The 81,810-nt window shown below is 39.3% G+C and carries 72 protein-coding genes and 1 tRNA gene; 27 read left to right on the forward strand and 46 right to left on the reverse strand.

Annotated elements, in window-relative coordinates:
* Window positions 1-184 precede the first annotated feature (184 nt).
* Window positions 185-2,209, forward strand: coding sequence for an NAD(+) synthase (gene nadE / locus DKM50_11735; GenBank protein PZM78226.1), 2,025 nt, complete (start codon window positions 185-187; stop codon window positions 2,207-2,209).
* On the opposite strand, the gene DKM50_11740 is transcribed toward nadE, so the two are convergent.
* The 6 genes from DKM50_11740 to DKM50_11765 all read right to left on the reverse strand — a co-directional run bounded on the left by DKM50_11740 (window position 2,196) and on the right by DKM50_11765 (window position 9,688).
* Window positions 2,196-3,737, reverse strand: a complete 1,542-nt coding sequence (locus DKM50_11740) for a hypothetical protein (protein PZM78227.1) — start codon at window positions 3,735-3,737, stop codon at window positions 2,196-2,198. The genes nadE and DKM50_11740 overlap by 14 nt on opposite strands.
* Window positions 3,730-4,422 (reverse strand): bacillithiol biosynthesis deacetylase BshB1, encoded by a 693-nt coding sequence (gene bshB1 / locus DKM50_11745; GenBank protein PZM78228.1) that lies wholly within the window; start codon window positions 4,420-4,422, stop codon window positions 3,730-3,732. The genes DKM50_11740 and bshB1 overlap by 8 nt, the downstream gene beginning before the upstream one ends.
* Window positions 4,413-5,138 (reverse strand): glycosyltransferase family 2 protein, encoded by a 726-nt coding sequence (locus DKM50_11750; GenBank protein PZM78229.1) that lies wholly within the window; start codon window positions 5,136-5,138, stop codon window positions 4,413-4,415. Before DKM50_11750 ends, bshB1 begins: the two co-directional genes overlap by 10 nt.
* Window positions 5,139-5,163: 25 nt before the next feature.
* Window positions 5,164-6,021 carry a hypothetical protein gene (locus DKM50_11755; GenBank protein PZM78230.1) on the reverse strand — a complete coding sequence of 286 codons (858 nt, stop codon included), beginning with the start codon at window positions 6,019-6,021 and terminating at the stop codon, window positions 5,164-5,166.
* Window positions 6,022-6,109: 88 nt separating this feature from the next.
* On the reverse strand, window positions 6,110-8,428 hold the full coding sequence (locus DKM50_11760; GenBank protein ID PZM78231.1) for a hypothetical protein: 2,319 nt from the start codon (window positions 8,426-8,428) through the stop codon (window positions 6,110-6,112).
* 390 nt (window positions 8,429-8,818) lie between these two features.
* The gene (locus DKM50_11765; protein ID PZM78232.1) at window positions 8,819-9,688 is read right to left on the reverse strand and encodes a radical SAM protein; all 870 of its coding nucleotides are present in this window, start codon (window positions 9,686-9,688) and stop codon (window positions 8,819-8,821) included.
* A gap of 495 nt (window positions 9,689-10,183) precedes the next feature.
* On the opposite strand from DKM50_11765, the gene DKM50_11770 reads away from it, so the two are divergent.
* Entirely contained in the window at window positions 10,184-11,140 is a 957-nt protein-coding gene (locus tag DKM50_11770) for a phosphodiester glycosidase family protein (protein PZM78233.1), read from the forward strand.
* A 155-nt stretch (window positions 11,141-11,295) separates the two neighbouring features.
* Here DKM50_11770 and DKM50_11775 read toward each other — a convergent pair whose 3' ends face one another.
* The 8 genes from DKM50_11775 to DKM50_11810 all read right to left on the reverse strand — a co-directional run bounded on the left by DKM50_11775 (window position 11,296) and on the right by DKM50_11810 (window position 18,081).
* Complete coding sequence (locus tag DKM50_11775; GenBank protein PZM78234.1) at window positions 11,296-12,438, reverse strand: hypothetical protein; 1,143 nt, start codon at window positions 12,436-12,438, stop codon at window positions 11,296-11,298.
* Complete coding sequence (locus DKM50_11780) at window positions 12,435-13,121, reverse strand: ABC transporter ATP-binding protein (GenBank protein ID PZM78235.1); 687 nt, start codon at window positions 13,119-13,121, stop codon at window positions 12,435-12,437. The genes DKM50_11775 and DKM50_11780 overlap by 4 nt, the downstream gene beginning before the upstream one ends.
* A 60-nt stretch (window positions 13,122-13,181) precedes the next feature.
* Window positions 13,182-14,417, reverse strand: coding sequence for a hypothetical protein (locus tag DKM50_11785; protein PZM78236.1), 1,236 nt, complete (start codon window positions 14,415-14,417; stop codon window positions 13,182-13,184).
* Between the two features lie 85 nt (window positions 14,418-14,502).
* Complete coding sequence (locus tag DKM50_11790) at window positions 14,503-15,720, reverse strand: hypothetical protein (protein ID PZM78237.1); 1,218 nt, start codon at window positions 15,718-15,720, stop codon at window positions 14,503-14,505.
* 66 nt (window positions 15,721-15,786) lie between these two features.
* Window positions 15,787-16,443, reverse strand: a complete 657-nt coding sequence (locus tag DKM50_11795; GenBank protein PZM78295.1) for an outer membrane lipoprotein-sorting protein — start codon at window positions 16,441-16,443, stop codon at window positions 15,787-15,789.
* 202 nt (window positions 16,444-16,645) lie between these two features.
* Entirely contained in the window at window positions 16,646-17,155 is a 510-nt protein-coding gene (locus DKM50_11800; GenBank protein PZM78238.1) for a hypothetical protein, read from the reverse strand.
* Between the two features lie 73 nt (window positions 17,156-17,228).
* Window positions 17,229-17,567, reverse strand: coding sequence for a hypothetical protein (locus DKM50_11805; GenBank protein PZM78239.1), 339 nt, complete (start codon window positions 17,565-17,567; stop codon window positions 17,229-17,231).
* Window positions 17,554-18,081: a hypothetical protein gene (locus DKM50_11810; protein PZM78240.1), complete on the reverse strand. Its 528-nt coding sequence runs from the start codon at window positions 18,079-18,081 to the stop codon at window positions 17,554-17,556. The genes DKM50_11805 and DKM50_11810 overlap by 14 nt, the downstream gene beginning before the upstream one ends.
* 380 nt (window positions 18,082-18,461) lie before the next feature.
* Here DKM50_11810 and DKM50_11815 point away from each other — a divergent pair, with 380 nt between their 5' ends.
* The 22 genes from DKM50_11815 (at window position 18,462) to DKM50_11920 (ending at window position 39,459) form a co-directional block, all read left to right on the forward strand.
* Complete coding sequence (locus tag DKM50_11815) at window positions 18,462-19,013, forward strand: hypothetical protein (protein ID PZM78241.1); 552 nt, start codon at window positions 18,462-18,464, stop codon at window positions 19,011-19,013.
* Window positions 19,014-19,505: 492 nt separating this feature from the next.
* Entirely contained in the window at window positions 19,506-21,638 is a 2,133-nt protein-coding gene (locus DKM50_11820; protein ID PZM78242.1) for a hypothetical protein, read from the forward strand.
* A 411-nt stretch (window positions 21,639-22,049) separates the two neighbouring features.
* Window positions 22,050-23,003: an ABC transporter gene (locus DKM50_11825; GenBank protein PZM78243.1), complete on the forward strand. Its 954-nt coding sequence runs from the start codon at window positions 22,050-22,052 to the stop codon at window positions 23,001-23,003.
* On the forward strand, window positions 23,000-23,716 hold the full coding sequence (locus DKM50_11830) for an ABC transporter (protein PZM78244.1): 717 nt from the start codon (window positions 23,000-23,002) through the stop codon (window positions 23,714-23,716). Before DKM50_11825 ends, DKM50_11830 begins: the two co-directional genes overlap by 4 nt.
* Window positions 23,707-25,272, forward strand: coding sequence for a hypothetical protein (locus DKM50_11835; protein ID PZM78245.1), 1,566 nt, complete (start codon window positions 23,707-23,709; stop codon window positions 25,270-25,272). Before DKM50_11830 ends, DKM50_11835 begins: the two co-directional genes overlap by 10 nt.
* 134 nt (window positions 25,273-25,406) lie before the next feature.
* Window positions 25,407-26,315, forward strand: coding sequence for a hypothetical protein (locus DKM50_11840; protein PZM78246.1), 909 nt, complete (start codon window positions 25,407-25,409; stop codon window positions 26,313-26,315).
* Between the two features lie 246 nt (window positions 26,316-26,561).
* The gene (locus DKM50_11845; GenBank protein PZM78247.1) at window positions 26,562-26,753 is read left to right on the forward strand and encodes a hypothetical protein; all 192 of its coding nucleotides are present in this window, start codon (window positions 26,562-26,564) and stop codon (window positions 26,751-26,753) included.
* A gap of 119 nt (window positions 26,754-26,872) precedes the next feature.
* Window positions 26,873-27,991: a hypothetical protein gene (locus tag DKM50_11850; protein PZM78248.1), complete on the forward strand. Its 1,119-nt coding sequence runs from the start codon at window positions 26,873-26,875 to the stop codon at window positions 27,989-27,991.
* A gap of 278 nt (window positions 27,992-28,269) precedes the next feature.
* Window positions 28,270-28,821, forward strand: coding sequence for a hypothetical protein (locus DKM50_11855; protein PZM78249.1), 552 nt, complete (start codon window positions 28,270-28,272; stop codon window positions 28,819-28,821).
* A complete protein-coding gene (locus tag DKM50_11860) occupies window positions 28,822-29,013 on the forward strand; it encodes a 50S ribosomal protein L32 (protein ID PZM78250.1) in 192 nt (63 codons plus the stop codon).
* A gap of 7 nt (window positions 29,014-29,020) precedes the next feature.
* A complete protein-coding gene (locus tag DKM50_11865; GenBank protein ID PZM78251.1) occupies window positions 29,021-30,004 on the forward strand; it encodes a phosphate acyltransferase PlsX in 984 nt (327 codons plus the stop codon).
* Between the two features lie 19 nt (window positions 30,005-30,023).
* Window positions 30,024-31,025, forward strand: coding sequence for a 3-oxoacyl-ACP synthase (locus tag DKM50_11870; GenBank protein PZM78252.1), 1,002 nt, complete (start codon window positions 30,024-30,026; stop codon window positions 31,023-31,025).
* Between the two features lie 106 nt (window positions 31,026-31,131).
* Complete coding sequence (locus tag DKM50_11875; protein PZM78296.1) at window positions 31,132-32,289, forward strand: acyl-CoA dehydrogenase; 1,158 nt, start codon at window positions 31,132-31,134, stop codon at window positions 32,287-32,289.
* Between the two features lie 64 nt (window positions 32,290-32,353).
* The gene (locus DKM50_11880) at window positions 32,354-33,139 is read left to right on the forward strand and encodes an electron transfer flavoprotein subunit beta (GenBank protein ID PZM78253.1); all 786 of its coding nucleotides are present in this window, start codon (window positions 32,354-32,356) and stop codon (window positions 33,137-33,139) included.
* A gap of 11 nt (window positions 33,140-33,150) precedes the next feature.
* The gene (locus DKM50_11885) at window positions 33,151-34,323 is read left to right on the forward strand and encodes an electron transfer flavoprotein subunit alpha (protein ID PZM78254.1); all 1,173 of its coding nucleotides are present in this window, start codon (window positions 33,151-33,153) and stop codon (window positions 34,321-34,323) included.
* A 1-nt stretch (window position 34,324) separates the two neighbouring features.
* On the forward strand, window positions 34,325-35,173 hold the full coding sequence (gene fabD / locus DKM50_11890) for a [acyl-carrier-protein] S-malonyltransferase (protein PZM78255.1): 849 nt from the start codon (window positions 34,325-34,327) through the stop codon (window positions 35,171-35,173).
* Window positions 35,170-35,910: a beta-ketoacyl-ACP reductase gene (locus DKM50_11895; protein ID PZM78256.1), complete on the forward strand. Its 741-nt coding sequence runs from the start codon at window positions 35,170-35,172 to the stop codon at window positions 35,908-35,910. The genes fabD and DKM50_11895 overlap by 4 nt, the downstream gene beginning before the upstream one ends.
* Window positions 35,911-35,954: 44 nt before the next feature.
* Window positions 35,955-36,194, forward strand: a complete 240-nt coding sequence (locus tag DKM50_11900) for an acyl carrier protein (protein ID PZM78257.1) — start codon at window positions 35,955-35,957, stop codon at window positions 36,192-36,194.
* A gap of 79 nt (window positions 36,195-36,273) precedes the next feature.
* Window positions 36,274-37,224, forward strand: a complete 951-nt coding sequence (locus tag DKM50_11905; GenBank protein ID PZM78258.1) for a nitronate monooxygenase — start codon at window positions 36,274-36,276, stop codon at window positions 37,222-37,224.
* A gap of 15 nt (window positions 37,225-37,239) precedes the next feature.
* Window positions 37,240-38,478, forward strand: coding sequence for a beta-ketoacyl-[acyl-carrier-protein] synthase II (gene fabF / locus DKM50_11910; GenBank protein ID PZM78259.1), 1,239 nt, complete (start codon window positions 37,240-37,242; stop codon window positions 38,476-38,478).
* Window positions 38,478-39,104, forward strand: a complete 627-nt coding sequence (locus tag DKM50_11915) for a ribonuclease HII (GenBank protein ID PZM78260.1) — start codon at window positions 38,478-38,480, stop codon at window positions 39,102-39,104. The genes fabF and DKM50_11915 overlap by 1 nt, the downstream gene beginning before the upstream one ends.
* 10 nt (window positions 39,105-39,114) lie before the next feature.
* Entirely contained in the window at window positions 39,115-39,459 is a 345-nt protein-coding gene (locus DKM50_11920) for a YraN family protein (protein PZM78261.1), read from the forward strand.
* Between the two features lie 18 nt (window positions 39,460-39,477).
* Here the strand turns inward: DKM50_11920 and DKM50_11925 are convergent, their stop codons facing one another.
* On the reverse strand, window positions 39,478-41,880 hold the full coding sequence (locus DKM50_11925; GenBank protein PZM78262.1) for a hypothetical protein: 2,403 nt from the start codon (window positions 41,878-41,880) through the stop codon (window positions 39,478-39,480).
* A gap of 153 nt (window positions 41,881-42,033) precedes the next feature.
* Between DKM50_11925 and DKM50_11930 the strand changes: the two genes are divergently transcribed.
* The gene (locus DKM50_11930) at window positions 42,034-42,954 is read left to right on the forward strand and encodes an L-lactate dehydrogenase (protein ID PZM78263.1); all 921 of its coding nucleotides are present in this window, start codon (window positions 42,034-42,036) and stop codon (window positions 42,952-42,954) included.
* Here the strand turns inward: DKM50_11930 and DKM50_11935 are convergent.
* The 30 genes from DKM50_11935 to nusA form a co-directional block, all read right to left on the reverse strand.
* Window positions 42,944-47,800, reverse strand: coding sequence for a hypothetical protein (locus DKM50_11935; GenBank protein ID PZM78264.1), 4,857 nt, complete (start codon window positions 47,798-47,800; stop codon window positions 42,944-42,946). The genes DKM50_11930 and DKM50_11935 overlap by 11 nt on opposite strands.
* Before the next feature lie 281 nt (window positions 47,801-48,081).
* On the reverse strand, window positions 48,082-49,257 hold the full coding sequence (locus DKM50_11940; protein ID PZM78265.1) for a coproporphyrinogen III oxidase: 1,176 nt from the start codon (window positions 49,255-49,257) through the stop codon (window positions 48,082-48,084).
* Window positions 49,258-49,259: 2 nt separating this feature from the next.
* Window positions 49,260-51,065: an elongation factor 4 gene (locus DKM50_11945; protein PZM78266.1), complete on the reverse strand. Its 1,806-nt coding sequence runs from the start codon at window positions 51,063-51,065 to the stop codon at window positions 49,260-49,262.
* Window positions 51,066-51,146: 81 nt separating this feature from the next.
* A complete protein-coding gene (locus DKM50_11950; protein PZM78267.1) occupies window positions 51,147-51,527 on the reverse strand; it encodes a hypothetical protein in 381 nt (126 codons plus the stop codon).
* Window positions 51,528-51,548: 21 nt separating this feature from the next.
* Window positions 51,549-51,923, reverse strand: coding sequence for a hypothetical protein (locus DKM50_11955; GenBank protein ID PZM78268.1), 375 nt, complete (start codon window positions 51,921-51,923; stop codon window positions 51,549-51,551).
* Window positions 51,916-52,395 (reverse strand): hypothetical protein, encoded by a 480-nt coding sequence (locus DKM50_11960; GenBank protein ID PZM78269.1) that lies wholly within the window; start codon window positions 52,393-52,395, stop codon window positions 51,916-51,918. The genes DKM50_11955 and DKM50_11960 overlap by 8 nt, the downstream gene beginning before the upstream one ends.
* A gap of 165 nt (window positions 52,396-52,560) precedes the next feature.
* Complete coding sequence (locus DKM50_11965) at window positions 52,561-53,634, reverse strand: chemotaxis response regulator protein-glutamate methylesterase (protein ID PZM78270.1); 1,074 nt, start codon at window positions 53,632-53,634, stop codon at window positions 52,561-52,563.
* Window positions 53,635-53,689: 55 nt separating this feature from the next.
* A complete protein-coding gene (locus DKM50_11970; GenBank protein PZM78271.1) occupies window positions 53,690-54,541 on the reverse strand; it encodes a histidine kinase in 852 nt (283 codons plus the stop codon).
* Window positions 54,538-55,017: a chemotaxis protein CheD gene (locus DKM50_11975; protein ID PZM78272.1), complete on the reverse strand. Its 480-nt coding sequence runs from the start codon at window positions 55,015-55,017 to the stop codon at window positions 54,538-54,540. Before DKM50_11975 ends, DKM50_11970 begins: the two co-directional genes overlap by 4 nt.
* A 51-nt stretch (window positions 55,018-55,068) precedes the next feature.
* Window positions 55,069-55,872, reverse strand: coding sequence for a chemotaxis protein CheR (locus DKM50_11980; GenBank protein ID PZM78273.1), 804 nt, complete (start codon window positions 55,870-55,872; stop codon window positions 55,069-55,071).
* A gap of 58 nt (window positions 55,873-55,930) precedes the next feature.
* Window positions 55,931-56,446 carry a chemotaxis protein CheW gene (locus DKM50_11985; protein ID PZM78274.1) on the reverse strand — a complete coding sequence of 172 codons (516 nt, stop codon included), beginning with the start codon at window positions 56,444-56,446 and terminating at the stop codon, window positions 55,931-55,933.
* An 83-nt stretch (window positions 56,447-56,529) separates the two neighbouring features.
* Window positions 56,530-58,629: a chemotaxis protein CheA gene (locus DKM50_11990; GenBank protein ID PZM78275.1), complete on the reverse strand. Its 2,100-nt coding sequence runs from the start codon at window positions 58,627-58,629 to the stop codon at window positions 56,530-56,532.
* 476 nt (window positions 58,630-59,105) lie between these two features.
* Entirely contained in the window at window positions 59,106-61,250 is a 2,145-nt protein-coding gene (locus tag DKM50_11995) for a methyl-accepting chemotaxis protein (protein PZM78276.1), read from the reverse strand.
* Window positions 61,251-61,457: 207 nt separating this feature from the next.
* Complete coding sequence (locus tag DKM50_12000) at window positions 61,458-62,516, reverse strand: tRNA preQ1(34) S-adenosylmethionine ribosyltransferase-isomerase QueA (GenBank protein ID PZM78277.1); 1,059 nt, start codon at window positions 62,514-62,516, stop codon at window positions 61,458-61,460.
* Window positions 62,509-63,114: a hypothetical protein gene (locus tag DKM50_12005; GenBank protein PZM78278.1), complete on the reverse strand. Its 606-nt coding sequence runs from the start codon at window positions 63,112-63,114 to the stop codon at window positions 62,509-62,511. Before DKM50_12005 ends, DKM50_12000 begins: the two co-directional genes overlap by 8 nt.
* Complete coding sequence (locus DKM50_12010; GenBank protein ID PZM78279.1) at window positions 63,111-64,775, reverse strand: ribonuclease J; 1,665 nt, start codon at window positions 64,773-64,775, stop codon at window positions 63,111-63,113. Before DKM50_12010 ends, DKM50_12005 begins: the two co-directional genes overlap by 4 nt.
* A gap of 1 nt (window position 64,776) precedes the next feature.
* Window positions 64,777-65,661 carry a 4-hydroxy-tetrahydrodipicolinate synthase gene (locus tag DKM50_12015; protein PZM78280.1) on the reverse strand — a complete coding sequence of 295 codons (885 nt, stop codon included), beginning with the start codon at window positions 65,659-65,661 and terminating at the stop codon, window positions 64,777-64,779.
* Window positions 65,662-65,685: 24 nt separating this feature from the next.
* On the reverse strand, window positions 65,686-66,276 hold the full coding sequence (locus DKM50_12020; protein PZM78281.1) for a hypothetical protein: 591 nt from the start codon (window positions 66,274-66,276) through the stop codon (window positions 65,686-65,688).
* A 6-nt stretch (window positions 66,277-66,282) separates the two neighbouring features.
* On the reverse strand, window positions 66,283-67,299 hold the full coding sequence (locus DKM50_12025; GenBank protein PZM78282.1) for an aspartate-semialdehyde dehydrogenase: 1,017 nt from the start codon (window positions 67,297-67,299) through the stop codon (window positions 66,283-66,285).
* A gap of 72 nt (window positions 67,300-67,371) precedes the next feature.
* Window positions 67,372-68,103 (reverse strand): 4-hydroxy-tetrahydrodipicolinate reductase, encoded by a 732-nt coding sequence (locus DKM50_12030; protein ID PZM78283.1) that lies wholly within the window; start codon window positions 68,101-68,103, stop codon window positions 67,372-67,374.
* A gap of 95 nt (window positions 68,104-68,198) precedes the next feature.
* On the reverse strand, window positions 68,199-68,645 hold the full coding sequence (locus DKM50_12035; GenBank protein PZM78284.1) for a dUTP diphosphatase: 447 nt from the start codon (window positions 68,643-68,645) through the stop codon (window positions 68,199-68,201).
* The gene (locus DKM50_12040; GenBank protein PZM78285.1) at window positions 68,642-69,892 is read right to left on the reverse strand and encodes an insulinase family protein; all 1,251 of its coding nucleotides are present in this window, start codon (window positions 69,890-69,892) and stop codon (window positions 68,642-68,644) included. Before DKM50_12040 ends, DKM50_12035 begins: the two co-directional genes overlap by 4 nt.
* 101 nt (window positions 69,893-69,993) lie before the next feature.
* Window positions 69,994-72,078, reverse strand: coding sequence for a polyribonucleotide nucleotidyltransferase (pnp, locus tag DKM50_12045; GenBank protein PZM78286.1), 2,085 nt, complete (start codon window positions 72,076-72,078; stop codon window positions 69,994-69,996).
* Window positions 72,079-72,136: 58 nt separating this feature from the next.
* Entirely contained in the window at window positions 72,137-72,418 is a 282-nt protein-coding gene (rpsO, locus tag DKM50_12050) for a 30S ribosomal protein S15 (GenBank protein PZM78287.1), read from the reverse strand.
* A 133-nt stretch (window positions 72,419-72,551) separates the two neighbouring features.
* Window positions 72,552-73,448 (reverse strand): riboflavin biosynthesis protein RibF, encoded by an 897-nt coding sequence (locus DKM50_12055; GenBank protein ID PZM78288.1) that lies wholly within the window; start codon window positions 73,446-73,448, stop codon window positions 72,552-72,554.
* Window positions 73,432-74,100: a tRNA pseudouridine(55) synthase TruB gene (gene truB / locus DKM50_12060; protein PZM78289.1), complete on the reverse strand. Its 669-nt coding sequence runs from the start codon at window positions 74,098-74,100 to the stop codon at window positions 73,432-73,434. Before truB ends, DKM50_12055 begins: the two co-directional genes overlap by 17 nt.
* Before the next feature lie 208 nt (window positions 74,101-74,308).
* Window positions 74,309-75,256 (reverse strand): hypothetical protein, encoded by a 948-nt coding sequence (locus DKM50_12065; GenBank protein ID PZM78290.1) that lies wholly within the window; start codon window positions 75,254-75,256, stop codon window positions 74,309-74,311.
* Between the two features lie 10 nt (window positions 75,257-75,266).
* Window positions 75,267-75,635, reverse strand: coding sequence for a 30S ribosome-binding factor RbfA (locus tag DKM50_12070; GenBank protein ID PZM78291.1), 369 nt, complete (start codon window positions 75,633-75,635; stop codon window positions 75,267-75,269).
* 8 nt (window positions 75,636-75,643) lie between these two features.
* Window positions 75,644-78,130, reverse strand: a complete 2,487-nt coding sequence (locus DKM50_12075) for a translation initiation factor IF-2 (GenBank protein PZM78292.1) — start codon at window positions 78,128-78,130, stop codon at window positions 75,644-75,646.
* Window positions 78,131-78,221: 91 nt separating this feature from the next.
* Entirely contained in the window at window positions 78,222-79,337 is a 1,116-nt protein-coding gene (gene nusA, locus DKM50_12080; protein ID PZM78297.1) for a transcription termination/antitermination protein NusA, read from the reverse strand.
* Between the two features lie 450 nt (window positions 79,338-79,787).
* Between nusA and DKM50_12085 the strand changes: the two genes are divergently transcribed.
* Entirely contained in the window at window positions 79,788-81,044 is a 1,257-nt protein-coding gene (locus DKM50_12085; protein PZM78293.1) for a hypothetical protein, read from the forward strand.
* Window positions 81,045-81,096: 52 nt separating this feature from the next.
* Window positions 81,097-81,170: transfer RNA gene (locus DKM50_12090), tRNA-Gln, on the forward strand.
* 177 nt (window positions 81,171-81,347) lie between these two features.
* Here DKM50_12090 and DKM50_12095 read toward each other — a convergent pair.
* Window positions 81,348-81,752 (reverse strand): hypothetical protein, encoded by a 405-nt coding sequence (locus tag DKM50_12095; protein PZM78294.1) that lies wholly within the window; start codon window positions 81,750-81,752, stop codon window positions 81,348-81,350.
* Between the last annotated feature and the right edge of the window lie 58 nt (window positions 81,753-81,810).

Consider the following 81,810-nt stretch of genomic DNA (forward strand, 5'->3'; position numbering starts at 1 on the left):
ATTTTCTCACCAATTAGGTGATCCTTGTTTGACTCTATTTTTCAATATCACTACAATGTTTTTTTGAGTTGATATAGTTCTCTGTTTAGGAGTTGGGGTGTGCTGATTAAAATTGATGCCCTTGCGTCTAAAATATGATATTATTCCTAGTAAAATATCCAAATAAAACTAAAGAAAAACTATAATGAGCATTGTCACTGATTGTCAAAATATGAAGATCGCTCTCGGGCAAATAAAAATTATTCCTAATAATGCAGAAAAAAATATCACGAGAATACTCGAGATGGTCAGACAAGCAAAAGAACAAGAAGTCGACCTCATTGTTTTCCCCGAGATGGCAATAGGCGGATACATGCTTGGAGATGACTGGCTCAGGGACGATGTATGCGCGGACTTGATGAAATATAATGAGTTAATTCGCAAGGAAAGCGAGAGTGGGATCGCAATAGCTTTCGGCAATATTTTTCTTGATGATAAAATAAATGAAAGAATCGGCGATCCTGACGGATATCATCCGGATGAGGATGGAAGAGCAAGAAGATATAATGCAGTCTACGTTTATCAAAACGGCAACCCGGTTCCCCGGCAAAACGAACCGCTCACCCAAAACACCCGGAAACCTATACTGCCACCGGGAATCACGATCAAAACGCTCCTCCCTAATTACCGGTTTTTTGATGACAAACGTTACTTCCATAGCTTACTCGGAGTTGCCCAGGATTCTGGGACTGCTGTCGAGTCACTCATTCAACCATTTTTAATCAGTTTCAATGGCAACAAAATACCGATAGGGTTTATTCTCTGTGAAGATATGTGGTGTCGGGAATACAGAAAAAACAACCAAACTATTAATCCGACAAAAATACTCATCGAAAACGGCGCGCGGGCAATCTTCAACCTATCCTCCTCACCATGGACCTTCGGGAAAAATAATGCGCGGGACAAAAGAGTAAAGCACCTTCAGGATAGTCTTAATAATCATAAAGTTCCTTTTTTCTATGTTAACTGCACTGGGGCACAGAATAATGGGAAAAACATCATAACCTTCGATGGTGGAACAACAATCTATAACCAGCAAGGAGATCCTGTCATTTTAAGCAGAGCGCCTTACCAGGAAGAGCTTTTCGTGACAGCCATTCAAGACATTCAGAAAAAAACAGCGGTTACAAGGACCGAGAAACCGAAAATCGCTCAAAAGTTCGATGCCCTTATCGAAGGATTCAGGCACATAAAAGACAATATGGGGGCAAAAAGTGATCCGACTACTATTATCGGTTTAAGTGGTGGCATTGATAGTGCGGTTTCAGCTGCATTAGCTGTTATCGCCTTTGGCAAAGATAAAGTTATGGCTGTAAATATGCCAACAAAATATAATTCTTCAGAGACCAAAACTGCAGCAGCCCATACAGCCAAAAAGCTCGGCATTAATTATCAGGTCATCCCAATCGATGAGTTGGTTAACTTAAAAATAAAAATGCTCAACAAAACAGATCTGGACAGAACCGGCAAAATGTTATCAACGTTAAATGAAGAAAATATGCAATCCAAAATAAGAAATCAGATACTTTCTGATCTCTCAGCCAAATATGACGGGATATACACCTGTAACGGAAACAAAGTCGAAATCTCAACCGGCTACTATACTCTTGACGGCGACGGACGAGGCGCGATAGCTCCCTTGGGAGACCTGCTCAAGACAGAAGTATTTGAACTTGCATTACACATTAATCAACTGTTAGGAAAAGAAGTTATTCCTGAGAAGCTGATCCCCGACCAATACGGCCAATTTGGCAGTGATAAAATACAACCTTCAGCCGAGCTGAAACACACACAGATAGACCCCTTTAAATGGGTTTATCACGATGCAATCATTGAAAAGCTTACATTCTATTTCGCCAAAAATGCGGAAGATTTTTTAGAGTGGTATATAGCTGGATCTCTTGCCAAAAACCTTGGAATTGACCCGAAAGTTATTTCAGTTTACGAAGTGGACAAACCGGATAATTTTATCAAAGACCTGGACTGGCTAATGAAGCTTATTCATAATAATCGCTATAAACGAGTACAGTCCGTACCAATTATTGTTACAAGTACCACAGCCTGGGGCTACGACAGAAGAGAAAGCCTGACGCCATTTACCCCAACACAACGGTATGAAGCTTTACGAATAAAGATACTTAAGGAAAATATACATTTTATTGAAAAATAAAATAGGGAAACTTCCTAAAAAAATAGGTATCGATTGAGCTTTCCTCAATACTTTGTTCATAAGCCTGCTGTTTTTCGGTAAAGCTCTTATCAATAATTGATTTCATTTCGTTATCAACCGCATGAATCCCTTTCGCAAGCCCGGCACGCTCTTTTTTTGTTAATGTCCCCAATTGGAGCGTAGAAATATACCCTTTCTTTTTAGAAAGCAAAGCACGCAATTTCTCATCATTTTCCATACCAAAAACTCCTGAATCCAAATAACGCTCGGTATGATAATAGTACTCCCTCAACCTATGCAAAAATGCTTTCTTCTCTTCACACATATCGACTTCTTTGCGAAAAATGTAGCAATCAGCGCTGGCTTTCACAAACAGGGGCGGAGTAATATCAAAATACCTTCGTGAAAAACAATCTGTGAACTTATCATATTCTGCCCCGCCTAGTCCATGAATAAAAAGATCACTGCAAAACATTCGTAACAATAGCGTCGTAACAACAGCACGTGGAGCTATGAAATAATGTTCGGGGATAGCCTGGGCATAATACTGCGCGTTATCAACCTGCGCGATGAGCTCGTCACCGGAATAAAGATTAATCAATTGACCAAGCTTTCTTATATACAGCGGTTTTCGTTGTTTGCTTTTTTTATTAACGGCCCAGAACGGCAATTCAAACAGATCCTGAGAATAGCAAAGGTTTGGAAAGGGATTAATACAGTTTCCGATATGATGTTCTCTCCGGTATTTCTCCAAACATGAGTTAAATAAAGGAACAAATTTTTCTGCATCTTCTATTATATGTGAAAAAAATAATTGGCATTCGGGAAACTTGAGTATCGAAGATAAAGGGATGTCGTAGTAGTGAGGAGCTCCTTCACAATATCTCCGGACCAGCGTGTTCGCCTCTGGAACAGCTACGCCGGCTAACGAGGTAATAACAGCTTCGATTTCTTGAAGCCGGCTTCTTTCCCGAACAAGCCCCAATTCAGCAAGAGATCCGTTTATTGCAGAAAACACCTTGATAAGCGTGTCTCTATCAAAGAGATGCTGGAACATAAGCAGCCTTCCAGGATGAGTCGCAATTGAACTCTCTTCTACCGTCAGATGAGTATTCGATCGAAAAGGGTAACCGAATTTACCGCCATCACCTGCATCGGTATCAATAATAACATTAATGCCGTAAGCTTGCCGTGCTTTGCTATATTGTTCCAAAATCGTATTCTTATAGAGGATACCGCAATGATAAATCACTGGCTGGTGTCCGGTCATTATTATGGGAACCGTATCAATACCGCCGGTTATATCTTTTTCAGATAAAATATCCTTATCATCAACATCCCGGACTAAGGTACTAAGATGCCTGGTATAGTCATAAGCTGTTGTTATTAACTTTTGACGCAACGATTGTTTCTGGCTAGCGGTTAAGATGGACACAAACCCGGACATTGCTTCCCGGTTAGTTATTACCAACTGGTCCCAGGTACCTATATCAGGATCACAGACTGTACGAAAACAGTTATCATGCATCAAAAAGGCTCCTGGCGGAAGAAAGCGCAATATTCTCCTGACAAACAAACGGCTCTCCATATTTCCTGCCGATCTGACGTCCCCAATAACCGTTTTCCTGACGGACATGATCAGCGACTGCAAGGTTTCTCTGGTTACTGACAAACTGAGATTCATATGAGGCCAGCACTTCTATCTTTTTATCAATATAATCTGAAATATCAAAAACAAAAGAGGGTTGCATTTTAATTCGCAGATGAGAAGAAAAGAAATAAAAAAGTTTTCCCGGATAATGCGGGGTAAACGGCATCTCCGTTTTAACAAATTTGGCATAGAACCGGGAAGCTTGCGCGAGCCTGGAAGCCTGAATATGATCTGGATGACCATCTTCCCAATACGGTGCAAAAATGATTTTTGGTTTATATTCTCTCATGACCGTAGCCAACTTTTTCCGATTCTCTACAGTATCCATAATTTCACGATTAACCATATCTAAGGTAACCCGTTTCTCTACATGCATCATTTGTGCAGCTTTTGCAGCCTCTTTCATTCTGATATCATGGGTTCCAGCCGGCGTCGGTTCGCCGTCGGAGAGATCAACAAGGATTACGTTATACCCAGCGGCATTGAGTGCCAGGATTGTTCCTCCCATCCCAATCTCAATGTCATCAGGATGAGCTCCCATTACCATCACATCTATTTCCACTTTGCAACCTCCTCATGAATCACTTGTTTGTAATACTGTAATCTGCTGCCTGCGTCATCGAGTAGTTCACCAAAAGACCTGTTAAGGTGAATATATATTCTTGCTACCGGTATTTCTTTGACTGTCAGTCCGGAATTATACGCTTGGATCCAAAATTGTAAAGGGAATCCATATCCTGTTTCCGTAAGAATAAGCCGTCTTAATGAATCTACGTTATAAGCCTTGAACCCGCAAAAAGCATCGGTAAGAGCATATGAACCAATCCGGAAAAGCAGTTCGGTCACAGTTTTATTAATAATATACCTATCTTCGGGGGGGGCATCATTAGTATCATACTCTGCCAGATACCGGCTACCGGAAACAATATCATATCCATCAAGCTGCTCAAAAAAATCCGGAATAAGCTTAGGTTCATGTTGCCAGTCACAATCTATAGTCACAAGGCTATCATATCCCTTTTCGGTAGCAAATTGGAATCCGTCAATCAATGACTGGCCATATCCCCGGTTTGTTGTATGGGAAATGACAAATAAGTCAGCAATAGGACACATCCGGACTAATTCCCGTGACCGATCCGTCGAACCATCATCAATAACAAGGATATCTCCATGATAATATCTTCTAATCTCTTGCAAAACAGAAAGGATTGTTTCCTCTTCGTTAAAAACAGGCAATACAACCAATCTATTCTCTTCTTTATTAAAAAAAGCTGACATTTTACGATCACCTAATACTATCTTTCTATTTCTGGCAGAAACCACAATAAAAAGTCGAACGATTATTCTGCCTTACTATGATTATTTCGCGTCCGCATTTTAGGCACTTTTGCGCTTGCCGTCCATAAACATTCAGTTTCGACTGAAAACTGCCTTTATCGCCGGAAACATCCCGGTAATCAGAAAAGGTCGTCCCCCTCGCCTTCACAGCGCGAGCCAAAACATCAGGAATCATACAAAAAAGATCTTCTATGTTTTTTGAAGAAAGTGTATTTATTGTCCGAAGGGGCGAAACACCTGTTTCAAAAAGAATTTCGGAAGCATAAATATTACCTATCCCCGCAATAAAATGCTGATCCAGCAAAAAAGATTTTATATTACGTTTTTTGGCCTTTGCCAAAAGCTGTGTAAACTTAGAAAACGAGTAATCTTTACCTAGAGGATCTACCCCCAGCTCCGCGATATAGGGAATTGTATTCAATTGATCATCTTTCTTCACATAGACAACACTGAATTTTCTTACATCGGAGTAAGCAAGAATCCCAGAATTTTTCATGATAAAGACAATATGAGTGTGCCGAGTCAGTTGATCAAGCGCTGCTTCGTTTCCGGCTTTATTATCTTTATCAATAAAAAAATAGAATTTCCCGGTCATTTTCAAATGCACAAGAAGGTGGTAATTATCACTCAGGACAATATCAATCATTTTGCCTAGGCGTTTCACATTGACAATCGTTTTATTGGTAAGCAGCCGCACGAAGTCACTGTCAGAAATATCGCGCAACACAAAGGGATCCGCTACGGTTACTTTGAGAAAAGTGTCTCCCTTTATTAAAGATGCAAGGTCATTTGTAATAGTTTCGACTTCAGGCAATTCCGGCATAATATGGTATTATACCAGTTTCACGGATTGAAATGAAGCTATCTGAAAAAATCCCAGAATTTCCGGGGCTCATCCAACTCAGATTTCTTTATATAATTTTAAAATGAGGGATATCAACCTGATACTCCCCTGTTTCAGCTGCGCTGGTAATACCGATTTCAAATTGTAATTTATTTACTTTTCCAATATCCTCATAGGTTATTTTAGGTTGACCATTCATATCCCAGCCATTTTTCACTTTTTTAAAATCACTTATAGGAACAACTGCTTTAGGATTTACTCCCTTTGCCAGATTAATATCGTAACCATATTCAATTTCGTTAATTTTGATCCTTAGTTGCAACCGGCAAGCATCTTTATTATTCGTAATAGCATCAAAATATATTTTATTATTAATCGAAGGCAACTTCAGGTCGAATCCGTTACCACCCAGATAATACCCAGAGACAACTCTGCCTTCCATCTTAATAAAGCTATCATTGACGGTAAAGCTGAATTCGTTTTTAGGATTACCTTTCCAGCCGCGATCAATCCACTTTACTGTCCGAGAGTCCAAATTGGCACTCCCAGTTGAATTATTAGTGACGGATGACGTGGACGGCGTATCCTTTTTTTTTGACTCAGTTATCGACTTAGGTTTGGCTATCGGCGAATTATCAGTAGTTGCGAAAACTGCTTGTGACAAGTCAAGCTCGCTATGGGAACTCGTTGTTAACAAGCTTAACAGAATAAGCGTCTGCTCATAATAATTAGAAAACCCGATAGCATTATTTTTAAGAGCAGCAAAAAGCCGTTGTATTTCGCCTTTATTGTCTACAGCCGCAGCCAGCGGCAAATACATTGCCGCATCAAGGCCTACTTTTGTATATCGGACATTAGCCCCTTTCGCTAAAACTTTTTTAGCGAAATTAATTACGTCGGTATTATCAATTTTATTACTCATTATATAATCAGCTATACGCCAAGGACTGCGAATACCATCGTATTCCTGCTTTGAATTGTTAATAGGCTTTGCCTCAACAGTTGATTCATTTGTTACATTAAATTCGATATTAGCAGGGAATTCACCAGTATCAGCAAAAGCTTCTTGATAAAGTTTCAAACTGTCATTGGCAGCTTTTGTCCAGTAATTCGCATAGTCTTCTCCCATCTTACTCTTCTTTGCAAAACCGGCAATATCAAGACAGGTAGCCGGACTAAGATAATCCGTAAAATGAAAAGCATCCCAATCTTCTGAAGGCCGCTGGACGCGAACACCCTGTTCATCCCGGAACAATGCTGCATTGCCAAAAGTAGCGCTATCAATTAACTCTTTGGCATAAGCTCCGTATCCCTTATCAACCCAAACATTAGCATCAACTAGTTTTTGTGCATTAATAAGCGAGCGGATCAGATCCATATCAGCATCTGAAGCAGAATTAGCTGTTTTTCCATACTCATCCGTATCTAATACAATTTTTCCTGATTCAAGCTTAACTTTCCACGCCGGGAATACACCAGTATTCCCAGACTCAACAGCCAGTACTGCCATATATTTGGTACCTTCGAGAAGCTTATCAAAATTTTCCTGATATTTCCTTGCCTGATTAGGATCTACCTCGGCCATCTTTGCGTTAATAAGCTGCCAATAAGATTGTCCTTCAGAAACTATCTTCCCTGATTGGCTGGGATCTTGAATAAATCCTTTGCCGTCAACTATAATTAAATATTGATTTTTATCGATCAACTGATCATATCTATCTGCAAAAAACCTAGAATCAGAGTTATTCTTGACAGGCTCAGGATCATCAGGGAGGATAGCGGATAAATCGTACAAGTCCCCGAGAGTTATTTGGCTATTATTAAAAATTAACCAGCCATCGCCACGTCGCAAGTTTTTGAGGTATTCGTAGTTGTCGCCTTCAACCAACGAATCGATAAATTTGTCAGCGTCCTCACCTAGTTTTCCTTTAGCCGACCGCAATTCTTCTTTAGATATTTCATCGTATCCGGAAAAAATCATTCCTTTTTTATGGTTTTCTTTATTCTTAAAATATTCTATTATTATTTCTAATGCAGCTTTACTTGGTAAAGCTTCTTTCACCTGGCTGAAACTGTCGAGATCTTTCATCGAAACTTGATCATCCTGTAGAAATAAGCTCTCTTTATAAAAATTCTTTACTATTTTATAGTTATTATTATCAAGCATTTTTTTTAAAAACGCTTCGGCGCCTTTATTATTACCAGGATTGTTTTCATCAAGTTTTCCCGCTGCCGCTATCGCGTTAGCTGCCGCCAACTCACCTTTTTCTCCCCCGGAAACATGCTTCGTATCAAGATTGCCTTTCTCCTCAGCCAAGTGATTATCCGGTTTTTTAAAATAATCAATTATTATAGAAATCGGATTTTTTGAAATAATATTCGCCACTGGACTTCCTCCCTCGTTATAGCAAGCTACTTGCAGCCTGCTTTGTGCAATTTCTTAGCGTCTATGTACGTCAACGGTACGCCACAAGAATTTATCGTATAATACTTCCCCGAATTCCCAGCCCACATACCCATAGATACTGTTTCATAAACTTATAATATTATATATATTTACAAAAGCATAATTTATATAACCAATATAATCAGATATTAGGATAATGTCTAGCAATGATAACCATAAAACGACTAACTTCCTTCTCGTTTTTACCAAAAAAGCAATCTATCGTTATAGGAACTGGCCTGCGCTTGTATGATAGTGCAGCTATAATTTTTCAAAACAATAATTATCATGGATAATAGGGAATAGTTGCAAAAAGAAAAACTGCCGATACTATAAACCTCTAAAAAACTCAGGTTTTAACCTTGTCACGCCATCAATTGCGGCTTTGATAGCGGCGAGGAGCTTTTCTTTATCTTGTGGGAACCGGCCTTCCAGAGGCACATAATTCGAGGCGTGATTACAACGGAAAATAGTCTGTTCCAGTTCAAGCAGTTCAACCATCCCGTAGGTCTCTTCCAGCAACTCTTTTGAGTTTAACAGTTCAAAATAGCCTTTTTTCGCCTGATCAAACAATCTGGTCCCTGGAACCAGCATAAGTGACAAGAAGTTCAAATATCGTGGCTGCATTTTGTTGACTGCCTTTGCGGTGTCAATAACATGCTGTCGAGAATAGCGTTTCCCTCCCAAGCCAAGGAGGACAATCACTGATGATTTGATGTGAGCTTGTGCTGCCCGGTTCACGGCTGTAATCATTTCTGCTACCGTTGATCGTTTATTACACATACTCAAGATCTCTTGATTCCCGCTCTCAAGACCAATATAGATCAGGCGCAATTTATGGTCATAGAGGGTTTGGAGTTCTTCATCTGTTCGGGAGCTGATATTGTAGCCGTTTGCGTAGCTTGAAATACGAGTAAGTTTAGGGAATGCCGCCCGCACTGCACTAAGAATCGGGAGTAATTTACTGTTATTAACGACCAATGCGTCACCATCCAGGAGAAAAACTTTTCGTATATCAGGATCATACCCGGATTCTCGACAAATATCGTCCATTATTTCGTTCATCGGCTTGACTGTAAATGGTTTATTGCGATAGGCGCCGCAAAACGAGCATGAATTGGCGGAACAGGACGTAGTCACTTGCAGCAAAAAACTATTAGCTTCCGCCGGTGGTCTGATTACCGGCTCGATTATCGGCATGTTGTCTCATTCACCTATGGTTAATTTTTGTAATATAAGTCTATACGTTACGTACCAAATAAGCAAGCAAGAAGGTAGTCCCTTGCATTAAAAGCATTCAATCTTAGTATGTAATTTTCTATACTTATAAACATCCCATCAAAGCAGTTATCGATGAAGCGCTCAAAGCTAAAGAGGAGGGAAAAGAACAAGTGATTCTCTTCTGCGCTTCAGGCCACGGACATTTTGATTTACCGGCCTACGCCGACTATCTCGCAAGGAACCTTGTTGACCATGAACATCCGGAACAGGCAATACAGAACGCACTAAACAAACTCCCAAACGTATAAACCATTAGCTATGAGGTGGCTACACGCCACCTCATATTTCTATTTAAGAGAATAGCTCAAAAACTATTTACAATTCCAAAATTAATTTTTCGGGTAAAATGAAACATGTGTTATAATATATGCAATTTTTTAGCTTTCAAACCTATTTGTTTTTGGGATTTATTGTATGATTTCTAAGTTCATTAAAATTCTCGCGATTTTCATATCATCATTAACAGTCCTTCTTCTCTTTTTTGCTGCTTTTGCAATTAACAGCGATATGGATTTTTTTAGAGAGCTCAGGGAGCTCTATGTAGAGACCGCTATGACAACCTTGAACCATCAATACCTGGCAACCATGTTCATAGACAAAACCGAAATCGACAGGATCAGGCAAAAAAATATTATAGTACCAATTGAAAAGACAGATGCCTCGAACATTAGCTTTGATTCGGAAACGAAAATGGATATAGAGCTTATAGATATCACAGAAAAAACTTACAAAGGAAAGCTCTTGATAATCCATGACCCTTCAAGGATAAAGTTGGCAGTTTCAAAAAACATTTTAAAAACCGGCGAAAAACTAAGCAATCTGATAGCTAGCGAAAACGCAATTGGAGGAATAAATGCCAGTGGATTCAGAGACCCGCAAGGGCGGGGGAAAGGCGGTCTGCCTATCGGAATTGTCATCAAGGACGGACAGGTAGTATTCAAAAGCCGGGCCTCAAGTTTTGATATTATAGGGTTCAATTATGACAACATCCTGGTATTGGGAAGATACAAAAGAGATGAGATAGCCAATCTTAATTTAAGAGACGCGGTGTCCTTTTCACCCTTCCTGATCGTGAATGGGCAAGAACAGATCAAGCCTGGCAACGGAGCTTACGGGCTACAACCCCGGACAGCCATCGGGCAAACTAAAAACGGTAGCGTACTCTTCCTCGTAATTGACGGAAGGCAAGTATCTAGCCTTGGGGCAACGCTAAGGACCGTACAGGATATTCTCCTGAAACACGGAGCTTATAATGCAGCTAATCTGGATGGCGGCTCATCGACGGTCATGTATTATGAGGGACATATGATGAATACCCCCTGCAGTAAATATGGAGAAAGATTTTTACCAACAGCCTTCATTATTAAATAATACCCTTTTTTCTTAACAAGATTGATGACCCGTAAAAACAAACAAACTCCCCACAGGCAACTTATTAATATACAGCAAAAAGTCTGAATAGGCTGCACCGGGGATCGCTTATCAGCATCGAATATTGTTCGCGAACTTGCCTCAATATAAGATAATTAAAAAGAAAACTGCAAAGAAGAAAAGTAGAAACCGGAATATTGGCCGAACTCAGTAGTTCTGTCCCCGATAGACACGGTTCCTCCGGCTTGCAAATCCCAGTTAGCTGCCAGATTATTAAGAATGTTTGCATTAACAAACATACTATTATCAACCAGACTTGTCAGCAGACTAAAAGATATTCCCATTAAAGGAGTTATTTGTTTACTGATCGAGGTTCCAAGGTAATATCGTGCAAGCGGTTGCCAGAGGCCCACCGTGCTCGATCTCACCCTGGCAGGGAGCACTGGCTGGACAATACCACCAACTACCCTCTTTCGATCAGATTCTCCTCCGCTATGGTAAATATATTCAACCAGCCCATACCAGCCTTCACCGAAAGAGCGATCGTAATTGATAATTAAATCAACATTCGGGTCCGTCAAATATATCAGGGATTCAATCCTCATCACCCCATCATAAAGATTAATCGCACTATCCCCGCCAATAATTGCGCTGCTGGCATTCTTGCCCACCATAAAAGCGACATCAATAGCCTTTACATTCGCCTGGTATTTCAAGGCATATCTGTTTAATTTCCAATCCCGGTCCAAAGACCCGATGATCTGAAAAAAAGAAAATTCATTATTATAACCAAGAAAATTAATACCTTGAAATCCCGCACGCTCATTTTCGATAGACAAAGGGTTTGCCGGGTTAAAATAATCCGTAGGACTATAAAAGGTTCCCCGTCCCAAGGCTACCCGCTGATGCCCGAGAGTAACAACATAAGGATCGTTGGCTACCATAGCAGAAAACCGATGGAACACCAGCCGGTCAAAAACAAGGCTACTGTCCACTACCGTTATAGCATTATTAACAGGAGCAGCTAACCGGGTTTTCTTAAAGGCATCGAATTCCTTTTTCCTCAGAAATGGCCCGATCACAGCTTCATTATCGACAATAACTTCAGCTGAAAGATATGGATTAATACTTTCTTTAATATCAAATCGTTGCCGATTAAGAGCAATATAATAACTTTTTGCTCTAGGGTTAGGGAACAGGGAAAAAATCGTTTTATTGTACCCTCCCAGAGCCAGAGCTTCAGAGGACAGCGGGATGAACAGGAAAACAACCAACCAAACCAAGCAAAATACTTTCAAGACTTAACCTCATCTTTCACGATTATGCCATCTTTAAGCATGATTATTCTCCGGGCATAATCCATAACCATAGGATCATGCGTAGAAAAAATAAATGTAATATTTTTCTTCCGGTTCATATTCCTCATCAGTTCTAGTAATTGCCTTCCCGTCACTGAATCAAGATTAGCTGTAGGCTCATCTGCAAGAACAAGCTTCGGCTCTGAGACGATAGCTCTGGCAATAGCAACCCGTTGCTGCTGTCCGCCACTCATATCAGCAGGTCTGCGGTCACTGAAATCGCCGATACCGACTTCCTCTAATATTTGCTGTGCCCTTTGCCTTCTAACGCTTCCGCTTATTCCCTGAAGCAGCATCACATACTCCACATTCTCAAGTGCAGTAAGCACAGGGATCAAGTTATATGACTGGAAAACAAATCCGACATGCATCAATCGAAAACGAGCTAAAAATTTCTCTTTCAACCCTGACAAGTTTATATTATCGAGAAAGACGCTTCCGCCAGTCGGGGTATCGAGTCCTCCGATAAGGTTAAGAAGTGTCGTTTTCCCTGATCCTGACGGTCCTACGAGGGCTGCGAACTCCCCTTGATGAACAGTAACGGAAACATTCTTAAGCGCTGTTGTCGGAACATGGGTCTCAGTATATATTTTGGTAAGCTCGGCAACCTCTACTAGCGCCATATATCTTTCCCCTTTCATAAATCAATCAACCTCTTCATTTACCTGTATATCCGTTACAACTCATATAAACCGCATAGCTTCTGCCGGTTTTAAGCGAGAAGCTCTCCAAGCAGGATAAACCGCAGACAGAATACACGTCACCATTGTTACAACCACAGGAACAAAAAAGTCCAGAACACCCAATTTCGGGTAGATTTTTACCGGCAGCCCGAACTCCTTCAGCCCACCGGAGAATACAGACAGGTCAATCCCGCTATACATAAGCACCCGTATCGTCAAATAAGCAATGGCAATCCCGGATATAAGGCTAAAGATTCCAATAAAAGCTGCTTCCGTAATAATAAGAAAAAAAATAAACCCTTCACTTGTACCAATTGATTTCAATATTCCATATTCTCGTATCCGTTCGTAGACTACGGCAAAAAAGATATTTAAAATCGCCATAGCTACCGCCAGAAAAATAATAATATAATAAATCCACATAGAAGCTGCGAATATCTCCTGATAGCGAACAAGTATCGGGAACCTCTCCTTCCAATCATAGACCCTGACCAGCTCGGTTTTGGGGACTAGCTCAGCTATCTTGCGTTTCGTCGTTGAGAGTTGAGCTTCATCATGAAGAACAATAGCTACTTCGGTTATCGTACGTGTTTGCAATAATTCTTGTAACGGTTTAAGGAGAACAAAAGCGTTGCCCTGATCGAATTCAGGCATATCAGTAGAATAAATGCCGCCGATACGGTAAGCCGAACCAACAATATCGCCATTTGCTCCCTGAGCCATGAAAACAACTTTATCCCCTAGTGTAACACCTAGTTTTTCTGCTAATTTTTGACTTAACAATATTTTATTCTGATCTTTTTCCTGTAAATATTGCCCCGACTGAATATAATTCGAAACAATTGTAACCTGCTTTTCCCGGCCAGGATCAATCCCGGAAAGAACAATCCCGGCAGAGGAAACGGTGGAAGATACCAATCCCTGCACCTGGAGTCTCATGGACACAGCTTTTACATTCCCTAACTGCCTAATTTTATTAACTACCCCATAGATGCTATCAGGCAAATGAAATTCTAATAATTTCTGAGTAAGAAACTTGTTATGCTGAATGGATATCTGCCCCACATCGAGAAAAATCGCGTTCTCGACCATCTGCTCAATAATTCCTCTACTGAGAGAAAAAATAACAATGAGTCCCCATAATCCGATAGTTATTGTGGAAATTACAATAAGGGTTCGCACTTTCCTGCGCCAGAGATTACGCAAAGCAATTGTAAGGAGCACTATCATTTTCATTCACCTATCCGGGTTTACTTCCCAGTCCTGCTTTCGAAAAAAGGACAAAAGAACAAGAGTCCCCCCTGCAATGCAGCAATTACTTTTAAGCAAATCTTAACGCCTTAACAATCGATAATCTACTTACCCGATACGCCGGTATAATTCCTGCTATGAGCGACACTATCAGAATGAATCCGGAAGAAAGGACAATATTAATCATGGTCAATTTGGTGGTAATATATGGACTTAGTCCATATTCTTCAAAAGCTTCTTCCAATCCGGAAATATGTATGGGAAAGACCGAAAAATACCAGGACAGGGCTACACCCAGAACAACTCCGCCCACCATACCGAGAATGCCAAGCAATCCCGATTCGAGGATAATCATAAGCCGTATTTGAGCTGGAGAAGTACCAACAGCCCTAAGAATTCCGATCTCCCTCGTTCGCTCCAGAGTACTCATCAGGATTTCGTTCAGCAGACTTCCGGCAACAATAATTAAAAGGATAGCCAGAAAAAGATACCCTCCGGCGTTATCTATATTGATTGCCTGGATCAAACTCTTCAGGAGTTCCCGCCAGGTCATAACTTCCAGTTTATTGTTATGAATCCTGTTTATCACTTCGTTTTTTACAGTTTCAACGTTATCAGGAGAACCAAGCTTCACAACAATCTCGTGAACACCTTCAATCGCCAGAAGCTTCTGAGCTGCAACAAGGGGCATATAAACCTGAAAAGCATCCAGTTCCGGGATACCAGTCCGGTATATTCCCTTAACAATTGATTTTGCAGCGCTAACCGAGCCATAATAATCCTGAGTCAGTATTATTAATTCCCTTCCCAGAGTTAATCCCAGGTTCCTGGCCAACTGCTCGCCAATCACAACAGAATTAGTATCTCCGTCCGACAAATAGCTTCCGGAAATAATTCTGCGAGGAATTATAATAAATTCTTTATCCGGCTGAATTCCGATTATCTGCCCTCCCGTAGAGCTCCTGCCCGAAGAGAGCAATGCAAAAGCAACCGCTCGTTGAGTTATACTCCTAATTGCATCGATATACTTAATTTGATCTGTGAGCTGGCTTGGATTGTTAATGAGTTTATCCACCGCAGGATCTTCATAATGGCCAAAAGCACGTATCTGGATATGTCCGGTGCCAAGATTAATAGTAGAATCGATCATCTGCTGATGAGAAGAATCCTGGATAGCTACCATCAGTATTATCATTCCCAACCCAAAAACTATCGCGAGAATGTTGAGCAGTGACCGCCTGCGATGTCGCCATATATTTCGCCATACTAACTTCAAAAGCAGCCGCATATAAGAAACCTCTGTTTTCTCATCGCTAATTGTTGCTAACCAATAAGGACCGATAATGCTATCTCTTTATTTGAGGGATTTAAGCGAAAACAATTCCGGGGGAAGAGGTATATCAACCTCAATTTTTGAAATCTCCATAATAGTCATTTCATTTTTACCCGTAGCCTTCATCGTCCATTTTCTTGGAAAATACCGGGAATCAATCTTCTTAATATTTTCGAAAACAAGCGTATTAACCAATGAACCCCGTTCATCGTAGAATTCCTCTTGTAATGGGACAAAAGTATCTTTCGCTATCCACGCTATTATTTTGCTCCAGACGACAGGAGCATTTGGTTTTGGGATAAGTTGTATTCGATATGAGTCGTATCCGGCAATTTTTTCTTCCCCCAGGAGCTCCTGTGAATAGTCACGTTCCAAATTACTTTCCCTTACCAGATCATCGTTGGTAAAATTACTTCCCATCCACGATTGCATCATCATCGAGGGAGGTATCCTGATAGTTCTCTCTATACTCGGAAGATAGTTCCAGAGTTCTTTGTTAATCCGGAGATAGACTATTCCTTTATCTTTGGGAGGAGCCAGTATTTTTATCAGCGATCGGGTTGTCCCCTGATTCCAGTATTCCATACTGATGGTCCTGGTCCATTCAGGTTTTCTGATAGTCATCGTCATCACCGCATGGCTGCTCTTCCCGCGCCAGTTAGCTTCAACTTTGCCCATTATTTCTTTTGCGCTAAGTGCGAAAGCTTGATGACCAAATAATGTCAAAGAAGCCAGCAAAACAAACAATGTTTTTTGCACATAACACCTTCCTTATATTTACCCGCATTCTTCCCTATTTTCCGATAATAATCAAGGGACAAAAAAAGAGGATTGAAAATTCAATCCTCCTTCCTGGCATATAATCTAATATCTACTATTCCTATTTCCTATGTAGCATCTTTCGATCCTTCTTATTTCCTTCCCGGAACTGCTTATCATAAACATTTCCACCAAGAAAATTCGAAAAAATCCTCAAATCGCGAAGTTTCTCGCGTTGTTCCGTGTTAAGCACTGTTAGGACTTCGAATAATTTATCAACTCTCAATTCTTTCATCTGGATTTCGTTCTTTCCAGTTTCTCTTACAATCTCTTTAATTCTGGCTGCATTTGTATTTTTGTCCAGAAAAGCTTCTCGCATATTTATACGCTGTTCCTTTATCTTCATCTGTAGAGGGAGAGTCTCTTTCTCATACTTAATGCTAATCTTATCAATCTCAGCTAACTGATCTTTGGTAAGTTTTAATTCCGATGTCAAATGCTTGAACGGTCGATAATTCTGTTCGTCACCTGCTCTTTTTTTTCCTTGGCCTCCATCGTTCATTCCCCAAAAACTATATGACGCCGTCTGAAAAGCTACCAACACGAATATAACCACTAACATTTTTTTCATTTCTTATCCTCCTGATTATTTACATCCCAACCTTAGCGCGCTTTACCGGTCTCAATTAATTAAACAGCCAAAATTACTCAATAGTTCCATCCAGAAAACTGGAATAAAAGTCCTGCTGCTCAGTTTGATTTTCATCATTATCAATTACAGCCACAGAAGCCATAAAAGTATCAATCTTTGAGGAATTACCCGTATAGTCAGTTTTGTTAGTCGCTCCACTATAGAAAAACACTCCGAAAGCAAGAAACAGCATGGACATCGATGCCAGCAAAGGTTTTTGAAAAAAAAATGCTAATGGACGCTTCTGCTGTTCAACACGCTCCATAATCGACTCATATTGCTGCACATAGTCGACAGGATAGTGAGTTTCTTTCATTTTAAGAAGCGCCTTATCAATATTAATCTCGTCCATTGCAGATCCCTTCCTTCTTCAGATATTCCCTTATCTTTATTTTTGACCGGTTCAACATCGATTTAACTGTCCCGATATTCACATTCATAATTTCCGATATCTCTTCGTACGGCAAGCCTTCAATTTCTCGAAGGACTATCACAGCTCGTTGGTTCGCATTAAGCGGTTTTAATAGATAATCAACAGATTCTTCTTTCCCTCTCATCGTTGTTTCATTCGATGGCTGCTGATCCCGAAAAAACAATCTCTCATTAAACCCGATGACATCTTTTATCATCTGTACCCGTTTTTGCTTTTTAAAAAAATTAATGGACGTCGTTATAGCTATCTTATAAAGCCAGGTTTTTAAATAGTTCTGCCCATTTTCTTTATAAGCCGGGAGATACCGGTGAATTTTTACAAATATTTCTTGAAAAGCTTCTTCTCTATCCCACTTATTCTGAAAATATTTACTCGTAATATTCCAGATAAACTCTTTATGTTCACTATATATTTCGTTAAAATGTTTTTCCATTATACTCAATCATATGCACTTGCAAATTTTGTATCTCTATTCTAATCCGCCCTGTCCAAATAGCCAATACCGTAAACGTTCCACCAAGGTCCATGGCTTATTCATTTAAACAGTTAATAAAATTAAAAAGTTCCCATACTTTTCAGCTAAGAAACTAAAATAGGCGGGTTTACACCACGTATAACTCCGGGAAGTATCTGCACCCCTGAACGTGAATTTTGAAAAAATTGAAATAGTATTCTAGTATTGATATAATTGTAAAATACGTAAAAAACCACGTAGATATAAGTATTTTACTTTAGTTACTGGAGGTGATTTAGACTTAAAGGTTATACGGTTATTAGGTTAAACTAATAAATTCATTAAAAGGAGCATTTAAAATGAAAAAACCTAGCTTGATTATTTCAATGTTATTTACGATATCTATGATGTTTGTTGTATCTTTACCTATAATTGGTAATGCTGCTGAAGTAATAAGTCCTGAACTTGTTAAGAAGAAAGTTAATGAAGCTGTTAAATTACTGGAGAAAAAGGGCCCGGCTGCTTATGCTGAGCTAAGAGACCTAAAAGGGAAATTTATTTTTGCCCAGGGAGAGGGTTATATTTGGGTTCAGTCATTTGAGGGTAAAATGGTTATGCATCCGTTAAAACCTGCACTAGAAGGCAAAGAACTTTTTGATATGAGAGATCCTGCTGGCAATGTTATATTTAAGGATTTTTATGAAATGGTAAATAAAAATGGCGAAGGCTGGGTCCCATATACTTGGCCAAAAAATGGGGAAAAAGCTGGCTCACCTAAAATCTCCTATTGTAAAATGGTCACTATGGATGGAGAAAAATTTTTAGTAGCTTCAGGTTTATACGATGTATCTCCGGCTCAAATAAGAAAGAAATTTCCTAAAGATAAAGTAATGGTCAGAAATAAAAAATAAAATACGAGTACAGATATTTTTAATGGGCACTAAAAGCACTTGAGGAAATAGAAAAGCTCCCCCCAATTTTTATAAAAGTGATTACTAACAATAGTCCTCTAATAAAAAATTGGGGGAGCTCTAAATTCACTAAGTGATCTGGGGATTTCCAATAAAAAGAAAGCAAAAATTAATAATGAATAAACGAATTGTTAATAAAGTTAGCTTGAATGGTTTAAATCTTGATTCTATTGAAACTATTAGAACTTAAGCATTGAAATGGCGACGGAAGAAAGCTCAAAAAAATTATATTATAATCAATTTATTTTTTCATGTTAGATAACATATTTAATTATATTAGAGGTTATATTTTAGAATTGAGAAAAAAAAACGGCGGAACCCATTGAAGGTATTTGCAACTGGAAAATTTCTTATTTGATAATGATATTTTTTTGATATGCTTATACCTATCATGTTATTATAGCATTTCTATTAATAAAAAAGGGGAATTAAATGATTAACGATCTTAGCTTGAAGAATAAAGTAATGGGTGGTTTTGTTTCCATAGCATTAATATCTGTATTTATAAGCGTTGTGTTTTTGATAGGTACAAGTCAGTCTAATTTTCTTGTTAATACTTTTTTTAAACAGGACATGCCTATTGTTAATAGTCTTTGGAATATGAATTTAATACAAGCTAAAACGATGGAGGACATAAGCGCACTGCTTAATCCGATGAAGTCTATTGACTCACGAAAGCAAATAGACATAAACATATTAAATAATTTAACCCTTTTAAATAAAGAAATAAAATCAATAGAACAATTTAATGTAATGAAAGCACATAATGAGTGGAATGCTTTTATTTTAGCGCAGAAAAATTGGAGTGAAAGTATTAAATCCTTGCTTGAAATTGAGCAAGAATATGAAAATTTGAATATTGAAAATCCATACCAGCAGGAAATTGATGTCCTTGTAATTGGCGTTGATCAGGGAACTCAAGCTGTTGATGCTGAAAAAGCCATCAAATTGTTAAAGAAAATGGATCAACTGGTAAAAAGTCAAATTGACAAAAATAATGAAGATTTTTATAAGTCATTGCAGATTATTGTACAAAGTAATATTGAGAACGTAAAAAAATCTTCAAATAAAGTCATTCAAATGAATTCGATAGGAATGCTGGTAGCTTGTGTCGCAATATTTATTGCCATTTTATTTGCTGTTATTATAGCGCTTTACTTGTCTAAAGAAATGCGTAAACCTATAATATTAACAAATAATGTTTTAGTTGAAATTGCTAATGGTAATTTCGTTGTCGAGATAAATAATGGTGTTGGTGAGAATGCTGGCGCTTTAAGGAAAATGACTGAGAAATTAAGAGAAACAATTCGTCACGTACTTAATTCAACTACTGAAGTGCGTCAGGAATTTAAAAAACTGCAAATAGTGTCAAAAGACTCGATGAGTTCTGTTTCTCAAATTACTGTTGCAATAACGGATGTAGCGGCAGGATCATGTAAACAACTTAATGCTGTGAATAAAATCAAGAAGGAGCTAGATATCATAAAGCAAGAACTTCTGTTGGTATCTGGCGGAGCACAACGTCAGGTTGCAACAACTAAAACAACGGCAGAAACCATTAGTCAAAACGACATAGAAATAAGTAATATTGCGAAGGTAACAAGACAACAATCTGTTGACATTGAAAACACAAAAAAAATAATCAATCAAATGAATAACGCAATTAATCAGGTTGCGGAGGATACATCGCATGTTGCTGCAAATTCCAACCAAACGGCTTCTGTTGCAAAAGAAGGTGAAATAATTGTATCTAATACTATTATTGCGATTGATAAAATTAAAGAAACAGTATTGCTAGCTGCGGAAAAAATTACTGAATTAGGGAAAAGTTCAGCACAGATTGAAAGCATCATAGAAGTTATTGATGATATAGCAGGGCAGACTAATTTATTAGCTTTAAATGCTGCAATCGAAGCTGCGCGTGCCGGTGAACATGGTAGAGGATTCTCAGTTGTTGCTGATGAAGTTCGTAAGCTTGCGGAAAGGTCAGGGAAAGCGACGAAAGAAATAGCCACTTTGATCAAACAAATACAGCGGGATACAAATACCGCAGTTGAGTCAATGGCAAATGGGACCACAGAAGTGCAAACAGGTGCTAACCTGGGCCATCAGGCAAATATAGCACTTAAGAAAATCATAGATGCTGTAAAGAATACCGTTATTCAGATCCAGAATATTTCTGCTGCTACTGAAGAAATGACGGCATCAAGCGAACAAGTTGTAAGTACTATGAATAATCTTACCCACAACATCGAAATTAATAATAACTCGATGCAGGCTTTGACAAGTCGGTCAAAAGATGTTGTTAATGCGATATCTAATATACAATCAATTTCCGAAGATAATTTTCAAGCAACTGAAAGTATCAAGCAGCGATTTACTGATACGGCAGTTAATATTAATGAAATTGCAAAAATTTCTGAAGATAACTCAGCTTCAACTGAAGAGGTTTCTGGTTCAGCAGAAGAAGTCCTGGCAACAATTGAAACATTTTCAGGGAAAATTAGTGATCTAGAGCTTACAACCAGGACATTGGAAGATAAAGTCAGTGTTTTTACTATTTAGCAGCAATTGATAACTTCAGATGCCAGTTTCGCACCCCATCCAGCAAATGACTTACTTAGAGTTAGATTTAAGGAAGTCATTTGCTAACGGAACATTTCCTAACAACTCATGCGGTCTTTCGTTATTATATATATTGATCCAGTGTTATGTTCTTTCTCTCACCGCCGATAATCTTTTAAACACATACACAAGTAGCTCTTCGCCTATTATACTCTCTGATTTGTCCAAGTTGACGTTTCCGTTAACCAAATCATACAGCCTGGGTTAAGCCAACAACTACCAAGCCGGCACAATCACATTTACCTAATATAACAATACTATGAATTAAATTATTTTTTGATATAATCAATACTGGCATCATAGCTTATGCCAAAATAGTAAATGCATATAATATAGAAACAAGGAAAATGCATGATACGTGTAGAAAATTTAACGAAAAATTATGGCAAGTCCAGAGGCGTCTCAGACATATCCTTCACTGTAAACAAAGGTGAAGTTGTTGGATTCCTTGGCCCTAACGGAGCCGGTAAAACAACCACAATGAAAATACTCACCGGATATTTTGCCCAAACACATGGAAAAGCTTACATTGCAGGAATTGACGTACTCAAAGATCCGCTGGGAGTAAAAAGGCAAACCGGATATTTGCCGGAAAACACACCTCTTTACCAAGACATGGGAGTCATCGAATACCTCAAGTTCATTGCACAACTACGCCAAATCCACCCTTCAAAAATCAGAGAACATCTGGCAAAAGTTATTGAAGATTGCGGTCTGAAAGAAGTTTTGCACAAAGATATTTACGAGCTGTCAAAAGGATACAGGCAAAGGGTTGGAATAGCTCAGGCGCTCATCCACGAACCTGCAATCCTGATCCTCGACGAACCCACAAGCGGACTTGATCCGAGCCAGATAATAGATATCCGTAATCTAATAAAAAAACTAGGACAGGAAAAAACAATCATCTTGAGTACGCACATACTCCCGGAAGTCTCAGCCACTTGCAACAGGATCATCATTATCAATAATGGCAAAATCGTAGCCTCCGGCACACCCAAAGAGTTATCGAAAAGCCAATCAAGTGGTACAATAATAAAGTTAACCTTTAAAGGAGATTTTCATTATTTCTCAAAATTACTCAAGAAAAAGTATGGTTATGACATTGTCATTGAACAAAAAAAGTACAAATCCTCGGGCTGGCTTAGATTAACAATCCAATTATCGCAAGAGAGTGTTAATTCGGAGGAAATATTCTCTATAGTCGCCCAGAACAAGTGGCTGTTATCGGAATTAAAAGCGCAAGAGCTTACGCTCGAAGATATTTTTCTTAACATAACAACACAGGAGAACCAAGAGGTCCAATGAAAATAATCTGGATAATATTTAAAAAGGAATTCACCTCCTATTTCACATCTCCGATAGCCTACATTTACATCTCTATATTCACGCTGTTTACCGGATGGTTTTTCTTTCGCGGCTTCTTTTTATACGGACAAGCAACAATGCGGGAATTTTTCTCTCTGTTGCCCTGGATATTTTTATTTTTTATCCCGGCAGTAACAATGAGGACCTGGTCAGAAGAAAAAAAAATGGATACGATCGAGATACTATTAACCTTACCAGTTAAGGATTACCAGGTAATCATGGGAAAATACTTTGCAAGCCTCCTGTTGGTAACGATAGCGATATTCTTAACACTTCCTCTTTATCTTGTCGTTTCACTGCTCGGCAGTCCGGACCATGGGGTTATTGTCTGCGGCTATCTTGGCAGCGTCTTACTCGGTGCGGCGTATTTATCCATCGGGTCGTTTGTCTCCAGTCTCAGTGAAAACCAGATTGTTGCGTTTATTCTTGGCGTAACGTTATCCTTTATTCTTTTTATCTTAGGAGAGAACATCGTATTATATTCTTTACCATATTCGGTCTCAACAGTCCTTCACTATCTGGGTCTAGGGTCTCATTTCGAAAGCATCAGCCGGGGGGTCCTTGATAGCAGAGATATCGTTTATTATATCTCTATAATTTTCTTTTTTATTTATTTAAATATGCAGTCACTGGAAAAACGTAAATGGCAATAATACTTGATCGCCTAAAAAAATATAAACCATCTGTTACGACAATCATTTATTCAAAAATATTGTTAGTATCGACAATCCTTATCTTACTCAATGTTATCTCCTCAAAAATTTTCTTTCGCGCTGATCTGACAGAAAACAATATTTACACTATCTCAGCCTCAACAAAAAAAATTCTCACCAATCTTGATGACGTCATTTCGGTTAATGTTTATTTCTCTAAAGAATTGCCGGCTTCGTTTGTTAACTTAAAACGACAAGTCACGGATATAATGGAAGAATACAGGATATGTTCGAACAACAAAATCAAATATCAATTTATCGATCCGGCAGAAGATCCGGAAACAACGTCCAAAGCGCAAAAAATCGGCATACCTGAAATACAGATGAATGTCATCGAAAAAGACAAACGCGAAGTAAAGATGGGATATCTTGGTCTTGCGCTATTCTATGAAGACAAAACTGAAGTTATCCCGGTTATCCAGAATACAGTCAATCTCGAGTATGATTTGACAAGCCTTATACTGAAAATAACCAGAAAAAGCAATTTTACCATCGCATATCTCAGCGGAAGCGGCGAACGAAACCTGAGCAGCGAATATCGCCTTTTAAATGAAGGTCTATCTAAGCAATACAATATAAAGGAAGTAAGCATTGCAAAAGGACAACGTTTCCCCCAGAACGCCATGGCCTTAATTGTGGCTGGCCCTGAAAACACCTCTGAAGAAGAAAAATACGCAATCGACCAGTTCATTATGCAAGGGAAAAAAGCAATTTTCCTTATTGACACCCTTAGAATAGAAAACCTTAATGCAGCCACAAAAAATACAAATATTGCGGAACTGCTCGACAATTACGGAGTAAAAATAAAGACCAACCTTGTTCTCGACAAAAGCAATACAAGCGTAGCCTTCAACAGCGGATTCATAACCTTCTCCATCCCCTACCCGCTCTGGCCAAAGCTCATAAACAGCAATTTCGACAAAGAAAATCCAATTACATCCAGGCTTGATAGCATCGTTCTTCCCTGGGCAAGCTCCTTAATTGACAAAAAATCTCCGGGAATATCCTTCACTCCTTTACTATCCACAACGGAAAAAGCCTGGACCCAGGACAAAGATTTCGACCTGAACCCCCAACAGGAATTCCTCTACCAAAACACCGGCAAGCACACAATTGGAGCGATCCTCAAAGGCCGCTTCCACAGTTTTTACAAGAACAGGCCAGACGCAAAACAGCTTAGTCCTCAGACAAGTATTATTGTCGTCGGTGATTCCGACTTCTTACTCGATGATATAGCCAGGAGATTTTCCGGCAACCTTAACTTTCTTATGAATGCAGTAGATTTTATTGCTATCGGAGATGACCTCATCTCAATAAGGGCAAAAAACATCAAAGATAAGCCGCTCAGTGACATTAACAACAAAATAAAAGTACTCATAAAATTTATTGCAACGTCAACCGGCACCCTCATTATAATGGTTGTCGGTTACTTCAGGTATAATTTGAGAAAAAAATTCAAACAGAGAATCTCATCTGAACAAAATTCAATCTCATAGGAATATTTCGTTCGGGACAAAAGCTTCATCGGAAAGTTTTTCTTAGTACTCTCGACAATATTCTCGATTGATGGTACCTTTTGAATAATCAGCACTTTAATGTGTTAGCAACAAAAAAGGTACCGTAGCCTAGCATGAAAAAATACTATATTAAATTATTTCTCGCAATTATCGTTCTCGCAATTATTGCAATTATTGTATCAAAACCTCTTTATACATCGCGCAAAGCTGATACGGCATCGAACAGCCAATTAGAGATTAAGGCACAAGAAGAAATCAAAATACGAAAAGGCTCCACATCACTCTATCTCATCAAAGCAAAAGAACACGTGTGGGAAACCAACGACGAAGATGCCTTAAAAATCAATATGACCATGCTTAATAAACTCATGAAAACAATTAACGGATTCAAGTATCATGAGATTATCTCAGAAAATCCTCAAAAATATGAATACTTTAACGTCACTGACGAAACTGCTTTTGTTTTCTGTACCTTCAAACATTCCCAATTAACCAGCAAGTTTTATATTGGAAAACATAACCCGCAGTACAATTCAACATTCATAAGGAAAGAAAAACAGCCTCAAGTCTTTCAGGAAAATGGAGAACTGGCTGATTCATTCCAGCCTGAACGCCAACGATGGATCGAGAACACAATACCCCTAATTGATGAACCCTCGATAAACAGAATTACCATAAAATTCCCTGACAAGAAAATAGTATACGAAAAAACCACCAGCAACAACTGGCTGGCGGAAAACCACAAATCATATACGAAACAAGCAACTAAGCTACTCGAAACATTTCACAATTTAGTTGTAGAAAAACAAGTTCCCAGGAAAGAAATAAAAAAAATGCTTCCGAAACACGAAACATATTCGATAGATTTCGGGCAGACCAATCAAAAAAGCACCACCTATATGATTTATCTTCTTGATGATTATGGAGTTTACCTAAAAGACCAGAAAGAATCATATATATATAAGGTCGACAAGCAGGCTATTTACCCCATCAGTTCCTCCAATTATTACGAGGGTCTATGACAAATAATGAGAGCTTCATGGTAGCATTGTGATGCCCGGCAAAAAGTTATCCCGGGTAAAACACTCGTCCCCTAATTTCCTTTCAAAAGAAAATAAACTGATGCTTTTTCTTGACCGGTATATTATTACTATGTTACCCTATTATTAATCGTTGATTATTTCTTGCTGGAATATGCTGGGCCTCAACAAGCTCCTGCTCGGCAAAAGTATAAAACATCCGCAATCAACAACAAAATGGTGGAATAAATGTTAATTCTCGTTGGTTTATTATCGCTTATCGCTATAGGAATCGGAACAATGCTCATTAATCTCTCAGAAGGGGATAATACAGTAAGTATGGTCTCATTCTGGGTTGGCATATTAGTTGTCATCGGAAGTCTTTACTTTGTAGTCCTTACCCTCATAAACCCTTCTGTCATCACAGGAACTGCTCTTTAAATATTTTTTTGGCATTTTATTAACGTCAAATAATAATACGGTCCAATTATTAACTATAATTTTTAATAAATTTAGGCTATACTTTATGCGAAAATACAATTGATTGATTTTGAAAGGATATGAAAACTATGGATAATCGAAAATATTATAAAATAAGTGAAATATCCGATATTCTTAAAATAACTACAAGAACTATACGCTATTACGAGCAGGAAGGACTCTTAAGCTCAGTAACCAGGACTCCTGGCGGGATGAGGCTTTTTACCGAAAAAGATGTTGAGTTAATTAAACAAATACGAGGTTTACAAAAAGATGAATTTCTCTCGTTAACACAGATAAAAGAACAACTGACAAACGAATCCGTAGAGAATATAGATCAGGAAGAAAACATTGTCATCGTTACGGACAGCACAGCTTCTCTACCAAAAATGATAATCGATGACCTGAACATCCGGATAATCCCACTTAATATCATACTCGATGGGAAAACGTATAAAGATGGGGTCGACATTAATGCTATCGATTTTTTTAATAAAGTGAACGGTAGTAATTACAAAGCAACGACGGCCCCGCCTTCGCAAGAGTCATTGGTTCAGCTCTACCAAAGTCTGGCAAAGTCCGGATACACAAAAATTTTATCAATTCATATCGCCAACCATTGGAGTGAGACCTTCGCTACCGCGCAGTCAGCGGCAAAGCAAGTCAGCAACGTTCACATCGAAGTGGTTGATTCATTTAACACAGGATTGGGAATGGGACTTTTGGCCTATGTTGCAGCAAAGATGGCTAAAGAGAAAAAAAAATTTTCATATATAATCGCAGAAATTAAAGAAAAAAGAAAACGTTGCTGGCAAATCATGTACATCAATTCTCTTGATTATTTCATTCAGGGTGTAGATAAAACAACTATTCAAGGAGAGCTATTAAATACCTTACTGGATTACAAACCCATTTTATTCTACAACCCGGAATACGGAAAATTCACTGTCACCGACCGCACGAATAATCCGGAAGAAGCGGTGACGAAACTGCTCAAATCCATCAAAGATTACGAAAAAGAATACGGACGGATCTTCCGGTATGTAGGCATTACCCATAGTTATTTTTACCAGGAAGCATACGAACTTATGAAAAGGATTAAAGCTACATTTCCTTATGTAAACGTTATTATCGCTGAAGCATCGCCGATAATAAATACCTATGTTGGATTTTATTCAATGAGCATGAGTATATGTTAGCGGGTGTAAAATCAGAATCGGACTTTCACCGCGAACAAAAAATATCTTATCAATTTTTCTTTTTAGAGCTGCCGGACACGTCTGTCACGCTGAGAGCGTAGTTCATACGATCAGCCCGGAGAATACTCAGCGTATTCAGGTAACAATCCTGCCATCAACCAGGTGAACCTGGCGAGCCAGACTGGCAAAACCCTGATCATGGGTCACCATACGTATTGACTATTCATGTTGACAACTAACAAAAACGTACTATATAATGCTTAGGCGTTTCAAGATCAATGACAAAGAAGGCCACCCTAGTGAAAATTGATTTATCTTCTATCCTCAAAGAGGTTGGAAGCAAACAGCATATTGAGATATCAGAGGCCATGGATTTTCATGATGAGCCTTTGGAGTTAACGAAACCGGTCAATGTCAACGCTGACATTACTAATACTGGAAAATCAATACTGCTTAAGGGAGTCGTTAGTACAGAAATCAAACTTGATTGCGGAAGATGCTTAAATAAATATAATTTCCCGCTACATTTTCGAATAGAAGAGCAATACTGTAAAAACAGCAAAGACTATAAAGACATTACAGGTGAAATAGAGTTAACCGATGAAGACTTTGTCTATTTAATAGAAGAAGACAATACTATTGACCTTTATGAAATTATAAGGCAAAATATTATAGCACAGATACCAATAAAACCCCTTTGCAGCCTAGATTGTATAGGAATACAAGTAATAACCGATACTAAAGAGGAAATAGATCCTCGGTTTGCAAAGCTGAAAGAGTTTAAAGAGCGTCATTTAAAAGATAAAAATAATGAATGGAGGAATAATTAAGTGGCAGTACCTAAACATCGACATTCTAATGCGAGAACAAGATCTCGTCGAGCACATTGGAAAATAACAATCCCGGAATCTACAAAATGTCCGGCATGTAACGAAGTAATAAGACCATATACAGCTTGCTCTAATTGTGGACAATACAAAGGAAGACAAATTCTTACCACAAAAAGCAGTAAGGAGCAATAGCTAAATAATGAGACTGGCTGTAGATGCGATGGGGGGAGACAATGCCCCAGCTGCAGTAGTTGAAGGGTCAGTTAAAGCAGCAAAAGCCTACAAGGTAGAAATTGTCCTTGTAGGGAGAAAAGATGACATCCAACATGAGCTAAACAAATACTCATACCCGAATGATTTAATTTCAATCCACCATGCTTCCGAAATTATTTTAATGGATGAAAGTCCTGTTGCTGCTATAAAACAAAAAAAGGACTCATCTATTAATGTAGCAATAAACCTGCTAAAAACCAAGCAAGTAGATGCCGTTATATCTTCCGGCAACACTGGCGCATATATGACAAGCGCTCTCCTGAATATCGGAAGGATACACGGAATCGAACGACCGGCTATCGCTACACTAATTCCCACTCATAATTCAAAAACCATGTTCCTCGACATGGGTGCCAATGTTGATTGTAAACCTAAACATCTCTACCAATTCTCACTTATGGGTAATGTATTTGCAAAAGAAGTTTTAGGCATCGCCCACCCCAAAATAGCATTATTAAATATTGGAGAAGAAGAAGAAAAAGGCAATGAGCTTACATTTGCAACCTACAAATTATTAAAAGCCTGTAAAGAGATAAACTTTATAGGGAATATCGAAGGAAAAGATGTTCTCACAGGCCGTGCTGACATAATCATTTGTGATGGCTTTGTCGGAAATATGCTGCTCAAGTTCGGAGAAGGATTGGGGCTCTATCTGGGTAACATTCTAAAGAAAGAAATCAAAAACAGCATTTTCGCAAAAATCGGCGCTGTATTCCTATATCCGTCATTACAGCGCATAAGAAAATTCATAGACTACGATGAATATGGAGGCGCCCTTCTTTTAGGCATTAACGGTATCTGCATTAAAGCCCACGGCAGAGCTAACGAAAAGGCATTCCAGAATGCTATAAAGGTAGCAATTGATTCAGTCGATCACAAAATAATTGATATTATCAAAAAGTCATACTAACCAGGAAGAAGGTTGAATAATGGCAGAAAACAAAATCTCTGCAGGTATTATTGGTGTTGGCTCTTGTGTACCGCCAAAAGTTGTAACAAATGATGACATTGCAAAGATGGGGCTCGAAACTTCCGATGAATGGATTCGTGCACGTACCGGTATCGGAGAAAGAAGGCTTGCTGACAACCTCAGCACATCTGACCTGGCCCTTCAGGCATCAATAAATGCACTAAAAAGCGCAAACAAAAGACCTGAAGAAATTGACCTTATAATTACTGCGACCTGTACTCCCGATCATCCGCTATTTCCTTCCGTAGCCTGCATAATCCAAGATAAACTTGGGGCCAAAAACGCAGCTGCATTTGACCTGTCTGCTGCTTGTTCCGGATTTGTTTATGCGCTAGCCACCGCATCTCAATTTATTGAAGCCGGAAGTTTTAAAAACATTCTTGTCATTGGGGCTGATACTCTCGCAAAAAACGTCGATTGGACAGATCGTGGTACCTGTATATTATTCGGAGATGCCGCAGGAGCAGTAATCCTATCGGCCGTTCCTCACGGCGAAGGGATTCTTTCATGGACTTTGGGAGCACAAGGTTCAGGCGGCGATTTGCTTATTATTCCGAATGGGGGATCAAGAACTCCCCTTACTCCTGAAAATATTACAGAAAGAAATCACTATATTAAAATGGATGGAAGGGCGGTTTTTAAATTTGCTGTCTCCATCGTTATCGATTCTATCGAAAAGAGTCTGTCAAAAGCAGGGCTCTCAAAGAAAAATATCGATTACTTTATTCCTCATCAGGCGAACAAACGAATAATTGACTTTGCTGCCGAGCGGCTAGGCTTGTCCGAAGAAAAAGTCTGTGTTAATATCATGAATTACGGAAATACCTCATCAGCATCTATACCTCTTGCTCTTGACGAAGCGGTTACTGCAGGAAAAGTAAAAAAAGGAGATTTGGTTGCCATTATGGGCTTTGGTGGGGGTCTGACTTGGGGATCTGCTATTTTCAGATGGATGGCATAACAAGATAATAGGCACATCAAAAATATGCAACAGCCAAATACGAGTACGTTTTTTTTTAAGAAAAAAGAGAGATTCATTAAATAAAAGGAAGGGGCATTATTATATGATGGATTATGGCTTAACTGAAGAACAAAAAATGATCAGAGATTTAGCAGCAAAAATTGCTAATGAGAGAGTACTCCCGGCAAGGGCAGAACTCGACGAAAATGGAGAATTTCCTTGGGAAATCATGAATTGCTGCGCAGAAGCAGGCTTATTCGGGATCTATATCCCAGAAGAGTACGGCGGTTTTGGTGCAGGAGCATTCGAGTCAATTCTTGCAATAGAAGAATTAAGCAAAGCATGTATCGGTGTATCGGTTTCTTATGCAGCTAGCGGATTGGGAAGTTATTCAATATTATTATTCGGGACCGAAGAACAAAAGAAAAAATATTTACCTGATATAGCAGCAGGGAAAAAACTAGCAGCATTCGGTCTTACCGAAGCAAACGCAGGAAGCGATGCCGGTGGCATTCAAACCACGGCAGTCCTTGATGGGAACGAATATGTTATCAATGGTACCAAACAATGGATCACGAACGGCGGAGAAGCAGAAACTTACACCGTTGTTGCGATGACAAACAAAGCCAAAGGCGCCAGAGGAGCGAGCACCTTTATTATTGAAAAAGGCACACCAGGGTTTTCTTTCGGAAAAAAAGAAAACAAAATGGGTATAAGAACATCCGCAACTCGAGAACTCGTATTCGAAAACTGCAGAATTCCTAAAGAAAATATTCTAGGGAAAGAAGGTATGGGGTTTCTTATTGCAATGAAAACCTTAGATATGTCACGACCAGGTATCGGAGTTCAAGGTGTAGGGCTTGCTCAGGGTGCACTTGATTTAGCTGTCCAATATGCCAGAGAGCGCGTTCAATTCGGCAAACCGATTATTGCAAACCAGGCCGTACAACATATGCTTGCAGATATGGCAATGCAGACTGAAGCAGCCAGAGCTCTCGTATATGCAACAACACGTTTTATGGACGCAGACAGCGGCAGCTATTCCAAAGAGTCAGCTATGAGCAAATGCTTTGCGGCTGATGTAGCGATGAAAGTTACTACCGATGCCGTTCAGATCCTTGGCGGGTATGGCTATATGAAAGAATATCCTGCTGAAAAGATGATGAGAGATGCAAAGATTCTTCAGATTTATGAAGGAACAAATCAGATTCAACGAAATGTAATAGCACAATGTCTAGTCAAAGAAGCAGCATCTAAAAAATAAATTAATTTCAGGGGGCAAAATAATATTTGCCCCTTTCGTTATTCATAACGAGGAGGATATATTCGTGGATATTATTGTATGTATAAAACAAGTTCCTGATACAAGCGACGTTAAAATCAATCCTGAAACCAATACATTAATGAGAGAAGGGGTTCCCAGCATAACGAATCCATTCGATGAAAATGCAATTGAAGCTGCTCTGCATCTCAAAGAAAAAGTTGGAGGCAACGTAACTGTCGTCAGTATGGGCCCACCGCAAGTTGAAAGTGCTCTGAGAGACGCTATAGCTTTAGGGGTAGATAATACCGTACTAATAAGCGATCGCGCGTTTGCAGGCGCAGACACTTGGGCTACATCGTATACCTTGGCGAAAGGCATAGAAACCCTTGGCAAATACGATTTAATAATCTTCGGCAAACAAGCAATTGATGGAGATACAGCACAGGTTGGACCGGGGGTGGCAGAATTTTTGAATATCCCGGTAGTTACCTACGTAAGAAAAATAGTTGAAGTTAAAGACAACATAATAACCGTTGAGCGAATGTTTGAAGATGGCTATGAAGTTATTGACATCAAACTTCCTTGTGCAATAACTGTACTTAAAGAAATTAACACAATAAGAATGCCATCCCTCAAAGGAAAAATGAAGGCAAAAACTGCGGTTATCGACAAACTGTCTGCCCAGGATATTAATGCAGATCTCTCATTGTGCGGACTTAACGGATCACCAACGCAAGTAGTCAAAATATTTACGCCGCCGCCAAAAGGCAAAAGAGAAATGCTGTGCGGAGAAATCTCAGAAACAGTTTCATGTTTATGCCAAAAACTTAAAGATCTGAAAGCTATTTAGGAGGACAAAATATGGGTATTTCAGTTAATGATAATTGTATAGGTTGCAGCCTTTGCGTTAGAGTCTGTCCTTTTGGTGCAATAGTTATCGAAGAAGAAAAGGCAATCATTGCTGACAATTGCACTCTTTGCGGCTCATGTGAATCAGTCTGCAAATTCAAGGCAATCACGATAGAACGAAATGAAATGACTGCCAAAGACCTTAATGAATATAAAGGAGTCTGGGTATTTGCCGAACAGCGCGAAGGAAAGCTGCAAGAAGTATCACTCGAACTACTTGGCGAAGGAAAAAAACTAGCCGCAGAATTAGGAGTTGAGCTTTCTGCCGTAATTTTTGGCGACAATGTTTCACAGGCAGCGAAAGAACTGATTGAATACGGAGCACAAAACGTTTATATGGCTGAGAATCCTCAATTAAAGAATTTTGCTGTAGAATCTTACACTGATGTTATGAGCGATCTCATTAAAAAGTTTAAACCGGAAATAGTACTCGCAGGAGCAACCAGCGTCGGACGCGCATTTATTCCTCGAGTTGCAATCCGGGTTAAAACAGGACTCACAGCTGACTGTACAGAACTGGCAATTGACGAGAAAAAAAGATTACTTTTACAAACACGACCGGCATTTGGCGGCAATATTATGGCAACAATAATATGCCCGAATCACAGACCGCAAATGGCAACAATTCGTCACAAAGTATTTAAAAAAGCAACGAAAGACAGCGCACATCAAGGAAAAATCGTGTCGTTCACACCAAATATAACCAGCAACCTCGTTACGGTAAAAGAAGTCGTTTACGAAATGCAAAACAAAATTAACATTTCAGAAGCAGATATTATTGTTTCTGGAGGAAGAGGGATAGGTAAGCCGGAAGGATTTACACTTCTTGAGCAGCTTGCTAAGGTATTAAACGGAGCTATCGGGGCAAGCCGTGCCACAGTTGACGCCGGGTGGATACCTGCCTACCATCAAGTAGGCCAGACAGGGAAAACTGTTTGTCCGAAACTTTATATAGCCTGCGGAATATCAGGGGCAATTCAACATCTTGCCGGGATGCAGAGTTCTGACATTATTATCGCCATCAATAAAGATCCGGGCGCTCCGATATTTAACGTAGCTACATTCGGTATTGTTGGTGATCTCTACGAAATTATACCCGCGATGCTAAAGGAGTTAAATAAATAACATGAAGACTGCTTTCGTTTTTCCAGGACAGGGATCTCAATTTGTAGGGATGGGAAAAGACCTTCCAAACCAGGAAATTTTTGACCAGGCAAATAACGTTTTAGGATTTGATCTAAAACAACTATGCTTAAACGGTCCTGAAGATGCACTAAAGCTAACCCAGAATGCTCAGCCGGCAATTTTTACTGTAAGCTATATGCAATTCAAGCTACAAGAGGTGCAACCGGACATCGTAGCCGGACATAGTCTCGGTGAATATACCGCACTTTGCGCCGCAGGAGTGCTGGATTTTGAAACAGCGCTCACTCTCATACGTGTCCGTGGGCAACTTATGGAAAAAGCTGTTCCTGCTGGACAAGGAACGATGGCAGCCATACTCGGAATGGATCAGGAATCGCTCAAAAAAGTCTGTGATTCGGTTGACGGCAAAGCACAAATTGCAAACTATAATTCCCCCGGACAAATTGTTATTTCGGGAACAACTGACGCTATAAAAAAGTGTTGTATTCTAATTTCTGACACTTATGGGAAAAAAGCAATTCCACTACCAGTAAGTGGCCCCTTTCATTCTCAATTAATGAAGCCCGCTGCAGAACAATTTCGTGATTATCTAGATAAAGCTCCATTCAATGAACCAAAGATTCCGATTATCATGAACGTAACCGCCGATTATTTAACATCCGCCAGCCTAACAAAAGAACTGTTGGTAAAGCAGCTATACTCATCCGTATTATGGCAGCAATCAATAGAAAAAATGCTTACGGCAGGAGTAGTAACATTCACAGAGATTGGTCCGGGCAAAGTTCTTTCCGGACTTATCAATAAAATCAAAAAGGAGTGGTCCAAATGAATTTAAAAGGTAAAGTTGCAGTTGTAACAGGAAGTGGCCGTGGAATCGGGAAATCAATTGCGTTAAAACTGGCAAAAGCTGGAGCGGACGTAGTAATTAGTGATATTAACCTGGAAATTGCGCAAGCCACTGCTTCAGAAATCGAAAGCTTAGGCGTAAAAAGTATTGCTCTTAAATCAAATGTTGCCAATTCTGCCGATGTTGAAGAATTTTTCAAAGAAGTCTATACACAAATGGGAAAAGTTGATATATTAGTAAACAATGCTGGCATTACAAAAGATACTCTCATCATGAAAATGTCTGAAGATGAATGGGATGCAGTAATAAGCGTTAACCTAAAAGGTGTCTTTAACTGCACAAAAGCTGTTTACCGAAACATGATGAAGCAGAGATCAGGAAAAATCGTTAACATCGCATCAGTTGTGGGAATAACAGGGAACGCTGGACAGGCGAATTACTCCGCATCAAAAGCTGGAGTTATCGGTCTCACAAAAACAACCGCAAGAGAACTGGCATCTCGCGGGGTTAACGTAAACGCAGTAGCACCAGGTTTTATTGCTACAGATATGACAGATAAGTTATCTGATGAAGTTAAAGAAGCTGTAAATAAAAAAATCCCATTTGGTGAAATGGGTACACCAGAAGATATTGCTAATGCGGTATTGTTTTTAGCTTCTGAGGAGGCTAAATATATAACAGGACAAGTTCTTGTTGTAGATGGTGGCATGGTAATGTAATAGAATTTATAATATAGGTAATATAAAGGAGGTGAAAACAGAAGATGACAGAAGAGGAAGTATTTAATAAAGTTAAAGCCGTGGTAGTTGATCAACTAGGAGTTTCTGAAGATGAAGTAACCAGAGATGCTGCATACGTAGACGATTTAGGAGCAGATTCTCTTGACACTGTTGAGTTAGTTATGGCACTTGAAGAAGAATTCGATACAGAGATACCAGATGAAGACGCTGAAAAATTAACCACTGTTGGAAGTACTGTAGATTACATTGTTTCTAATATATAATAATTGTTTTATTAACGCTATAACGCGGATTTATATTGATAAATCCGCGTATGTTGAGTTTGCATAAAAGGATCAATTCATGAATTTACCTCAATTAAAAATTGGTAATCTTGTTGCTGCGATACCCATAATCCAAGGGGGAATGGCGGTAAGAATATCTACTGCACCATTAGCAGCTGCAGTAGCAAATGCCGGTGGTATCGGCGTAATCGGTGGCTCAGGAATGGGCATCGAAGAACTAAAAGACCAAATAAAAAAAGCCAAAGAACTTGCACCAAATGGAATAATCGGCGTAAACATTATGTTCGTCGCAAGAGAATTCTTTCAATTAGTTGAAGCTGCTATTAGTAGCGGAGTTGACTTGATTATTACCGGAGCAGGATTTTCGCGAGATGTTTTCAAATATGGAGAGAAGTACAAAATTCCAATAGTATCAATTGTTTCTTCAGTAAAAACAGCCATACTTGCAGAAAAATGCGGTGCAGATGCAATTATTGTTGAAGGAAAAGAAGCTGGTGGACACTTAGGGACTGATAGACCAATGCGAGAAGTTCTTACAGAAGTTCTTGAAGTTATCAAAGGATTACCAGTAATAGCTGCCGGAGGGATTACGAATGGCACTGAAATTGCCGAGCTAATTAAAAAAGGCGCAGCAGGTGTGCAGATGGCCACACGTTTTGTACTTTCAAAAGAATGTGATGTTTCTGATAAATTCAAACAAATGTACCTTTCTGCAAATAAAGAAGACATCGTCGTTTTTCAAAGCCCTGTCGGATTACCTGGCAGAGCATTACGTAACAAATTCGTCTCAAAAGTCCTTGATGGATCGATTGAGTTTTTTAAATGTTCATACCAATGCATGAAAAAATGTTCTTTTAGATTTTGCATTATTGAATCACTTATAAATGCACAGAAAGGTGACATCGATAATGCAATTATTTTCTCTGGTGAGAATGTCTGGAAAATGAAAGAAATCCTTCCAGTAAAAGATATATTTTCACGACTTGTAAAAGAAGCGGAAGCAAATTAGAAGGGAACGGTTAGAATGAAAAAAAGAGTAGTCATCACCGGACTAGGAACGGTAAACCCACTAGGAAATAACGTAAACACATATTGGGAAAACTTATGTGCAGGCAAAAGCGGAATTGATTTTGTCACACGCTTCGATGCGAGTGATTACACAACCAAAGTTGCCGGAGAAGTAAAAGGCTTTAATCCTGAAGAATATCTGGAGAAAAAAGAAGCTCGCAGGATGTCAAGATTCATACAATTTGCAGTTGCAGCATCAAAACAGGCAGTTGCAGACTCAAATTTAGACATCTCTAAAGATGCTGACAAAATCGGAGTTATTATCGGATCTGGCATCGGCGGCATAGAAGTACTTGAACAACAAGCATACGTTTTAAAGGATAAAGGCCCGAATAAATGTTCCCCTTTTATGGTTCCGATGATGATAGCAGATATGGCCGCAGGACAGGCTTCTATTTCGATCGGAGCAAAAGGCCCGAACTCATGCACTGTCACCGCATGTGCTTCAGGAACTTACTCAATCGGTGATTCATATAATCTTATTCAAGATGGCAAAGCGGTAGCGATGGTAACAGGTGGAGCAGAAGCTGCGATTACCCCGTTAGCATTTGCTGGATTTTGTGCTGCGAGAACAATGTCAACCGTAACAGAGAATCCGCAAACAGCCTCAAAACCATTTGACCTCAATAGGGATGGATTTGTTATGGGTGAAGGCAGCGGCATGCTGGTGCTCGAAGAACTTGAGCATGCACTTGCTCGCGGAGCAAAGATTTATGCAGAGATCGTTGGGTACGGGTCTTCAGGAGATGCCTTCCATATAACTGCTCCGGCAGATGATGGAGAAGGCGCATCCCGTGCTATGAAAGAAGCCTTAATTGATGCCAATATAAAACCTGAAGTAATTGATTATATAAATGCACACGGGACATCCACAGAACTCAATGACAAATATGAAACAATGGCTATAAAAACTATTTTTGGAGCTCATGCAAAAAATGTCACAATTAGTTCTACAAAATCAATGACTGGACACCTTCTAGGTGCTGCAGGTGCCATTGAAGCAGTAGCGCTAGCCTTAGTTATACAGGATAACATAATACCTCCTACAACCAATTATTCTACACCTGATCCATTATGTGACCTCAACTACACTCCCAACCAAAAAGCGTCAAAAACGGTAACGTATGCGATGTCGAATTCCTTTGGATTTGGTGGACATAACGGGGTTATTATTTTTAAAAAATATAGTAAGTAATGGCACGACAGTCCGCTGTTAATACAGCTATCGAGTACCAACTGAGAATCCAAGGCTATATCCAAGTAGCCGGAGTTGATGAAGCAGGTCGGGGTTCGATGGCTGGACCTGTTGTCGCAGCTGCTGTCATCTTACCTATTAACATTGACATCCCCCACCTCAATGACTCAAAACAGCTCAAACCGCAAAAACGCAATGTACTCTTCGATGAAATAAACAAAAAAGCAACAGCAATTGGAATAGGTATTGTCTGTCATAAACTGATAGACAAGCATAATATCCTGCAAGCAACTTTTATGGCGATGAAAAAGGCACTTGAAAGACTGCCCTTTAAGCCAAACTATGTCATAGTAGATGGAAACCGCGCAATCCCTGACCTCACAATTAAACAGCAAGCTATTGTTGGTGGAGATGGACAGTCCGCCAGTATTGCCGCTGCTTCAATAATCGCAAAAGTGACCAGAGACAGGATCATGGACAACATGCATAACAGGTATCCTCAATATGATTTCTTGTCGAATAAAGGGTATGGAACAGCAGCCCATCAAGAAGTCATTTTCACCCAAGGATTATCTCCTATCCATAGAAAAAGCTTCCAGATCAAAAAACAGCTGAAGTTATTCTAAAAAGGAAATAATGCCAAATAACAATAAAACTATCGGGGATACGGGAGAACACTTGGCGATAGATTATCTTAAAAAAGAAGGAATCTCTATCGTAACAACGAACTTTCATTCCCGTTATGGAGAAATTGATATCATAGCACTCGATAACGACACACTCTGTTTTATTGAAGTAAAAAATTATTCTCCGCGCAATTATATCTCGGTTTACCATGCGATATCAAAACAAAAAAAGCAGAAAATCATCAAAACTGCTCGATACTATCTTTTAAAAAACCAGGTTACTTGCCCTTGCCGGTTTGACGCGTTATTGATATCGGGAAAAGTGATAGAGTATATCAAAGGAGCCTTTTGTTGATAAGCAGAGACACATAGATTATCGCAATACTGAAATTTTTACCTTATTTATGAGTTTTTTACCGTTACAAACTACTTTGATAACACCAAGGTAAACACCATTCTTAGCATAGGAGCCTGAATCGTCCCTACCGTCCCAGGTAAGTTCATAATAGAGGTCAGCGACAATCGGGAATCCCTGCCGTAGGCAACCTTGTCCAATTTTATTACCATTCAGATCAAAAACCGACATTTCAACACTATCCGCTTGTTTCGTAAGTCGAAAGCCAACCCTCAGATAATCGGCTGTTTGATCTTTTGCAGGATTAAAAGGACTGGGATAAACCACCGCTTCAGAAGATTGGGCAGTAGGCCCGAGAAGGACTAAGTCATCTGATATACGTACCGCTCCGATCAGCGTTTGCGACAAGAGATTATTCTTGCCATCAATAGCTCCAACATAAATTGAATAGTGGCCGGCAGGCATGCTCAGCGGCAATAAAAACTGATAAAAACCACCTGAATGAGTTACCGTTCCGCTAGAAATACTCCCAGTAGCAACTACCTGTCCCAGGCTATTGTTTATGGTTATAGACATATCCACAATAGAACTAATCTCAACAACTGTGAGCAACAAATACCTACCCGCACTCATAATCGAGGGATTTTTCATAGTCACTGCCGGTGGATCGATATCGTAGGTATAGACAGTCCGAACTGGTCCGGTTACAACATTTGCGGGATTCAAGTCACATACAACAATAAAATAGTTAAGGGAGGTTTCTATATCAAGTGCCGGAACAATGGCTTGAAAAAGAGGACTACCAGCACTAACCCGGCTCATAACTTCCTGCTTATAAGTATTCTCCGAAGCTGTTTTCCAAAACAATACAGTAGTTATATTTTCGGTCATTACAGGAGAAATATTGTCAACAATATTTGCTGTAATTATAATTGGGTTGAGAGGAAGGAAATACGTTACCGACGATTCTGTCACCGTAGGTTTAACTGTGTCGGCAGCAATAAGAGCTCTCACAGGATTGATCCGGCCATTTCCAAAATATTTGTCCCAATGCGGAGTACCCAGGTCATCGGCCGTCTGTTCCATAATTGATCTAATCTGTGCTCCGGTAAGGTCCGGGTTCGTCTGCTTCATGAGCGCTGCCAATCCTGCGACAATCGGCGTAGCTTGTGAAGTCCCGCTCAAATGCATATACTTCGCATTATCTGCTACAACAGGTGTATCACTTCCAATATAGGGAGTATAACCATTTGTGCCATACAAATGGGTTAAAGCAGAGAATATTCGGCTTCCAGGAGCCACCAGGTCCAAAGAGCTTCCATAATTACTAAAATCAGCCCGCGTAATTAGGTCTTGATTAAGAGCACCGACTGAAATAACTGCCGGAACTGCAGAAGGATATTCATAGTCTGCGAGCTCACCATCTCCTCCATCATTTCCGGCTGCCGCAACTAAAACGATCCCGGCTGCAGACGCTTGGTTACAGGCATCTCTTATAACATTTTCTTCCTCACTCCAAAAAAAGCGGCTCCCGATACTCATATTAATCACATCAGCATGATTACTAATAGCAAACTGAATTGCACTAACCAGCATATCAGAAGTGCCTCCGTTAACGACCCAGGTACCATATTCAACAATAAGATCTGTGAACATCTTAATTGCCATAATCTTAGCATTAGTAGCTACCCCGACGCCTCCGATACCATTATTGCATACGGCAGCGATAATACCAGAAACATGGGTACCGTGCCCATCATAATCCATCGGATCATAATCGTTATAATAAGGATCATACCCATGATTCCCTTCTCCATCGGCCCACATATTGGCAGCCAGATCAGGATGGTTATAATCTACACCGGTGTCAATTACTGCAACTATCGGGGAACCCTGTGCTGAAGCGATATCCCAGGCTGCAGAGATATTTAGCCCGAACAGATCATATTTATCAGTGAAATTAAAATAAGGATCGTTAGGGATTGGTACTGGCTGTGATGAAAGGTGAACATAATAATTTGGCTCAGCGAACTCTGTCAAATTGGTCTTTTTTAGTTGCTCAACAACCTGGAGGACTGGGATCTCAGCATTAAAGGTTACCAGATAATATCTCTCGAAATGGCTTAAAATCTCAAGCAGCCGTAGCTTCGACTCAAAAGATTTATAGCTGGTTACTCGCATCGATTGAGTATTCTGTCGCTTAATTATCTTTTTGATGCCCACATGTTTGTCTTGCTTTATAGCCATTTGACTAAGGTTCCCATCAAGTACATGCAGTAGTTGTTCCGGAGCGATGGCAGCCTGTTTTAGTTTTACAATAACCTCACCTTCCTTATAGGGAAGGTGAGGTTGAGTTGCCTGCGCAGTATAACAAAATAAAAGGGAATTAATTAAACATACAGCGATTAAACGGATAAGCATACTCTAATTATATCATCCCTATTATCGACACTCAACTTTGTACATGGTATAATGTAAATTCAATAAATGTGCATAGAGAGTTATTAGGGATTGGTTGCTCTATGATAGCACTCTTTGTTAGCAATCAATACTAAAACGGAGGTACCTATAAGAATGAAAGTAAGTATTGTAGGCTGTGGTCATTTTGGTAGTATCTTAGCATATACCCTGTTTTTAAGAAATTTTCTGGATGAAATCACACTCATTGATGAAGACATTAACAAGGCAACGAGAACCGCTTACGATCTCAATCAAGCCTCTCCGATTGTCGGTTCAACAAAGGTATTTTCAGGTGGCTTCGAAAAGCTCATCGACGCGGATATCGTTGTCATAGCAGCAGGAATTAGAAGAAAAGAAGGAGATTCCCGCCTTGACTTATCATATCAGAATTATCCTATTGTACAGGATATTACAGAAAAAATCGCCGAATACAACACGAAATGTATTCTCATAGTTGCTACTAATCCGGTAGATATTATGACATATGTAGCGCTTAAAGTCTCCGGATTCCCAAAGGAACGAGTTATTGGACTGGGAACACTTAATGACATGATCAGAATGAGGTATTTTATAGCATCAAAGCTTCAACTCAACCCTCGGGATATTAATCTCATTATTATTGGGGAACATGGAGATTCCATGGTACCGTTATTTTCATCAGCTAATGTTGCCGGAATCCCCTTAAACAAAATAATAGGATTCGATGACCTCATAAAAAAAGAAGTTATAGAAAAAACCAGAAAAAGCGGAGAAAAAATAATTTCATTGGGAGGTTCTCCGTCATATGCTCCAGCCACTGCAGCAACCCTGCTCATAGAAAACATAGCTTTCAATTCAAAAAACATTGTTCCGGTTTCTACCTTTTCTTCAAATATCTATGAAATCGAGAACATTTGCCTTAGCTTGCCTGCAAGAGTTGGCAGCAAAGGAATTGAGGAAATATTAGTTCCGTCACTCAATGAAGACGAATTGACCCTATTGCATCATTCTTACGAAACATTGCAGAAAGAAATTGATAAGCTATTTAAAAATTAATAGCGACGTTTCCTAAAAGTGACCATAAGTAATAATTCTTACTGCTATTATTCTGAATATAGTCCTTCGATTCTACCAGGATGGCAGAAAGGTTGATCTTGATATTATTAACGACTTCCTTAACCAGCAGTCCATTAATAGGCACAAGGATTTCCAAATCAATTTTCCCTTCCTGTTCAAGGTAATTTTGACGACTTATGACAGTGTCCTCCGTATTACCTCCGGTACTTATGTCCTTTTGTTGTTGAGCTTCATTCGTATTTGTTCCCCAGACCGTATTTCGTTTATAGGTTGCAGTTCCCTTAACATTGTTGATTTGAAACGGCACATAATCAAGCGTTAATAGCGACCGGAACCCCTTTACGGAAGGCTTCCCCTTCTCAGATATAAAATCGAAATAATGATTGTACCCAAGGGTCATTTTACCAATATTTACGCGGAACATCTGATATATGATTTTGTCGCACCCGATAATCGCTCCAGGAACAATAGAATATTTTTTATAGAACAAATTGTTAAATGTGGCAGGCATTTCCTGCCTGTTTTCTTCATATCGAGAGTAAATACCGGACATTTTAAAATCGACATTAGAAATCGCAGCCCACTGCAAACCGGTTAAATATTCCTCATTTTTCGTAGCTTTTCTTTTTGAAAAATCATTCAGGACCTCTCCAGAAGACAGATTCTCCGTAGTATTCCTATTTTCCCATTCCTTTCGGGAATTACCAGTCCAGGATGTTTCTAAGGTCAGATTCGTTATCAAAGGCATCAGCATATTCACTTTTTTTGTCTCATCGCTATTCCTCACCGTATCATTGGTCTTATCGGTTCTCTGCGTAATAATAAAATTATCAATTTTGTCATATAAATAGGAGGATTTAACAGTTCGAAAGGGAACTACATTATAGAGCATTTTCGTTCTAAAAGTATTGGATACACTCCGGCTTTGTTCAGTACTTTCGACAATTGATAGATTCTGAGAAGGATAGTACCGCTTATCAACTACAGTTTTTTCTTCAGAATTCTCAACCACATATGAAAGGTCCGAGTCTCCCAAAGTAAGCATATCCATGACAGAAATCCCGGTAAGCCCTGTCAGACCTATTTCCGGCAATTTAATATAAAGATCATTCTTCTGAGAAAATTTAGGTTTATCTGTAGTAACAGTGTTCGAGGTAGCGTATTTCAAGACCAGTTGATGCTCCTTATTAGATTCTTGAGCATAACTATTATTATATCGAATATTTGGCAGTGGGGTAAACAAATAGGAATAGCTAAAACCTTTACCGCTGCTATCTGTCATATTTGCCGAAGCATCCTGGACTATATAACTACGATAATGAGATTTATTGTTGCTTTGAGAGATATTGTTCAGTGCAACCCAGCTAACAGGAGAAAAAGAAGATATATCATATTGATTTGAATTATAGTTGCGCAAAATATTCCCATTACTCTCTTCACTGTCAGAGCCTCTTCCATTATACCTGCACCTGAGCCCGTAAGGACTTAATTGTAGCGAATAAGTCCGGTTATTTGATATCTTCCCTTTCTGGCTGAGTGCCAGTCCATCCTGCTCCGAATGATCTTCCTGATACTGAGCTCTCAAATGTTTGAACATATCTATTTCCCATTGCGGGGTATAAATAACCGAATAGCTGGTATCTTTCAGTTCATATTTATCTCTATTTGTAGAAACTGCTTCGCCTTGAACATTATAAGAAGAGATATAATCGACATTCGTTATCTTTATTTTCCCTTCGAGACTAATACTGCCAAACCAGCTTGACTGTAATGCTGTACCATAATACCTTCGCCTATCGGAACTCAAAGCTAAAGCACGACCTTCATCACGAGCATATACTTTTGAAAAACCATACTCCGATTGCAAATTCACATTGTTCACCGGAATAAAGGTATTTTTTATTTCCCATACCTTCGTTGTATTTAATTGATTCTGATATTTATCCACATAGCCTGTTTCTTTTTCATTTTCTATATAAGCTATTTTAGTTGACAGGTACTCAGGACCAAAGGTAACTTTAATGCCTTTTTCAGCACTTCGATCATCTATTGTATGAGTATTCTCAGTAATAGCAGGAACAAGGAGTTTGTCCGTCACATCTGTAACCATATTGATATATCCATCCGCAAAAAGCCATGGCGCTGGAGAAAAAACTGCACCGTATTTATCTTCTCTGGTTACCCTATAAATTGGATCCCCTTGCAATTCTCCGGATTGCGTTTTGGTTTCTTTCTTATCGTAATACACGTCAGTACTGCTAAGGACCTTGTATTTAATATTGACTCTCCATTGGGTACTGCCGACGGGAACTTTCATAGTATTTGTACCGGCATACGGGGTAAAACTCTTATCTACCGAGCTATACTCACCGGTTAGCGATAACTTATCATCAGTGTAGGTAGTATCCAGCTGTGCTGCGACACCCTTGTCCACATTACGTTTCTTAGTTCCTGAAGCTGCTTGAGTGTAATAATCATAATAAATACGGTAATTATCCTGAGCGTTTGGCGCAAATCCAATAAACTTAAGCTCTCCCTTAGCATAATTAATGTAATAATCCATACCTGGCTCCAGGCTTTTACGAACCCCATCTTTAGAAAACCATTCGGAACCTTTCACAATATCGGGATGGGGTAGCTGATAGGTAGAATTATATTGTCCGGTCCCATTGATTGTAGCGCCCACGCTATTCGACTCGATTCCGCGCTCAAACTCTCTCGTACTATATGCGGCATCTAAATTGACTCTTATTCGATCATCGAAATTCATATGTACATCGGTTGCAACAATATCGTGCTGGAAGAACCCCGGATCAGCAGCATCCCGGATCACATAACTATATTTTACCTCAAAAACATCGTCCTCACTAAGAGCATAACCGTACCATATACCATCCTCTGGAGATTGATATCTTTTGTAGATAACAACACCTATCTGCCCACTATATCGCCCCAGATCATCTTGTTCATAGACGATCTCATAATCCTTACCATATTTTGAGAGGGCATCAAAAGAACCAGCACTTGGTTTATGCCGCAAACTAATCAATCCGCCATCAAGATCTCTATCGACTTTAATGTTATAGGGAACTGCCGAAACATATTTTTGAGCACTTTTATTGAGCGAAGTATACTCTGCAGGTTTACTATCTTTGTCATTTCCATAAAATGAATACGTCAGCGGCCCCTTAGGACGATAATATTGGTAAGAGAATTTAACACCTGCCTGGATAACATCAAGGCTTTGCAGATCGTTCGTAACCCCATTATTGTATGAGGCGACATCATAATTAACAGTTACAATTCCACTATCATAATTAATCGATACGCCGCCTACGCTCAACTCTTTATCATTGACAAGGATTCGAAGTGATTCCTCTTTGATCGGCCAGTTATCAGCTTTATAAACAACCGTCCTGCCATAACTGGCAGATGGCCGTCTGACTTCATTGTCTGCACCAACAGTAATAGTGCTTTCCTTTGATTTTGCTCGTTTTTGCAGATATGTCATTCCCCCGGAAAACCAATTATATTTGGGTTTCTTTTGCGCCGGCAGCTTCAAAGCATAGTAGACGTAATTGACCTCGACATTATCTTGCCCGCTAACAGGCCGGCGAAAAGTAATTGCGCCTTTAGCATAATTGAAGAAATAATCTTCCTCTATCTTCAATTTATTTTTATTAAGAATAACGGACTCAGAGCCTTTGACTATCTCCTTATTTTTAAGTGGATAAGGACCGATGGTTCCGACTCCGGCAAACGTTTCCTTGCTCTCCCCGTGCTCATAATAAGAATACGATATCCTTATTTTATCGAATGGATCCCATACTCTCGGAGGCACCTTAACAATCCCGTTCGCATAATCAAGCATATATTCCGCTGGAGCTAGTTTTCTTTCATTAAAATAAATGGTCTCGCTGTTTGTTAAAATATATTTATTTGCTAAAGTAAATGTGCCATTATCATAGTTAACCGCAGTATTGTTCGTTACATCATCGGTTTTTGATTCTATATCAAGAAATTCCTGGGTCTTAAGTTCGTTCCTTACCATATCGGTCTCTGCATCCATCATGAATGACATCCGGGCCGCTTTGAACTGCTGTCTATCAATACTAATAAAGTCTTCAACCGGATTAGTATAATCGTAGACAAACTTAATTACATCTTTAACGCTACGAGCATCTTCAAGCGTCACATTATAATTCATGTAATTAACAGTGTAATCTTTTCCTTCCTGTAATTTTTCATTGTTTATATAGACCTTTAACGATCCTTCAACAATAGGATTGTACCGCATCTTATAGACCTTGTTCACTCCGTCTCCATTAACCAAAAAAATATCCGTATCACTACGCTCTTCCCCCACAGTCGCGAAAGCACTATACTTATCATCTTTACTTGTATACATGAACCCATTGATCTTCTTGTTGACGGTTGCAAAAGGACCGCCGACTATTTGCGGCTCAAAATCCCCAAAAGTAAATTCGTGGTTATAGAACTGGACAAATATGTTGTGCTTGCTGGGAAAATCAGATTCTTCTTCGATGTCATATCTTACATAGAGATTACTATCTAAACGTCCATCGATCTTAAGGTTAAGCCGTTCTTTCCAGTAAAGCGACCCTTCATAAAGGTCTGAAGGCAAAAGTTTATAATATGGGTGGTCCTGGATATGTTTACGGGCATCATTGTTAGCACGAACATACTTATTCCCTAGTTTCCATTCTTTTACACCGTCAATATTAGGTTTGAATTCCAGGGTATTACCATTACCGCTGGTAAAGCATAGGAATACCCATAAAAAGATAAACAATCTTCTTAGCATGCAACTAACCCTTATTTACATTCTACAAATCGGTTATTTATTGTTTCATGGTTAGTAACAGCGATCTGTTTGATTATAGAGGAATACCCGATTACCCAGGCTTTTACCATGCAACAATTTATTATCATTGTATCATTTAATCGTATTCATGCAAAATAACGTATATATTCCGATAATTAATAGATACCAATTGAACAATAAAAACAGCCGCCTTAAAACGACCAATTAACCCAGATAATTCTTTTCAGGTTTCCACTAAGCAGCTATAAAATAGAAAAGAATCAGGGAAGGAAAGCCTCAAAGACTTCATTCGCAAGAAGTAATCCGTTATCTGACAGACATAATACATCGGCGTCAGTGATAACTAATTTCTTATTTACCAGTTCAGAAATTACTTTTTCATAGTGCTGCATAATATTGACACCAAATCGAGAGGACAGGTCATTCAGGAAAATCCCTTTTCGTTTTCTCAGCCCCATAAATATGGCTTCTGCAATTTGAGTATATTCATCAAGAATCTCCTCTTCTTTCTGATGCAAAGGAGATACCGATAAATAATCATTAATATCCTCAGTATTCGTATACCGGGCACCGGCAATCATCGAGGTAGCGCCCGCTCCTATCCCCAAAAAATCATAGTAATCCCAATAGGCAAGATTATGCCGGCACTCTTTTCCCGGCCTCGCGAAATTAGAGATCTCGTAGTGTTGTAACCCTAACTTGGGCAAAGTATCAATAATATACTCATAGAACTCGGCATCGATTTCTTCATCAGGAAGGGTAAAACAGTTATGATTCAAAGCCTCATACATAGGTGTGCCCGGATCGAGGTGCAAATTATAGGTAGAGATATGATCAACCGGCAAATCCTTCACAACACACAATGACTGTGAGAGCTGGTCTTTGGTTTGATTCGGGAGCGCAAAAATAAGATCAATGTTGATATTTGAAAACCCAGCTGCAGCACAATCAGTTACAGTTCTTATTGCTTCATTCCGGCTATGGATCCTGCCAAGGAGTGACAGCTCGCTGTCCAGAAAACTTTGGACACCGATACTAACCCGGTTAATGCCAACTTCAAAAAAATGTTTGATTTTCGAATAATCAACGGTCCCAGGATTAACTTCGATCGTTATTTCAGGGTTAGAAAGTCGAAAGTTTTCTTTTAGGCATAAGAGTATCCGTTCTAATAATTTTGCGCTGATAAGAGACGGCGTACCCCCGCCCAAGTAAATAGTTTTTATGGTGTTTCTAGAAAACTGTTGGGAAAGAGCTTTTATCTCCCGCTTCAAGGCAAAACTATATTCTTCCATCAGATCTTGCTGATTTTCCAAAGAATAAAAGCTACAATAACCGCACTTCTTCACGCAAAAGGGGAAATGAATATAAATGGATTCCATAATGGATTTGTTACATAATTCTACGCTAATTCTATCTTCGGTTCGTTTTGACCACATAATTACTTATTAATTTGAAGGATGGCAAAAAAAGCTTCCTGGGGAACCTCAACAGTACCTATATTCTTCATTCGCTTCTTGCCTTCTTTTTGTTTCTCCAATAACTTCCTTTTTCGGGAAATATCTCCGCCGTAACATTTAGCTAAGACATTTTTTCTTATAGCCTTGACAGTTTCTCGAGCAATAATCTTATTTCCGACTGCAGCTTGGATAGGAATCTCGAACATCTGCCGCGGAATAATCTCTTTTAATTTTTTGGTAAGCTCCCTACCCTTATAATATGCGCTACTTTCATGGATAATGGTAGAAAGAGCATCAACAACCTCATTATTGAGCATCACATCCAATTTAACGAGATCAGCTTCTTTGTAATCACCGACTTCGTAATCAAAGGAAGCATACCCACGAGAAATTGATTTGAGCCGATCATAAAAATCGGTTATTATTTCATTAAGAGGCAAATCATAATGAAGGACCACTCTTGTCGCGGTTAAATATTCCATATTAGTCAAGTGCCCTCTGCGTTGCTGAGCTAATTCCATAACCGATCCGACATAATCATTCGGCAAAATTATAGTTGATTTAACATAGGGTTCTTCAATATGCTCAATTTCAGTTGGCTCCGGCAGATTGATCGGATTATCGACTAAAACAATATCCCCGTTAGTTTTAATAACTTTGTAGACAACACTTGGCGCTGTTGCGATAATAGTTAAGTTGAATTCACGTTCTAAGCGCTCTTGCACAATTTCCAGATGGAGTAATCCAAGAAATCCGCAACGAAACCCAAACCCGAGCGCTTTTGAGGTCTCTGGTTCAAAGTGAAGGGCCGCATCATTCAGTTGGAGTTTTTCGATTGCATCTTTTAGGAGTCCGTAGTCTTCGCCAACTATCGGATAAAAACCGCAAAACACCATGGACTTCGCTTCACGATAGCCTTGCAAAGCCTCATTTGCCGGATTATTCTTACAGGTAATCGTATCTCCGACCCTAGCATGCCGCACATCTCTGATACCCGCAACGATGTAACCGACCTCTCCAGCCTTAAGACTGGAAGAAGGCGTCATATAAGGAGTGAAGACCCCAACCTCAATAACCTCGTATTCATAACCGGTCCTCATCATTTTTATAATATCTTTAGGCGATATAGAACCTTCAAAAATTCTGCAGTAAATAATAACCCCCTTGTAAGGGTCATAAAGCGAATCAAAAATAAGTGCTTTGGTCGGTTCTGCAACCAGATTCTTTGGAGGGGCTATCCGATCAACAATTGCTTGAAGGATATCCGTGATCCCTGTGCCTTCTTTGGCACTGCATAAAACAGCTTCTTCCGGATCAATCCCAAGGATATCGACAAGCTCACCGATTACTTTATTAGGATCGGCATTAGGCAAGTCTATCTTATTAATAACCGGAATAAGGGTCAAATCGTGTTCCATAGCTAAATAGGTATTCGCAAGCGTTTGAGCTTCTATTCCCTGGGCAGCATCGACAACTAGCAAAGCACCTTCACAAGCAGCAAGAGACCGGGACACTTCATAAGAAAAATCGACGTGTCCAGGAGTATCAATAAGATTTAATACGTATTGCTCGCCATCTTTAGCTGTGAAAAGTATCCTGGCGGCTTGGAGCTTAATGGTAATTCCACGTTCCTGCTCCAGGTCCATCATATCAAGCACTTGCTTTTTCATTGACCGCTGAGGAATAGTATTTGTTACCTCCAGGAACCGGTCAGCAAGGGTTGATTTCCCATGATCAATGTGCGCGATTATAGAGAAGTTTCTTATTTTTAAATTATTATAATCCATAGGACGTTATTGTATCATATGGCTTGTGTTTAAGAAACAATAAGATTGCTTAAAACTCAATAAACTTAAGATAATATATTCTCATTTTAAAAATTTCCCGAGGACTGATTTAATCCGCTCGTGGGAAAACGGTTTAATAATATAGTCATTAGCGCCACATTTAAGTGCATCCATCACTATCTGCTGACTTCCTAAGGTTGTCACTACAATAATGGGAATGCTTTTTTTTGTTTTTCGAAATTCTTTTATAAACTCGATGCCACCCAAAACAGGCATGTTCAGGTCGGTAAAAATGATATCGATTTCGTTATTCGAAGCTATCTTAAGGGCTTCCCGCCCGTCATTAGCTTCCCAAAAAACATTAAATGAATACCCTGAAGATTTAATTAGTCGCTGGACCACCATACGTAAGGATCTTGAGTCATCAACTAAAAGCGCATTATAATTACGTTCCATATTCATATCCCCTAATTCTAGGTTTTATTATTTCAAAAACTTATCGAGTACATCTTTAATTTTGTCAGCAGAAAATGGTTTCTTAATATAGCCTTTTGCACCGAATTTGATTGCAGTAATAACAGTCTCCTGGCTTGCATCAGTTGATACGACAATTGTCGGGATATCGTATTCCCGCATTTTCATTACCTTAACCAAATTAATACCGTCCATCTCCGGCATATTTATGTCAGTTAAAACCATATTGACTTCATTGTCTTTTAATAAGTCGAGAGCTTCTTTTCCATTACCTGCTTCATAGATATTCGAGAAAAGATAATCAGTGGATTCAAGCAACTTCCTTATTACCATCCGTAGCGACCTCGAATCATCTACGACGAGTATAGAATATGATTTAACCATCAATATCTCCCATCTTTAAGGCCAAAATCATTTTTAAAGGATGCTTCCCTATCCTAAATGAAAATGGGTATGTCGTTCTAGGCATTGTCAGAATCTGGCTCTGAGCATTGGTATCAACAAAAATCGAAGGGATGGTAATATCGAACTTCTTTTGCTTATCAAAATTAAAAAGCACATTTCCGCAAACCATATTTATTATCTCTTTAGTAGTATCATGAACTAACTCATCATCCAAATCCTCAGCATTCATACTGAGGAAACTTGCCGACAATTCATAACAAAGCTGTTTTCCCAGTACAATCCAAAAAGTTCCATCATATTTTCCTTTAAAGCTGATAGTCACCACAACTTCAAAGTTAAACATTATATCTTCATCAACCGGAGTTAATGTTTTGTAAAACATTTTTTCTATCACTTCAGATGCTGAAACCGCAATCAAATCATGTAATTTACTATATTTATGTTCATTCATTATTCCACTCCTCTTTTTAGACTATGTATTCATTTATACCTAACCCAATCAGGTTCCCGCACCTCCTGCGGAAATAAATCTTTCCCCATTCAAAATATTTATTAGCTTAAGTTAAAAGATCTATACTTTATTATTGTAATAAAAAACCGGTTCATTCATCAAGAATTATTTACAATTAGCTTCGCTCTCCACTAAACTTATCACTTTCTGAGGTATCTCATGAAGTGGGACCACGAAATCAACTCCGCCGCTTTTTATCGCCTCCTTAGGCATGCCAAAGACAATACAACTATTTTCATCCTGCGCCACAGTCAAGGCACCGGCATCCTTCATTTCCTTCATCCCGGAAGCTCCATCATTTCCCATTCCAGTTAGAATAACACCAATGGCATTACGCCCGGCAAATCGGGATACCGACTTAAAAAGAACATCAACAGAAGGCCGATGACGGGATACAAGCGGACCCTTCTTAACTTGGACATAATAGACGGCACCTGAACGCCTGAGCACCATGTGATAGTTCCCTGGTGCTATGAGGGCCTTTCCTGGAATGACAGTATCGCCATCTTCAGCTTCCTTCACCTCCATCTGGCTTTCTTCATTAAGCCGGGCAGCAAAGGAACGCGTAAAATGTTCTGGCATATGTTGCACAATTACGATTCCCGGACTATTAGCCGGCATAACCGAAAGAATAGACTGCAATGCTTGAGTCCCTCCGGTAGAAGCGCCTATAGCAATTACCTTATTCGTCGTTCTGGTTAATGACAAAAAACCCGGAGTTTTTTTTGTTATCTGAGCAGCATCTTTTTTTTGCACTTTTACACGGGCTGCAGCTTTGATCTTATCAATTAACTCGATAGCCATGTCTCCAACAGTATAAGACTCTCCCGGCTTGCACATGACATCTACCGCACCCGACTCTATTGCCTCCAGGGCTAGCTCGCCACCTTGCCTTGTAAGCGAAGATACGACGATTACCGGAACCGGATAATAACGCATCAGCTTTTTTAAAAAAGTAATGCCATCCATCCGGGGCATTTCTACGTCAAGAGTAACAACATCCGGATTGGTTTGCACGATCATATCTCGAGCAACGTACGGATCGGGAGCTGATCCGACTACTTCTATTTCCGGATCACGTGCAAGCTCCCGGCTAAATATTTGCCGGACAACAGATGAATCATCTACAATTAAGACACGAACTTTCAAGAATGTGTTTCCTTTAATTATTATTTTTATTTTATTATTAGCCTAAGGCAATAAACCAACCATTATTAACAAATCTATCGAAATCCTAAGTAGGATCTACCATCAGTCCCCGCAATTCCAACAATTCAGTAGAAACCTGATACATAAGTGTGTCCATCTGATCTTCAGTAAGTTTTAATTTAGCCATGGCGTTTTCAGAGACAGCGTAATTAAGACCATCACAGCCGCAGCCCCAGCCTCCGAGCAGTGAAAGGATATCTGAAACATGAACTATTTCCGGCACAGATACCTGCGCGGAAATAGTATCGAGTTTATGATGCAATCGAACTGCCTCGACTATAACTTCCGGCAATTTCCAGGATTCCAGCAATAAAGCGCCTACTTCCGCATGATCAATGCCGAGTATCTTTTTTTCGGCAGCTTCAAATGAAATACCTTCGTTGTAAACACATGCCATAATCGGATCGATATCAACCGCAACAAACATCCCCAGAACGATTTTTCCAATATCATGGATTAAAGCTGCAGTATAAGCATAATCAGGAACTTTCAGATGCAAGATATTAGCAAGTTTATTTGTTCCGATAGCTGTAGCTAGTAAATGTTCCAGTAACTTTCCCGGTGCCAAATCATATCCGCCTATCGTGTTCCACATCATCGGAGAGACAGAGGACATAATAATTATCTTATAGATCGTATTTACCCCGAGTCTCATGACAGCGTTTTTAACCGTGGTAATTGACCTTGTACTTCCAAAATAGCTGGAATTTGCCATTCGTAAAAAATTAGCGGTAAGTCCGGGATCACATTCAATTTTCTTTGATAACTCTTGAATGTCAATGTTGGGATTTTGCGCCATATGAACAATATCAACAGCTACTGTAGGAATCGATGGAATCATAAGGATTTTAGCTATAATTTCTTTTCTTTTATTCATAGAAACGTTTCCTTCCCACTACTGCGAACCACAGTCTTGCCATCAGCAATATAGAGAGACACTGTACGGGAAACAGTTCCCTTTACATCTTCGGAAACTATGAAAATACTGTTTTTTTGAAGGATCTTTTGAGCTATTTCGTAATTGCGGTCCCCAATGTTAAATAGTTTTTTCTCATCTAAAATTGATGCCGCACCAGCAATTTTAGCAACAATATTTTTGCGTTTTGCGCCCATATTAAACAACTCTTGAAGAAGCAACACTATCCCCGTATCAGCAAACATACCTGGCATTTTTTGGGCCTTAACGTAATCGATCTTCGAGAGCGGGAGCATACTGTGTACCATACCTCCAACACGTGCAACAGGATCATATAGCATCAGGCCAATACAGGACCCTAAAGAGTACGTTATGAGCACCTCATCTATTTTGCCTGAGACCTTCAGGTCGCCAATATCTACGATTACTTGGTTCATATAATACTCGATCTCTATTCGCATTAAATCAAAAGAATAGACTTCAGTCGGCTAATCTTTTACATAGATTGAAGGTAACACAAGCTTAAAATCAGTGGACAACCCAATAAGGCTCTCCGCATGGCCGATCATAAGATATCCGCCTGGCTTCAACAATCGATATATCTCACGAATAAGTGCAGTTCTAACAATATTATCAAAATAAATCATAACATTCCGGCAAAACACGACATCAAAAGGTCCTTTCATAGGAAACGGAGGAGATGACAGGTTAAGTCGCTTAAAAACAACAAGGTCCTTTACATTCTTCTTCACTCTATAAAAAGTCTCTTTATTTGTTTTAGAACAATCAAAGTATCGGTCCACTAATGGTTGCCGTATCACATTAACTTTTTCTTTATTATAAATACCCTCATCGCATTTATCCAAAACCCGGGTAGAAATGTCCGTTGCTAATATTTTTATATCAATCGAAGGATCTTTTATCATTTCTAATAAAGTTATTGCCAAAGAATAAGGTTCTTCACCTGTCGAACTTGCTGATGACCAAAACCGGAACGATTTTTTACCTTGAGCAATCCATTTCGGAATTAGTGTTTCGATGTAATCGAAATGCGTTGGTTCCCTGAAAAAGCTGGTAACATTCGTCGAGATAGCATCCAGAAGATGAATAATTTCATCACCTTTATTGTCATCAATAATATATTGGAGATATACTTTACCATCATCGATTTCCAAAAAGCGCATTCTCTTGGCGATTCGTGCGGACACTAACGATTCTTTTCCCTCACCCAAGGTAATACCGCTCTTATCGTAAATAATTTTGCGAAATTTATTAAAAGTATCCCTATCCATAATTCTTTCTCAAACCTTTTTTTACTTGCATTCCACAGTGCTCACAGTGAAAAAAAACTCAAAAGCCAGAACTTACCGTCATTAGCTCATCGGCAGACAGCACCTTATCAATATCAAGCAGCATAACAACTCTTTGGCCTACTTTGCCAACACCAAGAATGAACTCGGTATTTACATTAGTCCCAAAAACCGGAGTATCTTCAATCTGATCCGGTGAAATATCTAGAACTTCCAACACTTTGTCGACAATAATCCCCATAACTATCATACCTCTTTCGGCATAGATTTGAACAACAATAATACACGTTCGCTCGTTGTAATTATTGAAATCCATCCCGAATTTTAGCCGGATATCAACAACAGGAATAATTTTCCCCCTGAGATTGATTACGCCCTTAACAAAATCCGGCATTTTAGGCACATGGGTAATATTCATTAAACCGATTATTTCATGTACTTTTAGTATCTCCAAACCATACTCTTCTTCGGCTAGCTGAAAAGTCAAATACTTTTCAGTAATCCCTGCCCTTAAGGCTATTGCTGTATCATTTCCTTGAGTCTTAATTGCATTCATTTCTTGCACCTCCTTGTTTACATCCAATAAAATCAACCAAATTATTCTGGGCACCACACTATAATAATAACCATTGAACCTATCTACCGAACATCTTCTCTCCCTTCAGCTAGCTTTACCAAGCCTGAGATATCCAGAATAAGTCCAACATTACCATCCGGCATAATAGTACAGCCTGATATCCCCGGGATATTTTTCATTGCTTCTCCCAGATTCTTAATTACCACCTGTTGTTGCCCTAATAACTCGTCGATAACCAATCCGATCTGATGTCCCTCATTTTCAACGACAACAATAATTGATTGAGACAATATCTGCTCGGCAGTCTCAATATTATATAATTTATTTATCCTGAAAACAGGAATAAGCCTATCCTTGAGAGAAATCACTTCACCCTTGTTCACAACTGTAGAAATAATATCTTCATCTGGCCTAATCGATCTAATAATGGAAAGAGAAGGAATAATATACCTCTCCTTACCGACACGAACAAACATACCTTCGATAATTGCAAGAGTGAGCGGTAATTTCATAACAAAAAGACTCCCTTTCCCGGGAATCGAAGAAATATCGACCTGCCCATGCAACATTTCGATATTCTTTTTTACTACATCCATACCAACGCCTCTGCCAGAAACATCCGTAACCGTCTTAGCCGTTGAAAAACCAGGTTCAAAAACAAGATTGAATATCTCCCAATCGGCAAGGACTTGACCTTCCCGGATAATCCCCCGCTCCTGAGCTTTTGCAAGTATGGTTTCTTTATCTAATCCACGTCCATCATCTTGAATCTCAACATAGATACACCCACCCTTATGATAAGCTCTTAATTGAATTAATCCCTTAGGAGGCTTGTCTGCACTAAGACGCTCTTCGCAGGAACCCTCAATGCCATGATCAAGAGCATTACGAAGCATATGGACCAAAGGATCATGTATTTTATCGACAATTGATTTATCTAATTCAATATCTTCTCCATGCATCTCAAAATCAATTTCTTTACCGATTTTTTTGGACAGATCGCGAACTAGTCTGGCCATCTTCTGAAACATTGTCTTAAGGGGTATCATCCGAAGCGACATTCCAGTTTCATGTAATTCGCGAGTTATTTTATCCAATTGGCTTAGATAACGAATAAAGTGAGCAGAAGATATCTCTTTTACCTCCTGGCATTGGCTTACCATTGATTCAGCAATGACAAGTTCTCCAATCATATCAACTAACCTGTCAAGCCGCTCGGCATCAATTTTTATAGCTTCTCGAAACGAATTGTTATTATTATTTTGAATATTATTTGTTGAAATATTTTGTTTAACTTCAGGGAGAGTACCCGCTTCTAAGACAGTGATTTCCTTCTTATTCGGACTTGTTTTTTTCGTTTCCCTTTTTCCTGACACCGCCGACTTAATCTTATCAATCAAGACTAAAACAGCGTTCCCCGTAGAAACTGTGGTCCCGGAGGAAATAAATTTAGTAAAGTTTTCTATGAGTTCCTTCATTAAATCTGCGATTTCAAAGGTTAAATCGACAAGATCTCCGACTAAAATAATTTTGCCTTTTCTTACCATATCGAGCAAATTTTCAGCTTCATGAGAAAGAGATCTGATCTCGTCCAATTCAAGAAACCCGGCAACACCTTTTATTGTGTGGAACGCTCGAAAAACTGCGTTAATAGCATCTTCATTTGCTGGGTCCTTTTCTAAAATCAATAATTGATTATTAACATCATGAACATGTTCCAGCGCCTCAATTACAAAATCCCCCAGAAGGTCAAGATCTCCTTTAAGACTATTGGGTTCTCTTCCTGATTCGACGCCAACTTGTTTACTTGGCTCCACTTGTTTGACAGGAAGTTCTTTTTCATCGATAGCAAGTTCAGGGGGAAATACAATTTCAGTGACTGTGCGCCCGTTACAAATAACTTCCTGAATTACCATTACAGTTTTGCCAATAACATCAAATGAAGCAGAAACATCAGAAACATTCTCAAGCATTATGTCTCCAATAATCTTAGTAAGTTCGACGGCAGCAGCCGAAATCAACGAAAAATCCCCTGACGCTGTCAATTCCGCAATTTCTTCAAGTCTTGTATGAAGGTCCGCTAAAGCTTGCAAGTCAGCATAATCTGCTAAAACAAGGGCTTCAGCTAAACCTTCTACTTTCTCCTTGATATTGTCTGTCACAGCGACTCCTCCTCAATACGGACATAACTCCCCTGATCACAAGACTATATAATCAGAAGGAGAAAACAATTTATTCTTGAAACAGCGCATATGAATTATGCATTTTTGCAAAAACACTTTTATAATTTACTTTTATTATATATTTTATAAAACCTTAAAGTCAATTTTCTCAACAATTAACGGCTTTTATGCTTGTTTAAAAAATATTAAATATAATACATTATACAAGTCAAAAAACTTAGCCGCAGAGTAATTTGATAAGCCGGAAAAACAAATATACTTATCAGCAATACATGCAATATTGTCGCTATTGATTATTGACCCGCCGGCTAAGCGATTGGTTGTTAATTGCAATAGAAATTGCCGCATCCCTAAAACAGCAAAAAAACTATACTTGAAAATAACACCCAGGACAAAGGGAAGGCCATGTTAACTCGTTACCTAACGCAACACGATTCGAGCAAAACGCAAATCCATTAAAATTCCGAGAAATCATCATCATCGAGAGGTATTACTTTCTCTGCAAGTTTCAGCCTCTTATTAATTTGGGGGGGTTCCTTTTCATATGAGGAATCTTTGATATCAGGACGACGCAGCTCATTTTTTTTTGGAAGAGGGTTGGTTAAATCAGAGATCCCGGCATCCTGTGAGTCTGATTGCCCATAGATCATTACATTTAATCCTTTTACCATATCATTAAGCTCTTTTGCCTGACCCAAAAGCTTACTGCTTGCTAATGCAGTCTCCTCTGCGCCAAAAGCATTTGTTTGCGTAACCTTATTCATTTGGGCAACTGCCATATTCACCTGGGCCACGCCTCTTGACTGTTCTTCGCTGGCCTCAGTAACCTCTCCGATCAAATCAGTTACCTTTGCAATCCCGTCTATTATTTTAGTCAATATATCTGCGACTTCTCCAGTCTCTGTCACCCCAGCTACAGCGTGCTTCTGAGAACCTTCAATGAGAGCAGCCGTCGTTTTGGCGGCTTCTGCGCTACGCTGGGCAAGATTCCTTACTTCTCCGGCTACCACGGCGAATCCTTTGCCGGCGTCTCCGGCCCTGGCTGCTTCAACTGCGGCATTCAGTGCCAGCAGATTCGTTTGAAATGCAATCTCGTCGATTGTCTTAACTATCTTTGCCATTTCGTCAGAAGAAGATTTTATGTTATAAATTGCATCACTCATATTTATCATAGCGTTCATACTCTTATCTGCAGCATTTCGGACTTCGTTTATCATTGTATTAGATTGTTTTGCATTATCAGCGTTCTGGGTAACCATGGATGCCATTTCTTCCAAGGACGAGGATATCTGTTCCAAACTGGAGGCCTGCATATTGGCACCATCTGCCATCTGTTGACTAGAGGTCGCAACCTGCTCTGATACCGAAGAAACGTGCTTTGAACCTGAGCTTATGCGATTTGCAATATAAGCGATCTGACCAACGAGGCTTCGTGATACAAACAGCCAGATAAAAAAAGCAAGAACTGAAGCAATGAATGATATAACCGCAATTATTAAAAAATTCTTTTTTCCGGTTGAAGAAATAAGATTAACAGAAGAATACATCTCTTCATCATAGGTACCGGCACCAATAATCCAATCCCATTGTTTATAATAAACGAAACGAACGGTCTTCATTCGAGCCTCTTTTTCATCTATGCCTTTCCAGGGATAATGAGATTCTCCGATTTCATCGATACCTAATTTTTTAGCACGGGTAATTATATCTTGAATGAAAAATTTCCCCTCCGTATCTTTTTCATCCCAGATAAGTTCCCCATCACGTTTGCCATCTTTTGATACAAGATAATTTCCTTTGGAATCCAGGACATATACATATCCGGACTGCCCTATTTTTATTTTCGTAATTTGTTCGCGGATATTAGTTAAAGCATCTTCTTTCATTCCGACGTAAAGCATTCCAATGACTTTATTATCAGCATTAAAAAGAGGATCATAGGCAGTAATACACCAAGAATCCACAACAAATGCCCGCCCTACGAAACGCTGCCCGTTTAGGATTGCCGCTAATACGGGATTAGGACTGCCATCCGGGTTTTTAAAGGGAATATAAGTTCCGATAGCCCTCGTTCCTTCTTTTGTAATAACATTAGTCGCAATCCGAAGCATGTCTCCGTCTTCATTCATCCTTTGAAATACAGTACAGGCACCTCCAATGAGCTCCTGTACCTTATCAACTACTAGAGTTTCTTGTCCTTTATCGGCATTCTGCCCAAACCATTTTTTTCCAACCAGCACTTTGGGAAGGTCAAGTTTCGTCAAATCATGATTAAATTGATTTTTTGCTTCCCACGTGATATTTTCAGAAGCGCTAAATACCCCACCTTCCCGGCTTAAGATATCTTTCGCAACATTCAAGGAATTATTCATACTATTTTCAATTAATTTTTGTGAAATATCGCACATCAGATATACATCTTTCACCGCATTGTCTAGCGTTATATAAGCTAATTTCCGGCTTTCCTGAGTTGCTATCGTTATTACTTTCTTATTTTGACTATAGACAACACCACCGATAATAAGCAAAGGTGTTATTGTCAAAAATATTCCGATGAGTAATAATTTTTTTTGAAGGGTTAATTTAACTTTATCTGACATATACAGCTCCTTCTTACTTAAACAGGATATAAAATCAATCAATAAAAAACAAAACGCATTAGATATTCAAAATATTAGAGTAAATCAAATAAACATAGATTTAAAGGTTACATTGAGATAAATAATAAAGACAACTATATTTTTGATTATAATATTTAAATAAAGAGTAAGTCAAATAGTGAGAACTTGACAAAAAAAATTGTAAGCTCAGGATATAAACATTGCATCCCCAAAACTAAAAAACCTATAGTTTTCTGCTTTGGCGATAGTATAAGCATTTAAGATGGATTTCCTGTTATAAAACGCAGAGACAAGAAGCAATAGCGATGAACCGGGAAGATGAAAATTAGTCACAATTCCATCAACTACCTTAAACTGATATCCGGGATAAATAAAAATAGAGGTTTTTCCTGATAACGGCGTTATCTCTCCAGTAATCATTTCGTCAGCGATTGTCTCAAGAACCCTAACGGAAGTTGTACCAACAGCAATAACCCTGTGTCCGGAAGCTTTCGCTTGATTAATAGCTTGTATTGCTGAGGAGGTAATTTCATAATACTCTTCATGCATGATATGGTCGGTTATCACTTCTGCTTTGACCGGCAAAAAAGTACCTAACCCAACATGGAGCGTCACATCAACTACGGTTATGCCTTTTTTCGCAATTTCTCCCAGTAATTTTTCAGTAAAATGCAGGCCGGCGGTCGGAGCCGCAGATGATCCTCGCTTCGAAGCAAATACCGTTTGATACCGTTCTTTCAATTCACAAGGAGAAAGCCGGGTGCTCTGTAAATTAATGTATGGGGGAAGCGGAACATTTCCGATAGCATCAATGATTTCCCAGAAATCACCCTGATACCGAAATTTTACAAGCCGTTTTCCTTCTTCACAAAAACCAATAATCTCAGCCGCCAGGCTATTAGAAAAAAATACTATGTCGCCTAATTTCAGGCGTTTTGCCGGGCGACAGATTACCTCCCAGATATCTTGTCCTTTCTCTGACAACAACAAAAACTCAATCTTAGCGCCAGTCTCTTTCCGGCCAAAGATCCTTGCAGGAAATACACTCGTGTTGTTTCGCACAAGAACATCCCCGGGATTAAGATAATGAACAAGATCGTGAAAAAGTCCATGATTGATTGTGTTATGTTGTTTATCCAGCACCATTAATCGGGAATTATCTCGTTTTTGCGCCGGACTTTGGGCAATATACCGCTCTTCGAGCTGATACTCGTACGATGACAACTGAAAGTTTTCATCATGCATTATTTGATCCATCCTCAATCTTTTGTAATATCCGAGTAACCTGTTTGATACTCCCCTTCTGTTTTTTTTCAGCAGAAAATCTCTCATATTCCGAAAAAATACATCCGCAATACTGTTGTCGATAAAGTTTCTGTTTAATAGCATTCTTCTTCCCATTATGAAACAGAGAACGAAAATCATGATAGAAAAAATCGACGGAATATTTCTTGGCAGCCTCCTGTCCAAGACGAATAATCAAATCATGGTTCTGATAAGGGCTTACCAGCAACGTGGTTGAAAACGAAGAGTATCCTTCTTTGCGTGCCTGATCGGCAGTTGCCTCAAGCCTTCTTTTATAGCATTGCTCACACCGGGAAAGACCAAATGAATTGTGACCAATAACTGACTCGATATCATAGGTGCCATCAATATAAAAACCGAGTCTTTTTTTTTCCATAAAGGATTCAAAACTTTTTAACCGCAATTCAAACTCAACGTAGGGATGAATATATGGGTTGAAGAAATAGAAAGCTCCGGACAGAAATGGCTGGTCCTCTACCCAGTCAATTATTATACTGGAACAAGGGGCACAGCAGGCATGGAACAAAATTTTCTTCATATTTCCAAAATGCTGGGAACAATTAAAGGCCGGCGCTTTGTCTGCGTATAAACATACTCGGAGAGATCTTTCATCAAGGTTTTCTTCAGACTTTTCTTCTCATATTCAGGTTCTGCCGAATTATAATCTGCGATGATCTCTTCAATCTTCTGTATTATGTCCGCCCTTAGTTCTGGAGCTTCTTTCATATAGATAAACCCTCTTGTATGCAACTTCACCTCAGACAACAGTTGGCTGGTATCTTTCCTGAGTGCAAACGAAGTTATTAGAATACCATCTCGTGAAAGCAGCTTTCGGTCCGCCTGAACTATATTATACGGTTCATCTTCAGCAAGTCCGTCAATGAGAACAGCTTCACCCGGAACGTGATCAACAACTTTACCTTCATTATCAGAAAAAGCCAGAACATCTCCGTTTTCCAGAACAAAAATATTATTCCTTGGGATTCCAACGCTGTCGGCCAATTCTGCGTGGGCAACGAGATGTCGGTATTCACCATGGATCGGAATAAAAAACTTCGGACGGACCAGATTTATTAACAATCGAAGCTCTTCCTGGCAAGCATGCCCACTTACATGAACTTCAAAGTCCTGTTCATAGATAACTTGAGCCCCTCTGCGAAATATATTATTAATAACCTTATTAACCCCTTTTTCATTCCCGGGAATAGGAGTACCGGACAGTACCACACAATCATTTTCATTGATACTGATACCTTTATAATCTTCCCTGCTCATTCGAGCGATAACACTCATGGATTCTCCCTGACTGCCCGTCGTAATAATAAGAGTTCTTTCAGGAGGAATACTTTGCAATTGATGCAGAGAAATCAGGGTATCATCTTGATAATGAAGATATCCGTTTTCGTGTGCTTTTAATGTAACTTCTTCCATACTTCGCCCGATAACAGCAACTTTGCGATGATGTTTGCGTGCAGTATTAATTGCCTGCTGGATACGATGAACATTGGACGCGAAGGTGACAATAACAATTCTTTTATGAGAGGCTTTACGGAAAATTCGGTCAAAAGTTTCCCCGACCACTCTTTCTGACAACCCGAATCCCTCGGTATCTGCGTTAGTACTATCAGAAAGGAGCGCAAGCACTCCCTCGTCACCTAACTGCGCAAAACGGTTCAAGTCCATGACCTTGCCGTCAATCGGCGTATGATCAACTTTGAAATCGCCGGAATGGATAATTGTTCCAACCGGAGTCTTAATACTTAACGCCACCCCATCAGGGATACTATGGCTGACTCGCATGAATTCGACTTCGAATTCATCGATGATAACTTTTTGTGCCGGCTTAACAACATTAAGCAAATCCTCAGAATACATATTTTTCCTTAGTTTTGACTCGGCCAATGCTAAGGTAAGCTTTGTTCCATAAATAGGCACCGTTATTTCTTTAAACAGATTATAAAGTGCCCCGACATGGTCTTCATGCCCATGGGTCAAAATAACTGCTTTAACTTTTTCTTTGTTTTCCCGTATATAAGTAAAGTCAGGAATAACCTTATCAATTCCAAACATCTCAGAATCAGGAAACATCATCCCGACATCCACAATTATAATGCTCCCGTTATATTCGAAAGCCATCATATTCTTTCCTATACCATCAAGACCCCCCAAAATAATTAATTTTAAGTTTTTATTATTCAAATTAAATCTTCTTTATTTGTTGTAAGACTGAGCAGATCTCAGCTTTTTCCTTATCGGTAGCATCAATAAGCGGCAAACGAGGCACGCCAACCTCTTTCCAGCACATCGACAATGCAGCTTTTACAGGTGTAGGGTTAGCTGTGATAAACAAAACTTTAAATAAAGGCATGAGCACCTCATGAAGAGCATCAGCGGCAGCAACCTCCCCCGAAACATAAGCATTTATCATTTGGCTCATTTCCTGACCAGCCACATGAGCTGCAACAGAAATAATTCCATACCCTCCTGCTTTAAGTACAGGTAGCGTCAGAGCATCATCCCCGCTATAGACCATAAAATCTGAAGGAGCCTGTTCGATGATGGACTTGATCTGGTTAAGGTCGCCGGAGGCTTCTTTAATTGCTACATAATTATTAATCGGCGATAATCTCTTAACCGTATCGGGTAGCATATTAACACCTGTCCTCCCGGGAATATTGTAGATTATCAAAGGGAGCTTTGTTGACTGGGCAATCGCGCTGAAATGTTGATACATCCCTTCTTGAGATGGTTTATTGTAATAAGGAACAACCACCATTGCGCCGTCAATACCTATATCCTGAGCCACCTGGGTCGAATGAATTGTAGTCCTTGTACAATTTGAACCCGTCCCGGCTATGATTGAGGCTTTCTTACCAACTGCAGATTTGACTGCCCTATATAGCTCAAATTCTTCCTCATGCGTTAACGTAGGAGATTCGCCTGTTGTTCCTGTAACGACGATTCCTTCAGTACCGGTTTGAACAAGCATATCAGCTAAGTCTGCAGCTTTTTTATAATCAACCGCACCTTGTCCATCAAATGGAGTTATCATCGCGGTTAATAATCTTCCGAATCTTTCTCTCATTATTTTCCTCCTTGTTATTATAAATCATTTTTTTAAAATATAGGTTACATCATTAGGCAGGTAATCATGCCGAACAATTATATACTGAGTATACTTACTACAAAGCGTAAATACCTTTTCGGGCTGGTAATAAAAGAAAAAATCATCTTTCATTTTCTCTGGGGCATAGCTGCTTAAAATATTAAAAGCGATACCTTTCGAAGTACCCTCCCACATTCTTTCAATCGAATGATCAAGATAATTATAATTATCTCCTACCTTAATGTTAAATGAGCCGGAAGCAAAAGCATAGTCATACTCTTCATTATCATCATCATTTAGATCTCGCAACAGAAACTTCGATCCTGGATGATTTTCCCTCGCACAAGAAATCATCTCGCTGGAAACATCAATTCCAGTATATTTGATACCCTCATAATATTCGTTCAAATATTTACATAAATCACCTAACCCACAACCTACGTCCAATACATGGGAATTATTAAGGTCCGCAATAGTTGTCAACGTATCAAAGCGCACCTGTTGGGTTTCAATAGAAGCCCAACCTAACGCAAGGAAATCATTTCCAAATAATTCTACATTCTTGTCATAATGCCTTGCAATTATCTTATTCATAAATTCCTAAATTATTTTTTGTTTAATTAATTCTTCAGCAATTTGAACAGCATTCAGCGCTGCCCCTTTTCGCAGGTTATCGGAGACTACCCAGAGATCTATTCCGTTTTGGCAGGAACAATCTTCCCGAATTCTGCCGACATATGCAGGATCTTTTCCGGCAACCTCAATTGGAGTCGGATATTTATTATTCTGCGGATCATCAACAACTTCGACGCCAGGAGCTTTCGATAAAAGATCTCTTACTTCCTGGGCTGTTATTTTTGTTATTGTCTCAATATTCACCGACTCGGAATGTCCGACAAAAACAGGGACACGCACAGTGGTTGCAGTAACTGCAATTGTTTCATCTTCCATAATTTTTTGTGTTTCTAAAATCATTTTTTTCTCTTCTTTAGTATACCCATCCTCAAAAAAAACATCGATATGAGGTATCAAATTAAAGGCAATCTGCTTCGTGAATTTTTTTGGGGTAACACTTTTCCCATTTAGCAAAGCAGCCGTTTGAGCTGCCAATTCATCAATTCCAGCCTTACCGGCTCCAGCCACTGCCTGATACGTGGAGATTACGACACGCTTTATTTTTGCTTTATCGTGAATTGGCTTAAGAACAACCACTAATTGCGCAGTAGAGCAGTTTGGATTAGCTATAATATTAGAATTATACGTTTTCAAGGCGTGTGCATTGACTTCAGGAACAACTAAGGGGATATCTTTTTCCATTCTGAAATGACTAGTATTATCAATTACTTTAACTCCTTTGGCAGCCGCAATAGGTGCGAACATAGCACTTACCGATGCACCTGCTGAAAACAAAGCTATCTCGATATTATCAAAAGAACTTTCGGTTAATTCCTTAACCATAATTTTTTCGCCGTTATATTCAATCTTTGTGCCGGCTGACCTCGCTGAGGCTAGCGGGAACAATTGAGCAACCGGAAATTTTCGTTCCTCCAATACCTTTATCATTTCTGTCCCGACTACACCGGTAGCACCAACAATTGCAACATTATATTTTTTCATATCAAATCCCCTTTCATAATTCTTCAGCACGAAATAACACACGGATGTTTCGAAAGAATGTGATCATAGGGTTTAAATAATATTTTCTAACCCATAGATTAATTCATTGATTGTCATAACCTTTTTTACAGCCATGATAACTCCCGGCATAAATGATTCTCTGCTAATTGAATCGTGCCGAATAGTAAGCGTCTGACCAAGAGTACCGAAAATCACTTCTTGATGAGCAACGAACCCCGGCAACCTCACTGAATGAATGTGAATACCCCCGGCATTTGCTCCTCGAGCGCCTTCTAAATTAACAACCTTATCCTTAACATCTTTGTTAAATTCCTGCCTCACATTTAACATCAGCTGAGCTGTTTTCACAGCAGTCCCTGATGGAAAATCTTCTTTTTTCTCATGGTGCAGCTCAACAATTTCTGCACAATCCAGATATTTCGCTGCTTGAGCGGCAAATTTCATCATAAGAATCGCGCCAATGGCAAAATTAGGAGCAATAATTGCACCTATATTTTTCTCCCTGCACATGACTTGAAGGTCAGCTATTTCATTTTCGTTATAACCAGTGGTACCTACAACAGGACGAGCTCCATGCTCGATAATAGTCAAAAAGTTCTCCAGTCTAACTGACGGATGAGTAAAATCAACAACAACATCGGCTTTCGTATCTTTAATCATCTGAGCGAGATCATCTCCGACATCTACGCCTCCTGCCATCTGCAGTTCAGGATCTTTGACAATAGCTTTAGCAATTTCCTGCCCCACACGGCCTTTATAACCGCTTACGATTACGTTTATCATTATCTATCATCTGCCTTTCACAATTATATATGCATTATTATTTAATCAAATTCTTGCAAATAATCAATAGCCTATCTTTATAATTTCTTAGTTCATCATACCCCGGTATGTCCAAAGCCTCCACTTGCCCGGCTCGTTACCGTAAGATCTTCACTTTTTATCCAACGCACCTGCACTACAGGCGCAACAATCATTTGGGCAATTCTATCTCCTCTTCCGATTTCAAAAGGTTCACTCCCAAGATTGATCAATATTACCTTAATCTCACCTCTATAATCAGAATCAATTGTTCCCGGAGCATTAGGAATTGATATACCTTTTTTAAGGGCCAATCCACTTCGTGGGCGAATTTGAGCCTCATACCCTTCAGGAATTTCTATTGAAATCCCGGTTGAAATTGCCTTTATTTCACCAGGTAAAAGCATTTCAGGCTGATCGATTGCAGCGTACAGGTCCATGCCCGCGGCTTGTTCACTCATGTAACCCGGCAACGGAAGATCTATACTATGTAACTGTTGTATCTTAACTCCAATTATTTTCATAGAATACCTGAAAAATGATCCTCATTTGTAAATGGCCCGATAGCAGTTAAGCATAATTTTTCTGGCAAGAACAGTGTATTTGCGATAGAAGTAACGTCTTCAAGGGTAACAGCATTAATTGAAGAAAAAACATCCTCAACAGTAAAAAACTTATCAAAATAAAAAAAGTTCTTGCTATTCCAGCTCATCCTGCTATTAGAGCTTTCCAACGACAAGACCATGTTTCCCTTAAGATGCTCTTTCGCTTTCTTAATCTCTGCTTCGGAAATATCTCCGCCCCGGATCTTGCTTAGCTCAGCCATTATCAGCTGAACAACTTGCCTTGAGTTTTCAAGACTTGTGCCACTATAGATAGCGAACAGTCCTCCGTTACGATAATATGATTGATAAGAATATATGCTATAAGCCAGGCCTCTTTTTTCTCTGATTTCTTGAAAAAGCCGGGAACTCATCGACCCACCTAATATCGAATTAAGCACAGCCAATGTATAACGGCTCTTATCTTTATAAGAAAATCCATTACCTCCAAGGCAAATATGGACCTGTTCCGTATCTTTTTTCCATATTTTTATACCAGGAAAAGAGGTAGGCGGTTCGTAAACAATTGTAGCATTCTGTTTTCTCATTGAGTCAAAACGAGCACGTATCTCAGGAATGACATCTTGAAAAGAAAAATTACCGGCTAATGAAATAACGATATTATTGGGCACGTAAATGTCCTGGATATAGGCATCAAGATCTTTTCTCTCCAAGCCTTTGATGATCGACTTATCACCTAATATCGGCTTGCCCATTGAATGACCCTGCCACAATGAGGTTATAAACAAATCATGAATAAGTTCATCAGGGGTATCCTGATACATTTTTATTTCTTCGAGAACGACTTTTTTTTCCAGATTGATATCTTTGCTTTTTATCGTGGAATTAAGGAAAATATCGAATAAAAGATCCATTGCCCTGAATATATGGGAATCCAGAACAACACTATAGAACATAGTCGCTTCTTTGTCCGTATAGGCATTTAATCTGCCACCGAGTTCATCAAGTGTCTTTGCAATTTCCAGCGCACTTCTGCGCTTGGTCCCCTTAAAAAACATATGCTCGATAAAATGGGATATCCCGTTATTATGAGAAGTTTCCTGATTAACCCCGGCACCTACAAGGATTCCACAAGCCACAGATCTCACATGAGGGATCTCTTCTCCGACAACTACCAAGCCATTCGCAAGTACTTCTTTTTCATACATAATAATTCACATATTTCCGTAATTCATTAATAGACAACAATACAGAGCTCATGAGAACATAAGCTCTGTATTTATATGTTACCTTGATTTTATAGCTATACTCATACGTCTCTGGCAGTAAGATTGACTCTGCCCATGTTATCAATTTCTTTTACTTTCACTCGGATTCGATCACCGATATGAAGAACTTCTTCAACAGTCTGAAGTCTTCTTTCACTAATCTGCGAAATATGCAGAAGACCTTCTTTTCCAGGCAAAACTTCAACAAATGCACCGAAATTGGTTATTTTCACAACTTTCCCATTATATACTTCGCCAACTTCTACATCTCTTACCAAGTTGAATATTTTTTCTTTCGCCATATTTAATGAATTTTCATCAACCGAAGCAATCATTACTCTTCCATCATCTGCGATATCGATCTCGACTCCGGTTTCCTCAATAATTCCCTTTATAGTCTTTCCTCCGGGACCGATCAAAAGACCGATTTTATCCTGAGGTATCATTAAAGAAACTATTCTAGGTGCATAGCTTGAAATATTGTCTCTTGGCTTATCTATTACAGATACCATATGATCTAACAGTGCCATCCTTGCAGTCTCTGCCTGAGCAAGAGATTTCTGCATGATTTCTTTTGTTACCCCAAGAATTTTGATGTCCATCTGCAAAGCAGTAACACCTTCCTTGGTACCACAAACCTTAAAATCCATATCCCCTAAATGATCTTCCAGCCCCATGATGTCAGTCAAAATAGCATACTTTTCTTCATTATCTTTAATTAATCCCATTGCAACACCTGCAACCGGACGAACGATCGGAACCCCCGCGTCCATGAGCGACAATATTCCGCCGCATACGGAAGCCATAGAAGAGGAACCGTTTGACTCTAAAATTTCAGATACTAACCTGATCGTATAAGGAAAATCTGCCGGTTGCGGCAACACAGGCATAATTGCTCTCTCTGCCAATGCACCATGTCCAAGCTCTCGACGCCCTGGACCACGCATAAAGCCCGTCTCTCCAACAGAAAATGGAGGAAAGTTATAATGCAGAAAAAACTTCTTTGAAGACGTAATATCTAACCCGTCAATGGTTTGTTCATCACCAGCAGTGCCTAAGGTTGTAACCGCAAGACTCTGGGTTTCTCCCCGCGTAAACAGTGCTGAGCCATGTGTACACGGAAGCACACCGACTTCACTGGACAACGCTCGAATTTCATCTAATTTTCGACCATCAGCTCTTACATGATCATTAATGATAATTTTTCTGAAAATAGCCTTTTCCAGCTCATGAAAAGCACGTTTGACAATCGTTTTCTGCTTCTCAAATTCTTCTCCGAACTTCGTCTTTGCAGCTTCTAAAACTTCTTCTTGAAGTTGGTCAATAGCATCGTAACGTGCCTGTTTTCCTTCGGTTCTAATTGCCGCCTCAAGCTTCTGGGAAAAATTACCATTTACCCATTCAGCGATGTCCTGAGGGACAAGATCAAGAGTATACTGCATTTTTGGTTGCCCAACTAAAGCAACCAGTTCTTCCTGCAGCGTAATAATTTCTTTAATTGCATTATGACCGAACTCAATAGCGTCGATCAAAAGCTTCTCAGACACTTCTTTTGCGCCTGCCTCAACCATTGTAACGGCTGCTTTAGTTCCGGCAATAGCGAGGTCAAGCTGACTTATAGCTAATTGTTCAGGAGAAGGGTTCATAATAAACTCATTATCAACATATCCCACGATAACTCCTGCAGCAGGTCCCGCAAATGGAATTTTCGAGACTGATAGAGCTGCCGAAGCGCCTACCATCCCAAGAACGTCAGGAGTATTAACCCCGTCGTACGACAATACTGTTATAACAATATGAACATCATTTCGAAATCCTTCAGGAAACAAAGGACGAATTGGTCTGTCGATCAATCGTGATGTTAAGGTCGCAACCGTTGAAGGCTTCGACTCTCTCTTAAAAAAACCGCCAGGAATCTTTCCTGAAGCGTACATCTTTTCTATATAATCTACTGTTAACGGAAAAAAATCAGCGCCTTCCCGAGGTGCCGACGAAACTGTTGCAGTTGCCAATATAACAGTTCCTCCTGAAGTAACAAGGACCGACCCGGAAGCCTGTCTTGCCATTCTCCCTGTCTCAATAATAATTGTTTTACCGAAAATCTCTTTACTAACTACTTGCTTCATCTATTATCCTTCCTAAAAGTGCTAATTTTTTACAAAAAAAAAGCGGGTATGACCCGCCTTATTCTTTAAGACTTAGACGCTGACAAACTTCTTTATATTTGCCGGGATCTTTTTTACTAAAATACTTCATAAGTCTTTTTCTTTTACCAACAAGCATCAAAAGACCGCGACGTGAATGGTTATCTTTTTTATTAACCTTCAGATGCTCAACTAAATGATTTATCCTTTTAGTTAACAAAGCAACTTGAACTTCTACAGACCCTGTATCGCCTTCATGAAGTTTAAACTCTTTAATAACATCCTTTTTTTCAAGCTTATCAAGCTCTACCGTTGAACTCATTTCCAACCTCCTAATAATTTAACACTCAAAATAATTTATCCATAGTAAATACTGTGGATTTTATCTTACCATATTTATAAAAAGATGTATATAAACAAAAACTTCATGCCCAGCAATAAGCAATAAGCACTCGTCATCGACTTGTGATTCTCTCTCTAATACATAACACATCTTTTGATATTTGAGCTTTCAAGTCATCAAGCGAAGAAAATTTTATTTCATTTCTCACAAAAAAAGAAAAATAAAGTACGACTTTTTTTCCGTATATATTTTGATTAAAATCAAAGATATGGGCTTCGATAATCAGGTCATCATGCTTAGTAGTTACTGAACCTTCCTGAACTTCCAAAGCCACATTAATTGCACAGTCGTGTATCTGCTGGTCAACTAGTATCTTGCCACCATAAACGCCCTGAGGCGGCAGGAGCTTATCTGGAGGAACAACAAGATTAGCAGTAGCAAATCCAAGAGTTCTCCCAAGCTGTTTCCCATGACCGACAACTCCAAAAACAAAATACTCTCGCCCTAACAATTTATTTGCGTCTTCTATCATGCCGTTACCGATCAGACTTCTGATATAAGAACTTTTAATGATAATACCATCCTTCTTGACCTTATCAATGACTTCTACGCGAAAATCATACTCCTTCCCGAAACGGATCAAGTCTTCCACCGTCCCGGACCTGGACTTTCCAAATACATAGTCATACCCAACAATAACGGCATCAATCGACAACTCCTTGATCAATATCTCTTCAACGAATTCCCGAGGAGATAATGCAGCAATATCTTGAGAAAACTGCAAGACAAGGAGATGAGGTATCAAGCTTTGTTTTTCTTCTAAAGTTGTCAGTAGTAATATTCCGTCATTATATGGCTTCGTCAATATCTGCGGATGAGGATTAAATGTCATAACAAAAGATGATTTTTCAATCAGTTTTTGATGTCCTTTATGAACTCCGTCAAAAACCCCTAAAGCAACTTTTCTTTCATAATGATAATCTATTATTTCCTTATTTTTTATGGGCATTTTCAAATTCCTCTAATGTGATACTATCACGTTCATTATAATTACCGACCCTAGTCCTGATAATAAACGAGGCAAATGCGCCGCACCCCAAATCATTTCCGATATCGAAACATAATGTCCGGATATACGTTCCACTTGAACAGGAAACCCGCATCGTCACTTCAGGATTATCTCCGGGAGTTATTTTTTCAACGGCAATATCATGGATGGTTATCTTACGCGGTGCCCTCTCGACCTCTATCCCCTGTCTAGCCAGTTCATAGAGACGTTTTCCATTATGATGGACTGCGGAGAACATCGGTGGAATTTGCTCCTGTTCTCCTTTATATTTCTTCACAATCTCAAGGATACGATCATCGGCGATAGCTACACTCTCTTTTTTGATAACCTTCCCTTCCCTATCATAGGAATCGGTAATAATACCCAACGTCATTCCTACCACATATTCTTTTGTAGTATTTGCTATAGAAGATATAGTCTTGGTATACTCTCTTCCGATACAAACAACGAGAACACCTTCCGCACCGGGATCTAGTGTTCCTGCATGACCTACTTTTTTCACCTTAGAAATCCATCTGATTTTCTTAACTACATCATGAGATGTTAATCCGAGCGGTTTCCAAATATTATATATTCCCTGTATTTCTTCCATTATTCCTTGTCCATATTTTTATTGTTATTCAGTTGATATTACACAAACATATTTCAGGGATAGCATAAATAACAAGCCAATCCCCCCATCGTAGTGCAGATCAACATTATGCTTTTTGACATACTGACTAACAGCTGCATATCCAACTACAACATTTTTTCCAAATTTAGACTTAAAGACAGGGCCGCAAAGGCTACTATCCCCGAAACTACGACCTGTTAATTACTTCTTTTATATAATCAAGTACCTGGTGTTGTACATCAGTGGCATCACCCGTCATAACTACCCCGGCAGCCCCTTTGTGTCCACCTCCGCCAAAATGGGCAGCAATACTACTAACATCAACGTGCCCCTTGGAGCGCAAGCTTACCTTATATTTTTTTTCTTCTACTTCTTTAAATATCAAGGCTACCTGAACATTTTCTACTGTCTTGAGAAAATCAACAGCCTCGTAAGACAATGCAGACGCCGCCAATGGTTGTACCGTCCAAATAATAGCTCCATCAAGGTCCACCTCCGCACTTGCAAGTGTCGTGCCAAGATCTCGCAATTCCTCAAGGCTTTTTCTTTCAAAAATAGCAGCCAAAGTTTCTGGCATATTAAAGTCGTATTCCATCAACTTACCTGCGGTTATAAGTGAATGTGAATTAGTATTAGGAAAGCGGAATCCCCCGGTATCAGTATAAACCGAAACGTAGAGACAAGCGGCAATATCCTTTGTAAGGGATAAGTTATTCTGCTCCGCAAATATATAGATCATTTCCCCAACGGATGAATAGGTACCAATCCAGTTAATATCGCCAAACATGTTATTATCGGAATGGTGATCAATATTAACTACACAGGGAACAGCCTGACGAAACTTTTGATAGCCATCGACCCGCTTTTCATTGCCGCAATCAAGTGCAACAAGTACATCGAGAGCATCTTCCTCTTCAAAAGTAGTTTTAATATTTTTTCCAAACCGTAAAATATTATAATTATAGGGATATTCATTGGGGACATAAAGAATAATGGTCTTATTAATCTGTTCCAGAAGAAAGGCTAACGCGGACATAGAACCTAATGCATCGCCATCAGGATTCATATGCCCGACTATTCCAATCCTCGATGCCTTCGTAAATGTATGATATATTTCTTCAGTTTGGTAAACCATAAAATACTATCTAACGTTTGTCATCGGATGTCAGATCTTCACGCGCATGGTCTAAATATTTTAATTTTCCAATCATTTCAACTCCATGCTCGATTGACCGATCATCAATAAATGTTAAATCAGGCATCTGCCGTATCTGAAGTATTTGTGCTAGCTCTCGTTTTATGAACCCTTTGGCATGCTTCAGCCCGGCAATTGCCTTTTTCCTATCCTCATCCGTACCATAAGTACTTATATAGACTTTGGCATAAGACAAATCTTTGGTAACTTCAACATTCGTCACGCTCACAAACCCAATACGGTTATCATGCACTTTTGCTTGAATGATATGTGATATTTCCTTTTTTATTACTCCGGCGATTCGAATTTCGCGATTCATTGTCATCCCTACTTTTTCTCAACCAAATCATAGACCTCAACAAGGTCCCCAACCTGGAAATCATTAAAATCTTTAACAACAAGTCCGCATTCATAGCCTTCTTTAACTTCTTTTGCATCTTCCTGGAATCGTTTAAGCGAACTTAATCTGCCTTCAAATATAGCCGCATTATTTCTCACAACTACAATATTCGAGGATTTTTGTACACGCCCGGACTTAACTATACATCCCGCGATAGCTCCCACCTTCGAAAAGGTAAACAGCGCTCTGACTTCAATTAAACCAACTCTTATCTTTTCAAATTCCGGTTTTTCCATACCTTCGAGTACTGATTGAACATCTTCAATTATCTTATAGATGATATTGTACAACTTTATGTCGACGCCCTCATCTTCAGCAATCTTTCGAACTTCGCCATTAACAGGAACATTAAATCCGAAAACAATAGCTTCAGAAACTTTTGCAAGCATTATGTCAGATTCAGTAATAGAACCTGTCCCGCTATGAACAATATTTAAATGCACTTTCTCTGAATAAAGTTCGGTAAGAGATTTCTCAAGAGCATCTACAGATCCTTGAGTATCAGCTTTTATAAGGATATTAAGGGTTGCTACTTCACCTTCCTGAATACGTTTTGAAAAACTCTCAAGTGATAACGTACGTTTACGACGCTTCTCTTCCTCTAACTCTATTCTGCGCTTATCGGCAATAGATTTTGCTTCCTTCTCACTTTTTACAACCTGTACAATGTCTCCAGTTGTCGGCACCTGAGATATCCCCAAAATTTCTACCGGGGTGGATGGCGGGGCTTCAGTAATCGGATTCCCTTTATAGTCAAGCATTGCACGTACTTTTCCAAAAATCGGTCCGATAACAAAAGAATCTCCAACACGTAAAGTACCGCTCTTAATAATGGCTGTAGCAACAGGGCCACGGTTACTGGTAAGCTTAGCCTCGATAATAATACCTTGAGCATCTTTATTTGGGTTCGCCTTTAATTCTTTTAGTTCAGCTACAAGGGTGATCATCTCCAGAAGTTCTTCAACACCTTGCCCGAACTTAGCAGAAATCGGAATACATACCGTGTCTCCGCCCCATTCTTCAGTAACGAGTCCAAACTCAGTAAGCTGTTGTTTAACTCTTTCAGGGTCGGCATCAGCTTTATCAACTTTGTTAATTGCAACAATTATTGGAACTGCTGCTGCTTTTGCATGGTCAATCGCTTCTTTCGTCTGTGGCATAACGCCATCATCAGCAGCGACAATCAAGACAACAATATCTGTAACTTGAGCACCACGTGCCCGTATTTCCGTAAAAGCTTCATGACCAGGAGTATCAAGGAATGTAATCATTTTATCCTTGACTTTAACCTGATAAGCTCCAATATGCTGCGTAATACCGCCAGCTTCCTTATCTACAACATTTGCTTTTCGAATAGTATCAAGAAGCTTTGTTTTACCATGATCAACGTGACCCATGATAGTAACAACAGCGGGACGCAATATAAGATTTTCCTCTTTTTCGTCGAGCTGGGAAAGAAGCATCGCTTCTTCCCTTTCTTGTTTTTTGCTAATAACTTCTTTTTGCTCTAGCACAATATTAAAGGGTTCGGCAAGTTGTACGGCAAGAGAATAATCAATTTCCGAATTAAGTGTTAAAAGCATCCCTTTTGACAAAACAACTTTCATGATATCTCCAAGCCCAACCCGAAGAGTATCTGCCAATTCTTTAATTGTAAACTGTTGTTTATCTATCTGAATAATCTTTACACTACCATCGTCTTCGACATTCTCTTCCTGCTCAATGACAGGCTCTTTATCTTGTTTCTGTTTTCTCTTTTTTTCTCTTTTTTGACGTCGCTGACTCTGCTTTTCCTTTATTAACTCTTGTCGTTCTTCTTTACTTTTAATATCTGACTTTTGATCTCGCTTTTTTTCTTCTTTAGGTGCCGCCGTTGTAGCAGGAGCCGCTTCTCCAGCTGGCTTCTCTCCAGGAGCAGGAGCAATAACAATTGTGGTTTCCTGCCGTCTTTCAGGCTTTGTTTCAGACTCCTTCATTGTAATAACACGCTGAACTTGCTGCGGCAATCTCTTATTTGTGTCTGGTAATTCTATCGTCTGCGGTTTAGTTTTTTGGATTTCAGATGGGTTTTCTTGTTTTTCGCCTTCTTTTTTCATTTCCGGTATAGCTTCTATTGGTTTACTTATTACTTCCGGAGCACTTTCCACTTTAAGAGCTTCTGCTGCCGCTGCTGCTGCCACAGCTGCTGCTTCTGCTTCTCTTTCTTTAACTTCGCCTATCTTACGAATAATTAACTTAGGTTTTTGAACAACATTTTTAGGGACAAAATAATCTCTTATCTTGACTGCCTGATAATCGTCGATCGTTGAATTATGCCCAACCACCTTAACTCCAAGCTTAGCAAGAGCATCGATTATATCTTTCGTACTTCTGTTCAAATCCTTTGCCAATTGATATATTCTAATTCTTGACATAAGAGTTTATATCCCCCTCACTAACAAATTATAGGTATAATAACCATAAAAATAATTCAATATGCATCTACCACTCCGTAAGTTTTTCAGGTCATTCCTGATCTTCTGTCGGAAGCGTGTTTTCTTCTGCTTGTCTCTTCGCTACTTCTTTAATCAAAATTTCTTCCTGCTCTTTAATATGCTGCTCTTCAACTGCTCGAATATCCGATAACTTCAAGATATCAATTTTCCAATTGGTTAATTTAGCTGCCAATCTGACATTTTGTCCACCTTTTCCAATCGCTAATGAAAGCTGGTCATCCGGAACTGTAATTTCAGCCTTTTTTTCCTTTAAATCTACGATTTTTATTCTGGCTATTTTCGCAGGCTTCAGAGCATTCGAAATAAGCGTTTCAGGATCTTCCGACCATTCAACGATGTCAATCTTCTCATTTCCGATCTCCCTGATAATTGCCTGGATCCGACTTCCCATTTTTCCAACGCACGTACCTACCGCACCTATATCCGGGTTATTTGACTTAACAGCTATCTTTGATCGCGATCCCGGATCACGGGATACACCCTTAACTTCAATAATTCCATCTTGTATTTCCGGTATTTCTAATTCAAACAATTTCTGCAGCATCCTAGGATGTGATCGAGAGGTAACAACTTGAGGTCCTTTCGGTGTTTTCCTAACTTCTACGACATAAAGTTTAATCCTATCCTTAGGTTTATAGATCTCTCCAGGGATTTGATCACTCGGACCTAAAATGGTTTCGATTCTTCCCAAATTAATAAGAATATTTCTGCGCTCAAGCTTCTGAACAACACCAGAAATAATAGTACCTTCCTTGCCTTTAAATTCATTAAAAATTGAATTTTTTTCTGCTTCTCTTATCCGCTGAATAATTACCTGCTTAGCTGTCTGAGCAGCAATTCTACCAAAATCATCTGGAGTAACCTCTATTTCAAGAATATCTCCTACCTTAAAGCTGTCATCATATTCCATAGCTTCTTCAAGAGATATTTGCGTTTCTTCATCAGTTACTTTTTCGATAACTTCTTTCTCTGCGAACACTCTAGTCTCACCGGTTAGCTCATTGAGCTCTACTCTCAAGTTTTCAGCATTTTCAAACTTCTTCTTGCATGCTGAAAGTAACGAATCGGATATAGCCCGCACTAATACAGACCTATCAACACCCCGTTCGCTTTCTATTTGAGCCATCACCTGTGAAAAATTATCTATCAGTATCATTATTCAAATCCTCCCTTTTACACCACTTTAATCAGGATCATTACTCACTATTTTCATCAATATGATTATATTTTTATAATAAAAAAGAGTGGGGTCCTCCCACTCCTTTGTACAGTTTCTACGTTCACCACATACTAGCATAATGATAGGTCCAATGCAAGCGACAATACCCAGACCTCGCTACATTACCCGCAACAAGAAGGAAATCTGCCCCCTCAACAGCAAACTCAACCAAACATAATAGTGATAAGAACAACAAACCTTTCGTACCAGGCAAGTTATAAAAGTTGAATTAACTCTCCAGTATGTATATACTTAAGTAGATACCTACAAATAGCTATCTCATACATTTTTCCAGGATAAATAAGCTACCTTAGCTAATTAATTTTTACTGTATCATTAGAGAAAGGATTTAAATTCGTGGCAAAAAAAAATTCAAATTCCAAAATATATAGATTTATTATCTACCTGGTTTTCCTATCAATATCAATCGGATTGCTTATTCTTTCACTTACGAATCAGTCTCAAACACTAATCATTACTTCGTACATGACACTGTTTCTGTGTTTTATAATCCTCATGTTCAAGCATTGGCGACTCTCAATTCGGGTTCACTTCTTTTCTGAAAAATTACAGGAATCTCTTCAAAATGCCAACACAGGCGTTACAAACACGTCGCTAACCTGTGACGATCAGGATATTCTCGCCGATAGCGCGTTCCTGTACAATTCTTTTTTCCAGGAATTCAATGGATTTATACTTCTAATGAAAAGATTTGCGGTTGATATGGAAGATTCATCCAAAATGCTATCTAATTTCAGCAAAGAGGCGGATTCATCATCTCTCCAGGTATCCAAATCAATTGAAGAGATTGCCAAAAGCGCAATGAATCAGAGCAATATGCTTTACAAAGCTAACTTCACAATTAAAGACCTTGCTCGAGCAATTGACTCTATAATTCAAAATACGTCTACAATCACCGAACAATCAAACAAAGCAGCGCAAATGTCCTTAAAAGGGTCGGATATAGTTAAATTAACGCTAACCAATATGAATAATATTAAAGAAGCAGCACAAAATTCTTCACAGACGATATCCGGACTAGGAAACAAATCAAAACAGATTGGGGAAGTTGTTCAGGTTATAGAAGAAATCGCGAACCAAACGAACCTTTTATCATTAAATGCGGCTATCGAAGCGGCAAGAGCCGGCGAACACGGCAGAGGGTTTGCCGTTGTTGCGGAGGAAGTCAAAAAACTTGCCGACAAATCAACAGAAGCGACAAAACAGATTGCTGATATTATCAAACACATCTTAATTGATATCGATATTTCTATTGATGCAATGCACACTACAACCGAAAAGGTCAAAGAAGGCTCTAATACTGCAGAACAAACAACCACTGCACTGGAAAATATATTCTCCAGCATCCATGAAGTTGTTGAGCAGGCTGAAAATATATCTGCGGCTATTGAAGAGATAGCTGCCAGTGCAAACGAAGTTGTTTTTTCCATGGACAAGATTACTGAGATCGTTCAGGGCAACGCCTCTGCCGCTGAACAAATATCATCAGCAGCCGAAGAATCAAACGCTTCGTTGGAAGAAATATCAGCAACGAGCAATAAACTGGCAAGCATATCCAATGAGGTCAACAAGTTGCTCACAAAATATGTTTAAAAAAATAGTTATTGACATAATTCCTTGTTATTTCTTATAATTCCTTAAGATTTCGCCCGTAGTGTAATGGTAGCACAACTGGTTTTGGTCCAGTTTGTCGAGGTTCGAATCCTTGCGGGCGAGCCAGTTTGTACAAGTGGCATTATTATATAGTAGTTTCCCAAGCTCAGTCCAATTAACAGTAGGCTTCCCGTCAATTATAACACGCGCCAAGATTTTACAATGGCTTAGGTCGAACTCAGGTTGAATAGAAGAATGGGAAAATGCGTGCGAAAACCTTTGAGCCATAGAAGGCGCAGCAGTTTATAAAAAATCCAGAGGACTTCTGATATTCTTCTTGAAGGAAGCGACAACGTGTGTATAGATCATTGTCGTATCCAGATATTTATGCCCGAGCAATTCCTGAATCGTCCGAATATTTACCCCGGATTCCAGCAAATGGGTAGCAAAACTATGACGGAGGGTGTGGGCGGATATTTTTTTGGGTATGCCGGTTTCAGAAGCAGCTTTATTAATTGATTTTTGAACACTTGATTCATGTAAGTGATGTTGATACACCTTCCCGTCACTTTTGTCTATGTAATAAGACGGGGCGGGAAACAGCCACTGCCATATCCATTCCGAACTGGCCGAGGGATACTTGCTGGATAGAGCATCAGGAAGTTTGGCTCTACTCCGAAGATGGGGGAATCCAGATATTAACGACATAGTATTTTAACCCACAATCTGTAATTTTCAAAGTTTCTAAAACCGTAAGCCCTTCTTG

It is taken from the genome of Candidatus Margulisiibacteriota bacterium (genome assembly GCA_003242895.1).
Classification (GTDB): domain Bacteria; phylum Margulisbacteria; class Riflemargulisbacteria; order GWF2-39-127; family GWF2-39-127; genus GWF2-39-127.

Coding starts and splice junctions, on each gene's coding strand:
- DKM50_12075 (PZM78292.1), bottom strand. CDS start 78,130: ATGTCAAGAATTAGAATATATCAATTGGCAAAGGATTTGAACAGAAGT.
- DKM50_12000 (PZM78277.1), bottom strand. CDS start 62,516: ATGCATGATGAAAACTTTCAGTTGTCATCGTACGAGTATCAGCTCGAA.
- DKM50_11795 (PZM78295.1), bottom strand. CDS start 16,443: ATGGGCAAAGTTGAAGCTAACTGGCGCGGGAAGAGCAGCCATGCGGTG.
- DKM50_11770 (PZM78233.1), top strand. CDS start 10,184: ATGATTTCTAAGTTCATTAAAATTCTCGCGATTTTCATATCATCATTA.
- DKM50_11960 (PZM78269.1), bottom strand. CDS start 52,395: ATGAATGAACATAAATATAGTAAATTACATGATTTGATTGCGGTTTCA.
- DKM50_11810 (PZM78240.1), bottom strand. CDS start 18,081: ATGGAAAAACATTTTAACGAAATATATAGTGAACATAAAGAGTTTATC.
- DKM50_11885 (PZM78254.1), top strand. CDS start 33,151: ATGGGTATTTCAGTTAATGATAATTGTATAGGTTGCAGCCTTTGCGTT.
- DKM50_11950 (PZM78267.1), bottom strand. CDS start 51,527: ATGAATATGGAACGTAATTATAATGCGCTTTTAGTTGATGACTCAAGA.
- DKM50_12020 (PZM78281.1), bottom strand. CDS start 66,276: ATGAATAAGATAATTGCAAGGCATTATGACAAGAATGTAGAATTATTT.
- nusA (PZM78297.1), bottom strand. CDS start 79,337: ATGGCTCAAATAGAAAGCGAACGGGGTGTTGATAGGTCTGTATTAGTG.
- DKM50_11935 (PZM78264.1), bottom strand. CDS start 47,800: ATGCTAAGAAGATTGTTTATCTTTTTATGGGTATTCCTATGCTTTACC.
- DKM50_11850 (PZM78248.1), top strand. CDS start 26,873: ATGAAAACTATGGATAATCGAAAATATTATAAAATAAGTGAAATATCC.
- DKM50_11855 (PZM78249.1), top strand. CDS start 28,270: ATGACAAAGAAGGCCACCCTAGTGAAAATTGATTTATCTTCTATCCTC.
- DKM50_11755 (PZM78230.1), bottom strand. CDS start 6,021: ATGCCGGAATTGCCTGAAGTCGAAACTATTACAAATGACCTTGCATCT.
- DKM50_11895 (PZM78256.1), top strand. CDS start 35,170: ATGAATTTAAAAGGTAAAGTTGCAGTTGTAACAGGAAGTGGCCGTGGA.
- DKM50_12040 (PZM78285.1), bottom strand. CDS start 69,892: ATGTATGAAAAAGAAGTACTTGCGAATGGCTTGGTAGTTGTCGGAGAA.
- DKM50_11815 (PZM78241.1), top strand. CDS start 18,462: ATGAAAAAACCTAGCTTGATTATTTCAATGTTATTTACGATATCTATG.
- DKM50_11820 (PZM78242.1), top strand. CDS start 19,506: ATGATTAACGATCTTAGCTTGAAGAATAAAGTAATGGGTGGTTTTGTT.
- nadE (PZM78226.1), top strand. CDS start 185: ATGAGCATTGTCACTGATTGTCAAAATATGAAGATCGCTCTCGGGCAA.
- DKM50_12065 (PZM78290.1), bottom strand. CDS start 75,256: ATGGTTTACCAAACTGAAGAAATATATCATACATTTACGAAGGCATCG.
- DKM50_12055 (PZM78288.1), bottom strand. CDS start 73,448: ATGCCCATAAAAAATAAGGAAATAATAGATTATCATTATGAAAGAAAA.
- DKM50_11750 (PZM78229.1), bottom strand. CDS start 5,138: ATGTCAGCTTTTTTTAATAAAGAAGAGAATAGATTGGTTGTATTGCCT.
- DKM50_12030 (PZM78283.1), bottom strand. CDS start 68,103: ATGATAAACGTAATCGTAAGCGGTTATAAAGGCCGTGTGGGGCAGGAA.
- DKM50_11805 (PZM78239.1), bottom strand. CDS start 17,567: ATGGACGAGATTAATATTGATAAGGCGCTTCTTAAAATGAAAGAAACT.
- DKM50_12070 (PZM78291.1), bottom strand. CDS start 75,635: ATGAATCGCGAAATTCGAATCGCCGGAGTAATAAAAAAGGAAATATCA.
- DKM50_11765 (PZM78232.1), bottom strand. CDS start 9,688: ATGCCGATAATCGAGCCGGTAATCAGACCACCGGCGGAAGCTAATAGT.
- DKM50_12005 (PZM78278.1), bottom strand. CDS start 63,114: ATGAAGAAAATTTTGTTCCATGCCTGCTGTGCCCCTTGTTCCAGTATA.
- DKM50_11790 (PZM78237.1), bottom strand. CDS start 15,720: ATGCGGCTGCTTTTGAAGTTAGTATGGCGAAATATATGGCGACATCGC.
- DKM50_11740 (PZM78227.1), bottom strand. CDS start 3,737: ATGCATGATAACTGTTTTCGTACAGTCTGTGATCCTGATATAGGTACC.
- DKM50_12015 (PZM78280.1), bottom strand. CDS start 65,661: ATGAGAGAAAGATTCGGAAGATTATTAACCGCGATGATAACTCCATTT.
- DKM50_11825 (PZM78243.1), top strand. CDS start 22,050: ATGATACGTGTAGAAAATTTAACGAAAAATTATGGCAAGTCCAGAGGC.
- DKM50_11905 (PZM78258.1), top strand. CDS start 36,274: ATGAATTTACCTCAATTAAAAATTGGTAATCTTGTTGCTGCGATACCC.
- DKM50_11970 (PZM78271.1), bottom strand. CDS start 54,541: ATGAATAAAAGAAAAGAAATTATAGCTAAAATCCTTATGATTCCATCG.
- DKM50_11835 (PZM78245.1), top strand. CDS start 23,707: ATGGCAATAATACTTGATCGCCTAAAAAAATATAAACCATCTGTTACG.
- DKM50_11955 (PZM78268.1), bottom strand. CDS start 51,923: ATGGTTAAATCATATTCTATACTCGTCGTAGATGATTCGAGGTCGCTA.
- DKM50_11920 (PZM78261.1), top strand. CDS start 39,115: ATGCCAAATAACAATAAAACTATCGGGGATACGGGAGAACACTTGGCG.
- DKM50_11930 (PZM78263.1), top strand. CDS start 42,034: ATGAAAGTAAGTATTGTAGGCTGTGGTCATTTTGGTAGTATCTTAGCA.
- DKM50_11980 (PZM78273.1), bottom strand. CDS start 55,872: ATGGATAGGGATACTTTTAATAAATTTCGCAAAATTATTTACGATAAG.
- DKM50_11840 (PZM78246.1), top strand. CDS start 25,407: ATGAAAAAATACTATATTAAATTATTTCTCGCAATTATCGTTCTCGCA.
- DKM50_12025 (PZM78282.1), bottom strand. CDS start 67,299: ATGAAAAAATATAATGTTGCAATTGTTGGTGCTACCGGTGTAGTCGGG.
- DKM50_11870 (PZM78252.1), top strand. CDS start 30,024: ATGGCAGAAAACAAAATCTCTGCAGGTATTATTGGTGTTGGCTCTTGT.
- DKM50_12035 (PZM78284.1), bottom strand. CDS start 68,645: ATGAAAATAATTGGAGTTAAGATACAACAGTTACATAGTATAGATCTT.
- DKM50_11780 (PZM78235.1), bottom strand. CDS start 13,121: ATGGCGCTAGTAGAGGTTGCCGAGCTTACCAAAATATATACTGAGACC.
- DKM50_11800 (PZM78238.1), bottom strand. CDS start 17,155: ATGAAAAAAATGTTAGTGGTTATATTCGTGTTGGTAGCTTTTCAGACG.
- DKM50_11830 (PZM78244.1), top strand. CDS start 23,000: ATGAAAATAATCTGGATAATATTTAAAAAGGAATTCACCTCCTATTTC.
- DKM50_11785 (PZM78236.1), bottom strand. CDS start 14,417: ATGAAAATGATAGTGCTCCTTACAATTGCTTTGCGTAATCTCTGGCGC.
- fabD (PZM78255.1), top strand. CDS start 34,325: ATGAAGACTGCTTTCGTTTTTCCAGGACAGGGATCTCAATTTGTAGGG.
- DKM50_11865 (PZM78251.1), top strand. CDS start 29,021: ATGAGACTGGCTGTAGATGCGATGGGGGGAGACAATGCCCCAGCTGCA.
- DKM50_11995 (PZM78276.1), bottom strand. CDS start 61,250: ATGTCAGATAAAGTTAAATTAACCCTTCAAAAAAAATTATTACTCATC.
- DKM50_11875 (PZM78296.1), top strand. CDS start 31,132: ATGGATTATGGCTTAACTGAAGAACAAAAAATGATCAGAGATTTAGCA.
- DKM50_11940 (PZM78265.1), bottom strand. CDS start 49,257: ATGTGGTCAAAACGAACCGAAGATAGAATTAGCGTAGAATTATGTAAC.
- DKM50_12095 (PZM78294.1), bottom strand. CDS start 81,752: ATGTCGTTAATATCTGGATTCCCCCATCTTCGGAGTAGAGCCAAACTT.
- DKM50_11985 (PZM78274.1), bottom strand. CDS start 56,446: ATGAATGCAATTAAGACTCAAGGAAATGATACAGCAATAGCCTTAAGG.
- DKM50_11975 (PZM78272.1), bottom strand. CDS start 55,017: ATGAACCAAGTAATCGTAGATATTGGCGACCTGAAGGTCTCAGGCAAA.
- fabF (PZM78259.1), top strand. CDS start 37,240: ATGAAAAAAAGAGTAGTCATCACCGGACTAGGAACGGTAAACCCACTA.
- pnp (PZM78286.1), bottom strand. CDS start 72,078: ATGAAGCAAGTAGTTAGTAAAGAGATTTTCGGTAAAACAATTATTATT.
- DKM50_11900 (PZM78257.1), top strand. CDS start 35,955: ATGACAGAAGAGGAAGTATTTAATAAAGTTAAAGCCGTGGTAGTTGAT.
- DKM50_11945 (PZM78266.1), bottom strand. CDS start 51,065: ATGGATTATAATAATTTAAAAATAAGAAACTTCTCTATAATCGCGCAC.
- DKM50_11915 (PZM78260.1), top strand. CDS start 38,478: ATGGCACGACAGTCCGCTGTTAATACAGCTATCGAGTACCAACTGAGA.
- DKM50_11845 (PZM78247.1), top strand. CDS start 26,562: ATGTTAATTCTCGTTGGTTTATTATCGCTTATCGCTATAGGAATCGGA.
- rpsO (PZM78287.1), bottom strand. CDS start 72,418: ATGAGTTCAACGGTAGAGCTTGATAAGCTTGAAAAAAAGGATGTTATT.
- DKM50_11925 (PZM78262.1), bottom strand. CDS start 41,880: ATGCTTATCCGTTTAATCGCTGTATGTTTAATTAATTCCCTTTTATTT.
- truB (PZM78289.1), bottom strand. CDS start 74,100: ATGGAAGAAATACAGGGAATATATAATATTTGGAAACCGCTCGGATTA.